87 protein-coding genes, 1 tRNA gene, 3 rRNA genes and 1 pseudogene (1 of these 92 cut by a window edge) are annotated in these 115,343 nt (G+C 69.2%); 64 read left to right on the forward strand and 28 right to left on the reverse strand.

The window, feature by feature from the left end:
- The first annotated feature begins 183 nt into the window (after window positions 1-183).
- The 6 genes from ACSMXV_RS30535 to ACSMXV_RS30560 all read left to right on the forward strand — a co-directional run bounded on the left by ACSMXV_RS30535 (window position 184) and on the right by ACSMXV_RS30560 (window position 6,303).
- Window positions 184-534, forward strand: coding sequence for a hypothetical protein (locus tag ACSMXV_RS30535; RefSeq protein ID WP_473174367.1), 351 nt, complete (start codon window positions 184-186; stop codon window positions 532-534).
- 200 nt (window positions 535-734) lie between these two features.
- On the forward strand, window positions 735-1,022 hold the full coding sequence (gene rpsO, locus ACSMXV_RS30540; RefSeq protein ID WP_067275582.1) for a 30S ribosomal protein S15: 288 nt from the start codon (window positions 735-737) through the stop codon (window positions 1,020-1,022).
- 317 nt (window positions 1,023-1,339) lie between these two features.
- Window positions 1,340-3,559, forward strand: a complete 2,220-nt coding sequence (locus ACSMXV_RS30545) for a polyribonucleotide nucleotidyltransferase (RefSeq protein WP_181655842.1) — start codon at window positions 1,340-1,342, stop codon at window positions 3,557-3,559.
- Window positions 3,556-4,935 (forward strand): M16 family metallopeptidase, encoded by a 1,380-nt coding sequence (locus ACSMXV_RS30550; RefSeq protein WP_473174368.1) that lies wholly within the window; start codon window positions 3,556-3,558, stop codon window positions 4,933-4,935. Before ACSMXV_RS30545 ends, ACSMXV_RS30550 begins: the two co-directional genes overlap by 4 nt.
- Window positions 4,936-5,064: 129 nt before the next feature.
- Window positions 5,065-5,817, forward strand: coding sequence for a 4-hydroxy-tetrahydrodipicolinate reductase (gene dapB, locus ACSMXV_RS30555; protein ID WP_473174369.1), 753 nt, complete (start codon window positions 5,065-5,067; stop codon window positions 5,815-5,817).
- A gap of 33 nt (window positions 5,818-5,850) precedes the next feature.
- Window positions 5,851-6,303: a hypothetical protein gene (locus tag ACSMXV_RS30560; protein WP_473174370.1), complete on the forward strand. Its 453-nt coding sequence runs from the start codon at window positions 5,851-5,853 to the stop codon at window positions 6,301-6,303.
- Window positions 6,304-6,379: 76 nt separating this feature from the next.
- Here ACSMXV_RS30560 and ACSMXV_RS30565 read toward each other — a convergent pair whose 3' ends face one another.
- Together ACSMXV_RS30565 and ACSMXV_RS30570 are read right to left on the reverse strand one after the other, a co-directional pair.
- On the reverse strand, window positions 6,380-6,934 hold the full coding sequence (locus ACSMXV_RS30565; RefSeq protein WP_473174371.1) for a hypothetical protein: 555 nt from the start codon (window positions 6,932-6,934) through the stop codon (window positions 6,380-6,382).
- 121 nt (window positions 6,935-7,055) lie between these two features.
- Complete coding sequence (locus ACSMXV_RS30570) at window positions 7,056-7,295, reverse strand: hypothetical protein (protein ID WP_473174372.1); 240 nt, start codon at window positions 7,293-7,295, stop codon at window positions 7,056-7,058.
- A 201-nt stretch (window positions 7,296-7,496) separates the two neighbouring features.
- Between ACSMXV_RS30570 and thyX the strand changes: the two genes are divergently transcribed.
- The 8 genes from thyX to ACSMXV_RS30610 all read left to right on the forward strand — a co-directional run bounded on the left by thyX (window position 7,497) and on the right by ACSMXV_RS30610 (window position 17,835).
- Window positions 7,497-8,237, forward strand: coding sequence for an FAD-dependent thymidylate synthase (gene thyX, locus ACSMXV_RS30575; RefSeq protein WP_473174373.1), 741 nt, complete (start codon window positions 7,497-7,499; stop codon window positions 8,235-8,237).
- Window positions 8,238-8,461: 224 nt separating this feature from the next.
- On the forward strand, window positions 8,462-9,361 hold the full coding sequence (gene dapA, locus ACSMXV_RS30580) for a 4-hydroxy-tetrahydrodipicolinate synthase (protein ID WP_473174374.1): 900 nt from the start codon (window positions 8,462-8,464) through the stop codon (window positions 9,359-9,361).
- A gap of 132 nt (window positions 9,362-9,493) precedes the next feature.
- Window positions 9,494-11,179: a ribonuclease J gene (locus ACSMXV_RS30585; protein ID WP_473174375.1), complete on the forward strand. Its 1,686-nt coding sequence runs from the start codon at window positions 9,494-9,496 to the stop codon at window positions 11,177-11,179.
- A 542-nt stretch (window positions 11,180-11,721) separates the two neighbouring features.
- A 16S ribosomal RNA gene (locus ACSMXV_RS30590) occupies window positions 11,722-13,247 on the forward strand.
- Window positions 13,248-13,565: 318 nt separating this feature from the next.
- Window positions 13,566-16,688 (forward strand): 23S ribosomal RNA (locus ACSMXV_RS30595).
- A gap of 91 nt (window positions 16,689-16,779) precedes the next feature.
- Window positions 16,780-16,896 (forward strand): 5S ribosomal RNA (rrf, locus tag ACSMXV_RS30600).
- The 16S, 23S and 5S rRNA genes sit together here, the layout of an rRNA operon.
- A gap of 113 nt (window positions 16,897-17,009) precedes the next feature.
- Window positions 17,010-17,675 carry a DegT/DnrJ/EryC1/StrS family aminotransferase gene (locus ACSMXV_RS30605; RefSeq protein WP_473179109.1) on the forward strand — a complete coding sequence of 222 codons (666 nt, stop codon included), beginning with the start codon at window positions 17,010-17,012 and terminating at the stop codon, window positions 17,673-17,675.
- 84 nt (window positions 17,676-17,759) lie between these two features.
- A tRNA-Thr gene (locus ACSMXV_RS30610) sits at window positions 17,760-17,835 on the forward strand.
- A 55-nt stretch (window positions 17,836-17,890) separates the two neighbouring features.
- Here ACSMXV_RS30610 and ACSMXV_RS30615 read toward each other — a convergent pair.
- The gene (locus ACSMXV_RS30615) at window positions 17,891-20,560 is read right to left on the reverse strand and encodes a SpoIIE family protein phosphatase (RefSeq protein WP_473174376.1); all 2,670 of its coding nucleotides are present in this window, start codon (window positions 20,558-20,560) and stop codon (window positions 17,891-17,893) included.
- A 260-nt stretch (window positions 20,561-20,820) separates the two neighbouring features.
- Between ACSMXV_RS30615 and ACSMXV_RS30620 the strand changes: the two genes are divergently transcribed.
- The 10 genes from ACSMXV_RS30620 (at window position 20,821) to ACSMXV_RS30665 (ending at window position 35,682) form a co-directional block, all read left to right on the forward strand.
- Window positions 20,821-26,322: a HAMP domain-containing protein gene (locus ACSMXV_RS30620; RefSeq protein ID WP_473174377.1), complete on the forward strand. Its 5,502-nt coding sequence runs from the start codon at window positions 20,821-20,823 to the stop codon at window positions 26,320-26,322.
- 244 nt (window positions 26,323-26,566) lie between these two features.
- Entirely contained in the window at window positions 26,567-27,250 is a 684-nt protein-coding gene (locus ACSMXV_RS30625; RefSeq protein WP_181662244.1) for a response regulator, read from the forward strand.
- A 104-nt stretch (window positions 27,251-27,354) separates the two neighbouring features.
- Entirely contained in the window at window positions 27,355-30,126 is a 2,772-nt protein-coding gene (locus ACSMXV_RS30630; protein ID WP_473174378.1) for a DNA translocase FtsK, read from the forward strand.
- Window positions 30,127-30,338: 212 nt separating this feature from the next.
- A complete protein-coding gene (locus ACSMXV_RS30635; RefSeq protein ID WP_473174379.1) occupies window positions 30,339-31,181 on the forward strand; it encodes a helix-turn-helix domain-containing protein in 843 nt (280 codons plus the stop codon).
- Between the two features lie 88 nt (window positions 31,182-31,269).
- Window positions 31,270-32,754, forward strand: a complete 1,485-nt coding sequence (gene rimO, locus ACSMXV_RS30640; RefSeq protein WP_473174380.1) for a 30S ribosomal protein S12 methylthiotransferase RimO — start codon at window positions 31,270-31,272, stop codon at window positions 32,752-32,754.
- The gene (pgsA, locus tag ACSMXV_RS30645) at window positions 32,751-33,587 is read left to right on the forward strand and encodes a CDP-diacylglycerol--glycerol-3-phosphate 3-phosphatidyltransferase (protein WP_473174381.1); all 837 of its coding nucleotides are present in this window, start codon (window positions 32,751-32,753) and stop codon (window positions 33,585-33,587) included. Before rimO ends, pgsA begins: the two co-directional genes overlap by 4 nt.
- The gene (locus ACSMXV_RS30650; protein WP_473174382.1) at window positions 33,584-34,108 is read left to right on the forward strand and encodes a CinA family protein; all 525 of its coding nucleotides are present in this window, start codon (window positions 33,584-33,586) and stop codon (window positions 34,106-34,108) included. The genes pgsA and ACSMXV_RS30650 overlap by 4 nt, the downstream gene beginning before the upstream one ends.
- Window positions 34,109-34,217: 109 nt before the next feature.
- On the forward strand, window positions 34,218-34,592 hold the full coding sequence (locus tag ACSMXV_RS30655) for a helix-turn-helix domain-containing protein (RefSeq protein WP_473174383.1): 375 nt from the start codon (window positions 34,218-34,220) through the stop codon (window positions 34,590-34,592).
- Window positions 34,593-34,827: 235 nt separating this feature from the next.
- On the forward strand, window positions 34,828-35,316 hold the full coding sequence (locus tag ACSMXV_RS30660) for a Dps family protein (protein WP_473174384.1): 489 nt from the start codon (window positions 34,828-34,830) through the stop codon (window positions 35,314-35,316).
- A 102-nt stretch (window positions 35,317-35,418) separates the two neighbouring features.
- Window positions 35,419-35,682: a hypothetical protein gene (locus ACSMXV_RS30665; RefSeq protein ID WP_473174385.1), complete on the forward strand. Its 264-nt coding sequence runs from the start codon at window positions 35,419-35,421 to the stop codon at window positions 35,680-35,682.
- A gap of 277 nt (window positions 35,683-35,959) precedes the next feature.
- Here the strand turns inward: ACSMXV_RS30665 and ACSMXV_RS30670 are convergent, their stop codons facing one another.
- The 3 genes from ACSMXV_RS30670 to ACSMXV_RS30680 all read right to left on the reverse strand — a co-directional run bounded on the left by ACSMXV_RS30670 (window position 35,960) and on the right by ACSMXV_RS30680 (window position 42,583).
- Window positions 35,960-36,724: an SDR family NAD(P)-dependent oxidoreductase gene (locus ACSMXV_RS30670; protein WP_473174386.1), complete on the reverse strand. Its 765-nt coding sequence runs from the start codon at window positions 36,722-36,724 to the stop codon at window positions 35,960-35,962.
- 98 nt (window positions 36,725-36,822) lie between these two features.
- Window positions 36,823-37,620, reverse strand: coding sequence for a DNA-formamidopyrimidine glycosylase family protein (locus ACSMXV_RS30675; protein ID WP_473174387.1), 798 nt, complete (start codon window positions 37,618-37,620; stop codon window positions 36,823-36,825).
- Window positions 37,621-37,840: 220 nt separating this feature from the next.
- Window positions 37,841-42,583 carry an ATP-dependent helicase gene (locus ACSMXV_RS30680; protein WP_473174388.1) on the reverse strand — a complete coding sequence of 1,581 codons (4,743 nt, stop codon included), beginning with the start codon at window positions 42,581-42,583 and terminating at the stop codon, window positions 37,841-37,843.
- A 144-nt stretch (window positions 42,584-42,727) separates the two neighbouring features.
- On the opposite strand from ACSMXV_RS30680, the gene ACSMXV_RS30685 reads away from it, so the two are divergent.
- The 3 genes from ACSMXV_RS30685 to ACSMXV_RS30695 are packed head-to-tail and all read left to right on the forward strand — an operon-like array spanning window position 42,728 to window position 44,708.
- Window positions 42,728-43,627 carry an AraC family transcriptional regulator gene (locus ACSMXV_RS30685; protein WP_473174389.1) on the forward strand — a complete coding sequence of 300 codons (900 nt, stop codon included), beginning with the start codon at window positions 42,728-42,730 and terminating at the stop codon, window positions 43,625-43,627.
- Window positions 43,591-44,403, forward strand: a complete 813-nt coding sequence (locus tag ACSMXV_RS30690; RefSeq protein WP_473174390.1) for an AzlC family ABC transporter permease — start codon at window positions 43,591-43,593, stop codon at window positions 44,401-44,403. Before ACSMXV_RS30685 ends, ACSMXV_RS30690 begins: the two co-directional genes overlap by 37 nt.
- Entirely contained in the window at window positions 44,400-44,708 is a 309-nt protein-coding gene (locus ACSMXV_RS30695) for an AzlD domain-containing protein (RefSeq protein WP_473174391.1), read from the forward strand. The genes ACSMXV_RS30690 and ACSMXV_RS30695 overlap by 4 nt, the downstream gene beginning before the upstream one ends.
- 199 nt (window positions 44,709-44,907) lie before the next feature.
- Here ACSMXV_RS30695 and ACSMXV_RS30700 read toward each other — a convergent pair whose 3' ends face one another.
- Window positions 44,908-45,870, reverse strand: coding sequence for a hypothetical protein (locus ACSMXV_RS30700; RefSeq protein ID WP_473174392.1), 963 nt, complete (start codon window positions 45,868-45,870; stop codon window positions 44,908-44,910).
- A gap of 78 nt (window positions 45,871-45,948) precedes the next feature.
- Between ACSMXV_RS30700 and ACSMXV_RS30705 the strand changes: the two genes are divergently transcribed.
- The 5 genes from ACSMXV_RS30705 (at window position 45,949) to ACSMXV_RS30725 (ending at window position 50,092) form a co-directional block, all read left to right on the forward strand.
- Entirely contained in the window at window positions 45,949-46,143 is a 195-nt protein-coding gene (locus tag ACSMXV_RS30705) for a DUF3046 domain-containing protein (protein ID WP_473179110.1), read from the forward strand.
- Between the two features lie 101 nt (window positions 46,144-46,244).
- The gene (locus tag ACSMXV_RS30710; RefSeq protein WP_473174393.1) at window positions 46,245-47,564 is read left to right on the forward strand and encodes an AI-2E family transporter; all 1,320 of its coding nucleotides are present in this window, start codon (window positions 46,245-46,247) and stop codon (window positions 47,562-47,564) included.
- Window positions 47,565-48,061: 497 nt separating this feature from the next.
- On the forward strand, window positions 48,062-49,186 hold the full coding sequence (recA, locus tag ACSMXV_RS30715) for a recombinase RecA (protein WP_473174394.1): 1,125 nt from the start codon (window positions 48,062-48,064) through the stop codon (window positions 49,184-49,186).
- 3 nt (window positions 49,187-49,189) lie between these two features.
- Window positions 49,190-49,921 carry a recombination regulator RecX gene (gene recX / locus ACSMXV_RS30720; protein ID WP_473174395.1) on the forward strand — a complete coding sequence of 244 codons (732 nt, stop codon included), beginning with the start codon at window positions 49,190-49,192 and terminating at the stop codon, window positions 49,919-49,921.
- 42 nt (window positions 49,922-49,963) lie between these two features.
- Window positions 49,964-50,092: a hypothetical protein gene (locus tag ACSMXV_RS30725; protein ID WP_473174396.1), complete on the forward strand. Its 129-nt coding sequence runs from the start codon at window positions 49,964-49,966 to the stop codon at window positions 50,090-50,092.
- A 154-nt stretch (window positions 50,093-50,246) separates the two neighbouring features.
- On the opposite strand, the gene ACSMXV_RS30730 is transcribed toward ACSMXV_RS30725, so the two are convergent.
- The 8 genes from ACSMXV_RS30730 to ACSMXV_RS30765 all read right to left on the reverse strand — a co-directional run bounded on the left by ACSMXV_RS30730 (window position 50,247) and on the right by ACSMXV_RS30765 (window position 57,478).
- A complete protein-coding gene (locus ACSMXV_RS30730) occupies window positions 50,247-50,648 on the reverse strand; it encodes a rhodanese-like domain-containing protein (protein ID WP_473174397.1) in 402 nt (133 codons plus the stop codon).
- Window positions 50,645-51,298, reverse strand: a complete 654-nt coding sequence (locus ACSMXV_RS30735; protein WP_473179111.1) for a cupin domain-containing protein — start codon at window positions 51,296-51,298, stop codon at window positions 50,645-50,647. Before ACSMXV_RS30735 ends, ACSMXV_RS30730 begins: the two co-directional genes overlap by 4 nt.
- A gap of 29 nt (window positions 51,299-51,327) precedes the next feature.
- Window positions 51,328-51,738: a putative leader peptide gene (locus ACSMXV_RS30740; RefSeq protein ID WP_473174398.1), complete on the reverse strand. Its 411-nt coding sequence runs from the start codon at window positions 51,736-51,738 to the stop codon at window positions 51,328-51,330.
- 230 nt (window positions 51,739-51,968) lie between these two features.
- Window positions 51,969-53,564 (reverse strand): FAD-dependent monooxygenase, encoded by a 1,596-nt coding sequence (locus ACSMXV_RS30745; RefSeq protein ID WP_473174399.1) that lies wholly within the window; start codon window positions 53,562-53,564, stop codon window positions 51,969-51,971.
- A gap of 234 nt (window positions 53,565-53,798) precedes the next feature.
- Window positions 53,799-54,869 (reverse strand): amino acid ABC transporter permease, encoded by a 1,071-nt coding sequence (locus ACSMXV_RS30750; protein WP_473174400.1) that lies wholly within the window; start codon window positions 54,867-54,869, stop codon window positions 53,799-53,801.
- Entirely contained in the window at window positions 54,866-55,513 is a 648-nt protein-coding gene (locus tag ACSMXV_RS30755) for an amino acid ABC transporter permease (RefSeq protein WP_181662222.1), read from the reverse strand. Before ACSMXV_RS30755 ends, ACSMXV_RS30750 begins: the two co-directional genes overlap by 4 nt.
- Before the next feature lie 215 nt (window positions 55,514-55,728).
- Window positions 55,729-56,646, reverse strand: a complete 918-nt coding sequence (locus ACSMXV_RS30760) for a glutamate ABC transporter substrate-binding protein (protein ID WP_473174401.1) — start codon at window positions 56,644-56,646, stop codon at window positions 55,729-55,731.
- A gap of 55 nt (window positions 56,647-56,701) precedes the next feature.
- Entirely contained in the window at window positions 56,702-57,478 is a 777-nt protein-coding gene (locus ACSMXV_RS30765; RefSeq protein ID WP_181662220.1) for an amino acid ABC transporter ATP-binding protein, read from the reverse strand.
- A 274-nt stretch (window positions 57,479-57,752) separates the two neighbouring features.
- Here ACSMXV_RS30765 and ACSMXV_RS30770 point away from each other — a divergent pair, with 274 nt between their 5' ends.
- Together ACSMXV_RS30770 and ACSMXV_RS30775 are read left to right on the forward strand one after the other, a co-directional pair.
- Entirely contained in the window at window positions 57,753-58,442 is a 690-nt protein-coding gene (locus ACSMXV_RS30770; RefSeq protein WP_473174402.1) for a response regulator transcription factor, read from the forward strand.
- Between the two features lie 9 nt (window positions 58,443-58,451).
- Window positions 58,452-59,861, forward strand: a complete 1,410-nt coding sequence (locus ACSMXV_RS30775) for a sensor histidine kinase (RefSeq protein WP_473174403.1) — start codon at window positions 58,452-58,454, stop codon at window positions 59,859-59,861.
- A 459-nt stretch (window positions 59,862-60,320) separates the two neighbouring features.
- Here the strand turns inward: ACSMXV_RS30775 and ACSMXV_RS30780 are convergent, their stop codons facing one another.
- The gene (locus ACSMXV_RS30780) at window positions 60,321-61,316 is read right to left on the reverse strand and encodes a TAXI family TRAP transporter solute-binding subunit (protein ID WP_473174404.1); all 996 of its coding nucleotides are present in this window, start codon (window positions 61,314-61,316) and stop codon (window positions 60,321-60,323) included.
- A 633-nt stretch (window positions 61,317-61,949) separates the two neighbouring features.
- Between ACSMXV_RS30780 and miaB the strand changes: the two genes are divergently transcribed.
- Together miaB and ACSMXV_RS30790 are read left to right on the forward strand one after the other, a co-directional pair.
- Entirely contained in the window at window positions 61,950-63,473 is a 1,524-nt protein-coding gene (gene miaB, locus ACSMXV_RS30785; RefSeq protein ID WP_473174405.1) for a tRNA (N6-isopentenyl adenosine(37)-C2)-methylthiotransferase MiaB, read from the forward strand.
- Between the two features lie 14 nt (window positions 63,474-63,487).
- The gene (locus tag ACSMXV_RS30790; RefSeq protein WP_473174406.1) at window positions 63,488-64,201 is read left to right on the forward strand and encodes a class III extradiol dioxygenase subunit B-like domain-containing protein; all 714 of its coding nucleotides are present in this window, start codon (window positions 63,488-63,490) and stop codon (window positions 64,199-64,201) included.
- A gap of 208 nt (window positions 64,202-64,409) precedes the next feature.
- On the opposite strand, the gene ACSMXV_RS30795 is transcribed toward ACSMXV_RS30790, so the two are convergent.
- Both ACSMXV_RS30795 and ACSMXV_RS30800 read right to left on the reverse strand, forming a co-directional pair.
- Window positions 64,410-64,724: an antitoxin gene (locus ACSMXV_RS30795; protein ID WP_473174407.1), complete on the reverse strand. Its 315-nt coding sequence runs from the start codon at window positions 64,722-64,724 to the stop codon at window positions 64,410-64,412.
- A gap of 24 nt (window positions 64,725-64,748) precedes the next feature.
- A complete protein-coding gene (locus tag ACSMXV_RS30800) occupies window positions 64,749-65,015 on the reverse strand; it encodes a hypothetical protein (RefSeq protein WP_473174408.1) in 267 nt (88 codons plus the stop codon).
- Window positions 65,016-65,197: 182 nt separating this feature from the next.
- On the opposite strand from ACSMXV_RS30800, the gene miaA reads away from it, so the two are divergent.
- The 6 genes from miaA to hflX all read left to right on the forward strand — a co-directional run bounded on the left by miaA (window position 65,198) and on the right by hflX (window position 73,556).
- Window positions 65,198-66,136, forward strand: coding sequence for a tRNA (adenosine(37)-N6)-dimethylallyltransferase MiaA (gene miaA / locus ACSMXV_RS30805; protein WP_473174409.1), 939 nt, complete (start codon window positions 65,198-65,200; stop codon window positions 66,134-66,136).
- 107 nt (window positions 66,137-66,243) lie between these two features.
- Window positions 66,244-66,774 carry a hypothetical protein gene (locus ACSMXV_RS30810; protein WP_473174410.1) on the forward strand — a complete coding sequence of 177 codons (531 nt, stop codon included), beginning with the start codon at window positions 66,244-66,246 and terminating at the stop codon, window positions 66,772-66,774.
- Between the two features lie 87 nt (window positions 66,775-66,861).
- Complete coding sequence (gene dapF / locus ACSMXV_RS30815) at window positions 66,862-67,770, forward strand: diaminopimelate epimerase (RefSeq protein WP_473174411.1); 909 nt, start codon at window positions 66,862-66,864, stop codon at window positions 67,768-67,770.
- Between the two features lie 178 nt (window positions 67,771-67,948).
- Window positions 67,949-70,159 (forward strand): RelA/SpoT family protein, encoded by a 2,211-nt coding sequence (locus ACSMXV_RS30820; protein WP_473174412.1) that lies wholly within the window; start codon window positions 67,949-67,951, stop codon window positions 70,157-70,159.
- Window positions 70,160-70,245: 86 nt separating this feature from the next.
- A complete protein-coding gene (locus ACSMXV_RS30825; RefSeq protein WP_473174413.1) occupies window positions 70,246-71,793 on the forward strand; it encodes a M1 family metallopeptidase in 1,548 nt (515 codons plus the stop codon).
- Between the two features lie 242 nt (window positions 71,794-72,035).
- Window positions 72,036-73,556, forward strand: coding sequence for a GTPase HflX (hflX, locus tag ACSMXV_RS30830; RefSeq protein WP_473174414.1), 1,521 nt, complete (start codon window positions 72,036-72,038; stop codon window positions 73,554-73,556).
- A gap of 133 nt (window positions 73,557-73,689) precedes the next feature.
- On the opposite strand, the gene ACSMXV_RS30835 is transcribed toward hflX, so the two are convergent.
- A complete protein-coding gene (locus ACSMXV_RS30835) occupies window positions 73,690-74,907 on the reverse strand; it encodes a trypsin-like serine peptidase (RefSeq protein ID WP_473174415.1) in 1,218 nt (405 codons plus the stop codon).
- Between the two features lie 298 nt (window positions 74,908-75,205).
- On the opposite strand from ACSMXV_RS30835, the pseudogene ACSMXV_RS30840 reads away from it, so the two are divergent.
- The 4 genes and pseudogenes from ACSMXV_RS30840 (at window position 75,206) to ACSMXV_RS30855 (ending at window position 81,996) form a co-directional block, all read left to right on the forward strand.
- Window positions 75,206-76,563, forward strand: a pseudogene (locus tag ACSMXV_RS30840) (diaminobutyrate--2-oxoglutarate transaminase family protein).
- Between the two features lie 173 nt (window positions 76,564-76,736).
- The gene (locus ACSMXV_RS30845; RefSeq protein WP_473174416.1) at window positions 76,737-78,731 is read left to right on the forward strand and encodes an IucA/IucC family protein; all 1,995 of its coding nucleotides are present in this window, start codon (window positions 76,737-76,739) and stop codon (window positions 78,729-78,731) included.
- 49 nt (window positions 78,732-78,780) lie between these two features.
- Window positions 78,781-79,812, forward strand: a complete 1,032-nt coding sequence (locus ACSMXV_RS30850) for a GNAT family N-acetyltransferase (RefSeq protein WP_473174417.1) — start codon at window positions 78,781-78,783, stop codon at window positions 79,810-79,812.
- A 183-nt stretch (window positions 79,813-79,995) separates the two neighbouring features.
- On the forward strand, window positions 79,996-81,996 hold the full coding sequence (locus ACSMXV_RS30855; protein WP_473174418.1) for an ATP-dependent DNA helicase: 2,001 nt from the start codon (window positions 79,996-79,998) through the stop codon (window positions 81,994-81,996).
- A 309-nt stretch (window positions 81,997-82,305) separates the two neighbouring features.
- On the opposite strand, the gene lexA is transcribed toward ACSMXV_RS30855, so the two are convergent.
- Window positions 82,306-83,091, reverse strand: a complete 786-nt coding sequence (gene lexA / locus ACSMXV_RS30860; RefSeq protein WP_181864222.1) for a transcriptional repressor LexA — start codon at window positions 83,089-83,091, stop codon at window positions 82,306-82,308.
- 513 nt (window positions 83,092-83,604) lie between these two features.
- Between lexA and nrdR the strand changes: the two genes are divergently transcribed.
- Window positions 83,605-84,159, forward strand: coding sequence for a transcriptional regulator NrdR (gene nrdR / locus ACSMXV_RS30865; protein ID WP_473174419.1), 555 nt, complete (start codon window positions 83,605-83,607; stop codon window positions 84,157-84,159).
- Window positions 84,160-84,318: 159 nt separating this feature from the next.
- On the forward strand, window positions 84,319-87,219 hold the full coding sequence (locus tag ACSMXV_RS30870; RefSeq protein ID WP_473174420.1) for a vitamin B12-dependent ribonucleotide reductase: 2,901 nt from the start codon (window positions 84,319-84,321) through the stop codon (window positions 87,217-87,219).
- Between the two features lie 66 nt (window positions 87,220-87,285).
- On the opposite strand, the gene ACSMXV_RS30875 is transcribed toward ACSMXV_RS30870, so the two are convergent.
- Window positions 87,286-87,813, reverse strand: coding sequence for a TerD family protein (locus ACSMXV_RS30875; protein WP_473174421.1), 528 nt, complete (start codon window positions 87,811-87,813; stop codon window positions 87,286-87,288).
- Window positions 87,814-87,993: 180 nt separating this feature from the next.
- Between ACSMXV_RS30875 and ACSMXV_RS30880 the strand changes: the two genes are divergently transcribed.
- The 4 genes from ACSMXV_RS30880 (at window position 87,994) to ACSMXV_RS30895 (ending at window position 92,261) form a co-directional block, all read left to right on the forward strand.
- The gene (locus ACSMXV_RS30880; RefSeq protein WP_181661671.1) at window positions 87,994-88,599 is read left to right on the forward strand and encodes a YdbC family protein; all 606 of its coding nucleotides are present in this window, start codon (window positions 87,994-87,996) and stop codon (window positions 88,597-88,599) included.
- 122 nt (window positions 88,600-88,721) lie between these two features.
- Window positions 88,722-89,381: a histidine phosphatase family protein gene (locus tag ACSMXV_RS30885; RefSeq protein WP_473174422.1), complete on the forward strand. Its 660-nt coding sequence runs from the start codon at window positions 88,722-88,724 to the stop codon at window positions 89,379-89,381.
- 12 nt (window positions 89,382-89,393) lie between these two features.
- Window positions 89,394-90,302 carry an ADP-ribosylglycohydrolase family protein gene (locus ACSMXV_RS30890; RefSeq protein ID WP_473174423.1) on the forward strand — a complete coding sequence of 303 codons (909 nt, stop codon included), beginning with the start codon at window positions 89,394-89,396 and terminating at the stop codon, window positions 90,300-90,302.
- A 246-nt stretch (window positions 90,303-90,548) separates the two neighbouring features.
- Window positions 90,549-92,261 (forward strand): DUF4153 domain-containing protein, encoded by a 1,713-nt coding sequence (locus ACSMXV_RS30895; RefSeq protein WP_473174424.1) that lies wholly within the window; start codon window positions 90,549-90,551, stop codon window positions 92,259-92,261.
- Window positions 92,262-92,462: 201 nt separating this feature from the next.
- On the opposite strand, the gene ACSMXV_RS30900 is transcribed toward ACSMXV_RS30895, so the two are convergent.
- Window positions 92,463-94,019 carry an MFS transporter gene (locus ACSMXV_RS30900; RefSeq protein ID WP_473174425.1) on the reverse strand — a complete coding sequence of 519 codons (1,557 nt, stop codon included), beginning with the start codon at window positions 94,017-94,019 and terminating at the stop codon, window positions 92,463-92,465.
- A 150-nt stretch (window positions 94,020-94,169) separates the two neighbouring features.
- Between ACSMXV_RS30900 and ACSMXV_RS30905 the strand changes: the two genes are divergently transcribed.
- From ACSMXV_RS30905 to ACSMXV_RS30915, 3 genes are all read left to right on the forward strand, one after another.
- Window positions 94,170-94,805 (forward strand): TetR/AcrR family transcriptional regulator, encoded by a 636-nt coding sequence (locus tag ACSMXV_RS30905; protein WP_473174426.1) that lies wholly within the window; start codon window positions 94,170-94,172, stop codon window positions 94,803-94,805.
- A 209-nt stretch (window positions 94,806-95,014) separates the two neighbouring features.
- Entirely contained in the window at window positions 95,015-95,716 is a 702-nt protein-coding gene (locus ACSMXV_RS30910) for a ribonuclease HII (protein ID WP_473174427.1), read from the forward strand.
- 68 nt (window positions 95,717-95,784) lie between these two features.
- On the forward strand, window positions 95,785-96,444 hold the full coding sequence (locus tag ACSMXV_RS30915; protein WP_473174428.1) for a hypothetical protein: 660 nt from the start codon (window positions 95,785-95,787) through the stop codon (window positions 96,442-96,444).
- A 176-nt stretch (window positions 96,445-96,620) separates the two neighbouring features.
- Here the strand turns inward: ACSMXV_RS30915 and ACSMXV_RS30920 are convergent, their stop codons facing one another.
- From ACSMXV_RS30920 to ACSMXV_RS30930, 3 genes are all read right to left on the reverse strand, one after another.
- Window positions 96,621-96,758: a hypothetical protein gene (locus tag ACSMXV_RS30920; RefSeq protein WP_473174429.1), complete on the reverse strand. Its 138-nt coding sequence runs from the start codon at window positions 96,756-96,758 to the stop codon at window positions 96,621-96,623.
- A gap of 192 nt (window positions 96,759-96,950) precedes the next feature.
- Entirely contained in the window at window positions 96,951-97,571 is a 621-nt protein-coding gene (locus tag ACSMXV_RS30925; RefSeq protein WP_473174430.1) for a hypothetical protein, read from the reverse strand.
- 220 nt (window positions 97,572-97,791) lie between these two features.
- Window positions 97,792-99,954 carry a RecQ family ATP-dependent DNA helicase gene (locus ACSMXV_RS30930; RefSeq protein WP_473174431.1) on the reverse strand — a complete coding sequence of 721 codons (2,163 nt, stop codon included), beginning with the start codon at window positions 99,952-99,954 and terminating at the stop codon, window positions 97,792-97,794.
- A gap of 132 nt (window positions 99,955-100,086) precedes the next feature.
- Between ACSMXV_RS30930 and ACSMXV_RS30935 the strand changes: the two genes are divergently transcribed.
- From ACSMXV_RS30935 to ACSMXV_RS30960, 6 genes are all read left to right on the forward strand, one after another.
- Window positions 100,087-101,553 carry a DUF4192 domain-containing protein gene (locus ACSMXV_RS30935; RefSeq protein ID WP_473174432.1) on the forward strand — a complete coding sequence of 489 codons (1,467 nt, stop codon included), beginning with the start codon at window positions 100,087-100,089 and terminating at the stop codon, window positions 101,551-101,553.
- A gap of 333 nt (window positions 101,554-101,886) precedes the next feature.
- The gene (locus ACSMXV_RS30940; RefSeq protein ID WP_473174433.1) at window positions 101,887-102,645 is read left to right on the forward strand and encodes an NUDIX hydrolase; all 759 of its coding nucleotides are present in this window, start codon (window positions 101,887-101,889) and stop codon (window positions 102,643-102,645) included.
- Between the two features lie 365 nt (window positions 102,646-103,010).
- Window positions 103,011-104,978, forward strand: a complete 1,968-nt coding sequence (locus tag ACSMXV_RS30945) for an ABC transporter ATP-binding protein (RefSeq protein ID WP_473174434.1) — start codon at window positions 103,011-103,013, stop codon at window positions 104,976-104,978.
- Window positions 104,979-105,139: 161 nt separating this feature from the next.
- Window positions 105,140-106,027 carry a FadR/GntR family transcriptional regulator gene (locus ACSMXV_RS30950; protein ID WP_473174435.1) on the forward strand — a complete coding sequence of 296 codons (888 nt, stop codon included), beginning with the start codon at window positions 105,140-105,142 and terminating at the stop codon, window positions 106,025-106,027.
- Window positions 106,028-106,423: 396 nt separating this feature from the next.
- Window positions 106,424-107,959, forward strand: a complete 1,536-nt coding sequence (locus ACSMXV_RS30955; protein ID WP_473174436.1) for an RNA polymerase sigma factor — start codon at window positions 106,424-106,426, stop codon at window positions 107,957-107,959.
- Between the two features lie 151 nt (window positions 107,960-108,110).
- Window positions 108,111-108,941 (forward strand): S1 family peptidase, encoded by an 831-nt coding sequence (locus tag ACSMXV_RS30960; RefSeq protein WP_473174437.1) that lies wholly within the window; start codon window positions 108,111-108,113, stop codon window positions 108,939-108,941.
- Between the two features lie 103 nt (window positions 108,942-109,044).
- On the opposite strand, the gene ACSMXV_RS30965 is transcribed toward ACSMXV_RS30960, so the two are convergent.
- A complete protein-coding gene (locus ACSMXV_RS30965; protein WP_473174438.1) occupies window positions 109,045-109,272 on the reverse strand; it encodes a DUF7455 domain-containing protein in 228 nt (75 codons plus the stop codon).
- Window positions 109,273-109,710: 438 nt separating this feature from the next.
- Here ACSMXV_RS30965 and ACSMXV_RS30970 point away from each other — a divergent pair, with 438 nt between their 5' ends.
- From ACSMXV_RS30970 to ACSMXV_RS30980, 3 genes are all read left to right on the forward strand, one after another.
- Complete coding sequence (locus ACSMXV_RS30970) at window positions 109,711-111,834, forward strand: DNA gyrase/topoisomerase IV subunit B (protein WP_473174439.1); 2,124 nt, start codon at window positions 109,711-109,713, stop codon at window positions 111,832-111,834.
- Window positions 111,835-112,044: 210 nt separating this feature from the next.
- Window positions 112,045-112,527: a DUF485 domain-containing protein gene (locus tag ACSMXV_RS30975; RefSeq protein ID WP_473174440.1), complete on the forward strand. Its 483-nt coding sequence runs from the start codon at window positions 112,045-112,047 to the stop codon at window positions 112,525-112,527.
- Complete coding sequence (locus tag ACSMXV_RS30980; protein WP_473174441.1) at window positions 112,524-114,116, forward strand: solute symporter family protein; 1,593 nt, start codon at window positions 112,524-112,526, stop codon at window positions 114,114-114,116. Before ACSMXV_RS30975 ends, ACSMXV_RS30980 begins: the two co-directional genes overlap by 4 nt.
- Window positions 114,117-114,183: 67 nt before the next feature.
- On the opposite strand, the gene ACSMXV_RS30985 is transcribed toward ACSMXV_RS30980, so the two are convergent.
- Together ACSMXV_RS30985 and ACSMXV_RS30990 are read right to left on the reverse strand one after the other, a co-directional pair.
- Window positions 114,184-114,861 (reverse strand): response regulator, encoded by a 678-nt coding sequence (locus ACSMXV_RS30985; RefSeq protein ID WP_473174442.1) that lies wholly within the window; start codon window positions 114,859-114,861, stop codon window positions 114,184-114,186.
- Window positions 114,858-115,343: the 3' portion of an ATP-binding protein gene (locus ACSMXV_RS30990; protein ID WP_473174443.1), read on the reverse strand. The gene runs 1,155 nt beyond the window's last position; only the last 486 of its 1,641 coding nucleotides appear in the window; its start codon lies off the right edge, out of view; it ends in the stop codon at window positions 114,858-114,860. Before ACSMXV_RS30990 ends, ACSMXV_RS30985 begins: the two co-directional genes overlap by 4 nt.

Genomic DNA, 115,343 nt, shown 5'->3' on the forward strand with positions numbered 1-115,343 from the left:
CCTGCCGCCCACGGCCGGCCCCGCTTTCTCGGCCAGGGCGTCCGCGGCGGGCGACGCATTGCGCTGCCTCGGAGGGCCGGTCGGCCACGGCGTGCAGGCGCACAGCCGTGTCGGTGTCGGCGATGTCCCGGATGCATGGCCCGCTGTAGGCGCGCCCGACGGCCCCACCTCTAGGCTGCCGTCATGACCTCAACCGATCTAGACGAAGTCGGCGGCGAGCAGATCGGCCTCAAGGGGCGGACCGAGGAGCCCGAGGAGCCCGATGAGCAGCGCCGGCCATGGAGCCCCCGGGAGGCGCGCCGCATACGCATGGCCGCCGCCGGGACGATCATGGCCGCGGTCGCCGTCGTCCTCGTCTTACGGCTCAGCGCACACCCCTCGCTCCTGACCGTCGGCGTCTATGGTGCGGGCCTCGTCCTGTGCGGCGTCGTCATCGAGCTCAGCCGCCGCGGCCGGACCCGCCTCGGCACATGGCTGCTGGCGGTCGGGATCGTCGCCGTCGCCGCCGCCGACCAGCTCCTCGGCAACCTCTGAGGCCGGCCCGCACCTCCCTGACGTGCCTGGGCCGGGGCGATGCTGCCGGGCTGGTACTGTGGGCGATGGCCGTTTGCGTACGCGCCTCCGGAATGTCTGGAGGCAGCGCCCAGCGGACCCCGCCTCCCGAGTAACGGAAGCTCCCCTGAGATGTGGACCAGGGGCACTCGGTGGCCACGAAAAGACTACGAGGAGTACGCGTGTCGCTCGACGCCGCAACGAAGAAGCAGATCATGTCCGAGTTCGCCACCAAGGAGGGTGACACCGGCTCCCCCGAGGTCCAGGTCGCGCTTCTGTCGCGCCGGATCTCCGACCTGACCGAGCACCTGAAGACCCACAAGCACGACCACCACTCCCGTCGTGGCCTGCTGATCCTGGTCGGCCAGCGCCGCCGCCTGCTGCAGTACCTGGCCAAGAAGGACATCCAGCGCTTCCGTGCGCTGGTCGACCGCCTCGGCATCCGCCGCGGTGCGGCGGGCGCCAAGTAAGACGCCGTGAAGGGAGCGGTTCCCACTGGAGGGGGCCGCTCCCTTTGCTGTACGTGCGGAGTGTCGCTGCGACTTTGTAGGCTGGCTGACACAAGGCAATACGAATCCGCACACAGGACGTATGCGACGTAGGCGTACGTCACGCAACACAGAACGAGGAGGAGCGCCCCTCGCCGCCGCCGGTCCTCGGTAGTGGCCCCCGGGACACCTAAACCCCGGGTGCTTCGATCGAAGACCGGCCAGCACACAAGGCGCGCTTCTCCGCCCACCGTCCCCTGCCACACGGGCTCGGGGACGAAAACGAGGAGATTCCGCTGGTGGAGAACGAGACCCACTACGCCGAAGCCGTCATCGACAACGGCACCTTCGGCACCCGTACCATCCGCTTCGAGACGGGCCGCCTGGCCAAGCAGGCCGCCGGCTCCGCCGTGGCGTACCTGGACGACGACACCATGGTGCTGTCGGCCACCACAGCTTCCAAGAACCCCAAGGACCAGCTCGACTTCTTCCCCCTGACGGTGGACGTCGAGGAGCGGATGTACGCCGCCGGCAAGATCCCCGGCAGCTTCTTCCGCCGTGAGGGCCGTCCCTCCGAGGACGCCATCCTCACCTGTCGTCTGATCGACCGCCCGCTGCGCCCGTCCTTCAAGAAGGGCCTGCGCAACGAGATCCAGGTCGTCGCGACGATCATGGCGCTCAACCCCGACCACCTGTACGACGTCGTCGCGATCAACGCCGCGTCCGCGTCCACGCAGCTGGCCGGTCTGCCCTTCTCCGGCCCGATCGGCGGCGTCCGCGTCGCGCTGATCCGTGGTCAGTGGGTGGCCTTCCCGACGCACACCGAGCTCGAGGACGCCGTCTTCGACATGGTCGTCGCGGGCCGCGCCCTGGAGGACGGCGACGTCGCGATCATGATGGTCGAGGCCGAGGCGACCGAGAAGACGATCAAGCTCGTCGAGGGTGGCGCCGAGGCTCCGACCGAGGAGGTCGTCGCCGCCGGTCTGGACGCCGCGAAGCCGTTCATCAAGGTCCTGTGCAAGGCCCAGGCCGACCTGGCCGCCAAGGCCGCGAAGCCGACCGCCGAGTTCCCGATCTTCCTCGACTACCAGGACGACGTCCTGGAGGCGCTCACCGCCGCAGTCAAGGACGAGCTGGCACAGGCGCTCACCATCGCGGGCAAGCAGCAGCGCGAGTCCGAGCTGGACCGCGTCAAGGGCCTGGCCGCCGAGAAGCTGCTCCCGCAGTTCGAGGGCCGCGAGAAGGAGATCTCCGCCGCGTACCGCTCGCTGACCAAGACCCTGGTCCGTGAGCGCGTCATCAAGGAGAAGAAGCGCATCGACGGCCGCGGCGTCACGGACATCCGTACGCTCGCCGCCGAGGTCGAGGCGATCCCGCGGGTCCACGGCTCGGCCCTGTTCGAGCGTGGCGAGACCCAGATCCTGGGCGTCACCACCCTGAACATGCTCCGCATGGAGCAGCAGCTGGACACCCTCTCCCCGGTGACCCGCAAGCGCTACATGCACAACTACAACTTCCCGCCGTACTCCACCGGTGAGACCGGCCGCGTCGGCTCCCCGAAGCGCCGCGAGATCGGCCACGGCGCCCTCGCCGAGCGCGCGCTCGTGCCGGTGCTGCCCACGCGCGAGGAGTTCCCCTACGCGATCCGCCAGGTGTCCGAGGCCCTCGGCTCCAACGGCTCGACGTCCATGGGTTCGGTCTGCGCCTCCACCATGTCGCTGCTGAACGCCGGTGTGCCCCTGAAGGCCCCGGTCGCCGGTATCGCCATGGGTCTGATCTCCCAGGAGATCGACGGCGAGACGCACTACGTCACCCTCACCGACATCCTCGGTGCGGAGGACGCCTTCGGTGACATGGACTTCAAGGTCGCCGGCACGAAGCAGTTCGTGACCGCCCTCCAGCTCGACACCAAGCTGGACGGCATCCCGGCCTCCGTCCTGGCCGCGGCCCTCAAGCAGGCCCGCGACGCCCGTCTCCACATCCTCGACGTGATGATGGAGGCGATCGACCGCCCGGACGAGATGTCCCCGAACGCCCCGCGGATCATCACCGTCAAGATCCCCGTGGACAAGATCGGCGAGGTCATCGGCCCCAAGGGCAAGATGATCAACCAGATCCAGGAGGACACCGGCGCGGACATCACCATCGAGGACGATGGCACCATCTACATCGGCGCCGTCGACGGCCCGTCCGCCGAGGCCGCCCGCACCACGATCAACAGCATCGCCAACCCGACGATGCCGGAGGTCGGCGAGCGCTACCTGGGCACGGTCGTGAAGACGACGACCTTCGGTGCGTTCGTGTCGCTGCTCCCGGGCAAGGACGGCCTGCTGCACATCTCGCAGATCCGCAAGCTCGCCGGCGGCAAGCGCGTGGAGAACGTCGAGGACGTCCTGGGCGTGGGCCACAAGGTCCAGGTCGAGATCGCCGAGATCGACTCCCGCGGCAAGCTCTCCCTGATCCCCGTGATCGAGGGCGAGGAAGGCTCTGAGGACAAGAAGGACGACGCCGACCAGTGACGTCCCGTAGCTCCAAGGCGACGGCCCGCACCTCTTCGGAGGCGCGGGCCGTCGCCCGTACCCAAACCCTCCTCAAGGGCAAGGGCGGCATCGGCACGGTCCGCCGTACGACCCTGCCGGGCGGCCTCCGCGTCGTCACCGAGACCCTGCCCTCCGTACGTTCTGCGACATTCGGCATCTGGGCGCACGTCGGCTCCCGCGACGAGACCCCGACGCTGAACGGCGCCACGCACTACCTCGAGCACCTCCTCTTCAAGGGCACCAACCGCAGGAGCGCCCTCGACATCTCCGCCGCGATCGACGCGGTCGGCGGCGAGATGAACGCCTTCACGGCGAAGGAGTACACGTGCTACTACGCGCGCGTGCTCGACACCGACCTGCCTCTGGCGATCGACGTCGTCTGCGACATGCTGACGAGCTCCCTGATCCTCGAGGAGGACGTGGACGCCGAGCGCGGCGTCATCCTCGAAGAGATCGCGATGACCGAGGACGACCCGGGCGACTGCGTGCACGACCTGTTCGCGCACACGATGCTCGGCGACACCCCCCTCGGCCGCCCGGTCCTGGGCACGGTCGACACGGTCAACGCCCTCACCGCGGACCGCATCCGCCGCTTCTACAAGCGCCACTACGACCCGACGCACCTCGTCGTGACGGCCGCGGGCAACGTCGACCACGCCAAGGTCGTACGCCAGGTCCGCGCCGCCTTCGAGAAGGCCGGCGCCCTCTCGGGGGCCGCGGCCGAACCCCTCGCCCCGCGCGAGGGCCGCCGCGCCATCCGTACCGCCGGCCGCGTAGAGCTGCTCGGCCGCAAGACCGAGCAGGCCCACGTGGTCCTCGGAATGCCGGGCCTGGCCCGCACGGACGACCGCCGCTGGGCCATGGGCGTGCTCAACACGGCGCTCGGCGGTGGCATGTCGTCCCGCCTCTTCCAGGAGGTCCGGGAGAAGCGCGGCCTGGCCTACAGCGTGTACTCGTACACCTCGGGCTTCGCCGACTGCGGCCTCTTCGGCGTCTACGCGGGATGCCGGCCGGGCCAGGTCCACGACGTGCTCAAGATCTGCCGCGACGAGCTCGAGCACGTCGCCGAGCACGGCCTGTCCGACGACGAGATCGGCCGCGCCGTCGGCCAGCTCTCCGGCTCCACCGTCCTCGGTCTCGAGGACACCGGCGCGCTTATGAACCGCATCGGCAAGAGCGAGCTGTGCTGGGGCGAGCAGATGTCGGTCGACGACATGCTGGCGAACATAGCGGCGGTCACCCCCGACGACGTCCGCGAGGTGGCTCGCGACATCCTGGGGCAGCGGCCGTCCCTGTCGGTCATCGGCCCGCTGAAGGACAAGCAGGCCGCGCGTCTGCAGGAAGCGGTCTCCTGACCGCTCTGAGGGCGGTTTCCGGGCCGCGCGGTGTGCGACGGCCCGGGACCGCCGTGGTGGCGGTCCCCTGATCGCCTGATCGCCGTACGGGCGGTCTCCCCACTCCCGTCGGAACGTAAGGAACAAGGGATGAGCAAGCTGCGCGTGGCGGTACTCGGCGCCAAGGGGCGCATCGGCTCCGAGGCGGTCAAGGCCGTCGAGGCCGCCGAGGACATGGAACTGGTCGGGGCCCTGGGCCGCGGCGACAAGCTCGAGACGCTGGCCGAGACCGGCGCCCAGGTCGCCGTCGAGCTGACCACACCGGCATCGGTCATGGACAACCTCGACTTCTGCGTACGCCACGGCATCCACGCCGTCGTCGGTACGACGGGCTGGACCGATGAGCGCCTGGCGCAGCTGAACACCTGGCTGGAGGCGTCGCCCGGCACAGGCGTGCTGATCGCGCCGAACTTCTCCATCGGCGCCGTCCTGACCATGAAGTTCGCGCAGATCGCCGCGCCGCTGTTCGAGTCCGTCGAGGTCGTCGAGCTGCACCATCCCAACAAGGCCGACGCCCCGAGCGGCACCGCCACGCGCACCGCACAGCTCATCGCCGCCGCCCGCGAACAGGCGGGCAGCGCCCCGCAGCCCGACGCCACGGTCACCGCGCTCGACGGCGCCCGCGGCGCGGACGTCGACGGCGTGCCCGTGCACGCGGTCCGGTTGCGCGGCCTCCTCGCCCACCAGGAGGTGCTGCTTGGCGGCGAGGGTGAGACGCTCACCATCCGCCACGACTCGCTGCACCACAGCAGCTTCATGCCGGGCATCCTGCTGGGCGTCCGCCGCGTGGTGTCCACTCCCGGCCTGACCTTCGGTCTGGAAAACTTCCTGGACCTCGGCTGACGCACGAGCCGATCCGACGCTAGAGCTGAAGAGATGCGCGCAAAGATCACCTATGTCGTCACGGCTGCCGTCCTGGTCGTCTACTTCGTCCTGGTCGGCAGCCGGGGACTGCTGCTGATAGAGCAAGGCACCGCGCTCACCGTCACCTTCGGTGTCGCGGTACTGATCCTGCCCGTCATCGGCCTGTGGTTCCTCTGGAAGAACACGCAGTTCGTGCAGAGGGCCAACCGGCTCGCAGCCGAGCTCGACGCCGAGGGCGGCCTGCCCGTGGACGAACTGGCCCGTACGCCAGGCGGCCGCGTCGACCGCGACTCGGCCGACGCAGTGTTCCTCAAGCGCAAGGCGGAGACCGAGGACTCACCGGACGACTGGCGCTGCTGGTTCCGCCTCGCGGTCGCCTACCACGACGCCCGCGACACCCCGCGCGCCCGCAAGGCGATGCAGCATGCGATCGCCTTGCATGACGGGAAGCAGGTCCGGGCCTGAGGGCCCCTAGTCTAGGACGCCGCCAGGCCTACGGAAGTGTCTTCCGTAGGCCTGGCGGCGTTTGTGCTCGTACGACCTAGCGGGGCTGGTACTCGTACGCCCAGGCCTCGACGGAGTCGGCCGCCCGGTCGAACGCCTCGAGGCGTGCCAGGAAATCGGCGTCGTGGGTGGTGAGCAGCGGCTCCTGCTCGCCCGGCCGGTCCTTGCGTACGAGGACGAGGGCCTGGCCCTGCACGGTCCGCGGCAGGCCCAGCCAGCGCACCGGCTGCTGAACCGTCCGCACGGCCGCCACCTGCGCCCAGGGCACCGTCCGGGTCAGGAAGAAGCGCACATGGCGCAACCCCTTCGCGCTCACCCAGGTGCCCACCCGCAGCAGCCGCAGCGCGCTCACGATGACAAGCGCGGCCAGAGCCCCACATGCGGCGCCGCCCGAAGCCTTGCCGGCGAACGTGATGATCACGGCGGCGACGAGGACGTACGACGCGAGCAGCAGCAGAAGCGCGGCGGCACCCACGCGCCACGGCCCGGGCCGGTAGGGGCGCCGCCACCGGTCGCGGTCGTCGAAGGGCAGCGCGATATCTCCGGCTGCCTCGTCGAACGCGCGGTCTGCGGTCAGGAAGGGCAGGGGCACGACTGTTCCTCACTCGATCACGCACGGGCTGTGCCCGAGGAGGCTACCGAGCCGCGCCCCCGCCTACCACCCTTGGGGGCCCGAGAGGGTACGTACCAGGCCGTTCAGGCAGTCATGAGCGTCAGCGGCTGTCGGATGCCTCGGACTGCTGCGTATGCGCAGGTGACTGGTCGGCCGACAGCGCGGGGACCCCGAAGAGCAGGGAGCCCACGAGCCCGGCGACCACGGTGAGGCCGAGGAGCGACCGACCGGCGATCTGTCCCGCGCTGGCGCGCTGACGGGGAGGGGGAGTGACGTTGCTGCGGAACTTGTCGGCTTCGGCGATGAAGGCGAACGGGACGGGCTCGCGCCGACGGAACATGGGTGGTGCTTCTCCTCGGATGGATCGAACGGAACGCTGCTACCTACACAGACGCTCGACGATCTCCCATGGTGCCCTGATTTGGGGAATTCTCCGAAGTTCGACGCCGAATGTCGCGGCACTCCTGGATCGGCCGGTTGTCAGTGCCGGGTCGTAGAGTGGGCGCCGCCCGAGAGAAGTGATGGAAGGACCCCCCGAGCCGTGACCGACACCCCCGCCGACGACCCCAAGCCCAGCTTCCGCAGCGACGTCACCGTCGAGCTGGTGAAGCACGCGGCGAGCGACTCCGACGTGCTGTGGGCCGCCCGCGTCTCCACCGCAGGGGAGCAGTCCCTGGACGAGCTGAGGAAGGACCCGGAGCGCTCCAAGGGCCTGATCAACTACCTGATGCGGGACCGGCACGGCAGCCCCTTCGAGCACAACTCGATGACGTTCTTCATCAGCGCCCCGATCTTCGTCTTCCGCGAGTTCATGCGCCACCGCGTGGGCTGGTCGTACAACGAGGAATCCGGCCGGTACAGGGAGCTGCAGCCCGTCTTCTACGTCCCCGACGAGTCCCGCAAGCTGGTCCAGGAAGGCCGCCCCGGCAAGTACGTGTTCGTCGAGGGCACCCAGGCGCAGCAGGAGCTCGTCGGCCGCGTCATGGAGGACTCGTACCGCGAGGCGTACGAGGCGTACCAGGAGATGCTCGCGGCGGGCGTGGCGCGCGAGGTGGCCCGCGCGGTCCTCCCGGTCGGCCTGTTCTCGTCGATGTACGCCACGTGCAATGCGCGCTCGCTGATGCACTTCCTCGGTCTGCGTACCCAGCACGAGCTGGCGAAGGTCCCGTCCTTCCCGCAGCGGGAGATCGAGATGGTGGGCGAGAAGATGGAGAAGCTGTGGGCGGAGCTGATGCCGCTCACGCACGCGGCCTTCAATGCCAACGGACGCGTGGCTCCCTAGCGGCCGCTGGGCTCCTGGCTCCGCAGGGGACGGCGGTACAGATGTGCGCATCAGCCGAGCGACATGTCCGTATTGCGGCATTTGGCGAAGTTCATCTAGCCTGATCAAACGGACCCGGCACTGCTTGAACCCCCGAGCAGGCAGTGCCGGGCTCCACATATATCGCGACTTGTCGCATGCCCCGAGGGGGGACCCCGCGCTGAGCAGCGAGTAGCGTGTTACCCATGGCTCCGACCTCTACTCCGCAGACCCCCTTCGGGCGGGTCCTCACCGCCATGGTCACGCCCTTCACGGCGGACGGCGCACTCGACCTCGACGGCGCGCAGCGGCTCGCCGCCCACCTGGTGGACGCAGGCAACGACGGCCTGGTCGTCAACGGCACCACCGGCGAGTCCCCGACCACCAGCGATGCGGAGAAAACCGAGCTGGTACGAGCGGTGCTGGAGGCCGTCGGCGACCGAGCCCACGTCGTGGCCGGCGTCGGCACGAACGACACCCACCACAGCATCGAGCTGGCCCGCGCCGCCGAGAAGGCCGGCGCCCACGGCCTGCTGACCGTCACGCCGTACTACAACAAGCCGCCGCAGGAAGGCCTCTACCGGCACTTCACCGCGATCGCCGACGCCACCGAGCTGCCGGTGATGCTCTACGACATCCCCGGGCGCAGCGGCGTGCCGATCAACACCGAGACGATCGTGCGTCTGGCGGAGCACCCACGCATCGTCGCCAACAAGGACGCCAAGGGAGACCTCGGCCGAGCCAGCTGGGCCATCGCCCACTCGGGCCTCGCCTGGTACTCCGGCGACGACATGCTCAACCTGCCGCTGCTGTCCGTGGGCGCCATCGGCTTCGTCTCGGTCGTCGGCCACGTCGTCACGCCCGATCTGCGCGCCATGCTCGACGCCCACACGAACGGCGACGTCCAGAAGGCCACCGAGATCCACCAGAAGCTGCTCCCGGTCTTCACCGGCATGTTCCGTACGCAGGGTGTCATCACGACCAAGGCCGCGCTGGCCCTCCAGGGTCTGCCCGCCGGGCCGCTGCGTCTGCCGCTCGTGGAACTGTCGCCCGAGGAAACCGCTCAGCTCAAGATCGATCTCGCGGCCGGCGGGGTAGAGCTCTAACCACAGACTTCACAACTGAATACGAACAACCCGCAGGTCAGAGACCTGCCATCCATCCATACACGCATGTGCACGAACGTCATGCGCGCCACGTGCCGATCGGCACGTGGCGCGCATGGGCAGGAGAGTCTTTTGAGTCATCCGCATCCTGAACTCGGCGCGCCGCCGAAGCTGCCGGAAGGGGGCCTTCGCGTCACCCCGCTGGGCGGCCTCGGCGAGATCGGCCGGAACATGACCGTCTTCGAGTACGGCGGCCGCCTGCTGATCGTCGACTGCGGAGTGCTCTTCCCCGAGGAGGAGCAGCCCGGAATCGACCTGATCCTCCCGGACTTCACGTCCATCAGGGACCGCCTCGACGACATCGACGGCATCGTCCTCACGCACGGCCACGAGGACCACATCGGCGGCGTGCCGTTCCTGCTCCGCGAGAAGCCGGACATCCCGCTGATCGGCTCCAAGCTGACCCTCGCCCTGATCGAGGCCAAGCTCCAGGAGCACCGCATCCGCCCGTACACGCTTGAGGTCGCCGAGGGCAACCGCGAGCGCATCGGACCCTTCGACTGCGAGTTCGTCGCGGTCAACCACTCCATTCCGGACGCGCTGGCCGTCGCGATCCGCACGCCCGCGGGCATGGTCGTCCACACGGGCGACTTCAAGATGGACCAGCTCCCGCTGGACAACCGCCTCACGGACCTGCACGCCTTTGCGCGGCTGAGCGAGGAGGGCATCGACCTTCTCCTCTCGGACTCGACAAACGCCGAGGTCCCGGGCTTCACGCCGCACGAGCGCGACATCTCCAACGTCCTGCGCCAGGTCTTCGCCGGAGCCCGCAAGCGCATCATCGTCGCGAGCTTCGCCAGCCACGTCCACCGCATCCAGCAGATCCTGGACGCCGCCCACGAGTACGGCCGCCGGGTCGCCTTCGTCGGCCGCTCGATGGTCCGCAACATGGGCATCGCCCGGGACCTCGGCTATCTGCGGGTCCCACCGGGCCTCGTCGTCGACGTCAGGACGCTCGACGACCTCCCGGACGGAGAGGTCGTGCTCGTCTGCACGGGCTCCCAGGGCGAGCCGATGGCGGCTCTTTCCCGCATGGCCAACCGCGACCACCAGATCCGCATCGTCCAGGGCGACACGGTGATCCTCGCGTCGTCGCTCATCCCGGGCAACGAGAACGCGGTGTACCGCGTCATCAACGGGTTGACCCGTTGGGGCGCCAACGTCGTCCACAAGGGCAACGCCAAGGTGCACGTTTCCGGCCATGCCTCGGCAGGCGAGCTCCTGTACTTCTACAACATCTGCCGGCCCAAGAACCTGATGCCGGTCCACGGTGAGTGGCGCCATCTGCGCGCCAACGCCGAACTCGGCGCACTCACCGGCGTCCCGCACGACCGCATCGTCATCGCCGAGGACGGCGTCGTCGTCGACCTCGTCGAGGGCAAGGCGAAGATCTCCGGCAAGGTCCAGGCCGGTTACGTGTACGTGGACGGCCTCTCGGTCGGCGATGTCACCGAGACCTCGCTCAAGGATCGCCGCATCCTCGGCGAAGAGGGCATCATCTCGGTCTTCGTCGTGGTGGACTCCACCGCCGGCAAGGTCACCGGGGGCCCGCACATCCATGCCCGTGGATCCGGCATCGAGGACTCGGCCTTCGACGACGTCATCCCGAAGATCCGGGAATCCCTGGAGCGTTCGGCTCAGGACGGCGTCGTCGAGCCCCACCAGCTGCAGCAGCTCATCCGCCGCACGCTGGGCAAGTGGGTCTCGGACAACTACCGCCGACGCCCGATGATTCTCCCTGTGGTTGTGGACGTCTGACGGTCCGTCGGACATCGGCCAGGAGCGGGGCGCCTCGATTTGCATCGAGGCGCCCCGCTCCAGTACGTTTACGGCTCCGCCCAGACGGGCACCCGGCACACTTGTGAGCCAAGGGGCATCCCGGACGGGGCGGAAAAACCGACTCAGAACCTCTGATAAAGTCGGGTCCGCCGAAAGGGAGCCGCAAGGCAACCGATAGGCAAAAGGCCCTCCAACGGCCACCGGAAATGAATTCCGACCGGGAACGGAACGGAAAACGGATCTGGTAAGGTTGGAAACACCGAAGGGAAGCGCCCGGAGGAAAGCCTGAGAGAGTCTCTCGGGTGAGTACAAAGGAAGCGTCCGTTCCTTGAGAACTCAACAGCGTGCCAAAAATCAACGCCAGATATGTTGATACCCCGTCTCCGGCCGGTTCGGCTGGGGCGAGGTTCCTTTGAAATAACACAGCGAGGACGCTGTGAACGGCCGGGCTTATTCCGCCTGGCTGTTCCGCTCTCGTGGTGTCGTCCCGCAGTCTTTAATTAGGCGCAGTCGGGAAAACATTCACGGAGAGTTTGATCCTGGCTCAGGACGAACGCTGGCGGCGTGCTTAACACATGCAAGTCGAACGATGAAGCCCTTCGGGGTGGATTAGTGGCGAACGGGTGAGTAACACGTGGGCAATCTGCCCTGCACTCTGGGACAAGCCCTGGAAACGGGGTCTAATACCGGATAACACTCTCACGGGCATCTGTGAGGGTTGAAAGCTCCGGCGGTGCAGGATGAGCCCGCGGCCTATCAGCTTGTTGGTGAGGTAGTGGCTCACCAAGGCGACGACGGGTAGCCGGCCTGAGAGGGCGACCGGCCACACTGGGACTGAGACACGGCCCAGACTCCTACGGGAGGCAGCAGTGGGGAATATTGCACAATGGGCGAAAGCCTGATGCAGCGACGCCGCGTGAGGGATGACGGCCTTCGGGTTGTAAACCTCTTTCAGCAGGGAAGAAGCGAGAGTGACGGTACCTGCAGAAGAAGCGCCGGCTAACTACGTGCCAGCAGCCGCGGTAATACGTAGGGCGCAAGCGTTGTCCGGAATTATTGGGCGTAAAGAGCTCGTAGGCGGTCTGTCACGTCGGATGTGAAAGCCCGGGGCTTAACCCCGGGTCTGCATTCGATACGGGCAGACTAGAGTGTGGTAGGGGAGATCGGAATTCCTGGTGTAGCGGTGAAATGCGCAGATATCAGGAGGAACACCGGTGGCGAAGGCGGATCTCTGGGCCATTACTGACGCTGAGGAGCGAAAGCGTGGGGAGCGAACAGGATTAGATACCCTGGTAGTCCACGCCGTAAACGGTGGGAACTAGGTGTTGGCGACATTCCACGTCGTCGGTGCCGCAGCTAACGCATTAAGTTCCCCGCCTGGGGAGTACGGCCGCAAGGCTAAAACTCAAAGGAATTGACGGGGGCCCGCACAAGCAGCGGAGCATGTGGCTTAATTCGACGCAACGCGAAGAACCTTACCAAGGCTTGACATATACCGGAAACGGCCAGAGATGGTCGCCCCCTTGTGGTCGGTATACAGGTGGTGCATGGCTGTCGTCAGCTCGTGTCGTGAGATGTTGGGTTAAGTCCCGCAACGAGCGCAACCCTTGTTCTGTGTTGCCAGCATGCCCTTCGGGGTGATGGGGACTCACAGGAGACTGCCGGGGTCAACTCGGAGGAAGGTGGGGACGACGTCAAGTCATCATGCCCCTTATGTCTTGGGCTGCACACGTGCTACAATGGCAGGTACAATGAGCTGCGAAACCGTGAGGTGGAGCGAATCTCAAAAAGCCTGTCTCAGTTCGGATTGGGGTCTGCAACTCGACCCCATGAAGTCGGAGTTGCTAGTAATCGCAGATCAGCATTGCTGCGGTGAATACGTTCCCGGGCCTTGTACACACCGCCCGTCACGTCACGAAAGTCGGTAACACCCGAAGCCGGTGGCCCAACCCCTTGTGGGAGGGAGCTGTCGAAGGTGGGACTGGCGATTGGGACGAAGTCGTAACAAGGTAGCCGTACCGGAAGGTGCGGCTGGATCACCTCCTTTCTAAGGAGCACTTCTCACCAGGCCTCTTCGGGGACTTGGTCAGAGGCCAGAACATCAGCGAACGTCTGATGCTGGTTGCTCATGGGTGGAACGTTGATTATTCGGCACACTTGATCGTCTTCTCCTTCCAGTACTGCTCTTTGAGCGTGGAACGTTGAGGGGAGCGGCGAGTGTGTCGGGCACGCTGTTGGGTGTCTGAGGGCACGGGCTGAACGCTCGTTCCTTCGGTATGCCGGCCCCGGTAAAGATCCGTTTCGGCGGGTTGTGACGGGTGGTTGGTCGTTGTTTGAGAACTGCACAGTGGACGCGAGCATCTGTGGCCAAGTTTTTAAGGGCGCACGGTGGATGCCTTGGCACCAGGAACCGATGAAGGACGTGGGAGGCCACGATAGTCCCCGGGGAGTCGTCAACCAGACTTTGATCCGGGGGTTTCCGAATGGGGAAACCCGGCAGTCGTCATGGGCTGTCACCCATGCCTGAACACATAGGGCATGTGGAGGGAACGCGGGGAAGTGAAACATCTCAGTACCCGCAGGAAGAGAAAACAACCGTGATTCCGGGAGTAGTGGCGAGCGAAACTGGATGAGGCTAAACCTCAAGCGTGTGAGACCCGGCAGGGGTTGCGCTTGGGGGGTTGTGGGATCTCTTTTCTACGGTCTGCCGGCCGTGGGACGAGTCAGAAACCGTTGATGTAGGCGAAGGACATGCGAAAGGTCCGGCGTAGAGGGTAAGACCCCCGTAGTCGAAACATCAGCGGCTCGTTTGAGAGACACCCAAGTAGCACGGGGCCCGAGAAATCCCGTGTGAATCTGGCGGGACCACCCGCTAAGCCTAAATATTCCCTGGTGACCGATAGCGGATAGTACCGTGAGGGAATGGTGAAAAGTACCCCGGGAGGGGAGTGAAATAGTACCTGAAACCGTGTGCCTACAAGCCGTGGGAGCGTCGGACATCAGCTTGCTGGTGTCTCGTGACTGCGTGCCTTTTGAAGAATGAGCCTGCGAGTTTGCGGTGTGTTGCGAGGTTAACCCGTGTGGGGAAGCCGTAGCGAAAGCGAGTCCGAATAGGGCGATATAGTAGCGCGCTCAAGACCCGAAGCGGAGTGATCTAGCCATGGGCAGGTTGAAGCGGCTGTAAGAGGTCGTGGAGGACCGAACCCACCAGGGTTGAAAACCTGGGGGATGACCTGTGGTTAGGGGTGAAAGGCCAATCAAACTCCGTGATAGCTGGTTCTCCCCGAAATGCATTTAGGTGCAGCGTCGTGTGTTTCTTGCCGGAGGTAGAGCACTGGATAGGCGATGGGCCCTACCGGGTTACTGACCTTAGCCAAACTCCGAATGCCGGTAAGTGAGAGCGCGGCAGTGAGACTGTGGGGGATAAGCTCCATGGTCGAGAGGGAAACAGCCCAGAGCATCGACTAAGGCCCCTAAGCGTACGCTAAGTGGGAAAGGATGTGGAGTCGCAGAGACAACCAGGAGGTTGGCTTAGAAGCAGCCACCCTTGAAAGAGTGCGTAATAGCTCACTGGTCTAGTGATTCCGCGCCGACAATGTAGCGGGGCTCAAGCGTACCGCCGAAGTCGTGTCATTGCAGTACATACCCCTAACGGGGACTGTGATGGGTAGGGGAGCGTCGTGTGCCGGGTGAAGCCGCGCCGGAAGGCAGTGGTGGACGGTTCACGAGTGAGAATGCAGGCATGAGTAGCGATACACACGTGGGAAACGTGTGCGCCGATTGACTAAGGGTTCCTGGGTCAAGCTGATCTGCCCAGGGTAAGTCGGGACCTAAGGCGAGGCCGACAGGCGTAGTCGATGGATAACCGGTTGATATTCCGGTACCCGCTGTGAAGCGTCAAACATCGAATCCAGTGATGCTAAGCCCGTGAAGCCGCCCTGATCTCTTCGGAGTTGAGGGGAGTGGTGGAGCCGGTGACCCGAGCTGGTAGTAGGTGAGTGATGGGGTGACGCAGGAAGGTAGTCCATCCCGGGCGGTGGTTGTCCCGGGGTAAGGGTGTAGGCCGAGTGGTAGGTAAATCCGCCGCTCATCAAGGCTGAGACCTGATGCCGAGCCGATTGTGGTGAAGTGGATGATCCTATGCTGTCGAGAAAAGCCTCTAGCGAGTTTCATGGCGGCCCGTACCCTAAACCGACTCAGGTGGTCAGGTAGAGAATACCGAGGCGTTCGGGTGAACTATGGTTAAGGAACTCGGCAAAATGCCCCCGTAACTTCGGGAGAAGGGGGGCCACGCTTGGTGAGAGGACTTGCTCCTCGAGCTGGGGGTGGCCGCAGAGACCAGCGAGAAGCGACTGTTTACTAAAAACACAGGTCCGTGCGAAGCCGTAAGGCGATGTATACGGACTGACGCCTGCCCGGTGCTGGAACGTTAAGGGGACCGGTTAGTCATGATTCGTCATGGCGAAGCTGAGAACTTAAGCGCCAGTAAACGGCGGTGGTAACTATAACCATCCTAAGGTAGCGAAATTCCTTGTCGGGTAAGTTCCGACCTGCACGAATGGCGTAACGACTTCTCGACTGTCTCAACCATAGGCCCGGTGAAATTGCACTACGAGTAAAGATGCTCGTTTCGCGCAGCAGGACGGAAAGACCCCGGGACCTTTACTACAGTTTGATATTGGTGTTCGGTTCGGCTTGTGTAGGATAGCTGGGAGACTTTGAAGCGGCCACGCCAGTGGTTGTGGAGTCGTCGTTGAAATACCAGTCTGGTCGTGCTGGATGTCTAACCTGGGTCCGTGATCCGGATCAGGGACAGTGTCTGATGGGTAGTTTAACTGGGGCGGTTGCCTCCTAAAGAGTAACGGAGGCGCCCAAAGGTTCCCTCAGCCTGGTTGGCAATCAGGTGTTGAGTGTAAGTGCACAAGGGAGCTTGACTGTGAGACCGACGGGTCGAGCAGGGACGAAAGTCGGGACTAGTGATCCGGCGGTGGCTTGTGGAAGCGCCGTCGCTCAACGGATAAAAGGTACCCCGGGGATAACAGGCTGATCTTCCCCAAGAGTCCATATCGACGGGATGGTTTGGCACCTCGATGTCGGCTCGTCGCATCCTGGGGCTGGAGTCGGTCCCAAGGGTTGGGCTGTTCGCCCATTAAAGCGGTACGCGAGCTGGGTTTAGAACGTCGTGAGACAGTTCGGTCCCTATCCGCTGTGCGCGTAGGAGTCTTGAGAAGGGCTGTCCCTAGTACGAGAGGACCGGGACGGACGAACCTCTGGTGTGCCAGTTGTTCTGCCAAGGGCATGGCTGGTTGGCTACGTTCGGGAGGGATAACCGCTGAAAGCATCTAAGCGGGAAGCCTGCTTCGAGATGAGGACTCCCACCCACTTGATGGGGTAAGGCTCCCAGTAGACGACTGGGTTGATAGGCCAGATATGGAAGCCCAGTAATGGGTGGAGTTGACTGGTACTAATAGGCCGAGGGCTTGTCCTCAGTTGCTCGCGTCCACTGTGTTGGTTCTGAAACCACGAACAACCCCGCGTTGCGTTGCCGCAGCGTGGTGCGGTTGAGAGTTTCATAGTGTTTCGGTGGTCATAGCGTGAGGGAAACGCCCGGTTACATTCCGAACCCGGAAGCTAAGCCTCACAGCGCCGATGGTACTGCAGGGGGGACCCTGTGGGAGAGTAGGACGCCGCCGAACAATCTTTGATTGAGCTGGTCTCCCGACTTCGGTTGGGGGACCAGCTCTTTTTTGTTCTGCGTCATCTTGCGTTCACGTTGCGCGGTCAGCATCCCCCCATGGGGACAGTTGGAATCCTGAGGGCCGCTGGCATCGGAGCCGGCGACGAGGTCGTGGTGCCGGCGTTCGGTAACGTCGAAGTCGCCGAGGCTGTGGTCCTGGCCGGAGCAGTACCTGTCTTCGCCGACATAGACCCGGTGACGTACTGCCTTGATCCCGCGGCCGTTGCGGGTGCGATAACCCCGCGTACGGCGGCAGTCGTCGTCGTACACCGCTTCGGACGGCCGGCTGATGTCGATGCTCTGCGGAGCATTGGGCAGCGCCACGGCCTTCTCGTGCTGGAACACAGCGAGTTGGACGCGCCGCCGATCGACGGGGTGGCGCAGCGGCGAGCGCATGCCGCCTACCTCGACCAGCGGCTCAGCGGAGTGATAACGCCCATCGGTAGCGTGCGGCACACCTATCAGCAGTACGTCGTACGGGTTCCCGGAAACGGACGGCCGGACCGGGACGCCTTTGTACGGGCCATACGTGGCAGGGGAGTTGACGGACGTGTGCCGGTCAAGACACCACTGCACCGCATTCCCGGCTTCCGGCGCGACGTCTGTCTCCCGGAAACAGAGCGAGCCGCCGACGAGACTCTGGCGCTGCCCGTCGATGCCTCACTTTCGCGGCGCGAGATACACCGGATCGTCTCGGCCTGCAACGCGCTCGGCGGGCTGCTGCAGCCTGCGTTCTGAGCCCGTGGCCGGCTGTTCGGAAGACACGCGAGTTCGGGGTATGATTTATTGCGTTGCCGCGCGGGAAACCGCGTAAGGCGGCCGGCCCCTATAGCTCAGTCGGCAGAGCGTCTCCATGGTAAGGAGAAGGTCAACGGTTCGATTCCGTTTGGGGGCTCCACAGCACAAGGCCTCCGCCCATCGGGCGGAGGCCTTTTTGGTTCCCGGCCGAGGTCTCAGTCCTTCTGAAGACCCGGTACCCGCATCGCCAGAATCGCCATGTCGTCCGAGGGCGCGTCTGACGCGAAACGCTCCACAGCGCGCATGATGCGGGCGGCAACTGCGCCGGCCGTGAGGCCCGTGCAGGTGGTCAGAACATCCGTGAGGCCGTCGTCGCCGAGCATGCGCGTGCCCTCGCGGCGCTCCGTGACGCCGTCGGTGACGCAGAGCAGGACGTCGCCCGGGTCGAGGACGACCGTCTGCTCGTACAGCTCCAGATCATCCATGACGCCAAGAAGCGGCTGCGGTTCGGCAGCCGGTTCCACCGTGCCGTCCTGGCGCAGGCGAAGCGGCAGGGGGTGGCCGGCGCAGACCACCTTCAGCACGGCCGAGCCGTCCTCCTGGGGCCACAACTCGCCGTAGAGCAGGGTCAGAAAGCGGCTGCGTGCTCCCTCGTCGAGGATCGCGGCGTTGAGGCGCTCCAGGACGGCCGGGCCGCCGAAGCCCTCGCGTGCCAGCAGCCGCAGGGCGTGCCGGGCCAGGCCTGTGACGGCCGCCGCCTCCGGACCCGTACCGCAGACGTCGCCGATGGCGAATCCGTAGGCGCCGTCGCGAATGGGGAAGAGGTCGTAGAAGTCACCGCCGACCTCGTTGCCCTCGCCCGCCGCGCGATAGATGACCTCCACCTCGACGCCCGGCACATCGGGGAGTTCCGGAGGGAGCAGGCTGCGCTGGAGGGACTGGCTGATCGCCGTGCGCTCCGAGTACAGGCGGGCGTTGTCGAGGGCGAGGGCGGCCCTGCGGGAGAGGTCCTCGGCGAGTTCGAGGTCCTCCTGGCGGAAATGTTCGTCGGAGGGCTTGCCGAGGGTGAGCATCCCGATGACGCGGTTGCGGGCCACCAGTGGGAGGACGACGGTCTCTCCGCCGACCGCCGATGAGGTCGCCAGAGTCGTACCGATGCCGGAGCTCACGCTGGCAGGCTCGCCGAGGCCCAGGCTGCGCATGGAGGTGCGCAGCGCCGCCTCGTGGGCGGCCTCGGAGGGGGTGTTCCACACGCGGGCGCCCGGCGTCGGGACCGGGTCGGGCGGGGCGATGCGTGCCAGCAGGGCCTTGAGACCGTCGATGCGCTCCTCGTCCTCGTGCAGCACGTACGAGAGGTAGGGCTCGGACGACTGGTCGGCGATCGTATAGACCGCGCACCACGTGGCCAGGGTCGGGACCGTCATCTGGGCCATGAGGGCCAGAGTCTGGTCGCGGTCCAGGGTGCCAGCGAGGAGGTCGGATGCCTCGACGAGGAAGGACAGCGAGCCCCGGCGGTGTCTCTCCAGCTCGCCAAGTCGGGCGGACTCCACGGCGAGGGCGATGCGGTCGGCGGCGAACTGGAGGCGCAGGGCCTCCTCGTTGGAGTACCGGTCGGGCGCCTCCGCCGCCACGCCGAGGGAGCCCGTGAGGCGCCCCTCGACCTTCAAGGGAACCGTGACGACGGAGCGCAGTCCCGTGCCGTTGAGCAGCGGCACGGCGCCGGGGACCTCAGAGAGGTCCTCATGGACGGACGGCATGCGCGCCGAACCGTATCGGCCAGGCCCCGCTTCGACGGGGACGCGGGCGAAGCGCTGGCGGGCCGACGGCAGTCCGGTGGAGGCGCGGACCTCCAGCTCCGTCTCGTCGTCGGTTGCCAGCAGGAGGAACGCTGCGTCGCCGTCGAGCATGTCCCGGGCGCGCTCCACCGTGCGCTGCAGGAGCCCGTCCAGATCGTCCGGCGCCGGGGAGCCGATGAACACCTCGAAAGGGTCCGCAGCATGACCTTCGGTCAGGTTTGCGGGGTCCGGGTGGACCGGGCCGCGCAGCGGGGTCTGCAGGACGGCGCGCTCGTGGTCCCGTACGAGAAGGCAGACGGTTGACGGATCGCCGTCGGCGTCGCGGACCCGCAGATGCGAGGCGTAGACGGGGGTGACGCGGCCGTCGGCGGCGCGAATGCCGTAACTGCCTTCCCAGCGGGAGAGTTGGAGGGCCTCGGCGATGCCGGTGCTGGTGCCGGGGGTGTGCGGCCAGGCCGCGAAGTCCGTGAGGGGCTTGCCGGTGACCTGGTCTGCCACGTACCCGAAGAGCTCCTCGGCGTCCTCGTTCCAGGCCGTGACGGCGCCGGTCCGGTCGATCTGGATGACTGCGACCCGTACGCGGCCGTCGGCCAGCGGCAGCAGGTCGGTGGGGAGCGAGGGACCGGCTGTGCGGATCCCCACCGGCCGTTCTGGCAGGTCGAGTTGGAACCACACCTGTTTGTGCGTGGGGGTGTAGTCGACGCCCCAGCGGGAGGCGAGCGCGGCGCAGAGCTGCAGCCCCCTGCCGCCCTCGCGGTCGGGGCTGCCCATGCTCGCCAGGGACTGCTGGAGGGGGATCTCGCGCTCCGGGTAGCGGTCGGCGACCTCGATCCGTGCGCCGTCGCCTGTGCGAAGACAGAGGACTTCGGCCGCGGTGCCGGCGTGCACCACCGCGTTGGTGACGAGCTCGCTGGTGAGGACCACCGCGTCGTCGACGATGTCGGTGAATCCCCATCCCTGGAGGGTGTCGCGGACGAAGGAGCGGGCAGTAGCGACAGAACGCCCGACGGGGTCGAAGGTGGCAGCCGCGCGCGCGGTGATCACAGAACTCCTCGTACGAGTGTCGACGCCCAGGTCTCCCGTGGTCATACTGAGGCCGCCCCTCCGTTTGCCCGTTCGTTCCGGCCACCAGCCCTGGCCGGGCGAACCGGGGTGGTTGGACAGCCGCATGCAAGGTTACTTACCTTCACCGTCCATGCGGATGCGGGTTCCCAGTGTTTCCGCCCGGAGGGTGTGCGGACGGTGTGCGAAGCTGCCGAACTGTTATGGCCTGGTTCCGCCATGGTGAAACACTGGGCAGGCTTGAAGAGACAGCCCGGCAAGAGGTCGACCCCTGCGGGAGGGACACAGTGGAGTCTGGCGCGGCGACGCGGAGCTCGAAGACGCGCGCGAAAGGCGGACAGTCCCTGAACAAGCAGCGCACATCACGCAACGGGACAACCGCGGTGGACACCGCGGCTCTCAACCGGCTGCTCGCGGCCCTGGTGTCGATGCGGGACGGTAACTTCCGCAAACGGCTCACGGTCTCGGGCGACGGCGTGATGTCCGAGATTGCGGCGGTATTCAATGAAGTCGCCGACCGGAATCTCCACCTGACGGGAGAGCTCTCCCGGGTGCGGCGCGTCGTTGGCCGTGAGGGAAAGCTCACAGAGCGGCTCGAGGTGGGCGCCTGCGAGGGTTCCTGGGCTGCGGCGATCGATGCGTCGAACGCGCTTGTGGACGACCTCGTACGCCCCGTCTCCGAGGTCGGCCGGGTGCTGTCCGCGGTGGCGGAGGGCGACCTCCAGCAGCGCATGGAGCTGCGCTCACAGGGGTCGGAGGGTGGCGGGCATCCACTGCGCGGCGAGTTCCTGAAGGTCGGGCGCACCGTCAACAACCTCGTGGACCAGCTGTCCACGTTCACCGACGAGGTCACACGCGTGGCCAGCGAGGTCGGTACGGAAGGCAAGCTGGGCGGCCAGGCCCGGGTGCGCGGTATGTCCGGTTCGTGGAAGGATCTCACGGATTCGGTCAACACCATGGCGTACCGGCTGACGGCGCAGGTGCGTGACATTGCTCTCGTGACGACTGCAGTCGCAAAGGGTGACCTGTCGCGCAAGGTGACCGTCCATGTCGCCGGCGAGATGCTCGAACTGAAGAACACCGTCAACACGATGGTGGACCAGCTCTCGTCCTTCTCCTCCGAGGTGACCCGCGTCGCGCGCGAGGTGGGCACCGAGGGCGAGCTCGGCGGGCAGGCGCAGGTGCCGGGTGTGGCGGGTGTGTGGAAGGACCTCACCGATTCGGTGAACCTCATGGCCGGAAATCTCACCGCGCAGGTGCGGGGGATCGCTCAGGTCACCACTGCGGTCGCCAGCGGCGACCTGTCGCAGAAGGTCACGGTCAGCGCACGCGGCGAGGTCGCACAACTGGCCGAGACCATCAACCAGATGACCGAAACCCTGCGCACGTTCGCCGACGAGGTCACGCGCGTGGCGAACGAGGTCGGTGCGGAGGGGCGGCTCGGCGGTCAGGCGAACGTGCCGGGCGCGGCAGGAACGTGGAAGGACCTCACCGATTCGGTGAACACGGTCTTCCGCAACCTCACCACTCAGGTGCGGGACATCGCCACGGTGACCACGGCGGTGGCGAACGGTGACCTGTCGCAGAAGGTCACCGTCGATGTCGCGGGTGAGATGCTCGAGTTGAAGAACACCGTCAACACGATGGTGGACCAGCTCTCCAGGTTCGGTTCCGAGGTCACGCGCGTGGCGCGCGAGATCGGCGTCGAGGGCGAGCTCGGCGGGCAGGCGACGGTGCAGGGTGCGGCCGGTACGTGGAAGGACCTGACGGACTCCGTCAACACGGCGTTCCGCAATCTCACGGGGCAGGTGCGCAACATCGCCCAGGTGACGACGGCGGTGGCCAACGGTGACCTCTCGCAGAAGGTCACCGTCGACGTCTCCGGCGAGATGCTCCAGCTGAAGAACACCGTGAACACGATGGTGGACCAGCTGTCGAGCTTCGCCGACCAGGTCACGCGTATGGCCCGCGAGGTGGGCACCGAGGGCCGGCTGGGCGGGCAGGCGCAGGTGCCCGGTGTGGCGGGTGTGTGGAAAGACCTCACCGATTCGGTGAACCTCATGGCCGGAAATCTCACGGCGCAGGTGCGGGGGATCGCCCAGGTGACCACGGCGGTGGCCCGCGGTGATCTGTCGCAGAAGATCGACGTGGACGCGCGCGGCGAGATCCTGGAGCTGAAGAGCACCATCAACACGATGGTCGACCAGCTGTCCGCGTTCGCCGACCAGGTGACCCGGGTGGCGCGCGAGGTGGGTACGGAGGGCAGGCTGGGCGGTCAGGCCCAGGTGCCCGGCGTCGCAGGCGTGTGGCGCGATCTGACCGACTCCGTGAACGGCATGGCGGGCAACCTCACCGCCCAGGTCCGCAACATCGCGCAGGTCGCGACGGCGGTGGCCCGCGGTGACCTGTCGCAGAAGATCGACGTGGACGCGCGCGGCGAGATCCTGGAGCTGAAGAACACCCTCAACACCATGGTGGACCAGCTGTCGAACTTCGCCGAGCAAGTCACGCGCGTGGCGCGCGAGGTGGGTACGGAGGGCATCCTTGGCGGCCAGGCCGAGGTGAAGGGTGTCTCCGGCACCTGGAAGGACCTCACGCAGTCCGTGAACGGCATGGCGAACAACCTGACCATGCAGGTGCGCAACATCGCCGAGGTCACGACCGCGGTGGCCCGCGGCGACCTGTCGAAGAAGATCACCGTCGATGCCAAGGGCGAGATCCTCGAACTCGTCACCACCGTCAACACGATGGTCGACCAGCTGTCGAACTTCGCCGAGCAGGTGACCCGGGTGGCCCGCGAGGTGGGCACCGAGGGCCAACTCGGCGGTCAGGCCCGGGTCCCCGGCGTCACGGGCATCTGGAAGGACCTCAGCGACAACGTCAACCTGATGGCCAACAACCTGACCACCCAGGTGCGCCAGATCTCCCAGGTCACCACGGCGGTGGCGAACGGCGACCTCACCAAGAAGGTCACGGTCGAGGCGAGCGGCGAGGTCGCGCAGCTCGCGGACACCGTCAACACGATGGTGAAGACGCTGGGTTCGTTCGCCGACGAGGTCACGCGCGTGGCCCGCGAGGTGGGCACGGACGGCATCCTCGGCGGCCAGGCGCGCGTGCCGGGCGTGTCCGGTACGTGGAAGGACCTCACCGAGTCCGTGAACTCGATGGCGTCCAACCTGACCGGCCAGGTGCGCAACATCGCGATGGTGACCACCGCCATCGCCAAGGGCGATCTGACCAAGAAGATCGACATCGACGCACGTGGCGAGATCCTCGAGCTGAAGACCACCATCAACACGATGGTCGACCAGCTCTCGAGCTTCGCCGAACAGGTCACCCTGGTCGCCCGCGAGGTGGGTACGGACGGCCAGCTGGGCGGCCAGGCACGCGTGCGTGACGTGGACGGAACCTGGCGCGACCTCACTGAGTCCGTGAACGAGATGGCCGGCAACCTGACCCGTCAGGTGCGCGCCATCGCGGCCGTGGCCACCGCGGTGACCCGCGGCGACCTCAACCTCAAGATCGACGTCGACGCGGCCGGCGAGATCCAGGTCCTGCAGGACAACATCAACACGATGATCGCGAACCTGCGCGACACCACCCTCGCCAACAAGGAACAGGACTGGCTGAAGGGCAACCTGGCCCGTATCTCGGGTCTGATGCAGGGACGCCGCGACCTCGAGGACGTCGCCTCGCTCATCATGAGCGAGCTGACGCCGGTGGTCTCCGCGCAGCACGGCGCGTTCTTCGTGGCGATGCCCACGGACGACGGCAAGGACCTGGGCGCCGCGACCCAGGAAGATGCGTACGAGCTGCGCATGCTGGGCAGTTACGGCTACTCGATGGGCTCCATGCCGACGTCCTTCCGGCCCGGTGAGACCCTGATCGGCACCGCGGCCAAGGAGAAGCGGACGATTCTCGTGGAGAACGTCCCGCCCGGCTATCTGAAGATCGCCTCCGGGCTCGGGGACGCGCCGCCCGCGCACGTCATCGTCCTGCCGGTGCTCTTCGAGGGCACGGTCCTCGGTGTGATCGAGCTGGCGTCCTTCCAGCCGTTCACACAGATCCAGAAGGACTTCCTCAACCAGATCGCCGAGATGATCGCGACGAGCGTCAACACCATCAGCGTCAACACGAAGACCGAGGTGCTGCTCAAGCAGTCGCAGGAGCTCACCGAACAGCTGCGGCTGCGTTCGGAGGAACTGGAGCAGCGGCAGAAGGCCCTTCAGGCGTCCAATGCCGAACTGGAGGAGAAGGCCGAGCTGCTGGCCCGTCAGAACCGCGACATCGAGGTCAAGAACACCGAGATCGAGGAGGCCCGTCAGGTCCTCGAGGAACGCGCCGAGCAGCTCGCGGTCTCGATGCGGTACAAGAGCGAGTTCCTGGCGAACATGTCGCACGAGCTGCGGACGCCGCTCAACTCGCTGCTGATCCTGGCCAAGTTGCTCGCGGACAACGCCGAGGGCAATCTCTCCCCGAAGCAGGTCGAGTTCGCGGAGACCATCCACGGCGCCGGTTCGGATCTGCTGCAGCTGATCAACGACATCCTCGACCTGTCGAAGGTCGAGGCAGGCAAGATGGACGTCTCCCCGACGCGCATCGCGCTCGTCCAGCTCGTGGACTACGTGGAGGCCACGTTCCGGCCGCTCACCGCGGAGAAGGGACTCGACTTCTCCGTACGCGTCTCGCCGGAGCTGCCCGCGACGCTGCACACGGACGAGCAGAGGCTGCTGCAGGTTCTGCGCAACCTGCTGTCCAACGCGGTGAAGTTCACCGACTCGGGAGCCGTCGAGCTGATGATCCGCCCGGCCGGCAACGACGTGCCCATCGCCATCCGGGAGCAGCTGCTCGAGGCGGGGTCGCTGCGCGATGCGGACGCCGATCTGATCGCGTTCTCCGTCGCCGACACCGGCATCGGCATCGCGGCCAGCAAGATGCGCGTGATCTTCGAGGCGTTCAAGCAGGCCGACGGCACGACGAGCCGCAAGTACGGCGGTACGGGCCTCGGGTTGTCCATCAGCCGGGAGATCGCGCGGCTGCTGGGCGGCGAGATCCACGCCCAGAGCGAGCCGGGGCGCGGCTCCACGTTCACGCTCTATCTGCCGCTGTACCCGAGCGAACTGCCGCCGCAGGGCTACCCGCAGCTCGCTCCGGTGATCGAGCCGGGCGACACGGCGGCGTCCATGCGCGAGCTGACCGCGCCAGCGGCCGAGACGCCCGCTGAGGTGAAGTCGTACCGTGACACGCAGAACGGGCCGGCAGCGCTGTTCAGGCGGCGGCGCAGGGCGGTGGCGGCCGCTGATCAGCGGCCCGCCCTGCCGGGCCAGCCGGCGGGGCAGGAACGGGCCCAGGACGGCTGGGCGGGCGGGTCTGGACAGGAGTCGGCGCCCCTGGCGCGCCACGCCCTGCAGTTCGACGGCGAGAAGGTGCTGATCGTCGACGACGACATCCGCAACGTCTTCGCCCTGACCAGCGTCCTGGAGCAGAACGGCCTGTCCGTGCTGTATGCGGAGAACGGCCGTGAGGGCATCGAAGTCCTGGAACAGCACGACGATGTGACGGTCGTACTGATGGACATCATGATGCCCGAGATGGACGGATATGCGACGACGACGGCGATCCGCAGGATGCCCCAGTTCGCCGGGCTGCCGATCATCGCCCTCACCGCGAAGGCCATGAAGGGCGACCGGGAGAAGGCCATCGAGTCCGGGGCTTCCGACTATGTGACGAAGCCGGTCGATCCCGACCATCTGCTCTCCGTGATGGAGCAGTGGATGCGTGAGGAGTGACCGGGTGGCGGACGGGCGCTGTTCACTTGCTGACTGACTGTGCCCGAAGCCGTGTAGAAGTACGGGAATCGGGGAACCTTCTGGTCCCCCACCGCGTTTCTGCTACGTGCACAGTGACATCGCGGTGACAGGGTGTGGCGACGGGCAGGGTGCGGCTACCATGACCGGCACAAGGGCGGGCGGCGAAAGGGAGTCGTCCCCTGGGGCGGCGCCCGGTGCACTGCCGGGACGAGGAGGGCGGGCCATGGTGCAGAAGGCCAAGATCCTCCTGGTCGATGACCGGCCGGAGAATCTGTTGGCGCTGGAGGCCATCCTCTCTGCGCTCGATCAGACGCTGGTGCGGGCATCGTCCGGGGAGGAAGCGCTCAAAGCACTACTCACGGACGATTTCGCGGTCATTCTGCTCGACGTCCAGATGCCGGGAATGGACGGTTTCGAAACCGCTGCGCACATCAAGCGGCGGGAACGGACCCGGGACATCCCGATCATCTTCCTCACCGCCATCAACCATGGCCCGCACCACACCTTCCGGGGATATGCGGCGGGTGCGGTGGACTACATCTCCAAGCCGTTCGACCCCTGGGTGCTCCGCGCCAAGGTCTCGGTGTTCGTCGAGCTCTACATGAAGAACTGCCAACTGCGGGAGCAGGCGGCCCTGCTCCGGCTCCAGCTCGAGGGCGGCGGCAAGTCCGCGGTCGGCGACGCCAAGGAGCCCGCCAGTCTGCTGGCCGAGCTCTCCGCACGGCTTGCAGCCGTCGAGGAGCAGGCAGAGGCGCTGTCGAAGCAGCTCGACGACGACTCCGCGGACGCGGCCGCGGTGGCCACCGCGGCCCATCTCGAACGCAAACTCACGGGCCTGCGCAGGGCCCTGGACGCCCTGGAGCCGGGCACGGGGACGGGTGCGCCGTCGCTGCCCTCGCAGAACTGAGCCCTTGAGGGACCGTCAGTTCAACGCCGCACGGGGAGCGACACGAACGGGTGAAGCCGTGGGCACACGTGTCCCCTGTGCTCTCCGACGGTAACCTCACACCCATGGCCCCACGTCAGCCCGCAGCCAAGAGGTCGCCCGCGAAGAAGGCGGCCGCTCCGACGAAGGCTGCGGCGAAGAAGGCCCCCGCGAAGAGGGCGCCCGCCAAGAAAGCGGCAGCAAAGAGGGCGCCTGCCAAGAAGGCGGCACAGAAGCCCGCGCCGAAGCCGGCTCCCAGTCCGACCGGAGGCGTGTACCGGCTCGTGCGCGCCCTGTGGCTGGGCCTCGCGCACGCCGTGGGAGCGATGTTCCGGGGCATAGGGCGGGGCGCGAAGGGGCTTGACCCGGCGCACCGCAAGGACGGCCTCGCGCTCCTTCTGCTCGGCATCGCGCTGATCGTCGCCGCAGGTACCTGGTCGAATCTGCGCGGCCCGGTCGGCGACCTCGTCGAACTGCTGGTGACCGGTGCCTTCGGCCGCCTCGACCTGGTCGTGCCGATACTGCTCGCCGTCATCGCCGTACGCCTCATCCGGCACCCCGAGAAGCCCGAGGCCAACGGGCGCATCGTGATCGGCCTGTCCGCGCTGGTCGTCGGCGTGCTCGGACAGGTCCACATGGCCTGCGGCGCGCCGGGGCGCGGGGAGGGAAGCGCCGCCATCAGGGACGCGGGCGGGCTCATCGGCTGGGCCGCCTCCACCCCGCTGATCTACACGATGGGCGAGCTCCTGGCCCTCCCGCTGCTCATCCTGCTGACGGTCTTCGGACTGCTCGTCGTCACGGCCACACCCGTCAACGCCATCCCGCAGCGACTGCGGCTGCTCGGCACGAAGCTCGGCGTCATCCAGCCGGCGGCCGAAGAGGACGAGTACGCGACCGAGGACGACGAACGGTACGACGACCAGTGGCGCCAGGCCCTCCCCGCCCGCTCCCGTCGGCGGGGGCAGCCTTCCGCGGAGGCGTACGACCCGGACCATGCGGAGGAGGAGGCCCTGTCGTCCAGGCGGCGCAGGCCGCGGCGGGCCCCCGTACAGCCCGCGCTGGACCGGCCTCTGGACGCCGTCGATGTGGCAGCCGCCGCGGCGGCCGCGCTCGACGGTGCCGTGCTGCACGGCATGCCGCCCTCGCCGCTGGTCGCGGACCTGACGCAGGGCGTCGTGCTGGACCGGGCCGAGCGGGAGCAGTCCGTGCCGGTACCGAACGCACGTACCAAGGATGCTCAGCGGGGCACGGCCAAGGACCCGGCGAAGAACGGCGAATCGCAGGGCGCCGAACACACGTCCACCGTGCCGGACCTGACCAAGGCCGCTCCCGATGCGCCGCGGGATCTGCCGCCCCGTGCCGAACAGCTCCAGCTGTCCGGCGACATCACCTATGCGCTGCCCTCGCTGGACCTGCTGGAGCGCGGCGGCCCCGGCAAGGCGCGCAGCGCGGCCAACGACGCGGTCGTCGCCTCGCTCACCAACGTGTTCACTGAGTTCAAGGTCGATGCCGCCGTCACGGGCTTCACCCGCGGCCCGACGGTCACCCGCTACGAGATCGAGCTCGGACCCGCCGTGAAGGTCGAGCGGATCACTGCGCTGACCAAGAACATCGCGTACGCCGTGGCCAGCCCGGACGTGCGGATCATCTCGCCGATCCCCGGCAAGTCCGCCGTCGGCATCGAGATTCCCAACACCGACCGCGAGATGGTGAACCTCGGTGACGTGCTCCGCCTCGCGGACGCCGCCGAGGACGACCACCCGATGCTGGTCGCGCTCGGCAAGGACGTCGAGGGCGGCTACGTGATGGCGAACCTCGCGAAGATGCCGCACGTCCTGGTCGCCGGTGCGACCGGTTCCGGAAAGTCGTCCTGCATCAACTGCCTGATCACCTCGGTCATGGTGCGTGCGACGCCCGAGGACGTCCGCATGGTCCTGGTCGACCCCAAGCGCGTCGAGCTCACCGCGTACGAGGGCATCCCGCACCTGATCACGCCGATCATCACCAACCCCAAGCGGGCCGCCGAGGCGCTGCAGTGGGTCGTACGCGAGATGGACCTGCGCTACGACGATCTCGCGGCCTACGGGTTCCGGCATATCGACGACTTCAACCAGGCCGTCCGCAACGGCAAGGTGAAGCCGCCCGAGGGCAGCGAGCGCGAGCTTCAGCCGTACCCCTATCTGCTGGTGATCGTCGACGAGCTCGCGGACCTCATGATGGTCGCGCCGCGCGACGTCGAGGACGCGATCGTGCGCATCACGCAGCTGGCGCGCGCGGCCGGCATCCATCTGGTGCTCGCGACCCAGCGGCCCTCGGTCGACGTCGTGACCGGCCTCATCAAGGCGAACGTGCCCTCCCGGCTCGCCTTCGCCACCTCCTCGCTCGCCGACAGCCGCGTCATCCTCGACCAGCCGGGTGCCGAGAAGCTCATCGGCAAGGGCGACGGGTTGTTCCTTCCGATGGGCGCGAACAAGCCGACGCGTATGCAGGGCGCCTTCGTGACCGAGGACGAGGTCGCCGCCGTCGTCCAGCACTGCAAGGACCAGATGGCGCCGGTCTTCCGCGACGACGTCACCGTGGGCGGCAAGCAGAAGAAGGAGATCGACGAGGACATCGGCGACGACCTGGACCTGCTGTGCCAGGCCGCCGAACTGGTGGTGTCCACGCAGTTCGGATCCACCTCGATGCTCCAGCGCAAGCTGCGCGTCGGCTTTGCAAAGGCAGGCCGGCTGATGGATCTGATGGAGTCACGGAACATCGTCGGGCCCAGCGAGGGGTCCAAGGCACGTGACGTTCTTGTGAAGCCGGATGAGCTGGATGGAGTGCTCGCGGTGATCCGTGGGGAAGCTCAACCGTAGGACGACCGGAAAGCTCACTCGCAGGACGACGGAAAGCAACCGTTTCCCTTCCGCATACGTCAAGTTGAGGGAGGGAAGGCACCGTGTCCCACCATCAGCATGTCGGTCCATGCTGTTGGCGTACAAAGTGCGACCGCCCGGTTGCCCGACCCTTTCGTACCCCCCCTAGACTGAACCTCCAGCAGGTGGCTACACGCTCGAAAGGCGCCCCCGTGTCCATCGGCAACTCCCCCCAAGACGACCGCCCGTCGGAAGACGACGACCTGTTCGCAGACGACCGTCCCTCCATCGGCCGGATCCTCCAGCAGGCACGTATCGACGCCGGACAGACCGTCGAAGAAGTCAGTACCGTCACGCGGGTGCGCATCCCGATCGTGCATGCGATCGAACAGGACGACTTCACCCGCTGTGGCGGCGATGTGTACACGCGCGGCCACATCCGCACAATTGCGCGAGCGGTCGGCATCGATCCCGCCCCGCTTCTCGAGCGGTTCGCGGCCGAGTATGGCGGGCGGCCCGCGCCGACCCCTGCCGCGCCCATGTTCGAGGCTGAGCGCATCCGGCCCGAACCGCGACGCCCCAACTGGACGGCGGCCATGGTGGCCGCGATCGTCGCCGTGATCGGCTTCGTCGGGTTCACGCTGTTCAGCGGTGAGGACGGCGCGGACGGGTCGACACAGGTGGCTGAGGGGTCGACGTCGGGCAGCAGCAAGCCGACGCCCAAGCCCAGCCCGACCAAGACCGAGGAGACCAAGCCCGACCCGTCGGACAGCGCGATCGCGGCGGCGCCCGCGGACAAGGTCACCGTCATCGTGAGTGCTGCGGACGGCCGCAGCTGGATCTCCGCCAAGGATGTCAACGGGCGGCTGCTGTTCGACGGCATTCTGGAGCAGGGGCAGACGAAGACCTTCGAGGACAACCAGCAGATCGACCTCGTGCTGGGTAACGCGGGCGCGATCCAGCTGGCCGTGAACGGCAAGCCCATCGAAGACAAGTTCGAGACCGGTCAGGTCGAGCGCCTCACGTATACGAAGGGCGACCCCGAGGCCGGGTGAGCGCGGGGCGGCCGGAGGGCGACCACCGGGTGATCTTGAGGTAACCCTCCCGGCGGGGGCTGTCAGCGGGACAAAGTAGTCTGGGGCCATGCCCGAACGCCGTACCGTCGCACTGGTCACTCTTGGCTGCGCCCGTAACGAGGTGGACTCGGAGGAGCTCGCAGGCCGCTTGGAGGCGGACGGCTGGGAGCTCGTCGAGGACGCCGAAGACGCGGACGTAGCCGTCGTCAACACCTGTGGTTTCGTGGAGGCCGCCAAGAAGGACTCGGTGGACGCCCTCCTCGAGGCCAACGACCTCAAGGGGCACGGCCGCACTCAGGCGGTGGTGGCGGTCGGCTGCATGGCCGAGCGATACGGCAAGGAGCTCGCCGAAGCGCTGCCCGAGGCGGACGGCGTGCTGGGCTTCGACGATTACACGGACATCTCCGACCGTCTTCAGACCATCCTGAACGGCGGCATCCACGCCTCGCACACCCCGCGCGACCGGCGCAAGCTGCTGCCGATCAGCCCGGCGGAGCGGCAGTCCGCCTCCGGCGTGGCGCTTCCCGGGCACGGCGACTCCGCGGACGTCCCCGAGGACCTTCCGGAAGGTGTGGCACCGGCCTCCGGGCCGCGGGCGCCCCTGCGGCGGCGGCTCGGCGGTGCGACCCCCGTCGCCTCGGTGAAACTCGCCTCCGGCTGCGACCGGCGCTGCTCGTTCTGCGCCATCCCTTCGTTCCGCGGTTCGTTCATCTCCCGGCGGCCCTCCGACGTCCTGGGCGAAACACGCTGGCTCGCTGAGCAGGGTGTCAAGGAGATCATGCTGGTCTCCGAGAACAACACCTCGTACGGCAAGGACCTCGGCGACATCCGGCTCCTGGAGACCCTGCTGCCCGAACTCGCCGCCGTGGACGGGATCGAGCGTGTCCGCGTCAGCTATCTGCAGCCCGCCGAGATGCGGCCGGGGCTGATCGACGTCCTGACGTCCACGGAGAAGATCGCGCCCTACTTCGATCTTTCGTTCCAGCACTCCGCGCCGGGCGTGCTGCGCGCCATGCGGCGCTTCGGTGACACCGACCGGTTCCTGGATCTGCTCGACCAGATCCGGTCCAAGGCCCCGGCGGCCGGTGTGCGGTCCAACTTCATCGTGGGCTTCCCCGGCGAGACCGAGGCTGACCTGGCGGAGCTGGAGCGGTTCCTCACGGGCGCGCGGCTGGATGCGATCGGTGTCTTCGGGTACTCCGACGAGGAGGGCACGGAAGCGGCGACGTACGAGAACAAGCTCGACGAGGAAGTCGTCGCCGAGCGGCTCGCGCACATCTCGCGGCTCGCGGAGGAGCTGACATCCCAGCGGGCCGAGGAGCGGACGGGCGAGACCCTCGAGGTGCTCGTCGAGTCCGTCGACGGTGAGGAGGGCGTGGTCGGCCGGGCGGCGCACCAGGCGCCCGAGACTGACGGCCAGGTGGTGTTCACGAGCGGCGAAGGCCTGCGCGTCGGACTTATGGTCGAGGCGAAGGTGGTCGGCACCGAGGGCGTCGATCTGGTTGCCGAGCCGCTCCAGGGCAGCGCGTGTACCGAGGAGGCGGGCAGATGACCGGAGTGCCGGCGTCCGCGGCAGGCGGCTCCGGCGCACCGGGCGCTCAGGGGACGAAGCCGGCGCGCGGGGGAAAGTTGGGCGCCGCGGCCGTCAACGAGGCCAGCCTCTGGAACATCGCCAACCTCCTCACCATGGCCCGGCTGCTGCTGGTGCCGGCCTTCGTGATGCTCATGCTCGCCGAGGGCGGGTACGACCCAGCGTGGCGATCCCTGGCCTGGGCGAGCTTCGCGATCGCCATGATCACCGACTTGTTCGACGGTCATCTGGCGCGGACATACAACCTCGTCACCGACTTCGGGAAGATCGCCGACCCCATCGCCGACAAGGCGATCATGGGGGCGGCCCTGATCTGCCTCTCGGCCCTCGGCGATCTGCCCTGGTGGGTCACCGGTGTGATCCTCGGGCGTGAGCTGGGGATCACACTGCTGCGGTTCTGGGTCATCCGGTACGGGGTGATTCCGGCGAGTCGCGGCGGCAAGCTCAAGACGCTGACGCAGGGCGTCGCCGTCGGGATGTACATCCTGGCGCTGACCGGGCCGCTCGCCACGCTGCGCTTCTGGGTGATGGCCGTGGCGGTCGCGCTCACCGTGGGGACCGGGCTGGACTATGTGAAGCAGGCCGTGGTGCTGCGGCGGCGGGGAAGGGCGTCTGAGAAGGCGGCGGCCGAGAAGCCCTCGGACGAGGGCTCCGGCGGGGAGAGCTCCCCGCAGGCGGGCCCCCAGGATGCGGGCTCGAACGGGCGCTCCCCTGATGAGCTTGCTCTGGAGGAGGGCGCGGCGGCCAGGCGTGCGGCGGACGGCCGAACGGCGGGCGAGGAGCCCGAGCGGTGACGACCGCGGCTGCCGAGGTGGTGCGACTACTGAGGGTGAGAGGCGAGACGCTCGCCATCGCCGAATCGCTCACCGGCGGCCTGGTGGCCGCGGAGGTCACGGGAACACCCGGGGCCTCCAAGGCGTTCAGAGGTTCGGTGACCGCGTACGCGACGGATCTGAAGCAGAAGCTGCTGGGTGTCGACGGCCCCCGATTGGCCGAGTGCGGCGCCGTGGATCCCGAGGTGGCGCTGCAGATGGCCGCCGGGGTGCGCGAGGTGCTCGGCGCCGACTGGGGCATCGCGACGACCGGCGTCGCCGGGCCCGAGCCGCAGGACGGAAAGTCCGTCGGTACGGTTTATGTGGCGGTCCGTGGACCGGTCGGTGGCGGCAAAGTGGCCGCGCTGCGATTGAACGGCGACCGGGCGGAAATCCGTATGGAGAGTGTACGCAGCGTGTTGGCGCTGTTGCTCGAGGAGCTCGCCGGCGAGCAATCCGGGAATGCGCGGGCGCAGGATACGGAAGAGAACGGGGGGACTTGATGTTTGCAGCCCTGAGTGAACACGACATCGCTCCCCGCACGGCCGCGGCGCAAGGCGGTACGGTGGGGCGTGAAGGATGCGGCTACACGGTCCGAGGAGGGAGCCACCGATGATTCTGCTCCGTCGCCTGCTGGGTGACGTGCTGCGTCGGCAGCGCCAGCGCCAGGGCCGTACTCTGCGCGAAGTCTCCTCGTCCGCCCGAGTCTCACTCGGCTATCTCTCCGAGGTGGAGCGGGGGCAGAAGGAGGCTTCCTCCGAGCTGCTCTCCGCCATCTGCGACGCGCTTGACGTACGGATGTCCGAGCTCATGCGCGAGGTGAGCGACGAGCTCGCCCTCGCCGAGCTGGCCGAGTCGGCAGCAGCCAGCGCGCCGGTGCGCACACCGGTACGCCCCATGCTCAACTCCGTCTCGGTGACCGGTGTGCCACCGGAACGGGTGACGATCAAGGCGCCAACGGAGGCGGTGGACGTCGTCGCCGCGTGACGCTCACGCTTGCGTGAGAGCCCCGGCCGGGGCCGTTCGGGAGTCATCCCGGACGCTCTTCGGCCGGGGCTTTCGCTGTGTCGGAGGCTTGCTCTGATGTGACCCGATTCATCCGCTTGTGCCATGGTTGTGGCAGTCGGTCCTGGTGGAGCGGCGGCAACTCGGGGATTCCGAGATCCGGCATGTGCCAGACACGGGAGATCTGTGAGATGTGCGAGAAGCGGAGGACTGTCGGATGTACGTCGTGAAGAGTCCGTTGTCCGAGGCGGATCTGAAGACCGTGTCCGAGGCGTTGCAGGGCGCCCTCGTCGACTTGGTGGATCTCTCGCTCGTCGCCAAACAGATCCACTGGAACGTGGTCGGTCCACGTTTTCGCTCCGTGCATCTGCAGCTCGACGAGGTGGTGGACACGGCGCGCCTGCACTCTGACACCGTGGCGGAACGGGCCTCGACGCTGGGCGTCCCACCCGATGGGCGCGCGGCGACCGTGGCGGGCAGCAGCGGAATCGGTTCTGCTCCGGAAGGCTGGATCAAGGACACCGAGGCGGTCGCGACGCTCGTGGGCGCACTGGGCGCCGTGATCGCGCGCATGCGGGAGCGGATCGCGGCCACTGGTGACGCGGATCCCGTGAGCCAGGACGTCTTCATCGGCATCACGGCGGATCTCGAAAAGCATCACTGGATGTTCCAGGCGGAGAACGGCGGAGAGCGGCTGGGTGGCTGACGGGGCCCTGGATAGCTGAGGGACCCCTTTGAGGTATGGCATCGGGCATGGAGTCGTCGGCGACGTTCTAGGGACGGTTGGCGTCGGCTGGAGGTGGCGGCCATGGCAGGGCGGATCGTGCGCTGGGCGCCGGCCCTGGCAGTGGGCGCCCTGTGGTGGTGGGCCGTGCTCCGGCTCGCGCTCGCTCGGGACGCCGGGGTGCTGGAAGCCACCGTGGCCGTGGGCGGCTGGGGACTCAGCCTGCTGCCGGTGCACTGTGTGCCGAAAACACGGGCCACGGGGGTCGTGGGGGCGGTTCACCTGCTCGCGGGGCTGAAACGGCGGCGGGCACGCATGCGGCGTCGGCGCCCGCGGCCTGCCGGGTAGGGCGATCCCGGGCCGCCGGGTAGGGCGCTGCCGGTCCGCCGGTAGGGCGATCGCGGTTGTCGTCCTGCCGATGGTGTCGTCCTGCTCGCGGCGATCCTGGGTGTGGTCCGGCTGGCGGTGATCCTGGGTGTCGTCCTGCTGACAAGGGATGGTGGTGTCGTCCTGCCGACAGGGGTGTGGAACGGGCGCGTGTGCCGGTCCGGGCATGGCGCGTGTGCCGGCCGAGCGTGGCGCGTCTGCCGGCGGGGGTGGCGCGTCTGCCGACCGTGGGTCCGGACTACCAGGGCATGGCGACGCCGCCGTTCGGGCGGAGGATCTGACCCGTCGTGAAGGACGAGGCGTCGGAAGCCAGGTACAGGACGGCGTGGGCGATGTCCTCCGGCTCACCGACGCGGCCCAGCGGAGACATTCGGGCCATGAGTCCCTCGACGCCGGCCTGGGCCTCGGCGTCTTCGCGGTCGGTCATGGGCGTGCGGATCCAGCCGGGGGCCACGGCGTTGACGCGAATGCCGTGCGCGCCCACCTCCGTGGCGAGAGTCTTGGTGAGCTGGACGACCGCGGCCTTCGCCGCGCCGTAGCAGAGCAGGCCGGGGCCGCCGGTGTCGACGGCCCCCGAGGCCATGGTGACGATGCTGCCCCGTGTGCCCGTCGCGATCATGGACCGGGCCGCCTCCTGGCATGCGTACAGCACGCCCTTGAAGTTGACGCTCAGGACGCGGTCCAGGTCCTCGTCGCGCGTCTCCAGGACCGGGCTGCGGTGCATGATCCCGGCTATGGCGGCCATGACGTCGAGTCGGCCGGCCGCGGCGACGGCCTGGGCGAACTGTGGTCTGTCGGTCACATCGAGCGGGTGCGTATGGGCGGTGCCACCCCTGTCCTTGATCAGGGCGGCCGTCTCGTCGAGGCCCCGGATGTCGCGGTCCGCGCAGTGGACGGCGGCTCCGGCCTCCGCGAGGAGCACGGCAGTGGCACGCCCTATGCCGCTTGCGGCGCCGGTGACGAAAGCGGTGCGTCCGGTGAGGTCGTACGCGTCGACGGGCATGAGGCGACGGTACGAACTTTTCTGACGGTCAGTCAATTAGGCGTGGGCGGGCGGCTCGTAGGGGCCCGGGAAGTTGGCACGTTTGGCCTTCGCTGGTTCTACGGAGGTGTAGGCCCCCGTTGGCAGGTCGGGCACCAGTAGGTGGGGCGTTGCCGGCTTCCATCGCCCTGGTCGGCGGAGCGGATGGAGGTACGACAGCGCAGACAGGGGCGCGGCGCACGGCCGTAGACGTACAGGCGCTGGTCGCGGCGGCCCGTGGTGGAACGGGACAGGCGGTCGCGGTTGGCTTCGAGGACCTTCTTGGCGAGCGCGGGTAGTTGCGCGGCGGCGTCGTCGGTGAGCTCGCCGACGGGGAGCCAGGGCGTGACACGGAGGAGGAAACAGAGCTCGCTCTTGTAGACGTTGCCGATGCCCGCGAGATTGCGCTGGTCGAGCAGTGCCTCGCCGAGGGCGCGGGCCGGGTCCCGGAGCAGGTTGCGCAGCGCGAGGTCGGGATCCCAGTCCGGGCCGAGCAGGTCGGGGCCGAGATGGCCGACGGCCCTGTGCTCGTGGGTGGTGCGGAGCAGTTCCAGTACGGGGAGGCGGTAGCCGACGGCCGTGCTGTCAGTGGTGCCGAGGATCGCCCGGATTTGGTGCCCGGGACCGCCCCGCCAGCGCTCGCCGGGGGCGTACACCCGCCACGAGCCCTCCATACCGAGGTGCGAGTGCATGGTCAGCCCGCCCTCGATACGGGTCAGCAGGTGCTTCCCGCGCGGGATGACCTCCAGGACCGTACGACCCGTCAGATCGGCCGTGGCGTACTTGGGCACGCGCAGGTCGGACCGGATCAGCACATGGTCCGCAAGGGCAGCGTGCAGCTGATGCGCGGTGTGCCAGACGGTGTCTCCTTCGGGCATGGGTCAAGGGTGGCACGGGCCGGTGGCAGGGCTGGTGCGGTGGGTGGGGTTGCACGGGCGGACGGCAGGGCTGGTGCGCGGCGGGGTTGCATGGGCGGGTGGCAGGGCTGGTGCGCGGCGAGGTCAAACGGGCAGGTGGCACGGCTGTGCGGCGGATCGCGCGGGAGGTCGCATGGCTGGTGTGGCCGCCGAGAGTGCGGGAGACGGCGGGGGCCCGCCGTCAGGCCCGTATGCGCAGGCCGCGCGGCGTCGCGTGGAAGCCCGCTCCTTCCAGTAGGGCGGCGAACGGGGATGTCAGAGCGGAGGCGCCATTGATCCGCTCCACCGTGATCGTGCCGAGTGAGCCGGCCCGGGCTGCGGCTGCCAGGGACTCGGCGGCCGCGTGCAGACGCGGGTCGGCGGCGGCGGGGTCGTCCGGGGCGGTAGGCCAGGCCAGGAGGGTCTTGCCGCCGCGCTCCATGTACAGGGCCAGCTCGCCGTCGACGAGGACGACCAGGGAGCCGGCCTTGCGTCCCGGCTTGTGCCCGGCGCCGTCCGGGGGCTCGGGCCAGGACAGGGCCGCGCCGTAGGCATTCGCGGGGTCCGCGGCCGCGAGCACCACGGTCCGCGGACCACCCGGCCGCGAGCGAGTGGGCGCCCATCCGGGGCCGACAGGCCTGCCGTGGTAACCGTCCGGGAAGGCGCCCGGGTCGCCCGGGAACACCCCCGACTCCTGACCAGGTATCGCCTCGCCGCGCTCCTGCGCGGTGGCCGCAGCGCGCAGCCGGTCCACCGCGCCGTCCATCGCGAACTGCGCGGCGCCGAGCCCCTCGACGACATAGCCGCGGCGCGCCTGACCGCTCTCCTCGAAGGCCGACAGAATCCGGTACGTCGCCGAGAAGCCGCCCTCCACGCCCTCCGCGGCCACCGCACCCCGGGTCACCACACCGTGCCGGTCCAAAAGGACGCGCGCCAGGGCGTGAGCGCGCAGCGTCGGGTCCGGCTCGCGCGTCGGAAGCAGCGACCAGCGCCCGGCCACCGTGGGCGGGCCGGAGCGAGAAGCGGGGCGGGCGGCTGCTGTCAGCGTGCCGTAGCGGCCGCGCGGGATGGTGCGCTTGGCCCGGTGCGCCGTGGAGCCCGCGGTGCGACCCGAGCCGAGGAGTGAGCGCATCGGGGCGAGCGTGTCGTTGGTGAGCCGGCCGGACCAGGCCAGATCCCAGATGGCATCGGCCAGTTGGGGATCCGTGGCGTCCGGGTGGGTGGTGGCCCGGACCTGGTCGGCGATCTGGCGGAAGAAGAGTCCGTAGCCGCCGGAAAGGGTTTGAAGGAGGGACTCGTGGAGGGCCGTCAGCTCCAGGGGGTGGGGCGGTGGAAGCAGCAGGGGAGCGGAGTCGGCCAGGTACAGGGAGACCCAGCCGTCCTTGCCCGGGAGGGCTCCGGCGCCTGCCCACACCACTTCGCCGGCGGCCGTCAACTCGTCGAGCAGCGACGGCGTGTAGTCCGAGACGCGGGAGGGCAGGACAAGCTTCTCCAGGGCCGACGCAGGCACCGACGCACCCTGCAGCTGCTCGATGGCTCGCACCAGGCCGTCCACTCCACGCAGCCCATGCCCGCTCAGGTGCTGCCACTGGGGCAGGAACTGGGCGAGTGCGGCGGGCGGCACCGGCTCCAGTTCGTGGCGTAGCGCCGCGAGGGAACGGCGGCGCAGCCGACGCAGCACCGCCGCATCGCACCACTCCTGACCGATGCCCGCGGGGTGGAACTCCCCTTGTACGAGACGGCCGCCCGCCGCGAGGCGGTGCAGGGCCCCCTCGGTGACCGCGGTTCCGAGGCCGAAGCGGGCTGCGGCGGCCGCCGAGGTGAACGGGCCGTGCGTGCGCGCATAGCGGGCGAGCAGATCGCCGAGCGGATCCTTCACCGGCTCGGTGAACGCCTCGGGGACGCCCACGGGGAGCGCGGTGCCCAGCGCGTCCCGCAGCCGGCCCGCATCCTCGACCGCCGCCCAGTGGTCCGACCCCGCGACACGGACGCGAATCGCGCGGCGGGCGCCGGCCAGCTCCTGTGCCCACTGAGGCTCGGCGCCCCGCTCGGCCAGCTCGGCGTCCGTGAGGGGGCCGAGGAGACGGAGCAGGTCGGCGACGCTCTCGACGTCCTTGGCGCGGCGGTCCTCGGTGAGCCACTGCAGTTCCTGTTCCAGCTCGGTCAGGACTTCGGCGTCCAGGAGCTCGCGCAGCTCGGCCTGGCCCAGCAGTTCCGCGAGGAGACGCGAGTCCAGCGACAGCGCCGCGGCGCGCCGCTCGGCCAGCGGGGAGTCGCCCTCGTACAGGAACTGTGCGACGTATCCGAACAGCAGCGAGCGGGCGAACGGGGACGGCTCGGGCGTCGTGACCTCGACGAGGCGGACCTTGCGGGACTCGATGTCGCCCATCAGCTCCGTGAGGCCCGGGACGTCGAAGACGTCCTGAAGGCACTCGCGCACTGCCTCGAGGATGATCGGGAAAGACCCGAACTCGCTGGCCACCTGCAGAAGTTGTGCCGCCCGCTGGCGCTGCTGCCACAGCGGGGTGCGTTTGCCAGGGTTGCGGCGCGGCAGCAGCAGGGCGCGGGCCGCGCACTCCCGGAACCGCGCGGCGAACAGGGCCGAGCTGCCGACCTGGTCGGTGACGATCTGGTCGACCTCGTCCTTGTCGAAGGTGACATCCGCCGCGCCCACGGGCGCCTGCTCCGTGTCGTATTCGGTGCCGACGCTCATGGGCTCCTGGTCGAGCAGGTCCAGGCCCATGAGATCGGCGTCCGGAAGGCGCAGCACGATGCCGTCGTCGGCGTGCATGACCTGCGCGTCCATGCCGTACCGCTCGCCGAGGCGGGCACCCAGCGCCAGCGCCCACGGGGCGTGGACCTGGGCGCCGAAGGGGGAGTGGACGACGACCCGCCAGTCGCCCAGCTCGTCGCGGAACCGTTCGACGACGATCGTGCGGTCGTCCGGGACATGGCCGCAGGCCTGGCGCTGCTCGTCCAGATATGCCAGGACGTTGTCCGCGGCCCATGCGTCCAGGCCCGCGGCCACCAGCCGCAGGCGGGCGTCGTCCTTGGGCTGTGAACCGACCTCGCGCAGGAATGCGCCCACCGCACGGCCCAGTTCGAGGGGGCGCCCCAGCTGGTCGCCCTTCCAGAACGGCAGCCTGCCAGGGACGCCGGGTGCGGGGGACACCAGCACGCGGTCACGGGTGATGTCCTCGATGCGCCAGGACGTGGTGCCCAGCGTGAAGACATCGCCCACCCGCGACTCGTACACCATCTCCTCGTCGAGCTCGCCGACCCGGCCGCCGCCCTTCTTCGGGTCCGCCCCGGCGAGGAACACGCCGAAGAGTCCACGGTCGGGAATCGTGCCGCCCGAGGTGACGGCCAGCCGCTGTGCGCCTGGGCGGCCCGTGACCGTACCGGCGACGCGGTCCCACACCACGCGGGGGCGCAGTTCCGCGAAGGCGTCCGACGGATAGCGGCCCGCGAGCATGTCCAGCACCGCTGTGAAGGCCGACTCCGGCAGCGATGCGAAGGGCGCCGCGCGGCGGACCATGGCCAGCAGATCGTCGACCTGCCAGGTGTCCATGGCCGTCATGGCGACGAGCTGCTGTGCCAGCACGTCCAGGGGGTTGGCCGGGACCCGCAGGGACTCGATGGCGCCGGTGCGCATGCGCTCGGTGACCACGGCGGCCTGCACCAGGTCGCCCCGGTACTTGGGGAAGACCACGCCCGTGGAGACCGCGCCCACCTGGTGCCCCGCGCGGCCCACGCGCTGGAGGCCGGAGGCCACCGACGGCGGCGACTCGACCTGGACGACGAGGTCCACGGCTCCCATGTCGATTCCCAGCTCCAGACTGGACGTGGCCACGACTGCGGGGAGCCGGCCCGCTTTCAGGTCCTCCTCGACGAGCGCGCGCTGCTCCTTGGACACCGAGCCGTGGTGCGCGCGGGCGATGACCGGGGGTGCGCCCAGTGCGGCGCCCGAGCCGCCCATCAGCTCGGCCGGGCCGTGCGTCTCCTCCAAGGGCTCGCCCGTCGCCCGTTCGTACGCGATTTCGTTGAGCCTGTTGCACAACCGCTCCGCGAGACGGCGTGAGTTGGCGAACACGATCGTGGAGCGATGGGCCTGGACGAGGTCGGTGATCCGCTCCTCGACATGCGGCCAGATCGACGGCCGCTCGGCGGCCTGCCCGGAGTCGGCGACAGGGGATCCCCCGAGCTCCCCGAGATCCTCGACCGGGACGACCACCGATAGGTCGAACTCCTTGCCCGACTCCGGCTGGACGATCTCGACCTTGCGTCGCGGTGAGAGATAGCGGGCGACCTCGTCCACCGGGCGCACCGTCGCGGACAGGCCGATGCGCCGCGCCGGCCGCGGCAGCAGCTCGTCGAGCCGCTCCAGGGAAAGCGCCAGATGCGCACCGCGCTTGGTACCGGCGACCGCATGCACCTCGTCCAGGATCACCGTCTCGATGCCCGTCAGCGCATCGCGCGTGGCAGACGTGAGCATCAGGAAGAGCGATTCCGGCGTCGTGATCAGAATGTCCGGCGGTCGTGTGGCCAGCGCCCTGCGCTCGGCGGGCGGGGTGTCGCCGGAGCGGATGCCGACCTTCACCTCGGGCTCGGTCAGCCCCAGACGCACCGCCTCCTGACGGATACCGGTCAGGGGGCTGCGCAGATTCCGCTCCACATCGACCGCGAGGGCCTTCAGCGGGGAGACGTAGAGCACGCGGCAGCGCTTCTTCGGATCGGCCGGGGGAGGCGTCGATGCCAGCTGGTCCAGGGCGGCGAGGAACGCGGCCAGCGTCTTGCCGGACCCGGTGGGGGCGACCACCAGCACGTCCGAACCCTGCGCGATGGCCCCCCACGCCCCGGCCTGGGCGGCCGTGGGCGCGGAGAAGGCACCCGTGAACCAGCCGCGGGTGGCGGGGGAGAAGGCGTCGAGCGCAGACCTGACCATGCCCCCCATCGTGCACCCCGCCACTGACAATGGCTCCGACCTGCGCAATACGGTGACTCGGGCCTGCGCGAACACGCTGGTGACAGGGGTGCGGGCCCTCGGTGGCTGCTCCGGGCCCACGACGGCTGGCGCAGAATGGAGCGCATGGCGGGTACAGGGGAGCGGGCACGGCACTGGCAGTACGAGGAGCTGCCCGGCGTCGATCTGCTGCGCGCCCGCTACATCCGCAAGACCTTCGTCCGGCACACGCATGAGAACTTCGTGATCGCCGCCATCTCCGACGGAGTCGAGGTCTTCCACCACGGCGGAGCCGATCAGTACGCGGGTCCGGGGGCGCTCGCCCTCGTCAATCCGGACACCCCGCACACCGGCCGCGCCGGCGTCCCGGAAGGCTGGCGGTACGGCGCGGTCTATCCGGCGCCGGACCTCGTGGCCGCCATCGCCGCCGAGACGACCACGATCCGCGGCACCCCCGGCTTCGTCGAGCCGGTCCTCGACGACCCGTACGCGGCGCGCCTGGTCCACGAGGTGCTGCGTGCCGCCGAGGAAGGCAACGCGCTGGCCGCCGACACCCTGCTGAGGGTGGCGGTGACGCGGCTGCTGCGGCTCAACGGCGGCCCGCTCCAGCAGCGGATCGTGCGCAGCGCCGGGGCCCGTCTCGCGGCACGCGCGCGTGCGCGGCTGGAGGAGCGGCTGACCGATCCCCCGTCGCTGGAGCAGCTCGCCGAAGGTCTCGGCACCAGCCCCTTCGCTCTCCTTCGTGCCTTCCGGGACACCTACGGCATGCCGCCGCACGCATGGCTCACCGACGCGCGCGTACGTGCCGCCCGACGGCTCCTCGACGCTGGAACGTCACCCGCCGACGCGGCCGTCACCGTCGGCTTCACCGACCAGCCGCACCTCAACCGGCACTTCGCACGCATCATCGGGGTGCCTCCAGGGGCGTACCAGCGGGAGCGCAAGAACGTACAAGACTCGGGCAGGGCACTCCTCGTACCGTCCGAGGCGTGGCAGAACAGACAGCATCCCCACCCTCAGGCATAACCGGCACAGGCGACCTCGGCGCGTCCGCACCGGAGGTCCCGGCCAAGTCCGACGCAGCCGTAGTCCGCGACGCGCTCGGTGTCGGCGTAGCCGTCGGGCTCTCCGGCTTCGCCTTCGGAGTGACCTCGGCGGGCAGCGGCCTCTCAGTGCTGCAAACATGCGCACTCAGCCTGCTCGTGTTCACCGGAGCGTCGCAGTTCGCGCTGGTCGGGGCGCTCGCGGCCGGGGGCAACCCGCTCACCGCTGCCGCGGGCGCCTTCTTCCTCGGCGTACGCAACGCCTTCTACGGACTGCGCCTGTCACAGCTGCTCGCGCTGCCGCGCGCGGTGCGCCCGTTCGCCGCCCAGTGGGTGATCGACGAAACCACGGCCGTCTCGCTCGCACAGCCCACGCGACGTGCCGCTCGCATCGGTTTCGCGGTGACCGGGCTCAGCCTTTACGTGCTGTGGAACCTGACCACGCTGCTCGGGGCGCTGGGTGCCGAGGCCATCGGCGATACCGACGCCTGGGGTCTCGACGCGGCCGGGCCCGCGGTCTTTCTCGCGCTGCTGGCACCGATGCTGCGGACGACGACAGAGCGTGCCGTCGCGGGCATCGCGGTAGTCCTGGGCCTCGGTCTGCTGCCGGTGCTGCCCGCGGGTGTGCCGGTCCTGGTGGCAGCACTGGCAGCGCCTGCCGTCCTCTGGTTGGAGGGCTACAGATCCGGCCGCACTCGGGACGGCGCTGGGCGCCACGGACAGAGGGGCAAGGCAGCGGAAGGTAAGGAAGACCGTTGAACATCTGGATCGCCATCGGCGTGACCGCAGTGGGCTGCTACGCCGTCAAACTCATCGGTCTGCTCGTGCCCGCGGGCGCGCTCGAACGTCCCGTCGTGAAACGGCTGGCTTCTCTGCTGCCGGTCGCGCTTCTCGCCGCGCTCACGGCGCAGCAGACGTTCGCCGACGGACAGGCTCTTGTACTGGACGCCAAGGCCGCCGGACTCGCCGCCGCGGCCGTGGCGCTGCTGCTGCGTGCGCCGTTCCTGCTGGTCGTGGGGGTGGCCGTGGTGGTCACGGCCGCGGTGCGGGCGATGACGGGCTGACGTTGCCGGTTGAGGCCTCGTGGTCTGGTTGGGGCCCTCGGGTCGCGCTGAAAGGGAGCGGGCACCGGGCCGACGGACGCGCGCGTGGGGACTGTGGGACTGTGACGGCACGCGCGCGTGGTCTGCCTCATGTCGTTGCACCCTCGGCAGCGCACCTACGGAGACCGGAGGCGCAGTATCAGACGACGGCGGAGCCGTGTCAGACGATGGCACGCCCGTATGCCCGCAGAGTGCGCAGCGCCTCAATGGTCACGATCGGCCGGGACTCGAGGGCCGTCCCCGGTGCCCACTGCCGCCAGCGGATGGGCCAGCCGCCGTCCTCCTGCTGCTCGCGTTCGAGGAAGTCCAGCGAGCGCTCCATCTCCTCGTCGGTGAACCACGCGCGCGCGAGGGACTCCGGACCGCGCGCGTAGTCGTACGGGAAATGGTGTTCGCCCGGTGCGTAGCCGGTGGCGACGGGGTATGCGTCGAGCTGGTCGGGGTCCAGCACGGCGAGTCGCTGCTCGCGCACCATCCGGCCGAGCCGGTCGGCGGCCGCCTCCGCGCGCGGGCGGTCCGGTGCGCTGTCGAGGAAGACGACGGCCGCCTGGACCTCGTACGGATGGGATTTCCCCAGGGACTCCACCGCCTCCCAGCAGAAGTCGGTGGCCCGGAACAGCCACGCGTGCCACACCTCGTTGCGGTGCAGCAGGCCCACCACGGGACCGGTGGCGAGAAGGCTGCTGGGAGGGTCGTCCGCGACGGGCACGAAGGGCGCTGCCGGGTAGCCGCGCTGGCTGGGATGGATGGCCGGAAGTGCACCTTCCGGTGTCGAGACCGACGACAGATAGCGGCATACGCGCTCCACGCGTTGCCCCCCGCAACGCCCGATCGAGTCCAGCACGCGCAGCGCGTGCCCGGTGTGCAGCGGCTGGCTGACCGGGCCGCGCAGATCGGGTTCGAGCGCGTGACCGTACCCGTCGTCCTCATTGAGGTAGGCGGCCAGGGCGGTCTCGACAGGGTCGGCGCTGCCGTTCAGGAAGTGGTACGCGAACCGCCGCTGCTCGAGCACGCGTGCGGTGAGCCAGATGAACTGCTCGGCACGGGGGAGTGCGCTGTGCGGGGAGCGGGGAGAGAGCGGTGACGCGGACGGGGGGAGTGGGGATGCTCCGGATTCGGCCATGTTCCGACCGTAGGGCGGAAAGCGGTACCAGCAAGCCTCCCGGACATGGCTGCACTCTCAGGGCGGGATACTGGAGCCATGCGGTTGACGGTCTTCTGGCAGCGGATGGTGGAGCACTTCGGTGAGGCGTACGCGGACTCCTTCGCACGCGACCATGTGATGTCGGAGCTCGGCGGGCGCACGGTGCACCAGGCTCTGGACGCCGGCTGGGAGGCCAAGGACGTGTGGCGCGCGGTGTGCAGCGCGATGGACGTGCCGGCCGACATGCGCTGACCGGCCGAGAAGCGCTGACGAGACCCCGGGGAGGGGCGCTGACAAGCCCGATGAGGAAGGGCCCGGAGCCGATTGTCGGTGGTGTGGGCGACACTGGCTCGGTGGCATCGACAGACGAGACCGCGCAGGTGGATCAGGACACGGCTGCGCTCGGCACGCCCCCGCAGGCGACGGCGGGGCGTGCGGCCGGGCGCGGCGTCAGCATGCCGCGCTGGCTGCCGCGCGCCATGGTGCTCGCCCTGGCTCTGGTCGCCTGCTTCCAGCTGGGTACCTGGGCGTTCCACCAGCTGACGGGGCTGCTGATCAACATCCTGATCGCGTTCTTCCTGGCACTCGCCGTGGAGCCCGCGGTGAGCTGGATGGCCGCGCACGGCATGCGCCGTGGAACGGCGACCGGGCTGGTCTTCCTCGCTGTGCTGATCGCGGGCGCGGGATTCGTCACGCTGCTCGGCTCGATGCTCGCCGGCCAGATCGTGAGCATGGTCGAGGAGTTCCCGAAGTATCTCGACTCGGTGATCAACTGGATCAATTCGAGCTTCCACACCGAGCTGAGCCGGGTCGAGATCCAGAACAACCTGATCCACTCGGACTGGCTCCAGAAGTACGTGCAGAACGGCGCGAGCGGCGTCCTGGACGTATCCGCGCAGGTGCTGGGCGGCCTCTTCCAGCTGCTGACCGTCCTGCTGTTCTCGTTCTACTTCGCCGCCGACGGGCCACGGCTGCGGCGCGCACTGTGTTCCGTACTGCCGCCCGCCAGGCAGGCCGAGGTGCTGCGCGCGTGGGAGATAGCCGTCGACAAGACCGGGGGCTATCTGTACTCGCGCGGCCTGATGGCGCTGATCTCCTGCATCGCGCACTACATCCTGCTCGTGGTGCTGGAAGTGCCCTACGCGCCGGCGCTCGCCGTGTGGGTGGGCCTGGTGTCGCAGTTCATACCGACCATCGGTACGTATCTCGCGGGTGCCGTGCCGATGCTGATCGCCTTCACCGTCGATCCCTGGTACGCGCTGTGGGTGCTGGTCTTCGTCGTGATCTACCAGCAGTTCGAGAACTATCTGCTGCAGCCCAAGCTGACCGCGAAGAGCGTGGACATCCACCCGGCCGTGGCCTTCGGCTCGGTCATCGCCGGCACGGCGCTGCTCGGCGCGGTCGGCGCACTGATCGCCATCCCGGCGGCGGCCACGCTGCAGGCCTTCCTGGGGGCGTACGTGAAGCGGTACGTCGTCACGGACGACCCGCGCGTGCAGGGCCACCGGCGCCGGGGCGCGGGACCTGTCCCCGCGCGCGTGTGGCGGTTTCTGCAGGGCCCGAGGGACTCTCGGGTCCCGAGGGTCCCGTGGGCGCGCACTGAAGCTGCGACCGGAACTGCGGAGCAGGAGCAGCGCACTGCGTCGGCCAGCGGACGGGAACCGGAGCAATGACGGCCCGCGCGGGAGCGGTCTGAGGGCTGGGGTGCGGCCGCAGCGCAGGGGATACGGGCACTGTGGCGCCCGCACCCGTACTGACCGGCAGGTCCGAGCCCGCTGTACGCGGTCGATCCGGACTCGCTGTGCCCGGCCGCCTGGACACAGCCGTAGCAGGCGGTGCGGCGGCGCAACGCTCGCGGTGAGCGGCCGTTCTGAGTTCGCCGGCCCCTCCGAGTCCCCCGGGCGCGGTGCGCCGAGTCCGCCAAGGGCGCGGTGGCTCGAAAACTTCACGTGTCGCACTGGCGGCGAGCCGAGCGATCCGCTTGACACCAAAATCGAACATCCATTCTTATGGAGTGCCCGGCGGTGCTCGCTGGGGCGAAATCCCGGCGGATTCCCGCGGATTCACCCGAGTTATCCACAGGCCGGGCAGGCGTCGGAGCGCATTGTCAGTGGCAGGCGTTAGCGTCTTTGACGTGAAGCGATCGACTCAAGCAAACCGGGTGGAACCCATGGCAGGAACCGACCGCGAGAAGGCGCTCGACGCCGCGCTCGCACAGATTGAACGGCAATTCGGCAAGGGCGCCGTGATGCGGATGGGCGAGCGGCCGAACGAGCCCATCGAGGTCATCCCCACCGGGTCGACCGCGCTCGACGTGGCCCTCGGCGTAGGCGGCCTGCCGCGCGGCCGAGTGGTGGAGGTGTACGGCCCGGAGTCCTCCGGTAAGACGACCCTGACGCTGCACGCGGTGGCGAATGCCCAGAAGGCCGGCGGCCAGGTGGCCTTCGTGGACGCGGAGCACGCCCTCGACCCCGAGTACGCGCGCAAGCTCGGCGTCGATATCGACAATCTCATCCTCTCCCAGCCGGACAACGGTGAGCAGGCCCTGGAGATCGTGGACATGCTGGTCCGCTCCGGCGCCCTCGACCTGATCGTCATCGACTCCGTCGCGGCCCTGGTGCCCCGCGCGGAGATCGAGGGCGAGATGGGCGACTCGCACGTGGGTCTGCAGGCCCGACTGATGAGCCAGGCGCTCCGGAAGATCACCAGCGCGCTCAACCAGTCGAAGACCACCGCGATCTTCATCAACCAGCTCCGCGAGAAGATCGGCGTGATGTTCGGCTCCCCCGAGACGACGACGGGTGGCCGGGCACTGAAGTTCTACGCCTCGGTGCGCATCGACATCCGCCGCATCGAGACCCTGAAGGACGGCACGGAGGCGGTCGGCAACCGCACCCGCTGCAAGGTCGTCAAGAACAAGGTCGCGCCGCCCTTCAAGCAGGCCGAGTTCGACATCCTCTACGGCCAGGGCATCAGCCGCGAGGGCGGCCTGATCGACATGGGCGTGGAGCACGGCTTCGTCCGTAAGGCGGGCGCCTGGTACACGTACGAGGGCGACCAGCTCGGCCAGGGCAAGGAGAACGCGCGCAACTTCCTGAAGGACAACCCCGACCTCGCCAACGAGATCGAGAAGAAGATCAAGGAGAAGCTCGGCGTCGGTGTGAGGCCGGAGGAGCCGACGGTGGAGCCGGGCGCGGACGCCGCGGTCGCGGCAGCCACGGACGAGGCCCCGAAGTCGGTGCCCGCCCCGGCGGCCAAGGCCGCCAAGTCCAAGGCCGCGACCGCCAAGAGCTGATCCATGACCCGGAGGACCGACTGGCCGGAGTACGCCGATTCCGCAGGGCCGGACGATCCGGCGGGCCGGGGCCGCGGGGGCGCCGGCCCGGGTGGCGGCCCGAGCGGCGGCTTCGGTGAAGGCAGCCGCCGCGATGGGCGGCCCGAGGGCGGTGGCCGTCGGGGGCGCGGCGGATCAGGTCACCAGGACAGCGGCTTCCCCGCCTCGTCGAGGGCCGAGAACGGGGGGCTGCCTGGAGACCCGGCTGAGCAGGCGCGGGCTATCTGCCTGCGCCTGCTCACCGGGACTCCGCGTACGCGTAAGCAGCTCGCCGACGCCCTGCGCAAGCGGGAGATCCCGGACGACGTGGCGGAGGAAGTGCTGTCGCGGTTCGAGGAGGTCGGCCTGATCAACGACAGCGCGTTCGCGGACGCCTGGGTGGAGTCCCGGCACCACGCCCGGGGACTGGCTCGGCGGGCGCTCGCCCAGGAGCTGCGGACCAAGGGCGTGGACTCGAAGCTGATCGACGAGGCCGTCGCCCAGCTCGATTACGAGCAGGAGGAGGCGACCGCCCGCGAGCTCGTCGCCCGCAAGCTGCGCAGCACGCGCGGTCTCGACCGCGACAAACGGCTGCGACGCCTCGCGGGCATGCTCGCCCGCAAGGGCTACCCCGAGGGCATGGCCGTGCGAGTGGTCCGGCAGGCGCTGGAGGAGGAAGGCGAGGAAACGGAGTTCCTCGAGGACGAGGGGTTCTGAACCGAGGGGACTTCCCTGGAGGCGAGGCTCAGCGGAGCCCCGATGACCAGGAAAGCTCGCGCCGGTATGGCATCAGCACCGTCCGCCAGCGCGCTGGCCCTCGTCGCCACCTCGCTGCGGGCGGGCTGCGCTCAGGGTCCAGCCGTGACGCTGGCGACCGCCAAGGGGTAAGGGGCCATACGCAATTGGGCGCGCCCCTTACAGAGAGGCGCCCCCACCTGAGGGACCTGCCCGCGAGGCGGCCCCCTGCCCGGTCCAGGCGCACCCACCTGAGGCTCACACCCACGCACGCAATGGGCCTGGCGGCCCACGCAAGCCTGGGTGCCTACGACGTCACCGGCAGCCCTGCTGCCTTCCATGCCTGGAATCCGCCGACCAGGTCGGTGGCCCGGTGCAGGCCCAACTGGTGCAGGGAGGCCGCCGCCAGGCTCGAGGCGTAGCCCTCGTTGCAGATCACCACGATCCGCAGGTCGTGGCTCGTGGCCTCGGGGGCGCGGTGGCTGCCCTGCGGGTCCAGGCGCCACTCCAGTTCGTTCCGCTCGACGACGAGGGCGCCGGGGATCAGCCCGTCGCGCTCGCGCAGGGCCGCGTACCGGGTGTCGACCAGCAGCGCCTCGCCCGCCTGGGCAGCGTCGTGCGCCTCCTGGGCCTCGATCCGCTCGTAGCCCTCGCGGACCCGCTCCAGCAACTCGTCGATTCCGACCTGCTTTTGGGCGTGTGTGCTCACTGCCAGTCCTCCGGGCGCTCGACGTGCTCCAGACGCAGAACCTGTCCCGTACGGCTGTAGCGGCGGATCTGCGGAAGGGGCGGATAGTAGGCGTGAACGGAGATCGCGTGCCGGCCGGTGGACTCGTTGAGCACCTCGTGCACGTGGTGGCGGCCGAAGGCACGGCCCTGGCCGGCCGGTAGCTGCCGCTCCCGGTCCACCCCCTCGGTGAGTTCGAGGGACTTCCATCCGTCGGCGGGCAACCGGGTGGCGAGCGAGTACTCCTTGAGCTCGCCCGACGCGGTCACGAAGGCGCCGACCGAGTCGGCGTGGTCGTGCCAGCCGGTGCCGGTGCCCGGCGGCCAGCCGATCAGCCAGGCCTCGCTGCCGCCGGGGCCCTCGAGATGCACCCAGGTGCGCCCCTCGGGGTCGAGGGGGAGTGAGGCGATCAGTTCGGCGTCGGCGGCCACGCGCCGTACGAAGTCGAGGAGGTCCGCCTGCGTGGGGACCCGGGCGGGAGCTTCGGCATGTGCAGGGACCGCTGCGGCCGAAGAGTCCGAAGAGAGTCCGGAGACAGCAGGTACAGGTACAGCAGGTACAGCAGAGACAGAGGGGAGAACAGACACAGGCACCGTCCTGATGGGCGTTCGCGGGGGTGCGCGGCAACGCATCAGCGGCGCGCGCGGAAGTGGGGGCGAATTCAGCAGGACGGACGACACATGCAGCCCGCATAGCGGACGAGGTCCATATGGACCCTCCGCCACAGGCGCACATCGGTGTCGGTCACGTTCCGGAGTAGACCATGACGGAGGGGAGCGGTCAACTCAACGTCACTATGTGGACGCGCAGTGACGGCGAGTTGAGCGCCAACCGACGGCAGCCTCGCCGGCGCGGGCCCGCAGCGGCCTCGGCGACGCAGGCCAGCCACGGCCTCGCGGGCGTGGCTGCCTACCGCCGCCTGGCCACCGCGCACCGGCCATCGCTTCGCCAGCGCCGACCGGCAGCGGCTTGCCGGGCGCGGCCGGCCATCGCTTCGCCGACGTGCGCCGACCATCGCTTCGCCAGCGTCGGCCAGCGGCAGCCTCGCCAGTACGGGCGGCCACCGCCTCATCGGCGCGAGCCGGCCACCGCCTCGCCAGCATTGGGACGCCAGGCCTCGCTGGTGCGGGCGGGCCACGGCCTCGTCAGTGCGCGCCGACCCCACCTTGCCAGCTACTCGCCAGCGTCGGCCAGCGGCAGCCTCGCCACCGTCGACCGGCCCCCCGCCTCGCCAGCCCGCGCCCCCCAACCTCTCGCCGGCGGGCGCCGCCCCGCCAATCAGCGCACACCCGCCCCGCCCTATCAGCGCGGGCCGGCCGCCGCCCCGTTGGTCTCAGCCTTAGCGGACCCGCCCAAGGCCGCCTCGGCTGCCGTATACAGCTCCGCAGGCCGCACCCCGCCCAGTGCCGTGACCAGGTGTCCGTCGGGGCGGATCAGCAGGACGGTGTGGGGGGACGCGCCCGGGTAGCTTTCGGCGACCAGGAGTTCCGCCGGGTGGGGCAGTGCCGTGACCGCGGCGGCGAGGCGCGGCATGATTCCGGCCGTCATCCAGTGCCGCCGCTCCCACACGCCCGTGCCGGGTGCGACCAGCAGGACGAGGAGCCGGTTGTGGCCGAGCCGCTCTCGCAGCCGTACGAAGGAGCCGTCTTCCCCGGTGGCGCGTACGTCGGTCACGGGCGTGCCGGGAGCCGTGTCCACCGTCACTTCCGCCTCGGAGGGCGCGGGCGCCAGTGGCGAGGCCGCATACGATCCGGGCGCGCCCAGCGGGCCACGGCCCAGGTGACCGTCCGTGAGCAGTATGTCGTGGCCGCGCGCCGTCCCCGGCAGATGGGCGCGCAGGCCTCCGCCGCCGCGCAGTATCGGCAGCGACTGGTCGGCGGCGCGCAGCCGGGCGGCGACGACGGCGCGCCGCTCGGTCTGGTAGCTGTTCAGGAGCGCCTCGTGGGGCCCGTGGTGCCAGGCCAGCGCCAGCTTCCAGGCCAGGTTGTCCGCATCCCGCAGCCCCTCGTCCACGCCCTGCGTACCGAGCGCACCGAGCAGATGTGCGGCGTCCCCGGCGAGGAAGACGCGGCCGTTCCGCCACCGCCGCGCGAGGCGGTGGTGCACGGTGTGGACGCCGGTGTCGAGCAGTTCGTATGCCGGAGTGGTGCCGTCGTGCCAGCCCGCGAGGGTCTCCCGGATGCGTGCCACGAGGGACTCGGGCGTGACCAGCTCGTTGCCCTGGGGGAGCAGCCAGTCCAGGCGCCAGGCGCCGTCGGCGAGGGGCCGGGCGGTCACCTCGCTGCCCGCGAGCCGCCACGGCGGCATCCGGTGCAGCAACGCCTCACCGGGCCACGGGAGTTCCGTACGCAGCGCCGCGACCGCATGCCGCTCGACGGCCGTGCGTCCGGCGAAGCGGATGTCGACGAGCTTGCGCACCGTCGACCGCGGCCCGTCGCAGCCGACCAGATAACTCCCGCGCCACCAGGTGCCTTTGGGCCCCCTGGTGTGCGCCGTCACGCCCGCCGTCTCCTGCTCGAGGGAGTCGAGCCGGTTCTCCACCGCCACCTTGACGAGCGGCTCCCGGGCGATGGCGGCGCGCAGGGACGAGGTCAGCACATGCTGTGCCAGATGCAGCGGGGCGGGATCCTCGGCACCGAAGGTGATCTGCCGCATCACCTGCTTGCGCCGCAGTGACCGCCATCCGGACCAGCGGGCGCCGTTGTCCGCGAACGAGACCCCGGCAAGCCGCTCCACGAGATCGGCGATGTCCTCACGTAGAACGACCGTCCGCGCGGCCCTCGGCTCGTCCTTGCCGGGCCCTTCGTCGAGTACGACGGTGGGGACCTCGTGACGCGCGAGGGCCAGAGCGAGCGTCAGCCCGACGGGTCCCGCCCCGACGACGATCACCGGGTCCACGGCGCGGCGCCCCCTGCCCCGGGAGCCTGGCGGGAAGCCCTGGGCATCGTAAGAAAACTGGCAGTTGGAGCGGGGTGCGCGGTCACAGAACGTATGCAACCCATTGCCGGTGCTTGCGTCAAGTGACGGAGGCAGTGGCGATCACGCCACTGCCTCCGTTTGCTCACGACTCGTCAGGTCCTGTGCCGAGCCGCTCGGTTTTGATGTGTTCGATGTGTTCCGATGCCGAGCGGATCACTTGTTGCCGAGGTCCGGCCCACCGGGCCCACCTGGAGAATCCGGCCCGTCGGACTCATCGCCGTCTCGCGGGTCCGCCTGACCGCCGGCAGCGGAACCAGCGACCTCGTCGGCCGGCGCGACCGGCACACCGGGGGCCTCCGGAGCGGCGGCCACCGGGCCCAAGGGGCCTTCCGATGCGTCAAGCACGCCGGGCGCCTCCGCCGGCTCGGCGGCCGCGGCCACCGCGATACCGGTCTTGGCACGCCGCCCGCGCCGCTCGATCCAGGTCGCAAGCGAGGACAGGGCGAGGCACAGCAGGATGTAGATGGCACCGACGACGATGACGACCGCGGTGATCGGGTTGTCGCCGTTGACGATGATGTTGTTCGCCATCATCCGGGCCGCGTAGAGCAGCTCCGCGTACGTGATGATGTAGCCGAGAGAGGTGTCCTTCAGGGTCACCACCAGCTGGCTGATCATCGTCGGGAGCATCGACCGGACGGCCTGGGGCACCAGGAGCATGGTCATCACCTGGGTCTTGCGCAGACCCAGGGCGTACGCGGCCTCGACCTGTCCGCGGGGGACGGCGTTGATACCGGCCCTCAGGACCTCCGCCTGCACACAGCCGTTGTAGACCGTGAGACCGATGACGAGAGCCCAGAAGGCGGTGTTCTCACCGACGACGCCGAGGTCGTCCTTGTAGCTGAGGAAGACCACCCACAGGGCGTAGATCGTGATCAGCAGCGGGACGGCACGGAAGAGCTCGATGAAGCCGGTCGCCAGCCAGCTGACCGGCTTGTGGTCGGAGAGCCGGGCGACGGCCAGCAGCAGGCCGAGCACCAGCGACAGCACACCGGCGAGCGCGAAGACCTTCAGCGTGCTCAGCACACCGTCGCGGATGTTCGCCCGCACGCCGGCGTTGTTGAAGATGTTCCACACCTCGGGCTCGAGCACGCCCTTGACGTTCAGCCGGTAGATCGCGAAGACGATCAGGCCGAGAACGGCCGCCGAACCGACGACGGTGAAGACGATGTTGCGGACGCGGGCCTTGGGGCCCGGGGCGTCGTACAGGACGCTCGAACTCATCGTGCGACCCCCATGCGCCGCTCGAGCAGCCGGAAGAGACCGCTGATGGTGAAGGTGATGACCAGGTAGCCGATGGCCACCCAGAGGAAGATCCAGGCGATGGCGAAGCCCTTGTCGCTGAGCAGCTTCTGCACCCCGAACAGCTCGGTGACGCTGAACGCGCCCGCGATCGCCGAGTTCTTGGTGAGTGCGATGAAGATCGAGCTGAGCGGTGGGATCACGGTGCGGGTGGCCTGCGGCAGGACGATCAGCCGCAGCGTCTGGAAGAAGGTCATGCCGATGGACCGGGCGGCCTCGGCCTGGCCGAGCGGCACCGTGTTGATGCCGGAGCGGACGGCCTCACAGACGAAGGCCGAGGTGTAGAAGCCGAGCGCCAGCAGCGCCTTGGTCCACGGGTTGAGGCCCGGGGCGAAGATCACCGGGACGACGAACCAGGCGACCAGGAAGAGCAGGGTCAGCGGGGTGTTGCGGAACAGCGTGACCCAGGCGGTGCCGAAGAACCGGAGCGGGGCGATGGGCGAGACCCGGAAACCGGCTATGACGACACCCAGCACCATCGCGAGGAGTCCGCTGGCCAGGGTCAGCAGGACGGTGCCTATGAACCCCTCGCGGAACTCCGGGAGATGGTCGAGCAGTACGTTCACGGGATAGTCCTCGTGGGCGGCAGCGGACGGGCAGAGGGGACCGCGCCCCGTACACACCGGCGGTGGTGCGTACGGGACGGGCGGTTCACTGCCGAAGGATCAGACAGTGCGCGAGGTGGGGGCACCTCCCAGGCCCCTGAGGCACTGGGGAGGCCGCGGGCTTGTCGGCCCGCGGCCCACTCCGTGGCGGCCCCGGGGGCTGTCAGGCCCGCGGATCAGTAGCGCTCGATGGCCGGCGGCTCGGTGTACTCGGAGCCGGACAGGCCGAGCGTCGCGTCGTAGGCCTTCTTGTAGTCGCCGTTCTCCTGGTGCGCCTCGAGCGCGTCGTTGACCGCGTCGCGCAGGGCCTTGTCGTCCTTGGCCATGCCGACGCCGTAGGGCTCCTCGGTGAACGGCTTGCCGACGACCTTCAGCTTCTCGGGGCGCTGGGCGGCGTAGCCCTTGAGGATCGCGTCGTCCGTGGTGACCGCGTCGACCTCGTTGTTGAGCAGCTGCTGGACGCACTCGGAGTACTTGGCGAGCTCGACGGTCTCGGCGCCGTACTTCGGCTTCTTGATCTCCTGCAGCGGCGTCGAGCCGACGATCGAGCAGACCTTCTTGCCCTTGAGGGAGTCCGGGCCCGTGATCGCCGTGTCGTCCTTGCGGACGAGCAGGTCGGCGCCGGCCAGGAAGTACGGGCCCGCGAAGCCGACCTGCTTCTTGCGCTCGTCGTTGATGGTGTACGTGCCGACGTAGAGGTCGACGTCGCCCTTGGAGATGGTGGTCTCGCGGACACCGGAGTCGACCGTCTTGAACTCGATCTGGTCGGCCGAGAAGCCGAGGTCGGCCGCGACCATCTTGGCGATCTCGATGTCGAAGCCCGAGCGCGTGCCGTCGGTGTCCTCGAAGCCGAGGAACGGCTGGTCGTTCTTGGCACCGAAGACGATCTTGCCCGCCTTCTGGGCGCGCTCGAGGGTCGGCGAGTCGATCTTCACGTCCTTGGCCACGGTGTATGTGGGGAGCTTCGGCGCGTCCGAGCCGGTGGCCGGGTTACTCGGCTTGTCACCCGCCGTACCGGACTCGCCGCCGCAGGCGGTGGCGGTGAGCGCGAGGACGGCGATGGCCGCGACGGCGGCGGACTTGCGGAGCTTCATGGTGAACATCCTTTGAGTCGGCAGATGAAAAGGGACGCGGGGGGTCGGCCGTGCGTCAGTGGTGCAGGATCTTCGACAGGAAGTCCTTGGCCCGGTCACTGCGCGGGTTGCTGAAGAACTGGTCCGGGGTGGCCTGTTCGACGATCTTTCCGTCGGCCATGAAGACCACGCGGTTGGCCGCGGACCGGGCGAAGCCCATCTCGTGGGTGACGACGACCATCGTCATCCCGTCCCGGGCGAGCTGCTGCATGACCTCGAGCACCTCATTGATCATCTCCGGGTCGAGCGCCGAGGTCGGCTCGTCGAAGAGCATGACCTTCGGGTCCATCGCCAGCGCCCGCGCGATCGCGACGCGCTGCTGCTGGCCACCGGAGAGCTGCGCGGGGTACTTGTCGGCCTGGGTGCCCACGCCGACGCGGTCGAGCAGGGCGCGCGCCTTCTCCTCGGCGGCCTTCTTGTCGGCCTTGCGTACCTTGACCTGGCCCAGCATCACGTTCTCGAGGACCGTCTTGTGCGCGAAGAGATTGAAGGACTGGAAGACCATGCCGACGTCGGCCCGCAGCCTCGCGAGCTCCCTGCCCTCCTGGGGCAGCGGCCGTCCGTCGATCGCTATGTCACCCGAGTCGATCGTCTCCAGGCGGTTGATGGTGCGGCACAGGGTCGACTTTCCGGATCCGGAGGGCCCGATCACGACGACGACCTCGCCACGGGCGACGGTCAGGTCGATGTCCTGGAGCACATGCAGCGCGCCGAAGTGCTTGTTCACGTTCTTCAGCACGACCAGTCCGTCGGCCGCCGGTGCGGCGTCCTTGGCCACCGATACTTCGGTCATCGGCTTCTTGCTCCGTCCTCCTCGGTTGGGAGGACAGTAATAACGACGTAAAGCCAGCGCATTACATCTGAGGGGAAATTGAGGATAACGATCCGGTAGCGAGCCGATACTGTGCGTGCAAACGCTCCACGCGCGCGTACCGGCTGGATAACAGAACCCGCCGGTGGCCCGATCCAGCTTGACGGGATCCTTAGCGATCCGAATGGATGCATAGGTACGCACCCGCGCGTGTAGAGGCCGTGACCGAACAACTGGTGAACCGGAGGGGGCCGGTATGAGACTGCTGCTCGTCGAGGACGACAACCATGTCGCCGCGGCCCTGTCGGCGGTCCTGACCAGGCACGGCTTCCAGGTGGTGCATGCGCGCAGCGGCGAGGAGGCCCTCCGCGCCCTGCTGCCTGCGGCCGCCGAGCCCTTCGGTGTCGTCCTCCTCGACCTCGGCCTTCCCGACCAGGACGGCTACGAGGTGTGCGGCAGGATCCGCAAGCTGACCAGCACGCCGGTGATCATGGTCACGGCGCGCGCGGACGTGCGGTCGCGCATACACGGCCTCAACCTCGGCGCCGACGACTACGTGGTGAAGCCGTACGACACCGGGGAACTGCTCGCCCGTATCCACGCGGTCAGTCGGCGCACCCTGCCCGGCGACGGCACGGCACCGGCAGAGACGGAACTGAGGCTCGGGCCCGTGCACATCGAGCTGCCCACCCGCCGGGTCAGCGTGGGCGGTGCCGTCGTGCAGCTGACCCGCAAGGAGTTCGACCTGCTGGCGCTGCTGGCGCAGCGGCCGGGAGTCGTCTTCCGCCGGGAGCAGATCATCAGCGAGGTGTGGCGCACCAGTTGGGAAGGGACAGGCCGCACGCTGGAGGTGCATGTGGCCTCGCTCCGCTCCAAGCTGCAGATGCCGGCCCTCATCGAGACCGTGCGCGGCGTGGGCTACCGGCTCGTCGCCCCGGCGTCGTAGCGGGTCCGGGTGCGAACTCGTCTTCTCCCGCTGCTCATCGTCCTCATGGCGGGCGTACTGCTGGCGCTCGGGTTTCCGCTCGCGGTGAGTGTGGCGGCCGCGCAGCAGCAGAAAGTGGTGGTCGACCGGATCGACGACACGGCGCGCTTCGCCGCACTCGCCACGTTCGTCACGGACAGCCCCAGCGGCTCGCGGTGGATGGTCAGGGACGAACGGCAGGACACCCTCCAGAAGGAACTGGAGCGCTACTGGGAGGTGTACGGGATCAAGGCGGGCGTGTTCTACCGCGACCGTACCCCCATGGCGAATGCCCCGGACGGATGGTCCGTGCCCGAGGTCGGCGATGTGCGCGAGGCGTTCGACGAGGCGCTGCTGTCCCGGCCCGACCACGACCCCAAGCAGGTGTGGCCCTGGCAGGACGGCCGTCTCGTCGTCGCCTCGCCGGTCATCCGGGACGGTGACGTCGTCGCCGTCGTCGTCACCGACTCGCCCACCGACAAGATGCGTTCGGAGACCCTGCGCGGCTGGTTGCCGATCGCCCTGGGGGAAGCCGCCGCGATGCTTCTGGCCGTGGGCGCGGCGCTACGGCTCACCGGCTGGGTGCTGCACCCGGTACGCATCCTGGACGCCACCACGCACGACATCGCGACCGGCAGTCTCAAGTCCCGCGTGGCCGTGGCCGGCGGGCCGCCGGAACTGAGGCGGCTGGCCCGGTCGTTCAACGAGATGGCCGACAACGTCGAGGACGTGCTCGAGCAGCAGCGCGCCTTCGTCGCCGACGCGTCCCACCAGCTGCGCAACCCCCTGTCCGCGCTGCTGCTGCGCATCGAGCTGCTCGCCCTCGAACTGCCCGAGGACAACGAGGAGATCGCCTCGGTCCGCACCGAGGGCAAGCGCCTCGCTCAGGTCCTCGACGGCCTGCTCGACCTGGCGCTGGCCGAGCACGCCCCGGCCGATCTGCGGCTCACCGACATCGGCGCGCTGGCCGCGGAGCGCGTCGAGGCCTGGCGGCCCGTCGCCGACGAGAAGGGCGTACGGCTGCGCGAGGAGTGCCCCGCCGTCACGGCATGGGCCGATCCGGTCGCGCTGTCCAGCGCCCTCGACGCGGTGATCGACAACGCCCTCAAGTTCACGCCCGAGGGCGAGCAGGTCACCGTCACGGTCTCCTCGAACGGGCAGAAGTCGACCATCGTGATAGCGGACCGCGGGCCCGGCCTCACCGAGGAGGAACTGACCCGCATCGGCGACCGCTTCTGGCGCAGCGGCCGCCACCAGAACGTCAACGGCTCGGGCCTCGGCCTCTCCATCTCCCGCGCCCTCCTCGCCGCGGGCGGCGGCACCATCGCCTACGCCCACCATGAACCGCACGGGTTGCGGGTGACGGTCACGGTGCCGCGGTCGGCGCCGCGTGAGGCTTGAGGGGCCTCGCAGCCTCAGGCCGTTGCGTCGATCGGGGCCGATGGCCCGCGCGTCGGCCGGTGTCCGGGAGGCGTGGAGGCCTCCGCCTGGGGCCTGGGGCCTGTGGCGCGGCCGCCGGGGTCTGCGGCGCGAGACTGGCACCGGTGTTGATCGGGGCGAGATCGGCCTTGGGACCTTCGGCTCGCGCCTGACATTGCCGGCCCCGGCGGGCCTGTGGCAGCTGGGGAGTTGCGTGCCGGCGGCGGCCGGGGCTTCGCGTCTTGCTGGAGGAGCCGTTCTGGCCGTCTGTGGGGCAACCCTGGCCCTGCTGGCTCGCCCGTGGCGGTCCTGTGTGCGAAGCGTTCTGGTCCTCGCGCCCTGCCGGCGAGCCCGGTGCTACCGGCCCCGGTGGTGCAAGTCGTCCTGCGGGCCGAGCCCGGTGCCGCGGCCTCTCGCAGGGTGTGAAGGCCCAGCTGTGGGCTACGGCTTGACCGACCGGTAGTAGCGCCGGGCGCCCTCGTGGAGTTCGAGTGGGTCTGTGTACAAGGCCGTTCGCAGATCCACCAGCTGGGCCGCGTGTACCTCGCGGCCGATGCGGTCGCGGCTGTCTATCACCGTACGAGTCAGGCCCTCGGTCAGCTGGGGGTCCGTGCGGTCCGTCGTGACCAGCAGGTTGGCCACGGCCAGGGTCGACACGGCGGTGCCGTGCTGGGCCTCGGGATAGGCGTCGGCGGGCATCACGGAGGCCCGGTAGTAGCGGGAGACACCACCCAGCCGGTGCAGCTCGTCGACGAGGTCCCCGAGCTCCACGAAGCGGATCTCGAAGCGCTCGGACAGTTCCTTCACGGCCGTCGTCGGCAGGCCCCCGGACCAGAAGAAGGCGTCGATCTCGCCCCTTTCCAGCGCCTTGGGCATCGTGTTGATCCCGATACCGCGCGGCTCGATGTCCTTGTCGGCGTCGAGGCCCGCGGCCTCGAGGACCCGGTTTGCGATCAGCCGTACGCCCGAGCCGGTCTGGCCTATGGCCACCCGCTTGTTCCGCAGGTCCTTGACGGAGTGCACGTCCGATGACCGCGGGACCACGAGCTGGACGTAGTCGTCGTAGAGCCGGGCACAGCCGCGAAGTCGCGCGGCGCCCGGCTTGCCCGCCTGCTGGTACGCCTTGACCGCGTCGGCGGCCGCGACGGTGAAGTCCGCTTCGCCCGTCGCCACCCGCTGCAGGTTCTCCTGCGAACCCTCACTGCTCCGCAGCGTCACGCTCAGCTTCGGGAGGTCACGGGCGAGAGCCTGCTCGAGGAGCTCTCCGTACCGCTCGTAGACCCCGGACTTCACGCCCGTACTGAAGGTCACACGGCCGCCCGGTGAGTCCTCGTCCAGCGGCAGCAGCCACCACAGCAGGAGTCCGAAGGACACGAAGGCCGCGGCTGCGCCCAGCAGCGCGCGGCGCCTGCCGAAGTTCGGGAGTGGCTGGAACATGCGAGCGATCCTGCCAGGTCACGCGCGGTGATGGCCAGAACGGGGGCGGTGACGGCCAGGACGGGGGCATGACGGCCTTCCCTGCCGTTTTCGGTGACGGCCTTCCACGCGCACGTAAATACCGTGGCGAGCGTCAGCGCGCGCTGTCCGTTGCGCCGGCTACTCCGGCTCGCCGTCCTCCACTTCGTAGACCTTGGTCCAGGTGGCCCCGCAGCGGCAGCGGGAGTGCTCGACGAGCAGGCCGTCCTCCGACACACCCATGCCTTGCGAGAGGCGCACGTGAACATGCTCGCTCATGAGGAGCCGCTTTCTGTCGACGAAGAATTGCCCCTCATCGTTCTCATATGCCGCTGGTGTCCGCAATGATCCAGGCCACAGCCGGGATCACGCGGTCGGTCCGCATGGCCGTCATGGCCGTCCTGTGGCCTCAGCCCCTTCCGCCATCCATGATCTTCCAGATCAGCCCAACCAGCGTGGCCACGTGGCGTGCAGGTGCCGAATGACGGCGAGAGGCCGCCTCCTCCGCCCCTCTCCTTCTGGTTCCGGACTCCGTCGAGGCCCTTCCGGGTCCGGCCGGAGCCCTTCACGACTCCGGCGTCCGGGGACGCCCCTGTCACCGCCTACCCTTGTTGCATGAGCAGCAGCGACCGGAGCCAGGCAGTGGACGTGCAGCACAGGCAGACCTACGAGATCCGCACCTATGGGTGCCAGATGAACGTCCACGACTCCGAGCGGTTGTCCGGGCTGCTCGAAGAGGCCGGTTACGTGCGCGCGCCCGAGGGATCGGACGGGGACGCGGACGTCGTCGTCTTCAACACCTGCGCCGTTCGTGAGAACGCCGACAACCGGCTGTACGGCAACCTCGGCCGGCTCGCGCCGAAGAAGGCCTCGCGCCCCGGTATGCAGATCGCGGTCGGCGGCTGCCTCGCGCAGAAGGACCGCGACACCATCGTCAAGAAGGCGCCCTGGGTGGACGTCGTCTTCGGCACGCACAACATCGGCAAGCTGCCGGTACTGCTGGAGCGCGCCCGCATCCAGGAAGAGGCGCAGGTCGAGATCGCCGAGTCGCTGGAGGCGTTCCCGTCGACGCTGCCGACCCGCCGCGAGAGCGCGTACGCCGCGTGGGTCTCCATCTCCGTCGGCTGCAACAACACCTGCACCTTCTGTATCGTCCCGGCGCTGCGCGGCAAGGAGAAGGACCGCCGGCCTGGCGACATCCTCGCCGAGGTCGAGGCCCTGGTCGCCGAGGGCGTCTCGGAGATCACGCTGCTCGGCCAGAACGTCAACGCCTACGGCTCCGACATAGGCGACCGCGAGGCCTTCAGCAAGCTCCTCCGCGCCTGCGGGACGATCGAGGGCCTGGAGCGCGTCCGCTTCACCTCCCCGCACCCGCGCGACTTCACCGACGACGTGATCGCCGCGATGGCCGAGACGCCGAACGTCATGCCGCAGCTGCACATGCCGCTGCAGTCCGGCTCGGACACGGTCCTGAAGGCGATGCGCCGCTCGTACCGGCAGGAGCGCTACCTCGGCATCATCGAGAAGGTGCGCGCCGCCATCCCGCACGCGGCCATCACCACCGACATCATCGTGGGTTTCCCCGGCGAGACCGAGGAGGACTTCGAGCAGACCCTGCACGTCGTGCGGGAGGCGCGTTTCGCGCAGGCCTTCACCTTCCAGTACTCCAAGCGCCCCGGAACCCCGGCCGCGACCATGGACGACCAGATCCCGAAGGAGGTCGTGCAGGCGCGGTACGAGCGGCTGGTCGCCCTCCAGGAGGAGATCTCCTGGGAGGAGAACAAGAAGCAGGTCGGCCGCACGCTCGAGCTGATGGTCGCCGAGGGCGAGGGCCGCAAGGACGGCGCTACCCACCGCCTCTCGGGCCGTGCTGCCGACAACCGTCTGGTGCACTTCACCAAGCCCGACGAGGAGGTGCGCCCCGGTGACGTGGTCACGGTCGAGATCACGTACGCGGCGCCGCACCACCTGCTCGCCGAGGGCCAGGTGCTGAACGTGCGCCGCACGCGCGCGGGCGACGCCTGGGAGAAGCGCAACGCGGCCGAGGCGGCCAAGCCGGCGGGTGTGATGCTGGGGCTGCCGAAGGTGGGATTGCCGGAGCCGCTGCCGGCCGCCACGGGTGGCTGCTCCGCACACTGAGTAGTCTGCCGATCATGCTCGTTGCCGCCGCAGTCTGCCCCTGTCCCCCGATGCTCGTACCCGAGGTCGCCGCAGGCGCCGCTCCCGAGCTTGATGCCGCGCGCACCGCGTGTACGGACGCCCTCGGAGTGCTGGCCGCCGCACGGCCCGACCTGCTGGTCGTCGTGGGACCCGCCGAGGAGAGCGGACGCGGAGTGCATCCCGAAGGTGCGAGAGGTTCGTTCCGGGGCTTCGGCGTGGACGTCGACGTGTGCTTCGGACGGCCGGCGCGCGAACTCCCGGAGCGGGAGCTTCCGTACTCACTCGCGGTCGCGGCCTGGCTGCTGGAGCGAACGGGTTGGTCGAACGCGCCTGTCGAAGGCCTCGGCGTGGGGGAATCTCTTGCGCCGGAGCGGTGCATCGAGGTCGGACGGGAGATCGCGGTCCAGGCCGGTCGGGTCGCGCTGCTCGTCATGGGCGATGCCAGCGCCTGCCGCACGGTCAAGGCTCCCGGCTACCTCGACGAGCGGGCCGCCGGATTCGACGCGGCCGTCGCCCGTGCGCTCGGGACCGCGGACGTCGCGGCGCTCAAGGCGCTGGACCCGGAACTCGCGCACGAACTGAAGGCGGCGGGCCGCGCGCCCTGGCAGGTACTCGCGGGCGCGGCCGAGGGAGCCGACCTCGCCGGCCGCCTGCTCTATGAGGACGCGCCGTACGGAGTGGGGTACGTGGTGACGGCCTGGTCGTAGCCGCCGCTGCGGGCAGGCGCTCCGCAGCGCTGTGAGCAGGCTTTCCGCAGCGCGTTGGCGGTACCTCCCCATGGCCTCACGGCAATGGGGAGGGTGGGAACAACGCACCCACGATCAGCAGAGGACCGCGCACGAAAGACATACGGCGGACGGCCGTGGAGCCTCATCGCTCCACGGCCGTCCGCCGGTATGCCGCCGCTGCTGTGGTTCAGGAAGTCGGAGGGGGCGGCGAATCCTGGGGCGGCGGGGGCGGAGTGGCACCGCGGTCACCTTCCGCACTGCGGTCGGATTCCGCTGCCTTGGGCCCCGCTTCCCCCCTGTGCGCAAATCGGTCCAGGGCGTCCTTCGCTTTGTCCGTGCCTGTGTGGATCTTCTCGCTGTACTTGCCCTTGGTCGTGTCGTCGACCATTTTGGCAGCCTTGTCGAGACCCCTGTCGATCTTGTCCTCGTGCTGCTGCGCCAAGTCCGAAACCTTTTCCCTGGCCGGGGCGAGCTTGGTCTTCAACGTCTCCAGGATGCCCATGGATTCACCTTCCCTCGCGGAGAGCTATTTGCGGGCGCCCTCGCCGGCCTCGTTGTCGGCCGCTTCCTCCGCAGACTGCTGCTTGGGGATCTCCACGCTCTCCGCCGTGTTCTTCTCGGCGTCCGCCGCCGCTGTCGCCTCGGCCTCGGCTGTGGTCCCGGCCTCGGACGAGCCCTTCGTCTTCTCCGCTTCCGGTCCGGACGCGGTCGTCAACGATTCAGCCGACGCCTCGGCGGTTGACGCCTCCTCCTTGCCCTTTGACCTGCGGAGAAACCGTGCAAAAACGCCCATAACTACTCCATACCCTACTCGTGTGAGCGAAATCCCGCGCCGCCCGGTGCGTCTCATTGCGCCGCCCGGGGCACCGGTTCTCGAAAACCGGAGGCCGGAACCTCGCAACAGGCAACGACCCCGGACCTGCGGCGTCACGTAGCTCGTTCGGGCAAGGCCCGGGGGTTTGCGAGACTGGGGCGGTGAGAAGTGCAGCTCCCGCGCCGCGGGTCATCGCCGTTGTCGGGCCCACCGCGGCAGGAAAGTCGGATCTGGGTGTCCATCTCGCCCAGCGGCTCGGAGGGGAGGTCGTCAACGCCGACTCCATGCAGCTCTATCGGGGGATGGACATCGGCACCGCCAAGCTGACGACCGAGGAGCGCGGCGGTGTCCCGCACCATCTCCTGGACATCTGGGACGTCACCGAGACTGCGAGCGTCGCCGAGTACCAGCGACTCGCGCGCGCGGAGATCGACCGCCTGCTCGGCGAGGGTCGCACGCCCGTCCTCGTCGGCGGATCCGGGCTGTACGTCCGCGGGGCCGTCGACAACCTCGAGTTCCCCGGCACCGACCCCGCCGTACGGGCCGTGCTGGAGGAGGAGCTTGCGCTGCGCGGGTCCGGTGCGCTGCACGCGCGACTGGCCGCCACCGACCCCGAGGCCGCGCGGGCCATCCTGCCCAGCAATGGCCGCCGTATCGTGCGCGCCCTCGAGGTCATCGAGATCACCGGCAAGCCCTTCACCGCCAACCTCCCGGGCCACGACTCCGTTTATGACACCGTCCAGATCGGGGTCGACGTGCCGCGCGCCGAGCTCGACGAGCGCATCGCCACGCGCGTGGACCGTATGTGGGAGGCGGGCTTGGTCGACGAGGTGCGCGCGTTGGAGACGCAGGGCCTGCGCGAGGGCCGTACGGCCTCCCGTGCGCTCGGCTACCAGCAGGTGCTCGCGGCGCTCGCGGGGGAGTGCAGCGAGGACGAAGCGCGCGCCGAGACCGTGCGCGCCACCAAGCGCTTTGCGCGCCGCCAGGACTCGTGGTTCCGGCGCGACCCGCGCGTGCACTGGCTGAGCGGTGCCGCGGGGGATCTCGCGGAACTCCCGGAACGGGCCCTGGCATTGGTCGAACGACCGGTCACAGCCTGATCACGTGATGGCATCGGGACGCTCCGGCCGCCGTCCGGGCCCCTGACGCCGTGCCATCATCGACCATCGATCGACCAGAGAGTCCGAAGTTGGGAGGGCATGTGGCGATGGAGGCCGGCCCTCGCGACACCGCACACGCTGGGGAACACGACACCGCACACCGCGGCGGTCGTGTCGCCCACCCACGCGGCGGGCACGACACCGCGCAAGGCGAGGACCGACTGAGCTCCGACGGCCCTGACGAGACGGCGGACGGCGTGACCGCCGACGGCCCCGACGCGGACGCACTCGCTGCGGAGGCCGAGGTCGAGGTGGAGCTGCGCCCGCAGCGCCGGCTGCGGATCTGGCAGCTCGCCCCCATCGTGAGCCTCGCCGCGGTCGGCTCCCTGATGTTCGCCTTCCCGCTGGCCTTCGAGTTCGGCGACGGCGGAGCCGTCGTCGCCATGCTCGGCCTGCTGATCAGCTTCTGCGCCGCGGGCTGGGCCATGATGGCCGCGCGCCGCGTGGGTCATACGTGGCCGGGACTGCCCCAGCGAGGTTCCGGGCGCCGCCCGGACTGGCGGGTGATCACCGCATACGGCGTGGTGGTCGTGGCCGTCGTGGCCCTCGCCGTATGGCGCGTGGCCCGACTCCGCTGAGCCCATGGCGCGGTGTAGCCGAGACGGCACGGTCTCAGCCGGTGCCCGGCTCCCCGGACTGTCGGAGCGACCCCGTACGATCGAGGAATGAGCTCGCGGATCGCCTTCCTCAAGGGTCACGGGACCGAGAACGACTTCGTGATCGTTCCCGACCCGGAGAACGCCATCGACCTGTCCCCGGCCGCGGTCGCCACGCTGTGCGACCGCCGCGCGGGCGTCGGCGGCGACGGTCTGCTGCACGTCGTGCGTTCGGCCGCGCACCCCGAGGCCAGGGAGATGGCGGCGCAGGCGGAGTGGTTCATGGACTACCGCAACGGCGACGGCTCGATCGCCGAGATGTGCGGCAACGGTGTGCGTGTGTTCGCGCGCTATCTCCAGCGAGCCGGGTACGTGGGCGAAGGGGACCTGACGGTCGCCACGCGCGCGGGCGTGAAGAGCGTGCACATCGCGAAGGCTGCATCTCGTAGCGGCTCCGCGGCGGGGGATGTCACCGTCGGCATGGGCAAGGCGGTGCTCCCGGACGGCCCCGAGAGCGACGTCACGGTGAGCGTCGGCGAGCACAGCTGGCCCGCACGCAATGTGAACATGGGCAATCCGCACGCCGTCGCCTTCGTAGACGACCTGGACCAGGCGGGCGACCTGTTCACTCCACCGCCCTTCACCCCGGAATCCGCCTATCCGGACGGTGTGAACGTGGAGTTCGTCGTGGACCGCGGCCCCGGGCACGTGGCCATGCGGGTACACGAGCGCGGCGCCGGGGAGACCCGCTCGTGCGGCACGGGCGCGTGCGCCGTCGCCGTCGCCGCGGCCCGCAGGGACGGCGCCGACCCGGCGGCCACGGGAACCCCGGCGACATACGTCGTCGACGTGCCTGGCGGACGCCTGGTGATCACCGAGCGCGCCGACGGCGAGATCGAGATGACGGGACCGGCCGTGATCGTCGCGGAAGGCGAGATCGACGCCCAGTGGCTGGAGGAGCGCCTCCAATCGGCGTAACCCCGATCCTTCGCTCGAATGGGTGATCCGTTTCACGCTCGGCGAGAGCCGTTCAGCGGCGCGTGATGGGCTCGGTAGCATCAAGCACCGGCCCGGACGGGGGAACGATCCCCTCCCCTGGGGTGAACGCCCGGGGGTACCCCCTCCGCTACGCCGGTCGACGCAGCCGGAGGTGCCCATGAGTGCGGAGGCCGCAGACCACCCGACGCCGAGTGCTGTGACGCCCTCGGTGCAGCGCAGGCGCGGCCGCCCCAGGATCGACCTGCGCAGACTGGGCCGGGCCGCCCTGCTCGGACCCGCCGCCCGGGACCGGCTGCCCGACGCGATCGGACATGTGGTCGAGGCCCATCGCGCGCACTTTCCGGACGCGGACATCGAGCCTCTGCGCAAGGCGTACGTCCTTGCCGAGTCCTCGCACCGCGGACAGATGCGCAAGAGCGGCGAGCCGTACATCACGCACCCGCTCGCCGTGACACTGATCCTCGCCGAACTCGGCGCCGAGACCACGACCCTGACGGCTTCCCTCCTCCATGACACCGTCGAGGACACGGAGGTGACGCTCGATCAGGTCGGCGCGGAGTTCGGCGAAGAGGTGCGCTATCTGGTCGACGGAGTCACCAAGCTCGAGAAGGTCGACTACGGAGCGGCGGCCGAGCCCGAGACCTTCCGCAAGATGCTCGTCGCCACCGGCAGCGACGTCCGCGTCATGTCGATCAAGCTCGCCGACCGGCTCCACAACGTCCGCACACTCGGCGTCATGCGGCCCGAGAAACAGGCGCGGATCGCCAAGGTGACCCGGGACGTGCTCATTCCGCTCGCCGAGCGCCTCGGCGTGCAGGCCCTCAAGACAGAGCTCGAGGACCTGGTCTTCGCGATCCTCCACCCCGAGGAGTACGAGCAGACCCGCGAGCTCATCGCCGCCAATGCCGCCCGGGATGACGACCCCCTGGGGGACATCGCCGAGGAAGTGCGGTCCGTGCTGCGCGACGCGGGGATCGGCGCGGAGGTCCTCATCAGGCCGCGGCACTTCCTGTCCGTGCACCGGGTCCGGCGCAAACGCGGAGAGCTGCGCGGCGCGGACTTCGGCCGCCTGCTCGTCCTGGTGAACGAGGTCGCCGACTGCTACGGCGTGCTGGGCGAGCTGCACACGTGTTTGACGCCGGTCGTATCGGAGTTCAAGGACTTCATCGCCGTACCGAAGTTCAACCTGTACCAGTCGCTGCACACCGCGGTCGCCCTCCCTCAGGCACGTACGGACGCGCCCAGCGGCGGCCCCGCGGCCGTCGAGGTCGCCGAAGTCCTCATCCGTACGCACCAGATGCACAAGGTCGCCGAAGCCGGAGTCATCGCTCTCGGCAATCCCTATGCCCCGGCAGCCGAGGACGCGGCCGACGGGGAGCGCCCGGAGGGCGAGCGCGCCGACCCCACCCGGCCCGGCTGGCTGTCCCGTCTCCTCGAATGGCAGCAGGCGGCCCCCGACCCCGACACGTTCTGGTCCACGCTGCGCGAGGACCTCGCCCAAGACGGGGAGATCACCGTCTTCCGTCCCGACGGGGGCAGACTCGGCCTGCCCGCAGGTGCCAGCTGCGTGGACGCCGCGTACGCGCAGTACGGAGAGGACGCGCACGCCTGTATAGGGGCACGCGTCAACGGCCGCCTGGCGACGCTCAGTACGGTGCTGCGCGACGGCGACACGGTGCAGCTCCTCATGGGACAGGACCCGGGGTCTGGGCCGTCGAGGGAATGGCTCGACCACGCCCGCACGCCCGCCGCCCGGATCGCCATCAGCCGCTGGCTGGCCTCGCACCCGTCCGCCACCGGCGCACTTCCCGCGATGTCCACCGGACGGCTCCGGCCGGCGGCGGGGGCCACGAAGGCCCGGACGGCGGAACCCCGCCCGGCCGCCGACGCGACGCCCGCCGGGCGCCCCGCAGGGGCGAACGTGGTCGTCGACCAGGCGGGTACGACCGCGCGGCTCGCGGGCTGCTGCACCCCCGTACCACCGGACGCGGTGACCGCCTTCGCCGTGCGCGGCGGAGTCGTCACCGTGCACCGCGAGGAGTGCCCGGCCGTGGGGCGGATGAAGGACCTCGGGCGCACCGAGGTCGGAGTGCGCTGGGGAGACACGGCGGAGTGCCGGGTCACGCTGATCGCCGAATCCTTCGGGCGGCCGCATCTGCTGGCGGACCTCACCGAAGTCATCGCCCTGGAGGGCGCGGCGATCGTCTCGGCGACCGTGGAGCCGCCCAGCCAGCAGCGCGTACGCCACACCTACACGCTCCAACTTCCGGACGCCGCCCACCTGCCGGGCCTGATGCGCGCGATGCGTAACGTACCCGGCGTGTACGACGTGAGCCGCGCGCAGTACTCGGCGACGGCCACGACGTAGGCGCACGCGTTTCCGGAAGGCACCGTTCGGGTGGGCACGGCGCGCGCCGTCCGGGCTCGGAGGGCGCGCGCTGGTAGCGGTGGTCCATGCTGTTCACCCCTTGGACCAAGGCGCCGCGTGCGAAGGCCTCCCGGACCTTCCGGACCTTCCGCATCGGGACCGCACTGCTTGCCCCGGCGACCTGCGCAGGCCTGATCGCCGCCAGCGCCCCCCTGCCCGTCTCCCCGTCTCCCGGCTCACCGCGAGCGGAGGGAGCCCCCGCACTCGGCATCGGCGACCGGCTCTTCCCCTACCTCGGGAATCCCGGGTACGACGTGGCGTCGTACGACATCTCGTTCACCTATCGCGGCGACAACAAGAAGCCGCTCGACGCCGTCACCAGGATCGACGCCCGGGCGACGGACCGGCTCGGGCGCTTCAACCTCGACTTCTCGCACGGCACGGTCCGGTCGGTCGAGGTCAACGGCGTGCCGGCCCGCTTCGCCCGGGCCGAAGAGGACCTGGTCGTCACGCCTTCCCGGCCGCTGGCGCAGGGCAGCCGGATGCGGGTGACCGTGCGGCACACCAGCAATCCGGTGCCGCCCGACAAGGAGGACGGCGGCTGGGTCCGCACCAAGGACGGCCTCGCCATGGCCAACCAGGCGGACGCCGCGCACCGGGTGTTCCCGTGCAACGACCACCCCTCGGACAAGGCGCTGTTCACGTTCCGCATCACCGCGCCCTCGGGCGTCACCGCCGTCGCCAACGGGCTGCCCGTCGCCAGGGCCCGCGTCGGCTCCACCACCACCTGGGCGTACCGGACGCGCCACCCCATGGCCACCGAGCTCGCCCAGGTGTCCATCGGCAAGTCGACGGTGCTGTACCGGACGGGACCGCGCGGACTGGTCGTACGCGACGTCGTGCCCACCAAGGACCGCAGAATCCTGGAGCCGTGGCTCAAGAAGACCCCGGACCAGATCGCCTGGATGGAGCGGAAGATCGGCCGGTATCCGTTCGAGGCCTACGGCGTGCTGGTCGCCGAGGCCCAGACGGGGTTCGAGCTGGAGACGCAGACGCTCTCTCTCTTCGAGAGAGAGCTCTTCACGGCGCGCGTCCACCCCGGCTGGGCGATCGAGTCGATCATGGTGCACGAACTCGCGCACCAGTGGTTCGGCGACAGCGTGAGCCCGCGCACCTGGTCCGACCTGTGGCTCAACGAAGGGCACGCCACCTGGTACGAGGCCCTCTACGCCGCGGAGAAGGAGGGCCCGTCGCTGGAGGAACGGATGCGTGAGGCGTACCGCTCGTCGGACTCGTGGCGGGCGGACGGCGGACCGCCTGCCGCACCGAAGGCCCCGGAACCCGGCCAGAAGATCAGCATCTTCCGGCCCATCGTCTACGACGGCAGTGCGCTCGTGCTCTACGCGCTGCGGCAGGAGATCGGCCGGGCGCCCTTCGAACAGCTGGAGAGGGCGTGGGTGACCACGTACCGTGACGAGACGGCCACGACGGCGGACTTCGTCTCGCTGGCCTCTCGTATCTCCGGGCGTGACCTGCGGGAATTCTTCAGGGGCTGGCTGTACGGAACGAAGACGCCGCCGATGCCGGGGCACGCGGACTGGCGCACCGAAGCACCGGGTCGGCCCGCGGAATGACCGGCTGTAGTCCGGCGGACAAGCGGGGGTCACCCCGCCGAACTCCGGCGAATAACCCGGATGACGAGGCAGGCCGTGCCGTGCGACCATCTTCACGTCGGCGGCGCGGCCGCTCCGGACTTCCGGTGGCATCCCGGGACGTCCCTGCTGTGACGCGGGAATCCCAGGACGGCCCCGATCGTTGACCACGATGACGGCTCACAGCCGTCACCGATTCACTCCCGTATCGACGTAAGGATCCAATGACCTCCTCTTCTTCCCCTTCCCAGGACGAGCAGCGCTTCGCTCAGAACTACCCCGAGGGTCTTCGGGCCGATGCCCTGATGGAAGAGGACGTCGCCTGGAGCTACGAGATCGACGGAGACCGGGACGGAGACCAGTTCGACCGTCACGACCGCGCGGCTCTGCGCCGTGTGGCCGGGCTCTCCACCGAACTCGAGGACGTCACCGAGGTCGAGTACCGGCAGCTCCGCCTGGAGCGCGTGGTGCTCGTCGGCGTGTGGACCTCGGGGACCGTGACCGACGCGGAGAACTCGCTGGCCGAGCTGGCCGCACTGGCCGAGACCGCCGGCGCGGTGGTGCTCGACGGCGTCATCCAGCGCCGCGACAAGCCCGACCCGGCCACCTACATCGGCTCGGGCAAGGCCCAGGAACTGCGCGACATCGTGCTGGACACCGGGGCCGACACCGTGGTCTGCGACGGTGAGCTCACCCCGGGCCAGCTGATCCACCTCGAGGACGTCGTCAAGGTCAAGGTGGTAGACCGTACCGCCCTGATCCTGGACATCTTCGCCCAGCACGCCAAGTCCCGAGAGGGCAAGGCGCAGGTCTCGCTCGCGCAGATGCAGTACATGCTGCCGCGCCTGCGCGGCTGGGGTCAGTCGCTGTCCCGGCAGATGGGTGGCGGTGGCTCCGGCTCCTCGGGCGGCGGCATGGCCACCCGTGGTCCCGGTGAGACCAAGATCGAGACGGACCGGCGGCGCATCCGCGAGAAGATGGCCAAGATGCGCCGGGAGATCGCGGATATGAAGACCGGCCGCGAGATCAAGCGCCAGGAGCGCCGGCGCAACAAGGTGCCCTCGGTCGCCATCGCCGGATACACCAACGCGGGCAAGTCCTCGCTGCTCAACCGGCTGACGGGCGCGGGCGTGCTGGTGGAGAACGCCCTGTTCGCCACCCTCGACCCGACCGTGCGCCGGGCCGAGACCCCGAGCGGCCGGCTTTACACGCTGGCCGACACCGTCGGATTCGTCCGGCATCTGCCGCACCACCTCGTCGAGGCGTTCCGCTCCACGATGGAGGAGGTCGGCGACGCCGACCTGATCCTGCACGTGGTGGACGGTGCGCATCCGGCGCCGGAGGAGCAGCTGGCCGCCGTGCGCGAGGTCATCCGCGACGTGGGTGCGACCGCCGTGCCCGAGATCGTGGTGATCAACAAGGCGGACGCGGCCGATCCGCTGGAGCTCCAGCGGCTGCTGCGGATCGAGAAGCGCTCGATCGCCGTGTCGGCCCGCACCGGCCAGGGCATCGACGAGTTGCTCGCGCTCATCGACGACGTTCTGCCGCGGCCCGAGGTCGAGATCGAGGCGCTCGTGCCGTACTCGCTGGGCCGACTGGTCTCGCGCGCACACGCCGAGGGCGACGTGATCTCCGAGGAGCACACCCCGGAGGGCACGCTGCTCAAGGCGCGGGTGCACGAGGAGCTCGCGGCTGATCTGGCACCGTATGTGCCGGCGCTGCCGGGGGCCGGGACCCGTCACTGACCGGCGGCGCCTGAGGCTGAGTAAAGCGTGGCTGAGTAAAGGGCGAGGGCCCGTCCCCTGTGCAGGGGGCGGGCCCTCGCCGTGTCTGTTCGAGACGGGCTTCGTCTTGCCGCCCCCCATTTGCCGGTCGGTCTCAGTCGGCGAACTTCTCGCTCACCGCGTCGTAGATGCCCTCGGCCTCCTTGCCCAGCCGTGGACCCGCCAGCCAGACCGCCGTCACCGGGCCGATCGACGTGTTGGACACCAGCGCCGGCTTCCCGTCCGGCCCCTGGGCGACCCAGCCGCCGCCGGACGAACCGCCGGTCATGGTGCAGCCGATGCGGTACATCGTCGGCGTGGACTCGGACAGCGACAGCCGGCCCGGCTTGTCCGTGCACTGGTACAGCCGCTGACCGTCGAAGGGCGGCGCCGCCGGGTAGCCGATCGCCGTCAGGCTCTCGAGCTCGTTCGCGGCCGGAGCGTCGAAGTCCACGGGAAGGGCCGAACCCACCGTCTCCTCGAGGGACTTGCCCTCGCTGCCCTTCTCGGGCGTCACATGGATCACGGCGAAGTCGTACGGCGCTCCCTGTCCGCCGGTCGGCCCGCCCTGCTCGATCCACTGATCTGAGGTCCCCGCCCAGTCACCCCACCAGACGCCGTAGGGAGCGACCTCCTCCTTCGTGGCGTTCTGCAGCTCCTCGATCGACTTGCCGTCGTTGTTGTACGACGGAACGAAGGCGATGTTGCGGTACCAGCCGCCGTCCTTGCCCGCGTGCACGCAGTGGCCCGCGGTCCACACGAGGTTCGACTTGCCCGGGTGCGCCGGATCCTCGACCACGGTCGCAGAACAGACCATCGAGCCCTCGGGGCCGTCGAAGAAGACCTTGCCCGCCTCGGCAGCGTTGTCGTGGTACGGCGTCTTCACAGTCTGCGCGTTCACGGGGTCGGGTGTGGGGTCCGTGACGCCCTGGTCACCGGCGAGATCGTCGTCGACGGCCTTGTCCGGCTCCTCGGCGTCGCGCATCCGGTCCGGGTCCCAGAGGTCCTCGATGATGGGATTGATGAAGTCGCCGGCCTCGCGCAGCCAGTCGTCCTTGTCCCAGTCCTTCCATGCGCCGTTCTTCCACTTGTCCAGGTCGATCCCGTGCTCCTTGAGCCGGTCCTGGATGTCCTGCGGAATCTCGAACTTGCCGTCGTCCGCCTGTGTGGCGGAGGCCGACGGTTCACCGCCCGCGTTGTCCTCGCCCGAGCCGTCGCAGGCCGTGGCGGTCAGCGCCAGTACGGCTCCGAGGGCTATCGCGCCCGTCACCGACGTTCTGCGTCGCGAGTTACTCCCGCGACGCGCGGCTGGGATCGGGCGGATGGCTCGCATGGTGTAACTCCCCCTGGTTTCCGGACTGTCGGCCCCGTCCTGCCGAACGGCACCCCACACTATGCCGGTGCCGTAGGGGACGGCGGACGGAACGGCAACGGTTCCGTCATGGCAAGGATCTTCCCCCAACCCGTGATCCTCCGGCCCCGGCGTCGTTGGAAACCTACGGGGCAGTCGCTCCGTGCGCTCAGCCCCCGTCAACTCGCCTGCGACAGCGGGACCTCGCCCAGGTGGGAGCGGGAACTCGCCTGGTACGCAGCGGGACTTCGCCCAGACAGCAGCGGGAGGACCGACAGTCGTGGCCGTGACAGAGCCTGCGCCCGCGGCGGCGCCCGTCGCATACGAGGGGATTCTGCGCCGCCAGTCGGCGCGCGAATCAGCCGCGCGCACGTATGCCCGCGCCCTGCCGATCGTGCCCGTGCGGGCGCGCGGCCTGACGATCGAGGGCGCGGACGGCCGGCGCTATCTCGACTGCCTCTCCGGCGCGGGCACTTTGGCGCTCGGACACAACCACCCGGTCGTTCTCGAGGCGATCAGGAAAGTCCTCGACTTCGGTGCGCCCCTGCACGTCTTGGACCTGGCCACACCCGTCAAGGACTCCTTTACGACAGAGCTGTTCCGCACACTTCCGCCCCGCCTCGCCGACCGCGCCCGCATCCAGTTCTGCGGCCCGGCGGGCACGGACGCGGTCGAGGCCGCACTGAAACTGGTGCGTACGGCGACCGGCGGAGCGACGTACTGGCCTTCACCGGTGCGTACCACGGCATGACGGCCGGGGCGCTCGACGCGTCCGGTGGCGCGACGGGCGTACGCGTGGCGCGACTGCCGTATCCGCAGGACTACCGCTGCCCGTTCGGCATCGGCGGCAGCCGCGGCGCCGAGCTCGCCGCGCGCTGGACCGAGAACGTCCTCGACGATCCCAAATCCGGGGTTCCGCAGCCCGCCGGGATGATCCTCGAACCGGTGCAGGGAGAGGGCGGCGTGATCCCCGCCCCCGACGACTGGCTGCGGCGCATGCGCGAGATCACGGCGGCCCGGTCCATTCCTCTGATTGCCGACGAGGTGCAGACCGGGGTCGGGCGGACCGGGATGTTCTGGGCGGTCGAGCACAGCGGCATCACACCGGACGTGATGGTGCTGTCCAAGGCGATCGGGGGCAGCCTGCCGCTGGCCGTCGTGGTCTACCGGGATGATCTCGACGCCTGGGGACCCGGCGCCCACGCGGGCACGTTCCGCGGCAACCAGCTCGCCATGGCGGCGGGCGCGGCCACCCTGGCGTACGTCCGGGAGAACCGGCTCGCGGAGCGCGCCGGGGTGCTGGGCGCTCGCATGCTCGGCCAACTCCAGGGACTCGCCGCCGAGTACGCGTGCATCGGCGACGTGCGCGGCCGCGGACTGATGATCGGCATCGAACTGGTCGATACCGCAGCCGAGGACCCCACGGCGCCCGGACCACCGCCCGCGGCACCTGAACTGGCCGCCGACGTCCAGCGCGAGTGCCTGCGCCGCGGACTGATCGTGGAGCTCGGTGGCCGCCACTCCAGCGTCGTACGTCTTCTTCCGCCGCTCACTCTCACGGACGAGCAGGCCTCCGCCGTTCTCGACCGTCTCGCCGACGCGCTGGCCGCAGCGACGCACCGCCACCACGTCGAATAGAGCCGACCCGAGTCGAACAGAGCCGATCAGATACGCCACAGACGGCCCACAGCCACCGCGGTCCGTCCCCGTACGAACCCGAACGACCCCACGAGGAAGCCCCCTTGAACGCCACTCCCGCACCAGAAGGCCGCCCCCACCCCCCTCTGCGCAGCGCAAGCAGCACGCCGCAGATGCCGTTGCTTGCGGAGCCCTGCCCGGTCCCCCGGCAGCAGGAGGGCGGCCAGGCGGCCGAGCGCCTGCACGGCGCCACCGCCGACCTGCTGGAACACCCCGATCCGGGGATCGCCGCGCAGGGGGCGGCGGTCGAGAACCTGCTGCGCTGCTGGGTGCGGGAGAAGAAGCTCGCCGCACCGGAACAGGGCACGTTGCGTATTCCGCTCGAGGCCAGTTGCACCGCGCTTCTCGTGCCCGTGCACTACTGGTCGGCCTGCGGATGGCACCGCTTCGGCCTGCCGTACCTCGAGGACGGCCCGGACGGTGCGCCCTCGCTCGACGCGGTCACGGTCGCGGCGCTGCTGGCCCGTGAGTGCCTGCGCGAAACGGCTGACGAGGAGGCGTATGGAGTCACGGAGTCGGAGGACATCGGTGGGGCAGAGGCCGTAAGCGGCGGTCTGACCGGAGCGACCAGTCAGGCCGTCGAGGACGTTCCGGATGATCGCGCTGTTCCGTTCGTTCCGGGCGCTCCGGCCGCTCGGGCGGTTCAGATCGGCGACGGAGGGGACTTCGTCGGACAGTGCGTCGATTCCGTGCGCCGTACCGCCGAGTTCATCGCCGACCGCAGGACTGATCCCGGCGAGGCGCCGGATCTCTTTCTGGCCGCCGAACAGTCCCTGCTCCTCGGACACCCCCTGCACCCGGTCCCGAAGAGCCGCGAAGGACTGTCCGATGCCGAATCCCGGATGTACTCACCGGAGTTGCGGGGCGCCTTCCCCCTGCACTGGATGGCTGTGGCCCCCTCCGTCCTCGCCACCGACTCCGCGTGGACCGAGCGTGGCCGCCACGTCCCCGCCGCGCAGCTCACCGCCTTCCTGGCCGGTGACGGACTGCCGCTGCCCGACGGGTACACCGCCCTGCCGATGCATCCCTGGCAGATCCGCGAGGTCACCCGCCGTGCGGAGACCGCCGAGCTTCTCGCCGCCGGCCTCCTCCAGAACCTTGGCCCTTACGGCTCCCAGTGGCATCCCACCTCCTCCGTACGCACCGTGTACCGCTCCGGCGCACCCGCGATGCTCAAGCTGTCGCTGGGACTGCGCATCACCAACTCCCGCCGGGAGAACCTCCGCAAGGAGCTCCACCGGGGCGTCGAGGTCCACCGTCTGCTGCGCAGCGGCCTCGCGGAGCAGTGGCAGAAGGCGCACCCGGGCTTCGACATCGTGCGCGACCCGGCCTGGCTCGCCGTCGACGGACCCGACGGCGCACCCGTACCCGGGCTCGACGTCATGATCCGGCACAACCCCTTCGGCCCGGGGGACGACGTCTCCTGCATCGCCGGACTCGTGTCGCCCCGGCCTGTGGTCCAGCCTGCCGGACAGGACCGGACCCCCATGCGGTCCCGGCTCACCGAGCTCGTGACCAGACTGGCCGGACGGACGGGCCGGCCCAGGGGAGCCGTCGCCGCCGAGTGGTTTCTGCGCTATCTGCAGCTGGTCGTACGCCCCGTGCTGTGGCTCGACAGCGAGGCGGGTGTCGCCCTGGAAGCCCATCAGCAGAACACGCTCGTGCTGCTGGACTCCGACGGCTGGCCTGTGGGCGGCCGATACCGGGACAACCAGGGGTACTACTTCCGCGAGTCCCGGCGCGACGAACTCGACAAGCGCCTCCCCGGCATCGGCGAACTCAGCGACACCTTCGTCTCCGACGCGGTCACGGACGAGCGCTTCGCCTACTACCTGGCCATCAACAACGTGTTCGGCCTGATCGGAGCCTTCGGCTCCCAGCGTCTCGCCGACGAACAGCTGTTGCTCGCCGCGTTCCGCCGTTTCCTCGGTGATGTCGCGACGGGACCGGCGGGGCTGTGCACTCCGCTTCCCGAGCAGCTCCTCGAATCACCCGTGCTGCGCTGCAAGGCCAACCTGCTCACGCGGGTTCGCGGTCTCGATGAACTGGTCGGCCCGGTCGACACCCAGTCCGTCTACGTCACGATCGCCAACCCCCTTCGTTCCTGATCGCTGAGGAACACAACCCGACCCACCCGTCCGAGAGAGGAGCGTCGCCATGGCTCCCACCGATGCGAGCACCGACGCCGGTTTCACCACCGCCACCGAGACCGGCCCAGGGACCGGTATGGAGAGAGGTTCTGCCACCGCGGCCGACACCAGGGCCGAGACCGGGACCGGCACGGGTGGGGGCATGGGCGAGGAACCCGGATCGGACGCGAACAGCCAGGACACTCTGGACCTGCGCCTGCCGGACGAGGTCATCGCCACCTTCACCGAGACCGTCCAGGGCGACGAGGCCGACGGGCCCGCCGGGGGAGCAGGGGCCACCGCAAACGGTGCGGAGCTCCCGTCGGCCGTCGGCGTCAGAATTCCTGCCGACAGGTACGGCGACAGGTACGGCGACAGGGGCGGCGACAGGTACGGCGACACGCACGCCGACATGCATGGCGCGGCGCATGCCGGCACACAGCGCATCACGCAGCCCATGCCGGCGGACCTCGCGGCCTTCGCCGACGACGATCTGCTCGACCACATCGCCGACTGGGGCCCGACCAGCACACCCGCAGGAGTCTTCAGGCTCGTACCGGTACGCATCGAGCGCGATCTGCCGCTCATCAGCCGATGGATGAACGATCCGGCCGTTGCTGCGTTCTGGGAGTTGGACGGCCCCGACTCCGTCACGGAGGCCCATCTGCGTCCCCAGATCGAAGGCGACGGACGGAGCGTGCCCTGTCTCGGCGTGCTCGACGGCGCGCCCATGAGCTACTGGGAGATCTACCGCGCGGACCTCGACCCGGTCGCCCGCTACTACCCCGCCCGTCCGCACGACACCGGAGTCCACCTCCTCATCGGCGGTGTCGCCCACCGCGGCCGAGGACTCGGCACGGCCCTCCTCAGAGCCGTCGCCGATCTCGTGCTCGGCCACCGCCCCCCATGCACCCGCGTGATCGCCGAACCCGATCTACGCAACGTCCCCTCCGTCGCCGCGTTTCTGAACGCCGGTTTCCGCTTCTCCGCGGAGGTCGACCTCCCTGGCAAGCGGGCCGCACTCATGGTCCGGGATCGCGACCCGCGTGATCCGCGGTAGGCGCGATCCTCTCCGCCCTCGCCGCGGCCGGCGTCGGGGCTCCCTCCTGATCCAGTCCAGATCCAGTCCAGGCAGGTCCGGGCGGCCTGCGGCACCCACCTGTGCCCGATGCTCGAACAGGCCATGGCGGCGTCCCGTCTCCTGGCCGGGACTGTCAGAGCCACGCACTAGGGTGGACGGCCTATGACGAAGCCCTCACTCCCCGAACTCCTGCACGCCGCTGTCACCGCAGTCGGCGGCACGGAGCGGCCTGGCCAGGTGGCCATGGCCGAAGCCGTCGCCCAGGCGATCGACGACGGCTCGCATCTGCTCGTCCAGGCGGGCACCGGCACCGGTAAGTCGCTGGGCTATCTGGTGCCCGCGCTGGCGCAAGGAGACCGGGTCGTCGTGGCGACGGCCACCCTGGCGCTGCAGCGCCAGCTCGTGGAGCGGGACCTTCCGCGTACGGTCGAGGCGCTGCATCCGCTGCTGCGGCGCCGCCCCGAGTTCGCCATGCTCAAGGGGCGCTCGAACTATCTCTGCCTGCACCGCCTCCACGAGGGCATGCCGCAGGACGAGGAGGAGGGCCTCTTCGACCAGTTCGAGGCGGCCGCACCCACCAGCAAGCTCGGCCAGGACCTGCTGAGAATGCGGGACTGGGCGGACGAGACGGAGACCGGCGACCGCGACGACCTCACCCCGGGCGTCTCCGACCGGGCCTGGTCGCAGGTGTCCGTGTCGTCCCGGGAGTGCCTGGGCGCCTCGAAGTGCGCGTATGGCGCCGAGTGCTTCGCCGAGATGGCGCGCGAGCGCGCGAAGCTCGCAGAGGTCGTCGTCACCAACCACGCGCTTCTCGCCATCGATGCGATCGAGGGCGCGCCGGTCCTCCCGCAGCACGAAGTGCTCATCGTCGACGAGGCCCACGAACTGGTCTCCCGGGTGACGGGCGCCGCCACCGGCGAGCTCACTCCCGGCCAGGTCAATCGTGCGGTGCGCCGCGCCGCCAAGCTGGTGAACGAGAAGGCGGCCGATCAGCTGCAGACCGCCGCCGAGGGCTTCGAGCGGCTGATGGAGCTGGCCCTTCCGGGCCGGCTGGAGGAGATCCCCGAGGACCTGGGCTATGCGCTGCTGGCGCTGCGCGATGCCGCCCGCACTGTGATCTCGGCTCTTGGCACCACCCGTGACAAGTCCGTCCAGGACGAGGACGCGGTGCGCAAGCAGGCCCTGGCATCCGTCGAGACAGTGCACGACGTGGCGGAGCGGATCACGAACGGCTCCGAGTGGGACGTCGTCTGGTACGAACGCCATGACCGCTTCGGCGCCTCGCTGCGGGTAGCCCCCATGTCCGTGTCCGGCCTGCTCCGCGAGAAGCTCTTTGCCGACCGCTCAGTGACCCTGACCTCGGCGACGCTGAGGCTGGGCGGCGATTTCAACGGTGTGGGGGCCTCGCTGGGCCTGGCCCCCGAAGGCATCGCGGGAACACCGGGCAATGAGGACGAGGATCTGCCCGTATGGAAGGGCATCGACGTCGGATCGCCGTTCGACTACCGCAAGCAGGGCATCCTTTACGTCGCCAAGCATCTGGCCCGTCCCGCGCGGGACGGAGAGCGCGGTGACATGCTCGACGAGCTCACCGAGCTGATCCAGGCGGCGGGCGGCCGCACGCTGGGCCTGTTCTCCTCCATGCGCGGCGCCCAGTCCGCGGCCGAGGCGCTGCGGGCCCGCATCCCCGAGTTCCCGATACTGCTGCAGGGGGAGGAGACCCTCGGCGAGCTGATCAAGAACTTCGCGGCCGATCCTAAGGCGTGTCTGTTCGGCACGCTCTCGCTCTGGCAGGGTGTCGACGTCCCGGGCCCCAGCTGTCAGCTGGTGGTCATGGACAAGATCCCCTTCCCGCGCCCCGACGATCCGCTGATGAGCGCCCGGCAGAAGGCCGTCGAGGACAACGGCGGCAATGGCTTCATGGCCGTCGCGGCAACCCATGCGGCGCTATTGATGGCCCAGGGGGCGGGGCGTCTCGTACGGGCGTCGGGGGACCGCGGAGTGGTCGCCGTACTGGATCCGAGACTGGCCACGGCCCGGTACGGCAGCTATCTGAAGGCGTCCCTGCCCGATTTCTGGTACACGACGGACCGCAACCAGATCCGCCGCTCACTGGCAGCGATCGACGCGGCCGCCAGGGCCGCCGCGGCGGAGGCCCAGTAGGCCCTGGCCCGTTCCGGCGGCGGCCGCGGCCGCACAGGCGGAGGCCCACTGGGCCCATGGCCGCACAGGCGGGGCGCCACACCGGCCATCACTCAGCCGGGCACCACCACGCCGCGAGGGCACCGGCCAGGCATTCATCCGCCCACCTACCGCAACCATCAATTGAGGAACCCCAACGGCGAGCAATCAGCTCCGCGAGTGGGGGTCCCCTCGGACGGAGTCTGGAGGGAGGCAGAGGTTCAGCCGCAAAAAACGGCAGGGCCCCGGGACCGGCGCAGTTGGTCCCGGGGCCCGGTCAGGGGCGGAGTGTCACACCCGCCGCAGCACCGCCACCACCTTGCCGAGGATCGTCGCCTCGTCACCGGGGATCGGCTGGTACGCGGAGTTGTGCGGGAGCAGCCACACATGGCCGTCCTCGCGCTTGAAGCGCTTGACCGTCGCCTCGCCGTCGAGCATCGCCGCGACGATGTCGCCGTTCTCGGCGACCGGCTGGCGGCGGACCGTCACCCAGTCCCCGTCACAGATGGCGGCCTCGATCATGGAGTCACCGACGACCTTCAGGACGAAGAGCTCGCCGTCGCCCACGAGCTGCCGGGGCAGCGGGAACACGTCCTCGACCGACTCCTCGGCGAGGATCGGGCCACCGGCCGCGATACGGCCGACCAGCGGTACGTACGACGCGGCCGGCTTGCCCGCCGTGTCGGTGGGCTGGACCGTCGGCTGGTCGGCGCCTCGGACCTCGTACGCGCGCGGGCGGTGGGGGTCGCGGCGAAGGAAGCCCTTGCGCTCCAGAGCCATCAGCTGGTGAGCCACCGAAGAGGTGCTGGAGAGACCGACCGCCTGCCCGATCTCGCGCATCGACGGCGGGTAACCCCGCCGCTGCACGGAGTCCCTGATGACCTCGATGACCCGCCGCTGCCGGTCGGTGAGCCCCGAGCTGTCCGCCCGGATGCCTGGAGGTCGGCCCGGCAGGGAGCGGGCGGGCTTTGGCCCCTCCTGGTTTGTGATTGCGTCGTTCATGGCATGCACCGGCTCGAGTCGGCCCTGGGAGCGATCCTGGGCAGTGATGGTGGCACTGTCTGCGGTGGTGGTCACGTCGGTCGGCCCCTCTCGAGATGTTCTCCCTGGCTGACAACGGTAGTTGCTTTCGAAAGGTTGCGCCAAACACACGTTCGAGTGAAATATCGCGTATTGCCGCACTTGATCATGGGTCCGGGTGTATGGCTGCCGCCCGTCGTGTCAGGCATATGGGTTCAATCCGCTACGATTCACCGCCGGGATCGAGAGCCCCTTGTGGGGGCCTCCAGTCTGCCATCCGGGCTCCGGCCGCCCGGGCACCGACCCGGATTCCGTGCGGCGCGGACGCGACATGCGACCCGACGTGCAGCGATACGTGCGCGAACCTCCTGTCACTTCGCGATGCGACACGCGATGGGGCCGAAAGTGCGGCCAAACCCCAGATCTAGTGGTTGGATTGCAGTCGTAGCCCAGAGGTTGTGGTCCCTGGTCCTACGGGCCCTCCGGCATCGCCTATGCTTGGGGCTGCTTCGAGGGGCGTGTGACGCCTTTTGGGGCTATTGAGTCTGCTGTGAAGGAGGGTTGGAAGTCATGCACTGCCCCTTCTGCAGGCACCCCGACAGCCGAGTCGTCGACAGTCGTACGACCGACGACGGCACGTCGATCCGCAGGCGCCGCCAGTGCCCCGACTGCTCCCGGCGGTTCACGACCGTGGAGACCTGCTCGCTGATGGTGATCAAGCGCAGCGGGGTGACGGAGCCCTTCAGCCGCACCAAGGTCATCAACGGCGTGCGCAAGGCGTGCCAGGGACGGCCTGTCACCGAGGATGCCCTCGCCCAACTCGGCCAGCGGGTCGAGGAGGCCGTGCGCGCCACCGGCAGCGCCGAGCTGACCACCCATGACGTGGGGCTGGCCATTCTCGGCCCGCTGCAGGAACTCGACCTTGTCGCCTATCTGCGCTTCGCGTCCGTGTACCGGGCGTTCGACTCGCTCGAGGACTTCGAGGCCGCCATCACGGAGCTGAGGGAGAACCCGGCACAGCAGCCCGCCGCGGACGCGCAGTGCGCGGGCGCAGGACGTGAAGCAACCGACCGCGGGTCCGGAGGGACTGCCGAAGTCCCCGTGCCCGCCGCTGCCGCCGACTGACCGGCAGGCCCGGGCCGGGCGGACCGGCGGGCCGGAGATCGGCGGCGATCAAAGACCTGTTGTGGGCGGCAAGAGCGGCGCCCGCAATACAAGACAGACACCGTGCCACGGGAAGAACGAGGCACTTCAGGGCGTTTTAGCCCGATACAGGGAGGCGGCATGACAGAGACGGCGAGTGGCCCGGCAGCACGAGGTTCCCGCGCGAAGGGTGCCAAGGCGAGCAAGGGGCTGCGCATCGAGCGCATCCACACCACCCCCGGCGTGCATCCGTACGATGAGGTGGTCTGGGAGCGCCGTGACGTCGTCATGACCAACTGGCGCGACGGCTCGGTCAACTTCGAGCAGCGTGGCGTCGAGTTCCCCGACTTCTGGTCGGTGAACGCGGTCAACATCGTCACCAGCAAGTACTTCCGCGGTGCCGTCGGCACCCCGCAGCGCGAGGTGAGCCTCAAGCAGCTCATCGACCGCATCGTGAAGACGTACCGGAAGGCCGGTGAGGACTACAAGTACTTCGCCTCGCCCGCCGACGCCGAGATCTTCGAGCACGAGCTGGCGTACGCCCTCCTGCACCAGATCTTCAGCTTCAACAGCCCCGTCTGGTTCAACGTCGGAACCCCGCAGCCGCAGCAGGTCTCCGCGTGCTTCATCCTGTCCGTCGACGACTCCATGGAGTCGATCCTCGACTGGTACAAGGAAGAGGGCATGATCTTCAAGGGCGGCTCCGGCGCCGGCCTGAACCTCTCCCGTATCCGCTCCTCCAAGGAGCTGCTGTCCTCCGGTGGCAACGCCTCCGGCCCGGTGTCCTTCATGCGCGGCGCCGACGCCTCCGCCGGAACGATCAAGTCCGGTGGCGCCACGCGCCGCGCGGCGAAGATGGTCATCCTCGACGTCGACCACCCGGACATCGAGGACTTCATCGAGACCAAGGTGAAGGAAGAGGAGAAGATCCGCGCGCTGCGCGATGCGGGCTTCGACATGGACCTGGGCGGCGAGGACATCACCTCCGTCCAGTACCAGAACGCCAACAACTCGGTCCGTGTGAACGACGAGTTCATGAAGGCCGTCGAGAACGGCGAGAAGTTCGGCCTGCGTGCCCGTATGACCGGTGAGGTCATCGAGGAGGTCGACGCCAAGGCGCTGTTCCGCAAGATGGCCGAGGCCGCGTGGGCGTGCGCCGACCCGGGCATCCAGTACGACGACACCATCAACCACTGGCACACGTGCCCGGAGTCCGGCCGTATCAACGGCTCGAACCCGTGCAGCGAGTACATGCACCTGGACAACACGTCCTGCAACCTCGCCTCGCTGAACCTGATGAAGTTCCTGAAGGACGACGGCAAGGGCAACCAGTCCTTCGACGTCGAGCGCTTCTCGAAGGTCGTCGAGCTCGTCATCACGGCGATGGACATCTCCATCTGCTTCGCGGACTTCCCCACCCAGAAGATCGGCGAGAACACCCGCGCCTTCCGCCAGCTCGGCATCGGCTACGCCAACCTCGGCGCCCTGCTGATGGCGACCGGCCACGCGTACGACTCGGACGGCGGCCGCGCGCTCGCCGGTGCCATCACCTCCCTGATGACCGGCACCTCGTACAAGCGCTCCGCCGAGCTCGCCGCGGTCGTCGGCCCGTACGACGGCTACGCCCGCAACGCGCAGCCGCACCAGCGCGTCATGAAGCAGCACGCCGACGCCAACGCCACGGCCGTCCGCATGGACGACCTGGACACGCCGATCTGGGCCGCCGCCACGGAGGCCTGGCAGGACGTCGTCCGCCTCGGTGAGAAGAACGGCTTCCGCAACTCGCAGGCCTCCGTCATCGCCCCGACCGGCACCATCGGTCTCGCGATGTCCTGCGACACCACCGGTCTCGAGCCCGACCTCGCGCTGGTCAAGTTCAAGAAGCTCGTCGGCGGCGGCTCGATGCAGATCGTCAACGGCACCGTGCCGCAGGCCCTGCGCCGCCTGGGCTACCAGGAGGAGCAGATCGAGGCGATCGTCGCCCACATCGCCGAGCACGGCAATGTGATCGACGCCCCGGGCCTCAAGCCCGAGCACTACGAGGTCTTCGACTGCGCCATGGGCGAGCGCTCCATCTCCGCGATGGGTCACGTCCGCATGATGGCCGCCATCCAGCCGTGGATCTCCGGCGCCCTCTCCAAGACGGTCAACCTCCCCGAGAGCGCCACCGTCGAGGACGTCGAAGAGGTCTACTTCGAGGCGTGGAAGATGGGCGTCAAGGCGCTCGCGATCTACCGCGACAACTGCAAGGTCGGCCAGCCGCTCTCCGCGAAGACCAAGGAGAAGGAGAAGGCCGAGGTCACCGAGAAGGCCGAGGAGACCATCCGGGCCGCGGTCGAGAAGGTGGTCGAGTACCGCCCGGTCCGCAAGCGTCTGCCGAAGGGCCGTCCCGGCATCACCACGTCCTTCACGGTCGGTGGCGCCGAGGGCTACATGACCGCCAACTCCTACCCGGACGACGGTCTCGGCGAGGTCTTCCTGAAGATGTCCAAGCAGGGCTCCACCCTCGCCGGCATGATGGACGCCTTCTCCATCGCCGTCTCGGTCGGTCTGCAGTACGGCGTGCCGCTGGAGACGTACGTCTCGAAGTTCACCAACATGCGCTTCGAGCCGGCCGGCATGACGGACGACCCGGACGTGCGGATGGCGCAGTCGATCGTCGACTACATCTTCCGCCGCCTGGCGCTGGACTTCCTGCCCTTCGAGACGCGCTCGGCGCTCGGCATCCACTCGGCCGAGGAGCGCCAGCGCCACCTGGAGACCGGTTCGTACGAGCAGTCCATCGACGACGCCGAGGTGGACGTCGAGGGCCTGGCCCAGTCCGCGCCGCGGGCGCAGGAGCTGAAGGCCGTGGCCGCCGCGCCCAAGGAGGAGGCGGCCAAGCCCGCCCCGAAGCAGGCGCACACCAGCGCCGAGCTGGTCGAGATGCAGCTGGGCATCCAGGCCGACGCCCCGCTGTGCTTCTCCTGCGGCACCAAGATGCAGCGCGCCGGGTCCTGCTACATCTGCGAGGGCTGCGGGTCGACCAGCGGCTGCAGCTGATTGACCCAGAGCCCGTGAGGGGCGGTACGGCCACCGGCCGTGCCGCCCCTCACGGCGTCCCGTAGATCACGAACGGCTGCCCATGACGGCGGCGAACGACTCCGGATCCCCGTCGAAGCCGCGCAGCGCCTCGCGGAGCTCCCACTCCCCGGAGGCATCGCGGGCGAACTCCGCGACGGTGGCCGCGGTGGATTCTGCTACCCGTGCGAAGTCGTCCGCAGCCAGCTCCGTATGGCCTTCTGCGATCACCACGCGCGGGTTGGCGATGTCCTGGAAAGTCCGGTCGCCGCTGCGCTGCTGGATGATCACGCCGACCACCACGCGCGTGTACCCGGCTGCCAGCCGCTCGAGCTCCAGGACCATCACCTCGTCGAAGCCGAAGCCCTGACCGGTCCGGCTGTCCCGGCTGAGCGTGATGGTGCCGTCGGGCGACCGGCTGCCGAAGTACACGACGTACGACGGCTTTCCGTACGGTTCTTCCGCCGTGTACGTCGCGGCGATGATGTCGAGGTCGTGTGGCGGACGGCCCAGTGGGCTGGGGTCCCACCGAAGCCGTATTTCGACCTTCTTGAGTCCCTTGTTGAGACTGGCCAAGAGACCTGCCCTCCCGAATCCGGCCTGCGGCCGTACCTGTCCGTCTGTTACGTCTGGTGTCCAGTATGGTTCCTCCGCGTGCTGCATGCGGTGGTCAACAGCCGTAGATGTCATGGTCGTTGGAGGGATCCTCCGACCGAGAGCGACCGGGGCCGTGCTCCCTGGCCTTACGATGGCGCGGTGCTGGTCAAGTGGATTCGCTGCACCGTGGTGGACCGCCGCGGTTTTGAACGGGGGCAGCGGAAATGGGCGGGGCTTCCGGGGGAGCCGGGTTTCCGTGGGCAGGGCGGGGGTTGGAGCCGCTTGAGGCCCGGGGTGGCCCATGTCTTCGCCTTCTGGGAGAGCCGGACCTTCTACGACTCGTTCATGGCACGCTCGCACGACCGGCTCGCCGCCGCCCAGTCGGGCACCTTCAAGGACGCCCAGGTCAAGCTCTTCGACCACCGGTTCGATGTGAAGACCGGCTTCGAACCCCGTTTCACGGATGCCGACGTGGTGCGCGTCGCTCACTGCCGCGTCCATGCGGACCGCGTCGAACATTTCGCGCTGATGCAGGAGAAGGTGTGGAACCCCGCCATGGCGGGCTCTCCGGGAATGGTGCGGGGCCTGTTCGGTGAGGCGCCCGACCACGAGTTCCTGGTGCTGTCGATGTGGCAGTCGGCCGCCGAACACGGCAAGTACCGCGTCGAGCGTGTGGAACGCCTTGCCCTGCGGGCCCAGACGGACGCGGATGTGGCGGCCCTGGCCGGCGACATCGTGGAGCTGGAGCCCTCGTGGAACGTGTGATGTGGATCGGCGATACGGATGTGTGATGTGCACTGCGCCGTCCTGTGGCAGCGCGCGATAACGCGTCCGCCGGTTGGTCCGTACGTGTGCTCGACCGCCGGACATCGATCTAGGGTTTGAACATGGCACGACCACGGCGCATCGTCCTTGTCCGGCACGGGGAGTCGGTGGGCAATGCCGACGACACCGTGTACGAGCGCGAACCGGACCACGCACTCGCGCTCACCGAGACGGGACGGCGCCAGGCGGAGGAGACCGGCGAGGGGCTGCGGGAACTCTTCGGCCGGGAGCGTGTCAGCGTATACGTGTCGCCGTACCGCCGGACCCATGAGACCCTCCGTGCCTTCAGGCTGGATCCCGAACTGGTACGGATCCGCGAGGAACCGCGGTTGCGCGAGCAGGACTGGGGCAACTGGCAGGACCACGACGACGTACGCCTGCAGAAGGCCTATCGCGACGCCTACGGCCACTTCTTCTACCGCTTCGCGCAGGGCGAGTCGGGCGCCGACGTGTACGACCGGGTGGGGGCGTTCCTGGAGAGCCTGTTCCGCAGCTTCGAGGCGCCGGACCATCCCCCGAACGTGCTGCTGGTCACCCACGGCCTGACCATGCGGCTGTTCTGCATGCGCTGGTTCCACTGGACGGTGGCCGAGTTCGAGTGCCTGTCGAATCCCGGGAACGGCGAGACGCGGATGCTCGTTCTCGGGGAGAACGGCAAGTACACGCTGGACCGGTCGTTCGATCGCTGGCGCGAACCGGAGCCGTACGGGATCACCGGATAAAGTGGCAGCGAGATGACCGCTGACTCCTCTCCCGACGGGCGCCTGGGCCGCGCTCTGGCCAGCCTGCGCGGACTCGCCGTTGGAGACGCGCTGGGCTCGCAGTTCTTCGTGCCTGCGAACTATCCGCTGCTCAAGCGCCGCGAGCTGCCTCCCGCCCCCTGGCAGTGGACGGACGACACCGAGATGGCGTGCTCCATCGTGGCCGTCCTGGCCGCGCACCACCGGATCGACCAGGACGCGCTGGCCCGGTCGTTCGCGGAGCACCACGACTTCGATCGCGGCTACGGGCCCGCGGTGAACCGGTTGCTGCGCCAGATCCGCGAGGGCGGCGACTGGCGCGAGCTGTCCGCCGCGCTGTTCAAAGGTCAGGGTTCCTGGGGCAACGGCGCCGCGATGCGGATCGCGCCCCTCGGCGCCTGGTACGCGGACGACCCCGAGCAGGCCACGCACCAGGCGGAGATCTCGGCCTACCCCACGCATCAGCACCGTGAGGCCGTCGTGGGCGCCATGGCCGTCGCCGCCGCGGCAGCGCTGGCGGCGGATCCCTCGGGCCCTCCCACACCCGACTCGCTGCTCGACGGCGTCATCGCCCTGGTGCCGCGCAGCGCCGTCGGGGCCGGGCTTCGACGGGCCCGGGACATGCTCGACTACGGCGACACGGCGACGGTCGCCGCGGTGCTCGGCTGCGGGCGCCGTACGACGGCCCATGACACGGTGCCGTTCGCGCTCTGGTCGGCGGCGCGGGGCCTCGGCGACTACGAGAACGCGTTCTGGAACACCGCCCAGGCGGGCGGCGACGTGGACACGACCTGCGCCATCGTGGGCGGCGTGATAGCCGGGTGCAAGGCGGGAGCGCCACCGGCGGAATGGCTGAACCGGACGGAGGCCTTGCCGGCCTGGGGGACGGGCGGGGCGGCCTGAGGGCATGGTTGCCTGGTGAGCCCGCGAAGCGACCTGTTTTGTTCGTCGGCCCGCTGCCTTCCGGTGGGCCAACTGTCACGGTCATGCCACAGTACGCCCGGCGGGTCTCCTTCCGTCACGTGCGGGGCTAGCCTTTCGGCCACGCCGCCTGTTGATCATGTCGGGCGTGCGCCGAACGAGACACAGGTCGCCGACTGACACCGCCACGCGCGCGTGGGCCTTCGCGACCGGTCGGGAGGGGGTCCCGTGTCCGACAGACCGTCCAAGCCGGAGCCGACGCGTGAAGGGCAGCCGGCTGATGAAGCGGAGCAAGCAAAGGGAGGGGTGCCTCCAGGCAGAGGGGAGCCCAGAGGCGGCGGGACGCCTGGAGGCCGCGGGGCGCCTGGAGCCACTACTACAGGGGAGCCCAGGGCCGAAGGGGACCACGAGGATGCCGTCGCCACGCACTACGACTCGGACTGGGGCGCCCCACTCCCCGACGGCGGCCCCTCTTTCGAGCACCTGCGCGGCGAGCCTCCCGCGCGTATCCGCGTAGCCACGCTCTGGTCGGTGCTCGCCACCGGTGTCCTCAGCATGCTGCTGCTGGGCGACGGTGTGGCGCTCAACCTGCTCATCGTCGCGATCCCGGCCGCTCTCGGCGCGTTCTTCGCCGCCCAGGCCGTAGGCCGTCGGCCCCGCCCATGGACGGTGACCTGGGCCGTCGGCGGGCTCGCCCTGCTCCTCGTGCCCGCCATGCGCGACGCTGACTGGCCGTCCTTCCTGGCCGTCGTCTCCGCTCTGGCACTGGGCTCGCTCGCGCTGCACGGCTCGCGCACCTGGCCCGGCGTGCTGCTCGGCCCGTTCGGCGTCTTCACCTCGCTCCTCACGGGCGTGTCCTGGGGCTGGCGCGGTCTGCGCGACCGGACCGGCGGCTCCCGGGGCAATCTCGGCTCTGTGGTACGCGTCGCCGTGGTGACCGCTGGTCTGCTGCTTGTCTTCGGCGCCCTGTTCGCCTCGGCCGACGCCGCCTTCGCGGACGTGCTGGGTGATCTGATGCCCGACGTATCGGTCGCGGACGGGCCCTGGCGCCTGCTGCTTCTCGCAGTCGGTGCGGTCGGCGCGCTGGCGGCCGCCCACACGGCCGCCGCACCGCTTCAGTGGGACCGGATCGAGGTCGCCCCTGGCCGGGCCCGCGGCCGCGTCGAGTGGGCGCTGCCGCTGATCGTGCTCAACGTGCTGTTCGCGGCCTTCAACGCCGTCCAGCTCGCCGTTCTCTTCGGCGGATACGACACCGTACTGAAGAAGACGGGCCTGACGTATGCGGCGTATGCGCGCCAGGGGTTCTGGCAGTTGCTCATCGCCACCCTCCTCACGCTGCTCGTCATCGTGTTCGCGCTGCGCTGGGCTCCTCGTGGGACACCAGGCGATCGAGGCCTGGTGCGGGGGGTGCTGGGAACTCTCTGTGTTCTCACGCTCGTTGTCGTGGCGTCGGCGGTGCGGCGCATGGACATGTACGTGGAGGCGTATGGACTGACGCGGCTGAGGATCTCGGTGGTGGCCGTGGAGCTCTGGCTCGGCCTCGTCATCCTGCTGATCATGGCCGCCGGAGTGTGGGGCGCACGCCGGTTGCCGCGCGTCGTCGCTGCGAGCGCCGCGGCGGGTGTGCTCGCCTTCGGGCTGCTGTCTCCCGACGGCCTGATCGCGGAGCGCAACGTCCAGCGCTATGAGGACACCGGCAAGTTCGACCTCGAGTACGCGCGAGGGCTGTCCGCCGACGCCGTACCGGCCCTCGACCAGCTCGAGGAACCGCTGCGCTCCTGCGTGCTACAGAGCATCGCCGAGGACCTCCGGGACGACGACGGACCCTGGTATGCGACGAGCTGGAGCCAGGCCCGAGCCCGGCGGATACTCGACGATCGGCCGTTGACCGACAACTGGGAGACGTGCAACCAGATTCGGCAGGACCTCATGTACCGCTGAGGAATGCGCTGGAGCCACTGGGGAGTCCGCTGTTCCGCGGGAGAGTCCGCTGGTGCGCGGAGGAGTCCGCTGGTGCGCGGAGTCGTCCGCTGGTGCCGGGCCGGTTGCGCCGTTGTGTACGGCCCGGCACCCACGTCTCACCTCAACGCGTCTCTCGTCCGAGTGAGGGCTGCGTCTCTCGTTCGAGGGGGGCTGACTCTGTCAGCCTCCCGAGGGCCCTGCTGTCCCGGCTGTGCCGGCCAGCGCTTCCAGGTCGCTCTTGCGCACCCGGATCACCAACGCCGCCGTGACCAGGGCCAGTACGGCCATCGCCACGGCCGGGATGAAGGCGGTCGAGATGCCGTGGGCGAGCACCTCGTGGCTCCACGGCGGGGGCAGCTGACCGGACTTGGCGAACGCCGCCTTCTGTTCCGCCGAGCCGTTCGCCATGAAGTCCTGGAGCTGGGGCTTCGCCTCGTCCCGGCTCGCCGTACCGAACACCGTGGTCAGGATGGACAGGCCCAGCGAACCGCCCACCTGCTGGGTCGCGTTGAGCAGACCCGATGCCGCACCCGCCTCGTGCTGGGCGACGCCCGAGACCGCGGTGAGGGTGAGCGTGACGAAGTTCAGCCCCATACCGAAGCCGAACAGCAGCATCGGGCCGAGCACTCCGCTGATATACGAGCTGTCGGGGCTGATGAACGTCTGCCAGCCGAGCCCGAGCACGACAAGCGTCGAGCCGCCCAGCATGAACGGCTTGGGGCCGAGCACCGGCAGCAGGCGCTGCGACAGACCCGCGCCCGTGACGATCGCGACCGTCACCGGCAGGAAGGCGAGGCCCGCCTCGATCGGCGTGTACCCCAGCACGTTCTGCACGAAGAGCACGATGAAGAAGAACATGCCGAACATCGCCGCTGCCAGGCTCAGCATGATCACATACGTGCCGGAACGATTGCGGTCCGCGAACATCTTGAGCGGAGTGATCGGTTCCCTGGCACGGCTCTCTATGAGTCCGAAGGCCAGGAGCAGCACCACCGCCACTCCGAACGACCCCAGCGTGAGGCTGTCGCTCCAGCCCTCCTCGGCGGCCCGGATGAACCCGTACACGAGGGAGGCCATGCCGACTGTCGACGTCAGCGCGCCCGCGATGTCGAACCGTCCCGGATGGCGCTCGGACTCGTTGATGTACATCGGGGTCAGCACGGCTATCAGCACACCGATGGGCACGTTGACGAAGAGCACCCAGCGCCAGTCGAGCCACTCGGTGAGCATGCCGCCCGCCAGCAGGCCGATGGCGCCGCCGCCCGCGGACACCGCCGCGAAGACGCCGAAGGCCCGATTCCGCTCGGGCCCCTCGGGGAACGTAGTGGTGATCAGGGCCAGCGATGTGGGCGAGGCGATGGCGCCACCCACGCCTTGCAGGGCGCGCGCTGCCAGCAGCTGCCAGGGTTCCTGGGCCAGTCCGCCGAGCAGGGAGGCGAGGGTGAAGACGAGGATGCCGGTCAGGAAGACCCGGCGCCGGCCGAGGATGTCGCCCGCACGGCCGCCGAGCAGCAGCAGGCCGCCGAAGGTCAGGGTGTACGCGCTGACGACCCAGGTGAGATCGGTTGTCGAGAACTTGAGCGCATCCTGGATGTGCGGGAGCGCGATGTTCACAATCGTCGCGTCGAGTACCACCATGAGTTGGCAGGCGGCGATGACGGTCAGGGCTATGCCGGGGCGCCCCTCCCGGCGAGCCGCCCCCGGCTTCGGGTCCTGGATTAACTGAGAGGTAGTCATGGATCCCCCACAAGAACGTTAGTGAACGCTCGCGTTCACTGTCGCGCCAACGGTAGTGAGTCCCCCGCAGTGAACGCAACCGTTCACTGAAGATGCTGCCCCGGCGCCTGCTTGCGTAGGCTGCTGCACCCGCACATCGGAGAGATGCACATGGTTACTTCGCGCTGGACGGCCGCTCCCGCTCAGACGGCCTCCCCGGCGACCTCCCTACGTCGGCGTGGGCCCGTGCTGGAACGGGCGATTCTCGAGGCCGCCCTGGATCAGCTCGGCACGGTCGGCTGGAACGGGCTCACGATGGAGGGGGTCGCCGCGGCCGCGCAGACCGGCAAGGCGGCCGTCTATCGCCGCTGGCCGTCCAAGGAGGATCTGGTCGCGGACGCACTCCAGGCAGGACTGTCGACCTTGGATGCCCCGCCGGACCGCGGAAGTGTCCGTGAGGATCTGCTGGAGCTGTGCCGTGAGGTGCGTGAGGCGATGTACTCACCACCTGGGTTTGCTCTTCGCTCGATCATTCACGAATGCGATGGGGCTGCCGCCGAGCGGTTTCATGGCGTGATCCTGGAAGGCGTTGTCGAGCCGACGGTCGGCCTCATCAAGGAGGTGGTGCGCCGTGGGGTTGAGAGGGGAGAGGTCCGTCCCGGAGCGGTCGACGACTATGTGTGCGATGTCATCCCGGCGATGATGATGTACCGCTCCAAGATGTGCGGAAGTGAATGGGGCGAGCGTGACATCGAGGAGATGATCGACCGGGTGATGATGCCGCTGCTGCGTCCGGACGGCGGGTGACGCGTCGCCCGGACGGCGGGTGATGCGGGGCGCGGACTGCCGGTGTCATGGCGAGCGGACTGCGGTGACGCGTCGCGGCGGTTGCGTGCATGCGGCCTGTGTGCAGGGAGCGCGGGGGCCGTCGCCGGCGTGTCACGTGTGCGGGGGCCGCTGCCTTTCCCTGACCCGGGTGTTGCGCGGGGCTCCGGGCGGCGTACGCTTTGTGCGCCATGCCCTACGAACCACCCACCCACCGTGTCGAGCGCTCCCTGAGAGCCACCACCGGAGCGAAGATCATCGCCGGTGTCGACGAAGTCGGGCGCGGTGCGTGGGCCGGCCCGGTGACTGTCTGCGCGGCGATCACCGGACTGCGTCGCCCACCCGAAGGGCTGACCGACTCCAAGCTGCTCACTCCCAAGCGACGCACCCAGCTCGCCACGGAGTTGGTCTCCTGGGTCACGGCCCACGCCCTCGGTCACGCCTCCCCGGAGGAGATCGACGACCTGGGGATGACAGCAGCGCTGCGGCTGGCGGCAGGACGCGCCCTCGAGGCGCTGCCGGTCCGGCCCGACGCGGTCATTCTCGACGGGAAGCACGACTACCTGGGCGCTCCTTGGAGGGTCCGTACGGTGATCAAGGGCGACCAGTCCTGCGTGGCCGTCTCCGCCGCATCCGTGATCGCCAAAGTTCAGCGCGACAAAATGATGGCCGAACTGGGCATCGACCATGCACACTTCGATTTTGCGGCCAACGTCGGCTATCCGTCCCCGGTGCACCGGGCCGCGCTGGAGGAATGGGGCCCCACCCCCTACCACCGGCTTTCGTGGGCGTATCTTGATGCGTTGCCCCGGTGGCGGCACCTCAAGAAGGCGCGTACCTGGGCGGAAGGAAGCGTTCCGGAGATCGAGGGGCAGCTCGGTTTCGATTTCTGACGATTCCCTTCGCACTCATGTGCCACCCGCCGACGCGAGCCGCAACGGCGTTTGATAAACATCAGCCCATGCCTCTCATTCCCGAGGAGCCTCAGATTCACGAGAGTGCCCAGGGTCCCCGCGCCTCTTCGGCAAGCAGCCGTACCGCGCCGACCCCTCGCCCCGTACCCGGCCCGCGCCCCGCGGCTGCGCCGCGCCCCGGTCGCCCGGGCCCTGTCCGGCCGATGCCGCCCGCGCAACGCACGTCGCGCGAGTCGTCGGCTGCCAAGCCGGGGCCGTCCGCCCCGGCGTCATCGCCGTCTTCCCCTTCCACTCCTGCGCCTTCCACGACGTCCGCGACGCCGCAGATCCAGTTGATCCCGGCCTCGGCCGAGGGCGCGCTGGACGCTGCGGAGGAAGCCGTCGACCTGCTGCTCGAGTCGGGGCGTCCGCCCGGGGACATCCTGGTGATCACCACGGGTGAGCCGCACCCGTGGGCGGTCCATGAGCTGTCCTTCGGCGAGCCCGCGTACTGGGCCCAGCACGACGCGGGTGACGACGTCTTCTACGCCGAGGCCTCGGCCGTCGGCCGCGTCGCGTCCCGCCCGGTGGTCGTCGTCGCCGTCAACGGAGGCTCCGACGAGGCCGCGGCCGCTGTACTGCCGCTGGCGCATGGCCGGGCCGGCGCCCTGCTCGTTGTCTGCGGTGACCCGCAGCGCATCAACGCGGTGCTGGGCGCCGGGGTCTGACCCGCCGAGCCGTCCGGCTGGAGCCGCGGCCGGGATGCTCATGCGGGACGCCCATGTGCGATGCCCACGAGGGTGTCTTTGCGCGGAGTGTCCCCGAGGGATGCCCCCGAGGGACGTCTTTGCACGGTGGCACCCGAACCGGCGGCGCTGCTCACTCACCGCCGGATCGTTGTCGCTCACTGTGGGCCGCGCGGGTCGAGATGCGAGAGCCAGAGGCGGCTGTCGGTGACCGTGATGACGCCGTTGTCGGCGACCGAGTTCCGCGGTTTCCGTCCGGCTTCGGCGTTGAGCAGCCGTAGCCGCGTCCAACTCACGGACTCGCACCGTGATGGCGTGGAGAGTGGGCGACTCGACTCGCGGCAGTGGCCGGTGGGGAATTGGCGATTCCCCGCGGCCGTCGCCACCCTCCGCTGCTTCCGGGTCCAGTACGGCCCGGGTGATGACGACGATGCTGCCTGCGGGTCAGTACGTGGCGGCTGTCACAGTGGCCTCACTGCGGTGCTGCTTCAGCGTGCTGCCGCCCGGCGGAGCACATCGGACGCCGCGCCGCCCATGCGCGGTATAGGCGGTTCCTCGGCGAACGCCGTCGGTGCCGAGGTGGCGTTGGGCCGGCGGCCGCCGCGACCCTCGCCCAACACCTGCCAGCCGTCATGCGTCAATGTGATGTATGCGCCGCACCGCAGCCCGTGCAGCGTGCACGCGTCGCGCAGCCCCCACATCCAGGCCCCGTCCTCCTCCGTCCAACGGGCATCGCCCTCGCGGCAGTAGAGCAGCACGGCGGTGCGGACGGGCGTGCGTCGGCGAAGATCATGCGGGATGACGCGGCGCAGCTGTGAGAGCAGCGCATTGCGGAACACCCAGCCGTCCGTCGCGGATGAGCGCCGGTTGAAGGAGGCGCTCGCCGTGAGCCGCTCGTCCGGGTCCAGTACGGCCACCACGGCGGTCGCGGGCGTCGGCCGGTGCCGGACGTGCAGGCCGTTGACGACCTCACGTGGATTGCGCAACAGCGGTATGCCTGCAGATGCCCATTCGGCGGGCTCGAGCATCCGGGCAAGTCGGCTGGCGGAGTCGACGGCCCTCGCAGCAGACGCCGCAGCGGGAGTGGACGGAGCGAATCCGAAGGTCACGGTCCTCCCTTCGGCTACGCGCCCACGCGGGGGCGGGGTGGGGATCGGGCTTGGGGGAGCGCACCGCGGAAAGCCCTTTCACGGCGAAGAGGGCCATGCGGGAGCGAGTCCAATTCTTCCCGGCACAGTGCCTTGCGGCAACGAGCAATTGAGACCGCTGATCGAAATGGGGCGATTCGCTCCTTATATCCCTGGCCAGGGCTGCGTACCGATGCCATCGTCATCCCTGTACGGCAAGGACGAGCGGCAAAACGGCTTCTGCCCCTGACCGCCGTAGGAGTCGTGCGGCTGTCGCCAGCGTCCAACCGGTCTCTGTCGCATCGTCGATGAGCAGAACAGGGCCGCGAGCCTCTGCGAGAGTCGAAGCCAGTTCAGGGGGCACGGTGAGGGCACCGTTCAGAGCCTTGAGCCGCTGCGCGCTGTTGCTGCGCGACGCATGGAGGGCCTCGGCCCCCGGCGAGTACTCCACGGAGCCCAGCAGGGGAAGGCGGCCGATCTCTGCGATCCGTAGGGCAAGAGACTGGATCAACTGCGGTCGCGTGCGAGACGCCATGGTCACGACGCCGACCGGACGAGCCTGGGCGTCGGGTGCACCGGACGCCCAACCGCCGGGCCCCTTCGCCCAGTCAGCCAGCACGCCCACCAAGGCCTTCGCCACATCGTCGGGCACTGGCCCATCCTGAGCCCGGGGAGCGAGCATGGGCCGCAGCCGATTGCCCCAGCCGATGTCCGAGAGTCGCCCCAGCGCCCGGCCGACGCCGGCCTGTTCGCTCGCGGGGATACGTCCCTTGAGGCTGATGCCCACCGCTTCAAGACCGGTCGGCCACATCTTTCTGGGCTCCACCTCGACGCCCGCTCGCCCCAGTTCACCGCGCGCCGCGGCCAGCGCTGCCGGAGACACGGCATCGCTGAACCGAGCTCCGGCACAGATGTCGCAACGCCCGCAAGGAGCCGCTTCCTCGTCGTCCAGCTGCCTTCTCAGGAACTCCATCCGGCAACCGGTCGTCATGGCGTACTCGCGCATCGCCTGCTGCTCGGCCTCCCGCTGCTTGGCGACCCACGCATAGCGCTCGGCGTCGTACGTCCAGGGCGCGCCTGTGGAGATCCAGCCGCCCTTGACCCGACGCACCGCACCGTCCACATCGAGGACCTTGAGCATCGTTTCGAGCCGGGAGCGGCGCAGCTCCACACGAGGCTCGAGCGCGGGAAGCGACAACGGCCGGTCCGTCTGGGACAGGGCGTCGAGCGTGCGCCGCACCTGCTCCTCGGGCGGGAACGCGATCGACGCGAAGTACTGCCAGATGGCCTCGTCCTCCTTGCCCGGAAGCAGCAGCACCTCTGCATGCTCGACGCCGCGGCCGGCGCGCCCGACCTGCTGGTAGTAGGCGATGGGGGAGGAGGGCGAACCCAGGTGGACCACGAAGCCGAGGTCGGGTTTGTCGAAGCCCATGCCCAGCGCGGACGTGGCCACCAGTGCCTTCACGCGGTTGGCGAGAAGATCGTCCTCGGCCTGCTGCCGGTCGGCGTTCTCCGTCTTCCCGGTGTACGAAGAGACCGTGTGACCGCACTGGCGCAGGAAGGCCGTGACCTCCTCGGCGGCCGCGACAGTGAGCGTGTAGATGATCCCCGAGCCCGGCAGCTCGCTGAGATGCTCGGCGAGCCAGGCCAGGCGGTGCGCGGCGTCGGGCAGTGCGAGCACGCTCAGGCTGAGGCTCTCCCGGTCGAGCGGTCCGCGAAGCACCAGCGCGTCCGCACTGCCGCCGGTGCCGAGCTGCTCGGCGACATCGGCCGTCACGCGCGCATTGGCCGTCGCGGTGGTGGCGAGCACGGGGACTCCCGCCGGAAGATCGCTGAGCATGGTGCGCAGCCGTCGGTAGTCGGGCCGGAAGTCGTGGCCCCAGTCGGAGATGCAGTGCGCCTCGTCGACCACCAGCAGGCCCGTCGCCGCCGCCAGCTTGGGCAGTACATGATCGCGGAAATCGGGGTTGTTGAGGCGCTCCGGACTCACCAGGAGGACGTCGACTTCGCCCGCGGCCACCTCGGCCTGGATGACGTCCCACTCCGACGTGTTCGACGAATTGATGGTGCGAGCGTGGATGCCTGCGCGCCCGGCTGCCTCGACCTGGTTGCGCATGAGCGCCAGCAGCGGGGACACGATGACGGTGGGGCCGCTGCCTCGCTCGCGCAGGAGCGCGGTAGCGACGAAGTACACGGCGGACTTGCCCCAGCCGGTGCGCTGCACGACCAGAGCCCTGCGCTTGTCGGCGACGAGCGCCTCGATCGCCCGCCACTGGTCCTCACGCAGCCGGGCGTCTCCCGTCCGGTCACCGACGAGACGGGCGAGAACGGCATCAGCCGCCGTACGCAGTTCTTCGTTGCTCATGCCCCCATGCAACCCGATGGGTCGGACATCGCGCGAACGGTCCACTGGACTGTGGACAACTTCTGTCGTGTTCCTGACTGGAGTTATCCACAGGGCAAACCGGAACGTTGAGATCCGCGGGAAAGTCGGCGCATGACGAATCACAACGACTCCACAGGCTCCTCCGGACCTGGCGACATCACGACTCCTGTCGGACACGGCGAATCCGCAGATCTGGCCGCCGACCAGCAGATCACGCTGCGCACCGCGTCCGAACTGGCCGATGCGCTGCCGTACTTGCTCGGATACCGGCCGGAAGACAGCATCGTGCTGGTCACGGTGCACGACCGGAACGGGCGCGGACGTTTCGGCGCTCGTGCGCGACTAGGTATCCCTCAGCGCGAGGAGGACTGGCCCGCCGTCGCCGAGCAGTTGGCCCAGTCCCTTGTGACGGGCAGCGAGCGGCGCGGTGCCCGGCCCGAGGGCATGGTCGCCTTCCTCTGTCAGGACCCCGTAGGGGCCGAGTCGGGACAGCAGGTCATGGAACGCCTGCGGCCGCTCGCGCGGTTGCTGCGCACGGCATGCGGTGATCTCGATGTCCCTGTGGTGGAGGCGCTGTGCATCTCCGGCGGCCGCTCCTGGTCGTACTGCTGCCCCGGAGAACGCTGCTGTCCGCCGGAAGGCGTCTCGCTCGGCCTTCCCGGCACCTCGGTCCTGGCGGCTGCCGCCACCTACGCGGGCATGCAGGTGCGCGGCGCCCTGCGCGAGCTGAGGGCCAGGCTCGTTCCGTGGGGAACCCAGGCAACAGCTGAGGAGCAGGAGCGAGCCCTCGACGCAGCTGTCATGGCGCTCGTTCCCCGGATCCTGGACGAAGCGGACGGTCCGAAGGTCGCGGCGGAGACCCTCGATCTAGCCCGCCGGATCATCGGCCGACTCGCCGACACCCCGCCTGTCGGAGGCCCCTACCGAGCCGATCTCAGGGACGACGAACTGATCGCACACGACGAGGCGGCGGCACTGATCCTCGGACTGCAGGAGCGGACGACGCGTGATCAGGCAGCCGAGTGGATGGAGGGCGACGAGGCACTCGCGGCTCTGCGTCTCTGGAGGGCGCTGGCGCGCCGCTGCGTCGGTCCTTACGGCGAGCATGCCGCGGCGCCACTGACGCTCGCAGGCTGGGTCGCCTGGTCGCTCGGGGACGAGCTGGAAGCCCGGGAGGCGCTGGCCATGGCCCTGGGTGCAGATCCGGGGTATACGTTCGCCGTCCTCCTGCACCGGGCCTGCAACGAAGGCCTGGACCCGGAGTCCATCCGCCGTTGTCTGCGCAGCGAGCGCGCCGAACGGGAGGCGGCGGCCCTGCAACCCGATCAGGACCCGTCCGACTCGCCCGCCCGCTCGCCGAGGCCGGCGCTCCCCGCGCAGACCTCGGGTCTGAGCCTCCCCGCCCTGCCCATGGGGCCGAACCATCGGCGTCGTAGGCCAGGACGTGGGGGCAGCCCTGGAGCAAGCGGGGGCAGCTCCCGGGCGAAGGGCAATCGAGCCGGCCAGCCGAGCACCCGGAACACTCGACCCCCTGTCCAGCGGCGCATCGGCCGGCGCACTGCGCGCAGCGACCAATGAATGAGCATGCCACCGAACGCGAACCGCGGCCCCGCCAAGGCCTGGCACCACCCCGAAGCCCGCCCGAAACCGTGACGCTATGTGCCTCCCGAGGTGCCCCATGGGTGCGATCGAGCCGAACGAGGTGGATATCGCGGCCGCGGCCCCTCCGCACGAGTCCGCAGGATCGGCCGACCATGATCGAGGAGGACGCCGAGAACCGCAGCCGGAGGTCTGACCCGCCGGACCAGCACGGACAGCACGCCATGGAACGCCGTCGGAGCACTGTGGATCAGTCCTGGAAGCACCACCGAAAGGAGTGTTTATCGTCAGGGAGACGACTATGATCGCGGCATGCCCTACGACCCGTCAGCCTTTCCGCCTTTCGCCGTCACTGTCGACCTGGTCGTGCTGACCGTGCGCCGTCACTCGCTGTGCGCACTGGTGGTGCGGCGCGGTGAGCCCCCGTTCCAGGGACGGTGGGCGCTTCCCGGTGGGTTCGTGAGGGCTGACGAAGATCTCGCGGCAGCGGCGGCTCGGGAGCTCGCCGAGGAGACCGGGCTGTGTGCACATGACCCTGCCGCCCCTGCGCAGGGCAGCGGCGCCCATCTCGAGCAGCTCGCCACCTACGGTGATCCGAAGCGTGATCCGCGGATGCGTGTGGTCAGCGTCGCGCACCTTGTGCTCGCCCCGGACCTGCCCGCTCCCCGGGCCGGTGGGGATGCGTACAGTGCCCGGTGGGCACCCGTCGAGGCGCTGCTCAACCAGGGCGGGTATGCCCGCGAGGGCGAGCAGGCGGCCCCGCTCGCCTTCGATCATGCACAGATCCTGGCGGACGGCGTGGAGCGTGCCCGTTCGAAGATCGAGTACTCGTCCCTGGCCACCGCCTTCTGCCCGCCGGAGTTCACCGTCGGCGAGCTGCGCCGGGTGTACGAGGCGGTGTGGGGAGTCGCCCTCGATCCTCGCAACTTCCATCGCAAAGTGACCGGCACCGTAGGCTTCCTGGTCCCTACCGGCGGTACCACCACCCGCCAGGGAGGCCGCCCAGCGCAGCTGTTCCGCGCGGGTGGAGCGGCGTTGCTGAATCCGCCGATGCTGCGCCCGGAAGTCTGAGGTCATCGCCGGGAATTGCCGGGTCGGTGGGGGTTGCAGTGGGGCGCTTCTCCAAACCCCCTCGCTCCAAACCCCCTCGGATGCCTTGCCGCGCGGCCAAGCAGCCGCCTCCGAGCAGCCACCTCCAAGCAACCACCTTGGATCCAGCGGGTCATCGGACATTCCGATAAGGGGTTCGCGGCGGACGGTGTTCCGGATTGCCGCGCAACCACGACTGACACCCGCGTATATCTCCTGCCCGAAAAGGCGGGAATGTCGCGCTATCTTGCTGCGGTATCCACGGTCCCGTCCGTCCTGATCCGACGGACGAGTCCAGGCTGTCGAGCCCCGGCCGCCGAGCGGTCGCACCTCCGATGAGGGAAGCGATGATCCAGGCCATCGGACTGACCAGCAACGCACGAAAGCAGCTGCCGCCTGCCGTCGACGACGTGACGTTCGAGGCGTTCCCCGGCCATGTCACGGCGCTGCTCGGTGGCCCGGCGTCGGGCAAGACGACGGTGCTGAGGCTGATGCTCGAACTCCAACCAGGCCGCGGCGTCACCTATTTCAGAAACCGCCCCCTGCACTGCATTCCCCACCCCTCCCGAGAAGTGGGCGCCCTGCTGGGCGAGGTCCCGGGTCATCCGGCGCGTACGGTGCGAGGTCACCTACGGATGCTGTGCGCAGCCGCCGGGGTGCCCGTGCAGCGCGCCGACGAAGTGCTCGAGGTGGTGGGCCTGGTCAGTCTCCGCGGCGAGCGGCTCGACACACTCTCCCGCGGCATGGATCGCCGCCTCGGCCTGGCCTGTGCTCTGCTGGCGGACCCGCACACCCTGGTCCTGGACGATCCCGCCGATCACCTCTCCGCCCGTGAGAGCCGTTGGCTGCACGGAATTCTGCGCGCGCACGCCACCAAGGGGGGCGCCGTCCTGTTCACCACGGACGATCCCAAGGAGGCCGCGCAGACTGCCGACCGTGTGGTGACCCTGGATGAGGGCAGAGTCGTCGCCGACCAGGAGGTCGCGGAGTTCGCCCGTACCCGCCTCCGCCCACGCGTCGCCGTCCGCACGCCGTACGCACCCAGGCTCGCCCTGTTGCTCACCAAGGAGGCCCGGGCCGCGCAGCGTTCCATCGAGGTGGTCAAGGAGGACGGTAACCGGCTTTCCGTGTACGGAAGCACCTGCGCGGACGTCGGTGAGGTCGCCTACCGGCACGGCATTCTCGTCCACCAACTCGCCGACGAGGTCGGTGACATGGGGCCCAAGGCCCCCGCCACCTCGCTGGATCACGCCGCCCGCACCGAGCCCGTTCCTCCCGAGCCCGCTCCTGCCGAGCCCGCTCCTTCCTCGGAATCCGAGTCCGACCTCAGCGAATCCCTACCTGCCCCGGCCCCAACGCCACCGCAGGAGACCCCAAACCCACCGCAGGAGACCCCAAACCCACCGCAGGAGACCCCCTCACGGCACGAGGCGCCGGCTCCACGGCAGGAGACCCCGGCCCCACGACAAGACAACCGTCATCCCGCCACACGCAAAGAACCCGAACCGCTGTCCCAGCTCCCTCCCCCTATCACCGCCCGTCCCGCCCGCGGCCCGCTCCGGCCGCTGCGCTACGAGCTGTACCGAGCGGCCGGAGTCGGCACGGGCTACGTCACGGCGGCCGTCGTACTGGCCGTCTCCGCCCTCGTCTCCCTGCTTCTCGCCCGATCGGGACACACACCCCAACCACGCGTGCTCGCCGCATGGCCCCAGGACTTCCCGCTGCCGCCCGCCGCGATCGGCGCCGGGCTCCTGGGCGCCTTCGCCTTCGGCGACGAGTTCCGCCATCCCGCCCTCGCCGCGGACCGCGGCACCGTTCCCCGGCGCCTGGGACTGCTCTGCGCCAAGCTGGTCGTCGCCGCGGCCACCGCACTGCTGTTGGCGTTCCTGACCGTCGGCTGCGACGCCGCGCTGCTGCAACTCGTATACGGACCGGAACTGACCAGAGTTCCCGTCGACTGGTTGTCCATGAGCGCCAGTTGGTTCGGCATGGTCGCAGGATGCGCCTGGGCCGGTGTGCTGGCTGCCGGCATCTTCCGGTCCACGACCGCCGGTCTCGCAGCGGTGGTCTCCGTGCCGATCGTCGTCGTACCGCTCGTTCAGAAAGCCCTCGAAGGGCCCTCCGCGCGCACCGCAGCCGGCTTCCCGGGACGGCTTCGCGATCTCGCCCTGGCCCAGTGGCCCTTCGGGGCGGAGAGATACGTGGCGGCGGGTGTGCGGATGATCGTTCAACCCGTCGGCGGTGCGCTGACGTTGTCACTCAGCGCCCTGCTCTGCGCTTATGGGCTCACCGCGATGCGCAGCCGGGTCCGCTGACCGCCCTCGGCTCGATCCGTTTCTGTGCTGCCCGCAACTTCCCGTAGAACGCTCGTTTCTGTCCGATAAGGCGTCAATTACGGCAGGGTAAGCGATCACCCTTTCGTGTGCTTTTCACCAAAGACCTCAAGGGAGTTGGGAACCGCGCCGACAAAAGACCCGTGAGTACCCTTGCGCACACCATGATGACCGCCGCCCGTCCCGCCGACTCCGGCCTCGCCGGCCCGGGCGAACTAGACCGCTACCCCTACGCCGAGGCCCCCGCCGCCGACCGCGTCGGCGCCCCCGCCTGGGAGGGCGGCGACCCGGACCTGGGCCGCGTGGGCCGACGCGCCGCAGGCAGCCGCGGCCGAGGGCTGCACGGCCAACTCGTCCAGCAGCTCGGTCAGATGATCGTCTCCGGCGACCTGGGCGCCGACCGCCCGCTGGTTCCCGAGGAGATCGGCCAGCGGTTCGAGGTCTCCCGCACCGTCGTCCGCGAGTCGCTGCGCGTACTCGAGGCCAAGGGCCTCGTCAGCGCCCGGCCCAACGTCGGTACGCGCGTACGCCCGGTCAGTGACTGGAACCTCCTGGACCCGGACATCATCGAGTGGCGGGCCTTCGGGCCGCAGCGCGACGACCAGCGGCGTGAGCTGAGCGAACTGCGCTGGACGATCGAGCCGCTCGCCGCGCGCCTCGCCGCCGGGCACGGGCGCGAGGACGTCCAGCAGCGCCTGGCCGACATGGTCGAGATCATGGGACACGCCATGGGGCAGGGGGACGCCGTCACGTTCTCCCGCGCCGACGCGGAGTTCCACTCGCTGCTCATCCAGGTCGCCGGCAACCGCATGCTGGAGCACCTGTCCGGCATCGTGTCGGCGGCCCTCCAGGTCTCCGGAGGCCCGGTCACGGGCTGTGACCGCCCGAACGAGGCGTCCCTCGCGCTCCACTCCCGCATCGTCGAGGCACTCCCGTCCGGCGACGGAGCGGCCGCCGAGGCGGCCATGCGCCAACTGCTCACCGTCCATTCAGAGGTCGAGCGCGTGGTGCCGGCCCCTCGCGAGCACTGACAGCGCGAGCACTGGAAGAGGACCGGAGACCGCACGGCCAGGGCCTGGCCCGGCGACGCGTGGGTGGAGGCGCCGCCGGGCCCGTTTGTGGGCACAAGCACAGCAAACATGATCGTGCTGAACCCGAGACATGATCACATCTGACCGTATCTAGGTGCTTTTGCGTGCTTACGTGGTGTGACTCGGGCCACGCAGATTGGGCGTAACGCTCCTGGGAACAGCGCGATGACCTAAGAGGTGACAGTCGAGGAGGGAATAGAGCCGCCGTTGACGGCGCTGTTCATCTCCCCGGCCCACGCCCGCGCCCGTCGGCCCATCCCCAAGTCGGCGGTCGTCGGCTCCGGTCCACACGGGACGGGGCCGTAAGCCGTTTTCCAACGTTCCGAGAGGTTGTTCGTGTCGGCCAGCACATCCCGTACGCTCCCGCCGGAGATCACCGAGTCCGTCTCTGTCATGGCGCTCATCGAGCGGGGAAAGGCCGATGGGCAGATCGCCGGCGATGACGTGCGTCGGGCCTTCGAAGCTGACCAGATTCCGGCCACTCAGTGGAAGAACGTACTGCGCAGCCTCAACCAGATCCTCGAGGAAGAGGGTGTGACGCTGATGGTCAGTGCCGCCGAGCCCAAGCGCACCCGCAAGAGCGTCGCAGCGAAGAGTCCGGTCAAGCGCACCGCAACCAAGACGGTGGCGGCCAAGACGGCCACGGTCAAGAAGGCCACCGCCGCTGCCCCCGAGGCGCCGGCCGTCGACGCGCCCGATGAAGAGGCTGTGACCGCCAAGAAGGCCGCCGCCAAGAAGGCCACGGCCAAGAAGGCGGTTGCCAAGAAGACCGTCGCGAAGAAGACGACGGCCAAGAAGACCACCAAGAACGACGAGGAGATCCTGGACGACGAGATCGTCGAGGAGACCGCGGTCGCGGGCAAGCCCGGCGCCGAGGAGCCCGCCGAGGACGGCGCACAGGGCTTCGTCCTGTCCGACGAGGACGAGGACGACGCTCCCGCGCAGCAGGTCGCCGCGGCCGGCGCCACCGCCGACCCCGTCAAGGACTACCTGAAGCAGATCGGCAAGGTCCCCCTCCTCAACGCCGAGCAGGAGGTGGAGCTCGCCAAGCGCATCGAGGCCGGTCTGTTCGCCGAGGACAAGCTGGCCAACGCCGACAAGCTCGCGCCGAAGCTGAAGCGTGAGCTGGAGATCATCGCCGAGGACGGCCGCCGCGCCAAGAACCACCTGCTGGAGGCCAACCTCCGCCTGGTCGTCTCGCTCGCCAAGCGCTACACGGGCCGCGGCATGCTCTTCCTGGACCTCATCCAGGAGGGCAACCTCGGTCTGATCCGCGCGGTCGAGAAGTTCGACTACACCAAGGGCTACAAGTTCTCCACGTACGCCACCTGGTGGATCCGGCAGGCGATCACCCGCGCCATGGCCGACCAGGCCCGCACCATCCGTATCCCGGTGCACATGGTCGAGGTCATCAACAAGCTCGCGCGCGTGCAGCGCCAGATGCTCCAGGACCTGGGCCGCGAGCCCACCCCGGAGGAGCTGGCCAAGGAACTCGACATGACCCCCGAGAAGGTCATCGAGGTCCAGAAGTACGGTCGCGAGCCCATCTCCCTGCACACCCCGCTGGGTGAGGACGGCGACAGCGAGTTCGGTGACCTCATCGAGGACTCCGAGGCGGTCGTCCCGGCCGACGCGGTGAGCTTCACGCTCCTCCAGGAGCAGCTGCACTCCGTCCTCGACACGCTCTCCGAGCGTGAGGCGGGCGTCGTCTCCATGCGTTTCGGTCTCACCGACGGTCAGCCGAAGACCCTCGACGAGATCGGCAAGGTCTACGGCGTCACGCGTGAGCGCATCCGTCAGATCGAGTCCAAGACGATGTCGAAGCTGCGCCACCCCTCGCGTTCCCAGGTGCTGCGCGACTACCTCGACTAGTCGCCACGGCAACTGCGACAGGCCCGGACGCCTCTCTGTGAGGCGCCCGGGCCTTTCCGTTGCCCCCTTGCGGGAAGCTTTGCGCGCGTGCGAGCCATGCCGTCCTGGATCACCCTGGGTGTGCCGTTGCAACTCAGAGTAAGGAGCGTGTATGCGTTGTTCCCTTGCCAAGGCCGTGACGGGCGGGCTCGCCATGGTGGCCGCGGCGGCTGTGCTTCCGCTGGCCGCGCCGACCCCCGCCGCGGCTGATCGCATAGTCGTCGGAGGCACCCCGGTCGACGTGGCCGACAACCCGTGGGTGGTGGCGCTCTCCAGCCGTGCCCGATTCGGGGGTACGCGGGGAGGGCAGTTCTGCGGGGGAGTGGTCGTCGGGCGGTCGACGGTGCTGACGGCGGCCCACTGTATGAGCGCGGAAGTCCTCGGCGGGCCGCCGAGCCGCAGCGACGATCTGAAGGTCGTCGTGGGCCGCAATGATCTCCTCGCCAAGGACGGCAAGGAGATCCCGGTACGCCGCGTGGCGATCAATCCCGGGCACAACAGCGTCACGAACGCCGGAGATGCTGCAGTCCTCACACTGGCCACGCCGCTTCCCCAGCGCAATGTGATCCCCATGGCAAGGCAGGGAGACCCGGCATACACGCCCGAAACCAGGGCCACCGTCTACGGCTGGGGCGACACCACAGGCGCCGGCCACTACGCACGCACGCTGCGCGCCGCGCAGGTACGGGTGCTGCCGGACTCGCTCTGCAAGCGGGCGTACCCGGGAACCAGTGAAGGGACCTATCTCGCCGCATCCATGCTGTGCGCGGGGGAGCGTGCGGGAGGCCGTGACGCCTGCCAGGGGGACAGCGGCGGTCCGCTGGTCGCCAGGGGGCGGCTCGTGGGCCTCGTCTCCTGGGGGAGCGGCTGCGGATGGGCGGGGAGCCCAGGGGTCTACACGCGGATCTCAGCCGTGCTCAGGCCGCTGGGACTGGGTCGCTGACCGCGTATGTCCACATACCAGATCGGGCGGCTGCCCTGATTGCAGGGGCAGCCGCCCGGTCACCGGCCTGATGCCGGAACTGGCTCGTCGTGGATGCGAGGTGTCAGCGTTCCTCTTCGGTGGATGCCGGGGCGGTCGTCAGCCGCTCGGTCTCGTCCTGTATCTCAGCGGCGATCTTCTTGAGTTCCGGCTCGAACTTGCGCCCGTGGTGGGCACAGAAGAGCAGCTCACCGCCGCTGAGCAGGACGACGCGCAGGTATGCCTGGGCGCCGCAGCGGTCGCAGCGATCAGCGGCCGTCAGCGGGCTCGCGGGGGTCAGAACAGTAGTCACGTCGCCTCTTCTCTAGCTCGACGAGCTGTCGTACCAGGGTCAACATCCAACCAGCCCCAAAACGTTCCCGCTCGTGGCTTTTCCTCGAAAAATCTTTTGCGAGGCGGCTGTCTGCTGCCGGTTGGCGGCGAATGTGCCGTAGTGCGTCGCTTTGCGTCGTACGGTTTCGCGCTGTCTTTCAGGTCCGCCCTCCCGGCTGGGTTGCCGGTTGTTCATGAGGACGTGCCCCGAGGCTAAATGGTTCATGCCTCGAAGGGAACGTGATGTGCGCTTCACTCCATCGAAGGATCGAACAGGCATACGACTCTGGACTACCCTGAACTCGGTCTAGGGTGGCGTTACAACGGCTCTATCAGGCCTCGGTACCCTCTGACCGGCGACCGAAGCCGCCCCTTGTCCATGAGGGGCTCACCAGAAATTCAGCGAGGAGCGAACCGCGTGACCGCCGAGACGTCCGTGCCGTCCACAGCGCTGCTGACCGGAGCAGACCGGGACGGTTCCAACTACACCGCGCGGCACCTGCTCGTCCTCGAGGGGCTCGAGGCCGTCCGCAAGCGCCCTGGCATGTACATCGGCTCGACCGACAGTCGCGGCCTGATGCACTGCCTCTGGGAGATCATCGACAACTCCGTCGACGAGGCGCTCGGCGGCTACTGCGACCACATCGAGGTCATCCTCCACGACGACGCGTCCGTGGAGGTGCGGGACAACGGCCGGGGCATCCCCGTCGACGTGGAACCCAAGACGGGCCTTTCCGGCGTCGAGGTCGTGATGACCAAGCTCCACGCCGGAGGCAAGTTCGGCGGCGGCTCGTACGCCGCTTCGGGTGGTCTGCACGGCGTGGGTGCCTCCGTGGTGAACGCGCTGTCCTCGCGGCTGGACGTGGAGGTGGACCGGGCCGGGAGCACGCACGCCATCAGCTTCCGGCGCGGCGTTCCGGGAGCGTTCAAGGGCGAAGGTCCCAACGCGTCCTTCGACTCGGCGGCGCGACTGCGCAAGGTCAAGAAGATCCCGAGGGCCCGGACCGGCACGCGCGTCCGTTACTGGGCCGACCGGCAGATCTTCCTCAAGGACGCCAAGCTGTCCCTGGAGAATCTGCACCAGCGCGCCCGGCAGACCGCCTTCCTGGTCCCGGGCCTGACCATCGTGGTGCGTGACGAGTACGGCCTGGGGGAGGACGGCAGCAAGGGCGAGGAGTCCTTCCGCTTCGACGGTGGAATCAGCGAGTTCTGCGAGTTCCTGGCACCGGACAAGCCGGTGTGCGACGTCCTGCGGCTCTCCGGGCACGGCACGTTCAAGGAGACCGTTCCGGTCCTCGACGACCGGGGCCACATGACGCCCACCGAGGTCACCCGCGAGCTCGGCGTGGACGTCGCGATGCGGTGGGGCACCGGTTACGAGACCACGGTGAAGTCCTTCGTCAACATCATCGCCACCCCGAAGGGCGGCACCCACGTCACCGGCTTCGAACGCTCTGTCACCAAGACTGTGAACGAGGTGCTGCGGGCCCAGAAGCTGCTGCGTGTGGCCGAGGACGACATCGTCAAGGACGACGCCCTCGAAGGACTGACCGCCGTCGTGACCGTGCGCCTCGCAGAACCGCAGTTCGAGGGTCAGACCAAGGAGGTCCTTGGCACCTCGGCCGCCAACCGCATCGTCGCGAACGTCATCGCCAAGGAGCTCAAGGAGTTCCTGACGTCGACCAAGCGGGACGCGAAGGCGCAGGCCCGTGCGGTCCTGGAGAAGGCGGTCGCGGCGGCACGTACGCGTATCGCGGCGCGCCAGCACAAGGAGGCCCAGCGCCGGAAGACGGCACTGGAGTCCTCTTCGCTGCCCGCCAAGCTCGCCGACTGCCGGAGCGACGACGTGGAGCGGAGCGAGCTCTTCATCGTCGAGGGCGACTCCGCGCTCGGCACGGCCAAGCTCGCGCGGAACTCCGAGTTCCAGGCCCTGCTGCCGATCCGTGGCAAGATCCTCAACGTCCAGAAGTCGTCCGTCTCCGACATGCTGAAGAACGCCGAGTGCGGCGCGATCATCCAGGTCATAGGAGCGGGCTCGGGCCGGACCTTCGACATCGACGCCGCGCGGTACGGGAAGATCATTCTGCTGGTCGACGCCGATGTCGACGGCGCGCACATCCGCTGTCTGCTGCTGACTCTCTTCCAGCGGTACATGCGGCCGATGGTCGAGTCGGGCCGTGTCTTCGCCGCCGTGCCGCCCCTGCACCGGATCGAGCTGGTCCAGCCCAGGAAGGGCCAGGACAAGTACGTCTACACCTACTCGGACCGGGAACTGCGCGAGACCCTGCTGGAGTTCCAGCGCAAGGGCGTGCGCTACAAGGACTCGATCCAGCGCTACAAGGGCCTTGGCGAGATGGACGCCGACCAGCTGGCGGAGACCACGATGGACCCGCGCCACCGCACCCTGCGCCGCATCAACATCTCCGACCTGGAGGCGTCGGAGCAGGTCTTCGATCTGCTGATGGGCAACGAGGTCGCACCGCGCAAGGAGTTCATCACCGGCTCGGCCGCGACGCTGGACCGCTCACGCATCGACGCCTAGGACTTTCCTACCTCTTCGCGGGCTTCGCTGATACAGGCCTGAAGGGCCGCGCTCAGACCGTCCGGTATGTCTATCGGCACGGTCTCGCGCGGCCACCAGAGCGTTGAATCACCTGATGGGGTGAAGAGGAAGGATTGAAGAGTCCGAGATCTTCCCGTTCTGTCCATCCTTGGCACGTGGCCGAAGTGGCCCGCTGACAAGGAGAGTTCGGTGGAGAAGTACGACGGTGGCGGCGGGGGGCGGGTCCGGCCCGACGACCCCTGGTACGACGCGCTCGCCTCCGGCTGGGGCGAGTTGGACGGTACGACGGCGCCCGCTGCCGCCGTACCGCACGCGCGCGGGGAGTCGGCAGGGCGGACGGGTACCGCCGCCGAGATCTATCTGGAGGTGCAGCGCAGCCCGGCCTTCCAGGAGGTGCGCAGCCGGTACCGGAGATTCGTTTTCCCCGGGGTCGCCGTCTTCTTCAGCTGGTACCTCGCGTACGTCGTGGCAGCGACGACGGCGCCGGACCTGATGGCGCGGCCTGTCGCGGGCGCCGTGAACATCGCGATGCTCGCCGGCCTCGGCCAGTTTCTCTCCACATTTCTGCTCACATGGGCATACGCCCGGCATGCCCGGCTCCGCAGAGACCGCGCGGCTCTCGAACTCAGGTGGAACACACAGGAGGAGCTGACCCGGGAGAGCGAGCGGTGACGGGGGATCACCAGACTCTGGCGCTGCTGCTGTTCAGCGCGTTCGTAGCGGTCACCTTGGCGATCACTACCTGGGTGAGCCGCAGGCGGCAGGGCTCGGCTGACGAGTTCTACGCAGGCGGACGTCTGTTCAGCCCTATGGAGAACGGCTTCGCCATCGCGGGCGACTACATGTCGGCGGCCTCGTTCCTCGGAGTCACCGGCCTCATCGCGCTCTTCGGCTACGACGGCCTGCTCTACTCGGTGGGCTTCCTCGTCGCGTGGCTCGTGGTGCTCTTCCTCGTGGCCGAACTGGTCCGCAACTGCGGGCGGTTCACGTTCGCGGACGTCGTCGCGGCACGGATGAGGGAGAAGCCCGTCCGTATCGCGGCGGGAACTTCCTCCGTGACCGTGTGCGTTCTGTATCTGGTGGCGCAGATGGTGGGGGCGGGCAGCCTGGTCGCGCTGCTGCTGGGGGGTACGAGCGGGGCGGCGCGGACCTGGACCGTGATCGGCGTCGGCGCGCTCATGGTGATCTATGTGTCGTTGGGAGGGATGCGAGCCACTACCTGGATCCAGATCGTCAAGGCGGTTCTGCTGCTGAGCGGCGCGATCACGCTGACCGCACTCGTCCTGGCGCGGTTCCACGGCGACATCGACCAGCTGCTGCGCACCGCGGCCGAGCGCAGCGGCCATGGCGATGCGTACCTGGCGCCCGGGCTCAAGTACGGCGGCGACTGGACCGCGCGGTTCGACTTCGTCAGTCTCGGGCTAGCGCTCGTGCTCGGGACGGCCGGGCTGCCGCACATCCTGTCGCGCTTCTATACCGTGCCGACCGCGCGGGCCGCACGGCGCTCGGCCATCTGGTCCATCGGCCTCATCGGCAGCTTCTACCTGATGACGATCGTGCTCGGCTTCGGCGCTGCCGCGCTGGTGGGATCCGATGCGGTGCGCGCGTCCCATGCGTCGGGGAACACCGCGGTGCCGCTACTGGCGCTCGATCTCGGCGGTGGCGCGGGCTCCACGGGCGGAACGGTTCTTTTTGCGGTCGTCGCCGCGGTCGCCTTCGCCACGATCCTCGCCGTCGTCGCCGGTGCAACGCTTGCCTCGTCGGCTTCCGTGGCCCATGACCTATACGCGTCACTGCGCCGTCCCGGCGCGAGGCAGCGCAGCGAGGTGGCGGTGGCGCGCGTCGCCGCGGTCGGGATCGGCGCGGTCGCGATCGCCCTCAGCCTGCTCGCCAGCGACCTCAATATCGCGTTCCTGGTGGGCCTGGCCTTCGCCGTGGCGGCCTCCGCCAATCTGCCCGTGCTGCTGTACTCGCTGTTCTGGCGGAACTTCACCACGCGCGGTGCGGTGTGGTCGGTCTACGGGGGACTGGTGCCTGCGCTGGCACTGGTCGTGGTGTCCCCCGTCGTCTCCGGCAGCCCGGACTCCATCTTCCCGGGTGTGGACCTGCAGTACTTCCCCCTGGAGAACCCGGGCCTGGTATCCATTCCGCTTGGCTTCCTCGCGGGCTGGCTCGGTACGGTCACGTCACGGGAAGTGCCGGATGCGGCGAGGCACGCGGAGACGGAGGTCCGGTCGCTCACCGGGGCGGGCGCGGCGTGAAAGGGCTCCCCGCCTGAGCGGGACCGCCGACACTCTGCCTCCGCAGCTCATGGCCGTGCCTCAGCGCCTACGGGCTGGCAACCCACTCATAGCGATGCTCCGGGCGGCCGGTGTCGCCGTACTTGAGGCTCAGCCTCACACGCCCAGAGCGCTCCAGGAGCTTCAGATAGCGCTGAGCGGTCTGCCGGCTCAGCTGGGTGCGGTCCGCCAGCTCCTGGGCGGACAACGGGCCGGTGGCGGCCATCAGCGCCCTGCGGACGAGCTCCGCGGTGGTGGGGGAGTGGCCCTTGGGCAGCTCGGGTGCGGCCGTCGCGGACAGCGCGCCGAAGATGCGGTCGACCTCGGACTGCTCGGCCTCGCCGCCGCTGTCCAGCGTGCGCCGCAGCGTCGCGTACGCATCCAGCTTCGCCCGCAGACCGGCGAACGAGAACGGTTTGACCAGGTACTGCAACGCGCCGTGCCGCATCGCTGCCTGGACTGTCGCCACGTCGCGCGCCGCGGTCACCATGATCACGTCGGTCTGGTGTCCGCGCTCCCTGAGCCGCCGTACGACCTCCAGGCCCGTCTCGTCCGGCAGGTAATGATCGAGGAGCACCAGATCGACCGCGAGCTCCTCGACGCGACGCAGGGCCTCGGCGGCGCTGTGTGCCTTCGCGGCCACCCGGAAACCCGGGATCTTGTCGACGTAGGCGGCATTGACCTGCGCGACGCGGACGTCGTCGTCGACGACCAGGACCTCGATCATCGTGGCTCCTCGATGGTGGCCAGCTCGGACTCCGTGAGCGCCTCCGGCAGTACGACGGTGAACTCCGCGCCCCCGGCCGGCGCGTCGGCGACCCGGGCGTTTCCGCCGTGCCGCTCGGCCAGCCTGCGGACGAGGGCGAGGCCGATGCCCCGCTTGCCATGGGCCGGCGGTTCCTTCGTGGACCAGCCTTCCATGAAGATCGACTCGCGCTGATCGGGTGAGACGCCCGGTCCTGAATCGCGCACCCGCAGAACCGCCGTTCGCCCTTCGGCGCGCAAAACGACCTCCACGCGCGCGTGCCCCGTTCCGGCTACCGCGTCCAGTGCGTTGTCGACGAGGTTGCCGACGATGGTGACGAGGCCGCGCGGATCGACCAGCCGGTCGGGCAGTTCGCTGTCCCCGGAGACGGTGAGAGCGACCCCGCGCTCCGTGGCCACGGTGGCCTTGCCGACCAGCAGCGCCGCGAGCAGCGGGTCACGGAT

This window comes from Streptomyces sp. DSM 42067, assembly GCF_055792885.1.

Coding starts and splice junctions, on each gene's coding strand:
- ACSMXV_RS30535 (WP_473174367.1), top strand. CDS start 184: ATGACCTCAACCGATCTAGACGAAGTCGGCGGCGAGCAGATCGGCCTC.
- dapB (WP_473174369.1), top strand. CDS start 5,065: ATGAGCAAGCTGCGCGTGGCGGTACTCGGCGCCAAGGGGCGCATCGGC.
- ACSMXV_RS30560 (WP_473174370.1), top strand. CDS start 5,851: ATGCGCGCAAAGATCACCTATGTCGTCACGGCTGCCGTCCTGGTCGTC.
- ACSMXV_RS30570 (WP_473174372.1), bottom strand. CDS start 7,295: ATGTTCCGTCGGCGCGAGCCCGTCCCGTTCGCCTTCATCGCCGAAGCC.
- dapA (WP_473174374.1), top strand. CDS start 8,462: ATGGCTCCGACCTCTACTCCGCAGACCCCCTTCGGGCGGGTCCTCACC.
- ACSMXV_RS30615 (WP_473174376.1), bottom strand. CDS start 20,560: ATGACCACGGGAGACCTGGGCGTCGACACTCGTACGAGGAGTTCTGTG.
- ACSMXV_RS30625 (WP_181662244.1), top strand. CDS start 26,567: ATGGTGCAGAAGGCCAAGATCCTCCTGGTCGATGACCGGCCGGAGAAT.
- ACSMXV_RS30630 (WP_473174378.1), top strand. CDS start 27,355: ATGGCCCCACGTCAGCCCGCAGCCAAGAGGTCGCCCGCGAAGAAGGCG.
- rimO (WP_473174380.1), top strand. CDS start 31,270: ATGCCCGAACGCCGTACCGTCGCACTGGTCACTCTTGGCTGCGCCCGT.
- pgsA (WP_473174381.1), top strand. CDS start 32,751: ATGACCGGAGTGCCGGCGTCCGCGGCAGGCGGCTCCGGCGCACCGGGC.
- ACSMXV_RS30655 (WP_473174383.1), top strand. CDS start 34,218: ATGATTCTGCTCCGTCGCCTGCTGGGTGACGTGCTGCGTCGGCAGCGC.
- ACSMXV_RS30660 (WP_473174384.1), top strand. CDS start 34,828: ATGTACGTCGTGAAGAGTCCGTTGTCCGAGGCGGATCTGAAGACCGTG.
- ACSMXV_RS30665 (WP_473174385.1), top strand. CDS start 35,419: ATGGCAGGGCGGATCGTGCGCTGGGCGCCGGCCCTGGCAGTGGGCGCC.
- ACSMXV_RS30670 (WP_473174386.1), bottom strand. CDS start 36,724: ATGCCCGTCGACGCGTACGACCTCACCGGACGCACCGCTTTCGTCACC.
- ACSMXV_RS30675 (WP_473174387.1), bottom strand. CDS start 37,620: ATGCCCGAAGGAGACACCGTCTGGCACACCGCGCATCAGCTGCACGCT.
- ACSMXV_RS30680 (WP_473174388.1), bottom strand. CDS start 42,583: ATGGTCAGGTCTGCGCTCGACGCCTTCTCCCCCGCCACCCGCGGCTGG.
- ACSMXV_RS30685 (WP_473174389.1), top strand. CDS start 42,728: ATGGCGGGTACAGGGGAGCGGGCACGGCACTGGCAGTACGAGGAGCTG.
- ACSMXV_RS30700 (WP_473174392.1), bottom strand. CDS start 45,870: ATGGCCGAATCCGGAGCATCCCCACTCCCCCCGTCCGCGTCACCGCTC.
- ACSMXV_RS30705 (WP_473179110.1), top strand. CDS start 45,949: ATGCGGTTGACGGTCTTCTGGCAGCGGATGGTGGAGCACTTCGGTGAG.
- recA (WP_473174394.1), top strand. CDS start 48,062: ATGGCAGGAACCGACCGCGAGAAGGCGCTCGACGCCGCGCTCGCACAG.
- recX (WP_473174395.1), top strand. CDS start 49,190: ATGACCCGGAGGACCGACTGGCCGGAGTACGCCGATTCCGCAGGGCCG.
- ACSMXV_RS30725 (WP_473174396.1), top strand. CDS start 49,964: ATGACCAGGAAAGCTCGCGCCGGTATGGCATCAGCACCGTCCGCCAGC.
- ACSMXV_RS30735 (WP_473179111.1), bottom strand. CDS start 51,298: ATGCGTTGCCGCGCACCCCCGCGAACGCCCATCAGGACGGTGCCTGTG.
- ACSMXV_RS30740 (WP_473174398.1), bottom strand. CDS start 51,738: ATGAGGCGGTGGCCGCCCGTACTGGCGAGGCTGCCGCTGGCCGACGCT.
- ACSMXV_RS30750 (WP_473174400.1), bottom strand. CDS start 54,869: ATGAGTTCGAGCGTCCTGTACGACGCCCCGGGCCCCAAGGCCCGCGTC.
- ACSMXV_RS30760 (WP_473174401.1), bottom strand. CDS start 56,646: ATGAAGCTCCGCAAGTCCGCCGCCGTCGCGGCCATCGCCGTCCTCGCG.
- ACSMXV_RS30765 (WP_181662220.1), bottom strand. CDS start 57,478: ATGACCGAAGTATCGGTGGCCAAGGACGCCGCACCGGCGGCCGACGGA.
- ACSMXV_RS30770 (WP_473174402.1), top strand. CDS start 57,753: ATGAGACTGCTGCTCGTCGAGGACGACAACCATGTCGCCGCGGCCCTG.
- ACSMXV_RS30780 (WP_473174404.1), bottom strand. CDS start 61,316: ATGTTCCAGCCACTCCCGAACTTCGGCAGGCGCCGCGCGCTGCTGGGC.
- miaB (WP_473174405.1), top strand. CDS start 61,950: ATGAGCAGCAGCGACCGGAGCCAGGCAGTGGACGTGCAGCACAGGCAG.
- ACSMXV_RS30790 (WP_473174406.1), top strand. CDS start 63,488: ATGCTCGTTGCCGCCGCAGTCTGCCCCTGTCCCCCGATGCTCGTACCC.
- ACSMXV_RS30795 (WP_473174407.1), bottom strand. CDS start 64,724: ATGGGCATCCTGGAGACGTTGAAGACCAAGCTCGCCCCGGCCAGGGAA.
- ACSMXV_RS30800 (WP_473174408.1), bottom strand. CDS start 65,015: ATGGGCGTTTTTGCACGGTTTCTCCGCAGGTCAAAGGGCAAGGAGGAG.
- ACSMXV_RS30810 (WP_473174410.1), top strand. CDS start 66,244: ATGGAGGCCGGCCCTCGCGACACCGCACACGCTGGGGAACACGACACC.
- dapF (WP_473174411.1), top strand. CDS start 66,862: ATGAGCTCGCGGATCGCCTTCCTCAAGGGTCACGGGACCGAGAACGAC.
- ACSMXV_RS30820 (WP_473174412.1), top strand. CDS start 67,949: ATGAGTGCGGAGGCCGCAGACCACCCGACGCCGAGTGCTGTGACGCCC.
- ACSMXV_RS30825 (WP_473174413.1), top strand. CDS start 70,246: ATGCTGTTCACCCCTTGGACCAAGGCGCCGCGTGCGAAGGCCTCCCGG.
- hflX (WP_473174414.1), top strand. CDS start 72,036: ATGACCTCCTCTTCTTCCCCTTCCCAGGACGAGCAGCGCTTCGCTCAG.
- ACSMXV_RS30835 (WP_473174415.1), bottom strand. CDS start 74,907: ATGCGAGCCATCCGCCCGATCCCAGCCGCGCGTCGCGGGAGTAACTCG.
- ACSMXV_RS30845 (WP_473174416.1), top strand. CDS start 76,737: ATGCCGTTGCTTGCGGAGCCCTGCCCGGTCCCCCGGCAGCAGGAGGGC.
- ACSMXV_RS30850 (WP_473174417.1), top strand. CDS start 78,781: ATGGCTCCCACCGATGCGAGCACCGACGCCGGTTTCACCACCGCCACC.
- ACSMXV_RS30855 (WP_473174418.1), top strand. CDS start 79,996: ATGACGAAGCCCTCACTCCCCGAACTCCTGCACGCCGCTGTCACCGCA.
- nrdR (WP_473174419.1), top strand. CDS start 83,605: ATGCACTGCCCCTTCTGCAGGCACCCCGACAGCCGAGTCGTCGACAGT.
- ACSMXV_RS30870 (WP_473174420.1), top strand. CDS start 84,319: ATGACAGAGACGGCGAGTGGCCCGGCAGCACGAGGTTCCCGCGCGAAG.
- ACSMXV_RS30885 (WP_473174422.1), top strand. CDS start 88,722: ATGGCACGACCACGGCGCATCGTCCTTGTCCGGCACGGGGAGTCGGTG.
- ACSMXV_RS30890 (WP_473174423.1), top strand. CDS start 89,394: ATGACCGCTGACTCCTCTCCCGACGGGCGCCTGGGCCGCGCTCTGGCC.
- ACSMXV_RS30900 (WP_473174425.1), bottom strand. CDS start 94,019: ATGACTACCTCTCAGTTAATCCAGGACCCGAAGCCGGGGGCGGCTCGC.
- ACSMXV_RS30905 (WP_473174426.1), top strand. CDS start 94,170: ATGGTTACTTCGCGCTGGACGGCCGCTCCCGCTCAGACGGCCTCCCCG.
- ACSMXV_RS30910 (WP_473174427.1), top strand. CDS start 95,015: ATGCCCTACGAACCACCCACCCACCGTGTCGAGCGCTCCCTGAGAGCC.
- ACSMXV_RS30915 (WP_473174428.1), top strand. CDS start 95,785: ATGCCTCTCATTCCCGAGGAGCCTCAGATTCACGAGAGTGCCCAGGGT.
- ACSMXV_RS30930 (WP_473174431.1), bottom strand. CDS start 99,954: ATGAGCAACGAAGAACTGCGTACGGCGGCTGATGCCGTTCTCGCCCGT.
- ACSMXV_RS30935 (WP_473174432.1), top strand. CDS start 100,087: ATGACGAATCACAACGACTCCACAGGCTCCTCCGGACCTGGCGACATC.
- ACSMXV_RS30940 (WP_473174433.1), top strand. CDS start 101,887: ATGCCCTACGACCCGTCAGCCTTTCCGCCTTTCGCCGTCACTGTCGAC.
- ACSMXV_RS30945 (WP_473174434.1), top strand. CDS start 103,011: ATGATCCAGGCCATCGGACTGACCAGCAACGCACGAAAGCAGCTGCCG.
- ACSMXV_RS30960 (WP_473174437.1), top strand. CDS start 108,111: ATGCGTTGTTCCCTTGCCAAGGCCGTGACGGGCGGGCTCGCCATGGTG.
- ACSMXV_RS30985 (WP_473174442.1), bottom strand. CDS start 114,861: ATGATCGAGGTCCTGGTCGTCGACGACGACGTCCGCGTCGCGCAGGTC.